102 protein-coding genes, 1 tRNA gene and 1 pseudogene (1 of these 104 running past the window's edge) are annotated in these 103,331 nt (G+C 72.6%); 55 read left to right on the top strand and 49 right to left on the bottom strand.

What is annotated here, in order from left to right; translation table 11 throughout:
- Window positions 1-231 precede the first annotated feature (231 nt).
- A tRNA-Ile gene (locus tag KME79_RS13940) sits at window positions 232-305 on the bottom strand.
- Between the two features lie 143 nt (window positions 306-448).
- Between KME79_RS13940 and KME79_RS13935 the strand changes: the two genes are divergently transcribed.
- Entirely contained in the window at window positions 449-979 is a 531-nt protein-coding gene (locus tag KME79_RS13935) for a histidine phosphatase family protein (RefSeq protein WP_219544778.1), read from the top strand.
- On the opposite strand, the gene KME79_RS13930 is transcribed toward KME79_RS13935, so the two are convergent.
- Together KME79_RS13930 and KME79_RS13925 are read right to left on the bottom strand one after the other, a co-directional pair.
- Window positions 966-2,474: a S1 family peptidase gene (locus KME79_RS13930; protein WP_219544777.1), complete on the bottom strand. Its 1,509-nt coding sequence runs from the start codon at window positions 2,472-2,474 to the stop codon at window positions 966-968. The genes KME79_RS13935 and KME79_RS13930 overlap by 14 nt on opposite strands.
- Window positions 2,475-2,562: 88 nt before the next feature.
- Window positions 2,563-3,495, bottom strand: a complete 933-nt coding sequence (locus KME79_RS13925; protein ID WP_148032944.1) for a LysR family transcriptional regulator — start codon at window positions 3,493-3,495, stop codon at window positions 2,563-2,565.
- Window positions 3,496-3,591: 96 nt separating this feature from the next.
- On the opposite strand from KME79_RS13925, the gene KME79_RS13920 reads away from it, so the two are divergent.
- From KME79_RS13920 to KME79_RS13910, 3 genes are read left to right on the top strand one after another with little or no spacing between them, the layout of a single operon-like run.
- Complete coding sequence (locus KME79_RS13920) at window positions 3,592-3,816, top strand: DUF6158 family protein (protein WP_148032943.1); 225 nt, start codon at window positions 3,592-3,594, stop codon at window positions 3,814-3,816.
- Window positions 3,816-4,052, top strand: a complete 237-nt coding sequence (locus tag KME79_RS13915; protein ID WP_219544776.1) for an RIO2 family protein — start codon at window positions 3,816-3,818, stop codon at window positions 4,050-4,052. Before KME79_RS13920 ends, KME79_RS13915 begins: the two co-directional genes overlap by 1 nt.
- Window positions 4,053-4,080: 28 nt before the next feature.
- Window positions 4,081-4,860, top strand: coding sequence for a putative hydro-lyase (locus KME79_RS13910; RefSeq protein ID WP_219544775.1), 780 nt, complete (start codon window positions 4,081-4,083; stop codon window positions 4,858-4,860).
- Here KME79_RS13910 and KME79_RS13905 read toward each other — a convergent pair.
- Complete coding sequence (locus KME79_RS13905; RefSeq protein ID WP_219544774.1) at window positions 4,823-7,036, bottom strand: ATP-binding cassette domain-containing protein; 2,214 nt, start codon at window positions 7,034-7,036, stop codon at window positions 4,823-4,825. The genes KME79_RS13910 and KME79_RS13905 overlap by 38 nt on opposite strands.
- A 49-nt stretch (window positions 7,037-7,085) precedes the next feature.
- Here KME79_RS13905 and KME79_RS13900 point away from each other — a divergent pair, with 49 nt between their 5' ends.
- Window positions 7,086-7,706 carry a TetR/AcrR family transcriptional regulator gene (locus KME79_RS13900; RefSeq protein WP_219544773.1) on the top strand — a complete coding sequence of 207 codons (621 nt, stop codon included), beginning with the start codon at window positions 7,086-7,088 and terminating at the stop codon, window positions 7,704-7,706.
- Here KME79_RS13900 and KME79_RS13895 read toward each other — a convergent pair.
- From KME79_RS13895 to KME79_RS13885, 3 genes are read right to left on the bottom strand one after another with little or no spacing between them, the layout of a single operon-like run.
- The gene (locus KME79_RS13895; RefSeq protein WP_219544772.1) at window positions 7,648-8,238 is read right to left on the bottom strand and encodes a P-loop nucleotide/nucleoside kinase family protein; all 591 of its coding nucleotides are present in this window, start codon (window positions 8,236-8,238) and stop codon (window positions 7,648-7,650) included. The two genes, KME79_RS13900 and KME79_RS13895, sit on opposite strands and share 59 nt — an antisense overlap.
- 4 nt (window positions 8,239-8,242) lie before the next feature.
- Window positions 8,243-8,611, bottom strand: a complete 369-nt coding sequence (locus tag KME79_RS13890) for a PPOX class F420-dependent oxidoreductase (protein WP_219544771.1) — start codon at window positions 8,609-8,611, stop codon at window positions 8,243-8,245.
- Between the two features lie 22 nt (window positions 8,612-8,633).
- The gene (locus tag KME79_RS13885) at window positions 8,634-9,539 is read right to left on the bottom strand and encodes a phosphotriesterase family protein (protein ID WP_246639784.1); all 906 of its coding nucleotides are present in this window, start codon (window positions 9,537-9,539) and stop codon (window positions 8,634-8,636) included.
- A 172-nt stretch (window positions 9,540-9,711) separates the two neighbouring features.
- On the opposite strand from KME79_RS13885, the gene KME79_RS13880 reads away from it, so the two are divergent.
- Window positions 9,712-10,170, top strand: coding sequence for a TIGR02611 family protein (locus KME79_RS13880; RefSeq protein WP_219544769.1), 459 nt, complete (start codon window positions 9,712-9,714; stop codon window positions 10,168-10,170).
- 10 nt (window positions 10,171-10,180) lie between these two features.
- Here KME79_RS13880 and KME79_RS13875 read toward each other — a convergent pair whose 3' ends face one another.
- Complete coding sequence (locus KME79_RS13875; protein ID WP_148032935.1) at window positions 10,181-10,501, bottom strand: GroES family chaperonin; 321 nt, start codon at window positions 10,499-10,501, stop codon at window positions 10,181-10,183.
- 55 nt (window positions 10,502-10,556) lie between these two features.
- Window positions 10,557-11,495, bottom strand: coding sequence for an endonuclease/exonuclease/phosphatase family protein (locus KME79_RS46935; RefSeq protein ID WP_219544768.1), 939 nt, complete (start codon window positions 11,493-11,495; stop codon window positions 10,557-10,559).
- 84 nt (window positions 11,496-11,579) lie between these two features.
- Between KME79_RS46935 and KME79_RS13865 the strand changes: the two genes are divergently transcribed.
- On the top strand, window positions 11,580-12,830 hold the full coding sequence (locus KME79_RS13865; RefSeq protein WP_219544767.1) for an ArgE/DapE family deacylase: 1,251 nt from the start codon (window positions 11,580-11,582) through the stop codon (window positions 12,828-12,830).
- Between the two features lie 17 nt (window positions 12,831-12,847).
- Here KME79_RS13865 and KME79_RS13860 read toward each other — a convergent pair whose 3' ends face one another.
- From KME79_RS13860 to KME79_RS13850, 3 genes are read right to left on the bottom strand one after another with little or no spacing between them, the layout of a single operon-like run.
- Complete coding sequence (locus KME79_RS13860; protein WP_219544766.1) at window positions 12,848-13,648, bottom strand: ABC transporter ATP-binding protein; 801 nt, start codon at window positions 13,646-13,648, stop codon at window positions 12,848-12,850.
- On the bottom strand, window positions 13,648-14,655 hold the full coding sequence (locus KME79_RS13855; protein WP_148032931.1) for a FecCD family ABC transporter permease: 1,008 nt from the start codon (window positions 14,653-14,655) through the stop codon (window positions 13,648-13,650). Before KME79_RS13855 ends, KME79_RS13860 begins: the two co-directional genes overlap by 1 nt.
- Entirely contained in the window at window positions 14,652-15,713 is a 1,062-nt protein-coding gene (locus KME79_RS13850) for a FecCD family ABC transporter permease (protein ID WP_219544765.1), read from the bottom strand. Before KME79_RS13850 ends, KME79_RS13855 begins: the two co-directional genes overlap by 4 nt.
- An 85-nt stretch (window positions 15,714-15,798) precedes the next feature.
- On the opposite strand from KME79_RS13850, the gene KME79_RS13845 reads away from it, so the two are divergent.
- Window positions 15,799-16,806 (top strand): ABC transporter substrate-binding protein, encoded by a 1,008-nt coding sequence (locus KME79_RS13845; protein WP_219544764.1) that lies wholly within the window; start codon window positions 15,799-15,801, stop codon window positions 16,804-16,806.
- On the opposite strand, the gene KME79_RS13840 is transcribed toward KME79_RS13845, so the two are convergent.
- The gene (locus KME79_RS13840) at window positions 16,790-19,195 is read right to left on the bottom strand and encodes a helicase-associated domain-containing protein (protein ID WP_219544763.1); all 2,406 of its coding nucleotides are present in this window, start codon (window positions 19,193-19,195) and stop codon (window positions 16,790-16,792) included. The two genes, KME79_RS13845 and KME79_RS13840, sit on opposite strands and share 17 nt — an antisense overlap.
- 78 nt (window positions 19,196-19,273) lie before the next feature.
- On the bottom strand, window positions 19,274-19,777 hold the full coding sequence (locus KME79_RS13835) for an ATP-binding protein (RefSeq protein ID WP_148032927.1): 504 nt from the start codon (window positions 19,775-19,777) through the stop codon (window positions 19,274-19,276).
- A 178-nt stretch (window positions 19,778-19,955) separates the two neighbouring features.
- Between KME79_RS13835 and KME79_RS13830 the strand changes: the two genes are divergently transcribed.
- From KME79_RS13830 to KME79_RS13820, 3 genes are all read left to right on the top strand, one after another.
- Complete coding sequence (locus KME79_RS13830; RefSeq protein ID WP_504739474.1) at window positions 19,956-20,822, top strand: Sco1979 family transcriptional regulator; 867 nt, start codon at window positions 19,956-19,958, stop codon at window positions 20,820-20,822.
- A complete protein-coding gene (locus KME79_RS13825; RefSeq protein ID WP_148032926.1) occupies window positions 20,823-21,059 on the top strand; it encodes a DUF397 domain-containing protein in 237 nt (78 codons plus the stop codon).
- 87 nt (window positions 21,060-21,146) lie between these two features.
- The gene (locus KME79_RS13820) at window positions 21,147-21,404 is read left to right on the top strand and encodes a hypothetical protein (protein WP_148032925.1); all 258 of its coding nucleotides are present in this window, start codon (window positions 21,147-21,149) and stop codon (window positions 21,402-21,404) included.
- An 11-nt stretch (window positions 21,405-21,415) separates the two neighbouring features.
- On the opposite strand, the gene KME79_RS13815 is transcribed toward KME79_RS13820, so the two are convergent.
- On the bottom strand, window positions 21,416-22,000 hold the full coding sequence (locus KME79_RS13815) for a histidine phosphatase family protein (protein WP_219544762.1): 585 nt from the start codon (window positions 21,998-22,000) through the stop codon (window positions 21,416-21,418).
- A 25-nt stretch (window positions 22,001-22,025) separates the two neighbouring features.
- Window positions 22,026-23,216, bottom strand: a complete 1,191-nt coding sequence (locus KME79_RS13810) for an MFS transporter (RefSeq protein ID WP_219544761.1) — start codon at window positions 23,214-23,216, stop codon at window positions 22,026-22,028.
- Window positions 23,217-23,265: 49 nt separating this feature from the next.
- Here KME79_RS13810 and KME79_RS13805 point away from each other — a divergent pair, with 49 nt between their 5' ends.
- From KME79_RS13805 to KME79_RS13755, 11 genes are all read left to right on the top strand, one after another.
- Window positions 23,266-24,150, top strand: a complete 885-nt coding sequence (locus KME79_RS13805) for a Gfo/Idh/MocA family protein (RefSeq protein WP_246639783.1) — start codon at window positions 23,266-23,268, stop codon at window positions 24,148-24,150.
- Window positions 24,151-24,348: 198 nt separating this feature from the next.
- Window positions 24,349-25,302 carry an ABC transporter substrate-binding protein gene (locus KME79_RS13800; RefSeq protein WP_219544760.1) on the top strand — a complete coding sequence of 318 codons (954 nt, stop codon included), beginning with the start codon at window positions 24,349-24,351 and terminating at the stop codon, window positions 25,300-25,302.
- A gap of 44 nt (window positions 25,303-25,346) precedes the next feature.
- Window positions 25,347-26,378, top strand: a complete 1,032-nt coding sequence (locus KME79_RS13795; RefSeq protein WP_187281443.1) for a FecCD family ABC transporter permease — start codon at window positions 25,347-25,349, stop codon at window positions 26,376-26,378.
- Window positions 26,375-27,148, top strand: coding sequence for an ABC transporter ATP-binding protein (locus KME79_RS13790; protein WP_148032921.1), 774 nt, complete (start codon window positions 26,375-26,377; stop codon window positions 27,146-27,148). The genes KME79_RS13795 and KME79_RS13790 overlap by 4 nt, the downstream gene beginning before the upstream one ends.
- Window positions 27,145-27,798 carry an adenosylcobinamide amidohydrolase gene (locus KME79_RS13785; protein ID WP_219544759.1) on the top strand — a complete coding sequence of 218 codons (654 nt, stop codon included), beginning with the start codon at window positions 27,145-27,147 and terminating at the stop codon, window positions 27,796-27,798. Before KME79_RS13790 ends, KME79_RS13785 begins: the two co-directional genes overlap by 4 nt.
- A gap of 160 nt (window positions 27,799-27,958) precedes the next feature.
- A complete protein-coding gene (locus KME79_RS13780) occupies window positions 27,959-29,467 on the top strand; it encodes a tetratricopeptide repeat protein (protein ID WP_219544758.1) in 1,509 nt (502 codons plus the stop codon).
- Window positions 29,467-31,266 carry a serine/threonine protein kinase gene (locus tag KME79_RS13775; protein WP_219544757.1) on the top strand — a complete coding sequence of 600 codons (1,800 nt, stop codon included), beginning with the start codon at window positions 29,467-29,469 and terminating at the stop codon, window positions 31,264-31,266. Before KME79_RS13780 ends, KME79_RS13775 begins: the two co-directional genes overlap by 1 nt.
- A gap of 89 nt (window positions 31,267-31,355) precedes the next feature.
- Entirely contained in the window at window positions 31,356-32,015 is a 660-nt protein-coding gene (locus KME79_RS13770) for a response regulator (RefSeq protein ID WP_148032917.1), read from the top strand.
- An 86-nt stretch (window positions 32,016-32,101) separates the two neighbouring features.
- Window positions 32,102-34,177: a DUF6421 family protein gene (locus KME79_RS13765; RefSeq protein ID WP_219544756.1), complete on the top strand. Its 2,076-nt coding sequence runs from the start codon at window positions 32,102-32,104 to the stop codon at window positions 34,175-34,177.
- Entirely contained in the window at window positions 34,174-34,803 is a 630-nt protein-coding gene (locus KME79_RS13760; protein ID WP_219544755.1) for an SDR family NAD(P)-dependent oxidoreductase, read from the top strand. The genes KME79_RS13765 and KME79_RS13760 overlap by 4 nt, the downstream gene beginning before the upstream one ends.
- Window positions 34,800-35,849 (top strand): threonine aldolase family protein, encoded by a 1,050-nt coding sequence (locus KME79_RS13755; RefSeq protein ID WP_219544754.1) that lies wholly within the window; start codon window positions 34,800-34,802, stop codon window positions 35,847-35,849. Before KME79_RS13760 ends, KME79_RS13755 begins: the two co-directional genes overlap by 4 nt.
- Window positions 35,850-35,865: 16 nt before the next feature.
- Here the strand turns inward: KME79_RS13755 and KME79_RS13750 are convergent, their stop codons facing one another.
- Window positions 35,866-37,269 carry a phytoene desaturase family protein gene (locus tag KME79_RS13750; protein ID WP_219544753.1) on the bottom strand — a complete coding sequence of 468 codons (1,404 nt, stop codon included), beginning with the start codon at window positions 37,267-37,269 and terminating at the stop codon, window positions 35,866-35,868.
- 73 nt (window positions 37,270-37,342) lie between these two features.
- The gene (locus KME79_RS13745) at window positions 37,343-37,948 is read right to left on the bottom strand and encodes a DUF305 domain-containing protein (RefSeq protein WP_148032912.1); all 606 of its coding nucleotides are present in this window, start codon (window positions 37,946-37,948) and stop codon (window positions 37,343-37,345) included.
- A gap of 146 nt (window positions 37,949-38,094) precedes the next feature.
- Here KME79_RS13745 and KME79_RS13740 point away from each other — a divergent pair, with 146 nt between their 5' ends.
- Complete coding sequence (locus KME79_RS13740) at window positions 38,095-38,805, top strand: thioredoxin-like domain-containing protein (RefSeq protein WP_148032911.1); 711 nt, start codon at window positions 38,095-38,097, stop codon at window positions 38,803-38,805.
- A 61-nt stretch (window positions 38,806-38,866) separates the two neighbouring features.
- Window positions 38,867-39,322, top strand: coding sequence for an SRPBCC family protein (locus KME79_RS13735; protein ID WP_271276349.1), 456 nt, complete (start codon window positions 38,867-38,869; stop codon window positions 39,320-39,322).
- On the opposite strand, the gene ald is transcribed toward KME79_RS13735, so the two are convergent.
- Window positions 39,315-40,430 carry an alanine dehydrogenase gene (ald, locus tag KME79_RS13730; protein ID WP_148032909.1) on the bottom strand — a complete coding sequence of 372 codons (1,116 nt, stop codon included), beginning with the start codon at window positions 40,428-40,430 and terminating at the stop codon, window positions 39,315-39,317. The two genes, KME79_RS13735 and ald, sit on opposite strands and share 8 nt — an antisense overlap.
- A 159-nt stretch (window positions 40,431-40,589) precedes the next feature.
- Here ald and KME79_RS13725 point away from each other — a divergent pair, with 159 nt between their 5' ends.
- Window positions 40,590-41,456, top strand: a complete 867-nt coding sequence (locus tag KME79_RS13725) for an excalibur calcium-binding domain-containing protein (RefSeq protein ID WP_219544752.1) — start codon at window positions 40,590-40,592, stop codon at window positions 41,454-41,456.
- Here the strand turns inward: KME79_RS13725 and KME79_RS13720 are convergent.
- Genes KME79_RS13720 through KME79_RS13710 form a run of 3 tightly spaced genes read right to left on the bottom strand, consistent with a single transcriptional unit; the run spans window position 41,453 to window position 45,328 of the window.
- Window positions 41,453-42,838, bottom strand: coding sequence for an NCS2 family permease (locus KME79_RS13720; protein ID WP_219544751.1), 1,386 nt, complete (start codon window positions 42,836-42,838; stop codon window positions 41,453-41,455). The genes KME79_RS13725 and KME79_RS13720 overlap by 4 nt on opposite strands.
- A 54-nt stretch (window positions 42,839-42,892) precedes the next feature.
- Window positions 42,893-43,126 carry an EF-hand domain-containing protein gene (locus KME79_RS13715; protein ID WP_148032906.1) on the bottom strand — a complete coding sequence of 78 codons (234 nt, stop codon included), beginning with the start codon at window positions 43,124-43,126 and terminating at the stop codon, window positions 42,893-42,895.
- 21 nt (window positions 43,127-43,147) lie between these two features.
- Window positions 43,148-45,328 carry a xanthine dehydrogenase family protein molybdopterin-binding subunit gene (locus KME79_RS13710; protein ID WP_219544750.1) on the bottom strand — a complete coding sequence of 727 codons (2,181 nt, stop codon included), beginning with the start codon at window positions 45,326-45,328 and terminating at the stop codon, window positions 43,148-43,150.
- A gap of 94 nt (window positions 45,329-45,422) precedes the next feature.
- Here KME79_RS13710 and KME79_RS13705 point away from each other — a divergent pair, with 94 nt between their 5' ends.
- Complete coding sequence (locus KME79_RS13705) at window positions 45,423-46,901, top strand: PucR family transcriptional regulator (protein WP_219544749.1); 1,479 nt, start codon at window positions 45,423-45,425, stop codon at window positions 46,899-46,901.
- A gap of 7 nt (window positions 46,902-46,908) precedes the next feature.
- Here the strand turns inward: KME79_RS13705 and KME79_RS13700 are convergent, their stop codons facing one another.
- Window positions 46,909-49,734: an AfsR/SARP family transcriptional regulator gene (locus KME79_RS13700; protein WP_219544748.1), complete on the bottom strand. Its 2,826-nt coding sequence runs from the start codon at window positions 49,732-49,734 to the stop codon at window positions 46,909-46,911.
- Window positions 49,735-50,217: 483 nt separating this feature from the next.
- On the opposite strand from KME79_RS13700, the gene KME79_RS13695 reads away from it, so the two are divergent.
- From KME79_RS13695 to KME79_RS13680, 4 genes are all read left to right on the top strand, one after another.
- Window positions 50,218-51,501, top strand: coding sequence for a helix-turn-helix domain-containing protein (locus KME79_RS13695; RefSeq protein WP_308248902.1), 1,284 nt, complete (start codon window positions 50,218-50,220; stop codon window positions 51,499-51,501).
- A 45-nt stretch (window positions 51,502-51,546) separates the two neighbouring features.
- The gene (locus tag KME79_RS13690) at window positions 51,547-52,152 is read left to right on the top strand and encodes a copper resistance CopC family protein (protein WP_219544746.1); all 606 of its coding nucleotides are present in this window, start codon (window positions 51,547-51,549) and stop codon (window positions 52,150-52,152) included.
- The gene (locus KME79_RS13685; protein WP_219544745.1) at window positions 52,149-54,119 is read left to right on the top strand and encodes a bifunctional copper resistance protein CopD/cytochrome c oxidase assembly protein; all 1,971 of its coding nucleotides are present in this window, start codon (window positions 52,149-52,151) and stop codon (window positions 54,117-54,119) included. Before KME79_RS13690 ends, KME79_RS13685 begins: the two co-directional genes overlap by 4 nt.
- Window positions 54,120-54,284: 165 nt before the next feature.
- Window positions 54,285-54,689: a sensor histidine kinase gene (locus KME79_RS13680; RefSeq protein WP_148032899.1), complete on the top strand. Its 405-nt coding sequence runs from the start codon at window positions 54,285-54,287 to the stop codon at window positions 54,687-54,689.
- On the opposite strand, the gene map is transcribed toward KME79_RS13680, so the two are convergent.
- Window positions 54,676-55,524 (bottom strand): type I methionyl aminopeptidase, encoded by an 849-nt coding sequence (gene map / locus KME79_RS13675; RefSeq protein WP_148032898.1) that lies wholly within the window; start codon window positions 55,522-55,524, stop codon window positions 54,676-54,678. The two genes, KME79_RS13680 and map, sit on opposite strands and share 14 nt — an antisense overlap.
- A 32-nt stretch (window positions 55,525-55,556) precedes the next feature.
- Between map and KME79_RS13670 the strand changes: the two genes are divergently transcribed.
- Window positions 55,557-55,733, top strand: a complete 177-nt coding sequence (locus KME79_RS13670; RefSeq protein WP_187281273.1) for a hypothetical protein — start codon at window positions 55,557-55,559, stop codon at window positions 55,731-55,733.
- A gap of 61 nt (window positions 55,734-55,794) precedes the next feature.
- Window positions 55,795-56,877, top strand: a complete 1,083-nt coding sequence (locus KME79_RS13665; protein ID WP_148032897.1) for a LacI family DNA-binding transcriptional regulator — start codon at window positions 55,795-55,797, stop codon at window positions 56,875-56,877.
- A 47-nt stretch (window positions 56,878-56,924) separates the two neighbouring features.
- Here the strand turns inward: KME79_RS13665 and KME79_RS13660 are convergent, their stop codons facing one another.
- The 9 genes from KME79_RS13660 to KME79_RS13620 form a co-directional block, all read right to left on the bottom strand.
- Entirely contained in the window at window positions 56,925-57,395 is a 471-nt protein-coding gene (locus tag KME79_RS13660) for a VOC family protein (RefSeq protein WP_219544744.1), read from the bottom strand.
- A gap of 1 nt (window position 57,396) precedes the next feature.
- Window positions 57,397-59,088, bottom strand: a complete 1,692-nt coding sequence (locus KME79_RS13655; protein ID WP_219544743.1) for a hydantoinase B/oxoprolinase family protein — start codon at window positions 59,086-59,088, stop codon at window positions 57,397-57,399.
- A complete protein-coding gene (locus tag KME79_RS13650) occupies window positions 59,085-61,136 on the bottom strand; it encodes a hydantoinase/oxoprolinase family protein (RefSeq protein ID WP_219544742.1) in 2,052 nt (683 codons plus the stop codon). The genes KME79_RS13655 and KME79_RS13650 overlap by 4 nt, the downstream gene beginning before the upstream one ends.
- 3 nt (window positions 61,137-61,139) lie before the next feature.
- Complete coding sequence (locus tag KME79_RS13645; protein ID WP_219544741.1) at window positions 61,140-62,144, bottom strand: substrate-binding domain-containing protein; 1,005 nt, start codon at window positions 62,142-62,144, stop codon at window positions 61,140-61,142.
- A gap of 57 nt (window positions 62,145-62,201) precedes the next feature.
- On the bottom strand, window positions 62,202-63,251 hold the full coding sequence (locus tag KME79_RS13640; RefSeq protein ID WP_219544740.1) for an ABC transporter permease: 1,050 nt from the start codon (window positions 63,249-63,251) through the stop codon (window positions 62,202-62,204).
- The gene (locus KME79_RS13635; RefSeq protein ID WP_148032891.1) at window positions 63,248-64,027 is read right to left on the bottom strand and encodes an ATP-binding cassette domain-containing protein; all 780 of its coding nucleotides are present in this window, start codon (window positions 64,025-64,027) and stop codon (window positions 63,248-63,250) included. Before KME79_RS13635 ends, KME79_RS13640 begins: the two co-directional genes overlap by 4 nt.
- Window positions 64,024-64,854: a PfkB family carbohydrate kinase gene (locus tag KME79_RS13630; protein WP_219544739.1), complete on the bottom strand. Its 831-nt coding sequence runs from the start codon at window positions 64,852-64,854 to the stop codon at window positions 64,024-64,026. The genes KME79_RS13635 and KME79_RS13630 overlap by 4 nt, the downstream gene beginning before the upstream one ends.
- Window positions 64,855-64,859: 5 nt before the next feature.
- The gene (locus tag KME79_RS13625; RefSeq protein WP_219544738.1) at window positions 64,860-65,894 is read right to left on the bottom strand and encodes an SIS domain-containing protein; all 1,035 of its coding nucleotides are present in this window, start codon (window positions 65,892-65,894) and stop codon (window positions 64,860-64,862) included.
- Window positions 65,895-66,035: 141 nt separating this feature from the next.
- Window positions 66,036-66,329 (bottom strand): CBU_0592 family membrane protein, encoded by a 294-nt coding sequence (locus KME79_RS13620; RefSeq protein WP_219544737.1) that lies wholly within the window; start codon window positions 66,327-66,329, stop codon window positions 66,036-66,038.
- Between the two features lie 72 nt (window positions 66,330-66,401).
- On the opposite strand from KME79_RS13620, the gene KME79_RS13615 reads away from it, so the two are divergent.
- Window positions 66,402-67,361 carry a LysR family transcriptional regulator gene (locus tag KME79_RS13615; protein WP_219544736.1) on the top strand — a complete coding sequence of 320 codons (960 nt, stop codon included), beginning with the start codon at window positions 66,402-66,404 and terminating at the stop codon, window positions 67,359-67,361.
- 118 nt (window positions 67,362-67,479) lie between these two features.
- Here KME79_RS13615 and KME79_RS13610 read toward each other — a convergent pair whose 3' ends face one another.
- Window positions 67,480-68,058 carry a hypothetical protein gene (locus KME79_RS13610; protein WP_219544735.1) on the bottom strand — a complete coding sequence of 193 codons (579 nt, stop codon included), beginning with the start codon at window positions 68,056-68,058 and terminating at the stop codon, window positions 67,480-67,482.
- A gap of 150 nt (window positions 68,059-68,208) precedes the next feature.
- Between KME79_RS13610 and npdG the strand changes: the two genes are divergently transcribed.
- From npdG to KME79_RS13590, 4 genes are all read left to right on the top strand, one after another.
- Window positions 68,209-68,862: an NADPH-dependent F420 reductase gene (npdG, locus tag KME79_RS13605; RefSeq protein WP_148032885.1), complete on the top strand. Its 654-nt coding sequence runs from the start codon at window positions 68,209-68,211 to the stop codon at window positions 68,860-68,862.
- Window positions 68,863-69,167: 305 nt separating this feature from the next.
- Complete coding sequence (locus KME79_RS13600) at window positions 69,168-69,875, top strand: MerR family transcriptional regulator (RefSeq protein ID WP_219544734.1); 708 nt, start codon at window positions 69,168-69,170, stop codon at window positions 69,873-69,875.
- Between the two features lie 238 nt (window positions 69,876-70,113).
- A complete protein-coding gene (locus KME79_RS13595; protein WP_219544733.1) occupies window positions 70,114-70,473 on the top strand; it encodes a hypothetical protein in 360 nt (119 codons plus the stop codon).
- A 42-nt stretch (window positions 70,474-70,515) separates the two neighbouring features.
- Window positions 70,516-70,815: a hypothetical protein gene (locus KME79_RS13590; protein WP_219544732.1), complete on the top strand. Its 300-nt coding sequence runs from the start codon at window positions 70,516-70,518 to the stop codon at window positions 70,813-70,815.
- A gap of 10 nt (window positions 70,816-70,825) precedes the next feature.
- On the opposite strand, the gene KME79_RS13585 is transcribed toward KME79_RS13590, so the two are convergent.
- From KME79_RS13585 to KME79_RS13560, 6 genes are all read right to left on the bottom strand, one after another.
- Complete coding sequence (locus tag KME79_RS13585) at window positions 70,826-71,437, bottom strand: response regulator transcription factor (RefSeq protein WP_219544731.1); 612 nt, start codon at window positions 71,435-71,437, stop codon at window positions 70,826-70,828.
- Window positions 71,434-72,519 (bottom strand): sensor histidine kinase, encoded by a 1,086-nt coding sequence (locus KME79_RS46930; protein WP_219544730.1) that lies wholly within the window; start codon window positions 72,517-72,519, stop codon window positions 71,434-71,436. The genes KME79_RS13585 and KME79_RS46930 overlap by 4 nt, the downstream gene beginning before the upstream one ends.
- Window positions 72,520-72,528: 9 nt before the next feature.
- On the bottom strand, window positions 72,529-73,248 hold the full coding sequence (locus tag KME79_RS13575; RefSeq protein ID WP_219544729.1) for an ABC transporter permease: 720 nt from the start codon (window positions 73,246-73,248) through the stop codon (window positions 72,529-72,531).
- Complete coding sequence (locus KME79_RS13570; protein WP_219544728.1) at window positions 73,245-74,132, bottom strand: ABC transporter ATP-binding protein; 888 nt, start codon at window positions 74,130-74,132, stop codon at window positions 73,245-73,247. The genes KME79_RS13575 and KME79_RS13570 overlap by 4 nt, the downstream gene beginning before the upstream one ends.
- A gap of 45 nt (window positions 74,133-74,177) precedes the next feature.
- Window positions 74,178-74,864, bottom strand: coding sequence for an alpha/beta hydrolase (locus tag KME79_RS13565; RefSeq protein ID WP_219544727.1), 687 nt, complete (start codon window positions 74,862-74,864; stop codon window positions 74,178-74,180).
- 74 nt (window positions 74,865-74,938) lie between these two features.
- Window positions 74,939-76,423, bottom strand: coding sequence for an aminotransferase-like domain-containing protein (locus KME79_RS13560; RefSeq protein ID WP_219544726.1), 1,485 nt, complete (start codon window positions 76,421-76,423; stop codon window positions 74,939-74,941).
- A 60-nt stretch (window positions 76,424-76,483) separates the two neighbouring features.
- On the opposite strand from KME79_RS13560, the gene KME79_RS13555 reads away from it, so the two are divergent.
- The 4 genes and pseudogenes from KME79_RS13555 to KME79_RS13540 form a co-directional block, all read left to right on the top strand.
- Window positions 76,484-77,656: a trans-sulfuration enzyme family protein gene (locus KME79_RS13555; protein ID WP_148032876.1), complete on the top strand. Its 1,173-nt coding sequence runs from the start codon at window positions 76,484-76,486 to the stop codon at window positions 77,654-77,656.
- A 27-nt stretch (window positions 77,657-77,683) separates the two neighbouring features.
- Window positions 77,684-77,980 (top strand): ArsR/SmtB family transcription factor, encoded by a 297-nt coding sequence (locus tag KME79_RS13550; protein WP_308248901.1) that lies wholly within the window; start codon window positions 77,684-77,686, stop codon window positions 77,978-77,980.
- Window positions 77,981-77,982: 2 nt separating this feature from the next.
- Window positions 77,983-78,975, top strand: coding sequence for a threonine/serine dehydratase (locus KME79_RS13545; protein ID WP_308248900.1), 993 nt, complete (start codon window positions 77,983-77,985; stop codon window positions 78,973-78,975).
- A gap of 37 nt (window positions 78,976-79,012) precedes the next feature.
- Window positions 79,013-79,426 (top strand): annotated as a pseudogene (locus KME79_RS13540) (DinB family protein); the annotation flags it as partial.
- 10 nt (window positions 79,427-79,436) lie between these two features.
- Here KME79_RS13540 and panB read toward each other — a convergent pair.
- The gene (panB, locus tag KME79_RS13535; protein ID WP_219544724.1) at window positions 79,437-80,264 is read right to left on the bottom strand and encodes a 3-methyl-2-oxobutanoate hydroxymethyltransferase; all 828 of its coding nucleotides are present in this window, start codon (window positions 80,262-80,264) and stop codon (window positions 79,437-79,439) included.
- A gap of 146 nt (window positions 80,265-80,410) precedes the next feature.
- On the opposite strand from panB, the gene KME79_RS13530 reads away from it, so the two are divergent.
- From KME79_RS13530 to KME79_RS13500, 7 genes are all read left to right on the top strand, one after another.
- Window positions 80,411-81,628, top strand: coding sequence for an MFS transporter (locus tag KME79_RS13530; protein ID WP_219544723.1), 1,218 nt, complete (start codon window positions 80,411-80,413; stop codon window positions 81,626-81,628).
- Between the two features lie 90 nt (window positions 81,629-81,718).
- The gene (locus tag KME79_RS13525; protein ID WP_219544722.1) at window positions 81,719-83,269 is read left to right on the top strand and encodes an MFS transporter; all 1,551 of its coding nucleotides are present in this window, start codon (window positions 81,719-81,721) and stop codon (window positions 83,267-83,269) included.
- A gap of 7 nt (window positions 83,270-83,276) precedes the next feature.
- A complete protein-coding gene (locus KME79_RS13520; RefSeq protein ID WP_148032871.1) occupies window positions 83,277-83,876 on the top strand; it encodes a TetR/AcrR family transcriptional regulator in 600 nt (199 codons plus the stop codon).
- Window positions 83,877-83,915: 39 nt separating this feature from the next.
- Entirely contained in the window at window positions 83,916-86,012 is a 2,097-nt protein-coding gene (locus KME79_RS13515) for a right-handed parallel beta-helix repeat-containing protein (protein WP_219544721.1), read from the top strand.
- A complete protein-coding gene (locus KME79_RS13510) occupies window positions 86,009-86,398 on the top strand; it encodes a cupredoxin domain-containing protein (RefSeq protein ID WP_219544720.1) in 390 nt (129 codons plus the stop codon). Before KME79_RS13515 ends, KME79_RS13510 begins: the two co-directional genes overlap by 4 nt.
- Window positions 86,395-87,675 carry a hypothetical protein gene (locus tag KME79_RS13505; protein ID WP_246639782.1) on the top strand — a complete coding sequence of 427 codons (1,281 nt, stop codon included), beginning with the start codon at window positions 86,395-86,397 and terminating at the stop codon, window positions 87,673-87,675. Before KME79_RS13510 ends, KME79_RS13505 begins: the two co-directional genes overlap by 4 nt.
- Window positions 87,676-87,783: 108 nt before the next feature.
- Window positions 87,784-88,203, top strand: coding sequence for a hypothetical protein (locus KME79_RS13500; RefSeq protein ID WP_219544719.1), 420 nt, complete (start codon window positions 87,784-87,786; stop codon window positions 88,201-88,203).
- 53 nt (window positions 88,204-88,256) lie between these two features.
- Here KME79_RS13500 and KME79_RS13495 read toward each other — a convergent pair whose 3' ends face one another.
- The 4 genes from KME79_RS13495 to KME79_RS13480 form a co-directional block, all read right to left on the bottom strand.
- Window positions 88,257-90,026 carry an NAD+ synthase gene (locus tag KME79_RS13495; RefSeq protein ID WP_219544718.1) on the bottom strand — a complete coding sequence of 590 codons (1,770 nt, stop codon included), beginning with the start codon at window positions 90,024-90,026 and terminating at the stop codon, window positions 88,257-88,259.
- Window positions 90,027-90,079: 53 nt separating this feature from the next.
- A complete protein-coding gene (locus KME79_RS46925; protein ID WP_219544717.1) occupies window positions 90,080-91,555 on the bottom strand; it encodes a BTAD domain-containing putative transcriptional regulator in 1,476 nt (491 codons plus the stop codon).
- A 47-nt stretch (window positions 91,556-91,602) separates the two neighbouring features.
- Complete coding sequence (locus tag KME79_RS13485) at window positions 91,603-93,477, bottom strand: sensor histidine kinase (RefSeq protein ID WP_219544716.1); 1,875 nt, start codon at window positions 93,475-93,477, stop codon at window positions 91,603-91,605.
- A gap of 72 nt (window positions 93,478-93,549) precedes the next feature.
- Entirely contained in the window at window positions 93,550-94,746 is a 1,197-nt protein-coding gene (locus tag KME79_RS13480; protein ID WP_261808694.1) for an MDR family MFS transporter, read from the bottom strand.
- Window positions 94,747-94,804: 58 nt separating this feature from the next.
- Here KME79_RS13480 and KME79_RS13475 point away from each other — a divergent pair, with 58 nt between their 5' ends.
- The gene (locus tag KME79_RS13475) at window positions 94,805-95,776 is read left to right on the top strand and encodes a DUF5937 family protein (protein WP_219544715.1); all 972 of its coding nucleotides are present in this window, start codon (window positions 94,805-94,807) and stop codon (window positions 95,774-95,776) included.
- Here KME79_RS13475 and KME79_RS13470 read toward each other — a convergent pair.
- Window positions 95,767-96,747: a terpene synthase family protein gene (locus tag KME79_RS13470; RefSeq protein WP_261808693.1), complete on the bottom strand. Its 981-nt coding sequence runs from the start codon at window positions 96,745-96,747 to the stop codon at window positions 95,767-95,769. The genes KME79_RS13475 and KME79_RS13470 overlap by 10 nt on opposite strands.
- Window positions 96,748-96,755: 8 nt before the next feature.
- Window positions 96,756-97,301, bottom strand: a complete 546-nt coding sequence (locus KME79_RS13465) for an EF-hand domain-containing protein (protein WP_219544714.1) — start codon at window positions 97,299-97,301, stop codon at window positions 96,756-96,758.
- A gap of 153 nt (window positions 97,302-97,454) precedes the next feature.
- Here KME79_RS13465 and glnA point away from each other — a divergent pair, with 153 nt between their 5' ends.
- The 4 genes from glnA to KME79_RS13445 all read left to right on the top strand — a co-directional run bounded on the left by glnA (window position 97,455) and on the right by KME79_RS13445 (window position 100,925).
- On the top strand, window positions 97,455-98,816 hold the full coding sequence (gene glnA / locus KME79_RS13460; protein WP_148032862.1) for a type I glutamate--ammonia ligase: 1,362 nt from the start codon (window positions 97,455-97,457) through the stop codon (window positions 98,814-98,816).
- Between the two features lie 123 nt (window positions 98,817-98,939).
- Entirely contained in the window at window positions 98,940-99,674 is a 735-nt protein-coding gene (locus tag KME79_RS13455) for a hypothetical protein (RefSeq protein WP_219544713.1), read from the top strand.
- A gap of 14 nt (window positions 99,675-99,688) precedes the next feature.
- Entirely contained in the window at window positions 99,689-99,976 is a 288-nt protein-coding gene (locus KME79_RS13450; RefSeq protein WP_246639780.1) for a hypothetical protein, read from the top strand.
- Between the two features lie 232 nt (window positions 99,977-100,208).
- On the top strand, window positions 100,209-100,925 hold the full coding sequence (locus tag KME79_RS13445; protein WP_219544712.1) for a PaaI family thioesterase: 717 nt from the start codon (window positions 100,209-100,211) through the stop codon (window positions 100,923-100,925).
- A 43-nt stretch (window positions 100,926-100,968) separates the two neighbouring features.
- On the opposite strand, the gene KME79_RS13440 is transcribed toward KME79_RS13445, so the two are convergent.
- A complete protein-coding gene (locus tag KME79_RS13440; protein ID WP_219544711.1) occupies window positions 100,969-101,814 on the bottom strand; it encodes an alpha/beta fold hydrolase in 846 nt (281 codons plus the stop codon).
- Window positions 101,815-101,855: 41 nt separating this feature from the next.
- On the opposite strand from KME79_RS13440, the gene KME79_RS13435 reads away from it, so the two are divergent.
- Window positions 101,856-102,545 carry a type 1 glutamine amidotransferase gene (locus tag KME79_RS13435; protein ID WP_219544710.1) on the top strand — a complete coding sequence of 230 codons (690 nt, stop codon included), beginning with the start codon at window positions 101,856-101,858 and terminating at the stop codon, window positions 102,543-102,545.
- Here KME79_RS13435 and KME79_RS13430 read toward each other — a convergent pair.
- Entirely contained in the window at window positions 102,526-103,050 is a 525-nt protein-coding gene (locus KME79_RS13430) for an HXXEE domain-containing protein (protein ID WP_219544709.1), read from the bottom strand. The genes KME79_RS13435 and KME79_RS13430 overlap by 20 nt on opposite strands.
- A gap of 75 nt (window positions 103,051-103,125) precedes the next feature.
- On the opposite strand from KME79_RS13430, the gene KME79_RS13425 reads away from it, so the two are divergent.
- On the top strand, window positions 103,126-103,331 hold the 5' portion of the coding sequence (locus KME79_RS13425; protein ID WP_219544708.1) for a bifunctional [glutamine synthetase] adenylyltransferase/[glutamine synthetase]-adenylyl-L-tyrosine phosphorylase. Its footprint extends 2,734 nt past the window's final position; 206 of the gene's 2,940 nt are visible here — the first part of the coding sequence; the start codon lies at window positions 103,126-103,128; the stop codon falls past the right edge of the window.

The following is a 103,331-nucleotide window of genomic DNA, read 5'->3' as shown; positions in this document are numbered from 1 at the left end:
AGACGACGTCGTCGATGCTGCGCCACTCCAGTCAATTGATCACTTCAGATATCTACACATCAGTGCTCCCAGAGATAGCGCACGCGGCCGCGGAGGCCAGCGCGGCTCTGGTGCCACGCAGAGCGGTGGCAGAGGGAGTGTCCGCGACTGGCGGTCTCCCCTCGGTCTCCCAACCGCCGCTTCCCCCGCCCGCGGAAGCGGGATAGGGTGCTCCGTACCTGGTGAAGTGGGTAGGGCGGGTGGGACTTGAACCCACGACCCACGGATTATGAGTCCGATGCTCTGACCGGCTGAGCTACCGCCCCTGGATTGAGTTGTGCGCATCGACAAGGTTAAAGCATGGTGAGCGCCCCCAGCCCCGCCTGATGCCTCGCACATCATTCCACGCCGAGCCCTCTCGGGGGAGACTAGGACGATCATTCTTCCGAGAGCGGACGGGGTGGCGCGCTTGCCGGTAAAGCTGATCTACGAGACCCACGCCACCACAGTGGACAACGAGGCGGGCGTCGCCACCGGCCATCTCCCCGGCGAGTTGTCCGCCGCAGGGCGGGAACAAGCGCGTGAGCTGGGGGAGCGGCGCAAGGACGTGGACGTGGTCTACGCCTCGGACCTGCGCCGCGCCGTACAGACCGCGCAGATCGCCTTCGGCCGGCGGCGGGAGATCATGCTCGACCGGCGGTTGCGTGAGTGCGACTACGGGATCTACAACGGGCGGCCGGTGGCTGAGCTGGCGCCGCTGCGCGTCCGGTACGTGGACGAGCCGTGGCCGGGCGGGCAGAGCTACCGGCAGGTGGTGGTCGCGATGGGCGCTTTTCTGGAGGATGTCGCCGGACGGTGGCAGGGCCGCACCGTGCTGGTCGTCGCGCATGCGGCCAACCGGTGGGCCCTGCGGGTGCTGTTCGACGGGACGCCGCTGGAGGAGCTGGTTGAAGCTCCGTTCCAGTGGCGTCCCGGGTGGGAGTACGTTACGGGCGGTTGAAGCCCAGGGTGTACGAGCCGGAGCCGCTGTAGGCGTGCACGCGGTAGCGGTAGTAGCCGGCGCTGCCGTTGTAGGTGACGGTCTCGTCGGCGCCGGGCGTGATGCCCTGGGCCACGGTGCTCCAGGAGAAACCGTTCCACCTCTGGAGGTAGAGGTCGAAGTCGGTGCCGTCAGGGGCGTCCAGGCAGGCGGCGTGGGTGCCCGACGTCGTCGTCTGGTAGTAGGAGCCGTTCGGCTGGTAGGCGTTCTGGCCGGACGACAGCGAGCCGGTGTGGGTCGACTGGTAGCCCTGGCAGCCGGTGGGCGGGTCGGGGTCGCCGCCGCCGTCGCTGGTCACCAGGGTCAGGCCGCCGACGGAGATGATCTCACCGATGGGCTGGAAGTACGTGGTGCCGCCGATGCTGCAGTTGCCGGAGCCGCCGGAGGTCATGCCCTGGGCCTGGTCGCCGGAGATGAACGCGCCGCCGGAGTCGCCGGGCTCGGCGCAGACGGAGGTGCGGGTGAGTCCGGAGACGGTGCCCTGCGGGTAGTTCACGGTGCTGTTGAGCGCCTGTACGGTGCCGCAGTGCCACTGGGTGGTGGAGCCGGAGCGGCACACGGAGCCGCCGGGCTGGGTGACGGACGCGCCGCGCACCGGCAGGATGCCGGCCGAGTAGCCGTTGACCACGCCGGGGGCGGTCCAGTTGGCGTTCGTCGCGACCCAGGCGTAGTCGTTGCCGGGGAACGAGGAGATCTGGAAGGTGCCCTGCGCCACGCGGTTGTAGCCGGTCGTGGACTGGCCGTTGGAGCCGCAGTGGCCGGCGGTGGTGAAGCCGACCTGGGTGCCGCGCCGCGCGGCGAACCCGACGGAGCAGCGCGAGGACGAGATGTAGTACGCGTCGCCGCCGCGGATGTCGTACAGGAGCTTCGGCCGGTCCGCCGAGTCGGCGAACTTGACCGCGCCGGTGTCGACGCCGGCGCTCTTCGCCCAGGCCAGGGCCGCGTCCTGGTCGGCGGCCTGCACGACGACCGCGTTGTCGGCGGGTGAGACCGACCAGCTGTGCACGGTGTCGGGCGGCGCGGCCTTGTCCAGGCCGTCCTTGACGGCGGTGAGCTGGGCCAGCGTGCGGGTCACGATGCGGGCGTCGGCGCCGGAGCTCTTGATCGCGGCGGCGTCCGACTGCTTGACGCTGGCCGCGACCAGCTTGCTCTCCGGCCCTTCGAACCAGGCGCCGGCGTAGCGGTCGCCGAGCTGCTTGGCCAGGGCGGGCGCGGCCTGGTTGCCGCGGGCCTCGTTGGCCATCCGGGCGACGGCCTGCCTCTCGCTGATGCCGAGGTCGCGCTCGATGGCGTCGATCACGCCCTTGGGGGGCTCGGCCGTGGCGGTGGTCGTGGCGGTGGTCGTGGTGGTGGTCGTGGTGGTGGTCGTGGTGGTGGTGGGGGTGGCGACGGCGGGGGTGGCCGTCATGACTAAGGCGCCGATCGAGATGGCGATCAGCGCTGGGGTCCGCAGCATGGGTGTCTCCTCGCTGTGGCTGGGGGGTGCCGTCAACGTACGCGGGTGGCCGAGATCCGAGGAGTACCAGTTCGGCCCTATCACGGTGTTATGGCGCGGTGCCGAATCCGGGGTTGCGGCCCAGCCAGTCGTGGTAGGCGCGGCTGCGCCGTACCGCTTCCCGGTGTGTCTGCTTGGCCTGGAGGAGCACCCACGCGGCGTCCGGCGCGGCCGGGTGGCGGCCGAGGAGCTGACGCCAGCGCAGCGGCGCGTTCTTCAGCGGCACCACCACCATGCCGGGGGCGGGCTGGTGGGTGGCCTGGCAGAGCACCACCGCGCGGCCCACCTGCGCCAGGTGCACGCAGGTGGCCACGTCGGTCTCGTAGATGGTGCCCGGCGTGAACCCGGCCCGCGCGCACGCCATCGCGAAGCAGTCGTTGAAGCAGCCGTCCCCCGGCGTGACCGCCCACTGCTCGTCCGCCAGGTCGGCGAGCTCCACCTCCTTCTCCACGGCCAGCGGGTGGTCCACGGAGAGCAGGGTGAAGACCGGGTCGAGGCTGATCGTCTCCCACGCCAGGGTGCCCGCCGGGGTGCCGTTGTCGCCGCACGCCCCGGTCAGCACGTAGTCGAGCCGGCCCAGCTCGACCATGGTGGTCAGCTCGTGCGCCGACCAGCTGGTGTAGGTGGTTACCTGGCGTTCCGCGGCCAGGCGGTGCACCAGGCCGCCGAGTATCGGGCCGTTGGTGGCGCCTATCCGGTAGCCGGAGGTGGGGGCGTGTGCGAACCGTACGGCCTCCTCCTGCAGCTCCTTGGCGGCGGGCAGGAGTACCCGGGCGCGGGCGAGCACCAGCTCGCCCAGCCGGGTGGGGCGGGCGCCGTGACGGTCGCGCTCGAAGAGCGCGCCGCCGAGCATCCGCTCGATGCGCTTGAGCTGGGCGGTGAGGGCGGGCTGGGCCAACCCGAGCATGGAAGCGGCCTTGCTGACACTTCCGGCGTCCGCGACGGCGCGGACGATCTTGAGGTGCCTGAGCTCGAGGTCCATAACGGGAAGGTAAGGCGGTCTAATCTCCCGAACAATGCCTATGTGTCAGGAAATGTGACAGATATTGTCGAGCGCCATCTGGGGTAGAGGGAGCCCATGACGACGATGGGAATCGACCCGGCCCAGCTGAGCGACGAGGACCTGCTGCGCGAGCTGCGGCAACTGCACACCACCCGCACCGACACCTTCCTGCACGGCTCCGACGACGCGCTCGCCCGTCACACCTCACGGACGAACGAGATGGAGTCCGAATATCTGCGCCGCTATCCGGAGCGCGAGATCGACCCGAACCGGCTGCGCGAGGGAGCGAGGGCACGCTGATGGATCCGCGACACGACGTGCAGGCGCTGTCCGACGTCGACATCCACGTCTACGAGGCCGTCGCGGGCCCGGCCGTCGAGCACGGCTGGGTCGGCCTGGACGAGCTGGTGCACATCACCGGCCTGCCCGGCGAGGAGGTACGGGAGAGCCTGGAGCGGCTGATCAGCCAGGGGTACGTGCTGCCGACCCCCGACGGGTACGGGCTCGGGCCGCACACCTTCGGCGTCTGGCGCTGATCCGGCGACTCGGGCGTACGCTCGAGGAGTGGACGTCGCAGACCTGACCCCCGCGCAGGCGCGCGAGCGCTTCCGCGGCGGGGAGCGCACGCCGACGGCCGGCTGGTGCAAGGGCTGGACCCAGGCCAATCTGATCGCCGTGCCCCAGGAGCTGGCCTACGACCTGCTGCTGTTCGCGCACCGCAACGCGCGGGCCTGCCCGCTCCTCGACGTGGGCGAGCCCGGCGCGGTGCGCACCCGCCTGTTCCCCGGCGACCTGCGCACCGACCTGCCCGGCTACCGCGTCTACCAGGACGGACGCGCCGTCGCCGACACCGGTGAGGTGGTGGCGGAGTGGCGGGCGGACCTGGTGCCGTTCCTGTTCGGCTGCAGCTTCACCTTCGAGCGGGCGCTGCTGGCCGCGGGCGTGCCGGTCCGGCACCTGGAGCAGGGCGTGAACGTGCCGATGTACCGGACGAACGTGCCGTGCGAGCCGTCGGGGCCGCTGGCCGGGCCGCTCGTGGTGTCGATGCGGCCGGTGCCGGAGGCGCTGGTGGCCACCGCGATCGAGGTCAGCGGGCGCTACCCGATGGTGCACGGCGCGCCGGTCCACATTGGCGACCCGGCCGTGATCGGCATCGGCGACCTGGGCAGGCCCGACTTCGGCGACCCGGTGGAGGTGCGGGAGGGGGAGACGCCGCTGTTCTGGGCGTGCGGGGTGACGCCGCAGGCGGCGGTGATGGCCAGCGGTGTGGAGTTCGCGATCGGGCACCTGCCGGGGCACATGGCGATCATCGACGCGCGGGACGAGGACTATCGAGAGACTTAGCCAGATATTTCGCGGTATGGGTGGAGGCTTCGGCCAGCGCCGCCGGGGTGCCCTCGAACACCACCCGCCCGCCGTGCCGTCCCGCCTCCGGCCCCAGGTCGATCACCCAGTCGGCGTGCTTGACCACGTCGAGGTCGTGCTCCACCACGATCACCGCGTTGCCGCCGTCGACGAGCCGGTCGAGCAGCGCCAGCAGCCGGTCGACGTCGGCCGGGTGCAGGCCCCTGGTCGGCTCGTCGAACACGTACACCTGACCAGACTCGTGCAGCCGGTGCGCCAGCTTGAGCCGCTGCCGCTCGCCGCCCGACAGCGTGGCCAGCGAACGCCCCAGGGTCAGGTGGCCCAGCCCCAGCTCGCCCAGCCGGTCGAGGCCCGGCAGGTCGTAGTCGCGCACGGCCTCGCCTGCGGTCAGCGCCAGCACGCCGGCGATGTCGCGCCCGGCCAGGCGGTACGACAGGGCCTCGCGGTTGTAGCGGGTGCCGCCGCAGGCGTCGCAGACGCGGGTCACCGGGTCCATGAACGCCAGGTCGGTCCTGATCTCGCCGCGCCCGCCGCACTCCGGGCAGGCGCCCGCCGAGTTGGCGCTGAACAACTTGGCCGGCACCCCGTGCGCGTCCGCGAACAGCTTGCGCAGCCCGTCCATCGCCCCCAGGTAGGTGGCGAGCGTCGAACGGGGCGAGGCGTGCACGGCCGACTGGTCGACCAGCACCGTGCCGGGATGGCGGGCGGGCAGCTCGCGGGTCATCAGCGTGCTCTTGCCCGACCCGGCCACGCCGGTCACCGCCGTCAGCACGCCCAGCGGCACCCGGACCGTCACGTCGGCCAGGTTGTGGGTCCGGGCGCCGCCGATCGTCAGCCACCCGGACGGTTCGCGTACCCGCTCCTTGAGCCCGCGCGCCCGCCGCAGCGCGCGGCCGGTCGGCGTGTCGCCGAGCCCGGCCACCGGACCCTGGTAGACCACCCGCCCGCCGTCGGCGCCCGCGCCCGGGCCCAGGTCGACCACCTGGTCGGCGAGCGCGATCACGTCGCGGTCGTGCTCGACCACGAGCACAGTATTGCCCTTGTCGCGCAGCTGCTGCAGCAGCCCGCCGAGCAGGTGCACGTCGCGCGGATGCAGGCCGGCGCTGGGCTCGTCGAAGACGTACGTGAGACCGGTGAGGCCGCTGCCCAGGTGGCGCACGGTCTTGAGGCGCTGGGCCTCGCCGCCCGACAGGGTCGGCGTCTCCCGGTCGAGGCTGAGGTAGCCGAGCCCGATGGCCTCGACGCGGCGCAACGCCTCCACCGCCGCGCGGGCGACCGGGTCGGCCGTCTCCGCCAGCACGCCGATCAGGTCGGTGATCTCCATCGCGCAGTGGTCGGCCAGGTTGCGGCCGTCGATGCGGGAGGCCAGCGCCGCCGGGTTGAGCCGCCGTCCGCCGCACGCGGGGCAGGCGCGCTCGCGCACCACCTCCCGCGCCGCCTGGTCGAGTGACTCCACGTCGCGGTGGAGGTGGACGCGGTCAAACCGGGTGATCACGCCCTCGTAGTCGTGGGCGCGGCCGTCGCGCTCGACCTTGAACCCGCTCCCGTGCAGCAGCAGGCCGAGCTCCCGCTCGGTGTAGTCGCGCAGCGGCTTGGCCGGGTCGAACAGTCCCGACTTCGCGTAGAGGCTCCACACGTAGCCGCCGACCGCGTACGGCCGCAGCGCTCCCTGGGCCAGTGACAGGTCGAAGTCGACCAGCCGGCCGACGTCGACCTCCGTCTTCCGTCCGAGGCCGGCGCACTCCGGGCACATGCCCGCCGGGTCGTTGAACGAGTAGGCCGTCGACGGGCCCGCCGAGGGCTCGCCGCGCCGCGAGAACAGCACCCGCAGCATGGGGTGGATCTCGGTCATCGTGCCGACCGTGGAGCGGGCGTTGCCGCCCACCGGCCGCTGGTCGACGACCACCGCGGCGGTCAGCCCCTCCAGCCGCCCGGCGCGCGGGCGCTCGTGCTTGGGCAGCCGGTTCCTGACGAACGCGCTGTAGGTCTCGTTGAGCTGGCGCTGCGACTCGGCCGCGATGGTCTCGAACACCACCGACGACTTGCCGGAGCCGGACACGCCGGTGAACACGATGAGCCGCTCCTTGGGCAGCCGCAGGGAGACGTCGCGCAGGTTGTTCTGCCGGAGACCGGTGAGCACGATCTCGCGGGACATGGCTCTCCTCCATAGCTTCAGCTAATACCTATAGCCTAAGCTACATGCCATGGCTGACATTCCCGATCGGAGGGCCCGCCGGCGGGCGGAGACGCTGGAGGAGATCCTGGCCATCGCCCTGGAGGTGATGGCCGAGGACGGCGTGGCCGGGCTGAGCCTGTCGGCCGTGGCCAGGCGGCTCGGCATCCGGCCGCCGTCGCTGTACAAGTACTTCCCGTCCCGGCACGCCGTCTACGACGCGCTCTTCGAACGCGGCCAGCGGGCCTACCTGGAGGCGGTGCTGCGGGGCGCCGCGGGCGCGGAGCCGGGCCTGGCCGCGATGGCCGCCTCGCTGGAGGCCGGCGCGCGGTGGGTGATGGCCAACCAGGCGCTGGCCCAGCTGCTGTTCTGGCGGCCGGTGCCCGGCTTCGAGCCCTCCGAGCGGGCGTACGCGCCGGCCCTGGCCGTCCACGACCACTTCACCGCGCTGACGTCGGCCGCCATCGAGCGCGGCGAACTGCATCCGGACGCCGCCAGCGAGGAGGGGCAGGCCCTGGGCTCCAGCCTGATCGCCGGCCTGCTGTCGCAGCAGCTCGCCAACGAGCCGGGCGCCGCGTTCGAGGAAGGGCGGTTCACCCGGTGGGTGGCCCGCCTGCCCGGGGTGCTCGCGGCGATATACCCGCCGCGGTGAGCTGCGCCCCCAGCGGGGGCGCGCCGCGCCGGTTGTCGATCTCCAGGTGCGGCACCGCGGGCGGCTCGTCCACCCTGATCCTGGCGAGGTACGCGTCGAACGCCGCCAGCTTGCCCGCGTCCCTCGGCAGGCCCCTGGCCTCCAGGCGCTCGCGCAGCGTCGAGGCGTCGGAGCGCACCCACACCAGCCGCACCGGCGGGCCGCCCAGCTCCGCCACCCAGCGCCGCCAGCGCGCCGCGTCGTGCACCTGGCCGGTGAAAGGACCGTCGAGCATGACCGGGCACCCGTGCTCGCGGATCCGCCGGGCGGTCGCGGTCATGCCGGCGTACTCGTGCCTTTTGACGTGCTCGTCGTACCAGGAACCCTCTCGTTCCCCATGAGGCCTGCCGTAGCCGGCCAGCACCTCGGCGACGAGGCCCCCGTACATCGTGTCCTTGTCGAGCAGGGCGGGCACCGGCGACAGGCGGGCGAGCAGCGCGGCGGCCACCGTGGACTTGCCCGCCCCCGGCGGGCCGCTGACGACCCAGATCACGGTCTCAGTCTGGCAGGCCCCAGGAGATGACCTTCGCCGGCTTGACGCGGATGACCGCGTCGGACATGCCGGGCCTGGGCGGGCGCACGCCGGTGAGCGCCTCGGCGGTGCCGCGGATCTCCACCCCGCGCACGATCCACGGGCTGACCGAGGCCAGCTCGTCCACCACCAGCGAGACCGTGCTGCCGGCCCGTACGTTGCGGAACTTCTTGGTGGCGGCCAGGTCGAGGCCGCCGATGTCGATCGTGCCGGCCTCGGCGTCGACGAAGAAGCCGACGGGGTTGTTCTGCACCTGGCCGCCGGGTGCGACCGTGGCCAGGCGGCCCAGCCGCTGGGTGGACAGGAAAGCCAGCTCGGATTCGGTGAGTCTCATGACGTCAGCATGAGACCTCGACTCAGCTTGAGGTCAACCCGTCCGTCAGCCAGCGCAGCGGGTTGTCGTGGGTGATCGCGCTCAGCGTCTCCGCCTCGACGCCGGCCTCGCGCAGCCTGGGCAGCACCGCGGCGGACAGGTGCCCGTAGCCGGGGCCGCCGTACTTGCCGAGCTGCGCGACCCGGCTCACGCCGCTGCTGAGCAGCAGCCGGCCGGCGTGGCCCTCGCGGATGAGGTCCAGGGCGACGGCTGCCGCCCGCTCGGCGCCCACGCCGATCGAGCCCAGGCTCACGTACGCGCCGGACTCGGCGATCTTGCGGGCCGCGGCCGGGTCGGCGCCCGAGCAGCCCACGGACACCCGGGAGGCGGGCAGGCCCTCGATCATCAGCAGTTCCAGCATGGCCAGGCCGTCCTGGCCGTAGGTGGCCACCGACAGCCGGGAGGAGAGCGCGGCGCGGGCGGCGGCCCGCAGGGCGCGCTCCTCGGCCGGGGTGGGGTGCGCGCCCCAGCAACCGACCTCGCCGATCACGCCGGGGAACACGCCGCTGTCGTCCATCCCGTCGAGGATGTCGGCCATCAGCAGGCCGGTGAGCGTGTCGGCGTCGGCGTCGGCGGCGCCGGAGAACGGCCCGGTGGAAAGGCCCGTGGCGGCGACCACCGGCACACGGCTGCCGGCGGCGATCCTGGCCAGGGCGGCCGCGTCGCGGCCCATGCCGATGGAGGTGAGCTCCACGACCAGGCCGAGCGGGTCGTCGCCGGTGCGCAGCGCGCGGAACTCGGCGATGACGGCCTGCTCCTCGTCCAGCCAGCGGTACGGATCGGAGTCGATGCCCACTGCCCAGCGCATGTCGGCGCGGAGGTGTTCGTGGGGGAGTACGGCACCGGTCACCGCGGCCGCGCGGACGGGGCCGGTAACAGTGCGAAGCATAACCTCAGGCATGCTCTACAGTAGCTGAGAAAAGCCCGATATATCCTGGTTTAGCGCCAGATTTTACCGTTCAGCGGGTTTGACGGACGTTCCGGGTGTAGTCCACATTTGGCCACTCGTGCCTGTGGGCCTACCCGTATCCTGGTGACCACACCGACTGTCCGGGGGGACCGTGCCGACGCAGAAATCCGAGACGGGGGACGCCGACCTCATGAAGGACGAGGCCGCGCGTCACTCCAGCATTCCTCGCCGTCGCGGGCTCAAGGGCTGGCTCGACGGCGTCAGGGCCACGCGCACCGGCGCGCTCACCCTCAAGGTCGTGATCGGCGTGATCGGCACCGTCATGGTGGTCGGCGGCCTGATCATGGTGCCGTTCCCCGGCCCCGGCTGGCTGGTCGTGTTCGGCGGCCTGGCGGTGCTGGCGACCGAGTTTCACTGGGCGCACCGGTTGCTGGAGTTCGGCAAGCGGATGCTGCACGCCTGGACCGAGTGGTACAAGCGGCGGGGCTGGACCGTGCGGATCATCGTGGCGTTCGTGACGCTCTGCGCCATGGGCCTGATCATCTACCTCAGCCTGCTCACGTTCGGCGTGGACGTCATCCAGGTGGCCAGGCAGTTCGTCCTCTCCTGAGGCGGGGGCCTCAGAGATAGAGACCCGTGCCGTGGTCGGTCTCCTGCGTGGCCACCGCGTGCAGGTCGCGCTCGCGCATCACGAGATAGGTCTGCGCGTGCAGCTCCACCTCGAACTGGTCTTCAGGATTGAGCAGCACCTTGTCGCCGACCCGGACCGAGCGCACGTTGGCGCCGACCCCGCAGACCTCGCCCCAGGCGAGCCGGTTGGCCATCTTCACCGTCGCCGGGATGACGATGCCCGATCCGCTGCGTCGCTCCTCGGTGTCGCGCTCCAGCCGGATCATCACCCGATCGTGCAGCATCTGAATCTCGAACTTCGGCTCTTCCACGTGCCAAGTTTACGTTCCGCCGGGTAAGGATCACTCCACGCCCGTACGGCGGACTTCAGGGAAGGGTGAGAACGGCGGAGACCGGGTGGTGGTCGGTGCCCTTGAGCGTGTGCACGCCGAAAGAGCGGACGCCGATGCGGGAGTCCGCCAGGACGTGGTCGATGGCGACTCCCGGGAGCGGGCCCCAGCCGCCCTGCGGCCAGGTGGTGCGCAGGCCGTGGCCGGTGACGTCGGCGGCGTCCCGGTAGCCGCTCGCGAGGAGCTCGCGCATGGGCAGGTGGTCGAGCGTGGCGTTGAAGTCGCCGGCCAGGACCCGCAGCGGGCCGCCGGCGCGGGGGAGCGCCTCCAGCCCGGCCCGCCAGCAGGGCTGCCGACCGTACCTCTTGGGCGCGCACGGGTGCACGGAGACCAGCTCCACCCGTGCCCCGCCCGGGTGCGCGAGCACCGCGCGGACCTGGCCGAAGCGGCCGTGCTCGATCGCCTCGCCGGGGGTGAGCGGGTGCCGCGCGTACAGGGCCGAGCCGCCGGCTCCCTGCCTGGGCCGGGTCACGGCGTACGGGAACGTCTCGGGCAACCCGGCTTCCTCCAGCCGCTCCATGGCGTCAGGCGTCAGCTCCTGCAGCGCCAGCACGTCGGGCCGGAGCCGGGCCACCAGCGCCATCAGCTCGCCGGTATCGGCCACGCCGACCATGAGGTTGGCCGCCAGCACCCGCAGCGGCGCCCCGGCCGGCTCCGTGCCGCCGTCGGCCAGGCTCCTCGGCACCACGGCGAAGCCCAGGGCCACCGTGGCTGCCAGGGCCAGCGCGGCCGCCGCCCGTTTCCTGAGCGCCGCCGCCAGCACCAGCCCGGCCCCCGCGGCCGCCGCGACGTGCGGGGTGACCGCCACCGCGGGCACCCACGGCCAGTCCGGCTCGAACCCCGACAGCCGCAGCGCCGCCCACACCGCCGCCGCGCCCGTCACACCCCACGCCACCAGACTCGCCACGATCTTCACGCCTGAGTATCGCCACAACTCCCGGTACGAGTTCACGGGATTTCCTGGCATTCCCGTCATGAGCCGTCATGAGAAGGTGTGCGCATGCGCGACGTGGAACTCAGGGTGCTGGACGCCATCGACGACTCCGAGGCCGTGAACCTGCTGGCCGAGACCGTCGGCGTGCCCAGCGTCACCGGCACCGACGCCGAGTCGGAGCTGCAGCATCACTTCGCCGGCCTGCTGACCGAGGCCGGCATGGACGTGGACGTGTGGAAGCTCGACCTCGACGACCTGCGCGAGCGGGACGGGTTCCCCGGCACCGAGGCGCCGAGGACCGAGGGGTACGGGGTCGTCGGGGTGGTGGGCGGCGACGGCGTCCCCGCGCTGGCGCTGCAGGGGCATGTGGACGTGGTGCCCGTCGGAGACCTGGCCAGATGGGAGGGGAACGACCCGTTCGCCGCCCGGATCAGCGGCGACGTCCTGCACGGCAGGGGTGCCTGCGACATGAAGGCGGGCCTGGTGGCCAACCTGGCCGTGGTGCGGGCCGTCCAGCGGGCCGGGATCAGGCTCACCCGCCCGCTGGCCGTGCACTGCGTCGTCAGCGAGGAGGACGGCGGGCTGGGCGCGTTCGGCACCCTGGCCAGGGGGCACACCGCCGAGGCGGCCGTGATCACCGAGCCGACCAGCGGCCAGGTGATCACCGCCAACGCGGGCGCGCTCACGTTCCGGCTGGAGATCGCCGGCCGGGCCGCGCATGGCGCCGCCCGGCTGGAGGGGGTCAACGCCATCGAGGTGTTCTGGCCGGTGTTCGAGGCGATCAGGCGGCTGGAGGCCGGGCGGAACAGGGACGTCCCCGCCGTGTTCGGCGGCAACCCGCTGCCGTACCCGATCGAGATCGGCACCGTCCACGCCGGCGACTGGGCGAGCACGGTGCCGGACCTGCTGGTCGCCGAGGGCCGGCTGGGCGTGCGGCTGGACGAGGACCCGGCGGCGGCGCGGGCCGCGTTCGAGGAGGCGGTGCGGTCGGCCGCGCACCCGTGGCTGCGGGCGAACCCGCCGGCGGTGACCTGGCCAGGCGGCCAGTTCGCCAGCGGCCGGCTGCCCGCCGGTCACCCGCTGCTCAGCGAGGTCAGGCGGGCCGTCGCCGACACCGGCGGGGCCACGCTCACCGAAGCCGCCGCCCCGTACGGGAGCGACCTGCGGCTGTACGCGGGCAGCGGGATCCCGACGCTGCACTACGGCCCCGGCGATGTGCGCTTCGCGCACGCGCCCCGCGAGCAGGTGGCGGTGCCGGAGTTCCTGGAGGTGATCCGCGCCCTGGCCGTCCTGGCGGTCCGCCGCTGCGCGCCCTGACTGGGCTAGCGCGGGCCTCAGGCCGGGGACGTGACCCGGCGGCGGGACTCGGGGACGATCAGCGGGGTGCCCGACTGGGGGTCCTGGATGATCTCGCAACGCAGCTCGAACACCTGCTCGACCAGCTCCGGGGTGACGATCTCGGCGGGGTCGCCCTCGGCCAGCACGCTGCCCTCCCGCATGACGATGAGGTGGGTGGCGTAGCGGCAGGCCTGGTTCAGGTCGTGCAGCACGGCCACCATCGTCCGGCCTGCCTCGTGCAGGTCGGCGCAGAGGTCGAGCACCTCGATCTGGTGCGAGATGTCGAGGAACGTGGTCGGCTCGTCCAGCAGCAGGATCGGCGTCTCCTGGGCCAGCGCCATGGCCAGCCACACCCGCTGCCGCTGACCGCCCGACAGCTCGTCGACGATCCGGTCGGCCAGCCCGGTCACGTCCGTGGCCCGCATCGCCTCGGTCACGGCCGCCTCGTCGGCCTTCGACCACTGCCGCATCAGCCGCTGGTGCGGGTAGCGGCCGCGCGCCACCAGGTCGGCCACGGTGATCCCGTCAGGGACGATCGAGCTCTGCGGCAGCAGCCCGAGCCGCCGCGCGACCTCCTTCGACGGCAGCGTGGTGATGACGCTGCCGTCGAGGTGCACGGCGCCCTGCTTCGGCTTGAGCATCCTGGCCAGGGCGCGCAGCAGGGTGGACTTGCCGCACGCGTTCGGGCCGATGATCACGGTGAAGGACCGGTCGGGGATGGCCACGGACAGCTGACTGGCCACGACCCGCTGGTCGTAGGCGAGGGTGAGGTCGGTTCCCGAAAGGCGGGTGGTCATCAGTAGCGGTCCTTTCGCAGCAGGAAGGCCAGGTACGCGCCGCCGATGGCGGCCGTCACCACGCCGACGGGCAGCTGGACGGGGGCCAGCAGGCGCTGGGCGATCAGGTCGGAGGCGGTCAGCAGCACGGCGCCCATGAGCGCCGAGGAGGCGAGCGTGACGCCGGGTGAGCGGGTCAGCCGGCGGGCGAGCTGCGGCGAGGCCAGCGCGACGAACATCACCGGCCCGGCGGCGGCCGTCGCCACCCCGCACAGCAGCACGCCCGCCACGATCGCGACCGCGCGCACCGGCTCGACCCTGATGCCCATGGCGCGGGCGGCGTCGTCGCCCATCTCGATCATGCGCAGCGGCCTGGCCACGTACGCGCAGAGCGGCAGCAGCAGCGCCAGCGCGACGGCGACCGGGATCGCGTGGTCCCAGCCGCGCCCGCTCAGGCTGCCGGTCAGCCAGGCGGCGGCGGTGGCGGCGTCGTAGATGTTGGACCGCGTCAGCAGATAGGAGTTGGCCGCCAGGAGCAGCGCGTTCGCCCCGATGCCGACCAGGACGAGCCGGTAGCCCTGCACGCCGCGCCGGTACGACAGCGCGTAGACCAGCACGGCGGTGATCACGCATCCGGCCAGCGCGCCGCCGGCGATGACCGCGGCCGAGCCGCCCGCGACCACGGCCAGGATGCCGCCGGTCGAGGCGCCGGCGGTGAAGCCGATGAAGTCGGGGCTGCCGAGCGCGTTCCTGGTGAGGCTCTGGAAGATGGCGCCGCTGAGCCCGAACGCGGCCCCCACCAGCAGCCCGGTGGCCACCCGGGGAGCGCGCAGCTTGTTCACGATCAGCTCGGCGACCGGCGTGCCCTCACCCGCCAGCGCCGCCAGGATGTCCGGCACCGGCACGGTGAACTCGCCCGTCGAGATCGCCGCCACCGCCACCGCGCACGCGATGAGCAGCAGCAGCGCGGTGACGGCCAGGGAACGCGGGGCCAGCCGCATCGACCAGGGGCCCAGGCGGACGTTCATAGTGCGGCGAGCCTCCTGCGCCGGGCCAACAGGATGAAGATCGGCGCGCCGATCGCCGCGCACATGATGCCGACCTGCACCTCGCCCGGCCGGGCGATGAGCCGCCCCACGATGTCGGCGCCGAGCAGCAGCACCGGCGCCACCACCGCCGAGTACGGCAGCACCCACCGCTGGTCCTGGCCCACGACGGCGCGCACCGCGTGCGGCACCGCCAGCCCGATGAACCACAGCGGCCCGGCCGCCGCCGTCGCCGCCCCGCACAGCAGCGTCACCGCCACCGCCGTCAGCGCGCGGGTGCGGCCGACCGCCACGCCCAGGGCGCGGCCGGCGTCGTCGCCCAGCGACAGCATGTTGAGCGGTCTGCCCAGGCACAGCCCCAGCGCCAGCCCGGCCACCAGGAAAGGCGCCAGCCGCAGCGCCGTGTCGGCCGTCTGCCCCGCCAGCGAGCCGGTCAGCCAGAACCGCATCCGGTCATAGGTCTGGGAGTCGATGCGCAGGATGGCCGACGACATGGCGGTGAAGACCATGCCCACCGCGATGCCCGCCAGCGCGAGCCGTACCGGACCTCCTCCGGTGCGGCCCGCCGCGCCGAGCGAGTAGACCACCAGCGAGGCCCCGGCCGCGCCCGCGAACGCGAACCACACGTAGACGGTCGGGTCCGTGAGCCCGAACAGCCCGAGCGCGAGCGTGACCCCCAGCGCGGCGCCCTCGTTGATGCCGAGGATGCCCGGGTCGGCCAGCGGGTTGCGGGTCAGGCTCTGCATGAGCGCCCCGGCCAGCCCGAGCGCCGCGCCGACGCCGATGCCGAGCAGCGTGCGCGGCACCCGGAGCTCCCTGATGACCGTGTGGTCGCTGGAGCCGTCGGGGGCGAGGAACGCGTCGAAGGCGGCCGTCAGCGGCATCGCCCGCGCGCCCAGCGCCACGCCGGCGAGGCTCACGAGGACTAACAGCCCGAGCGCCACCAGCAGCCCCGCGGCGAGCGTGACCTGCCGGCCGCGCCGCGGCGGCGGGTCCCCGCCCGCCTCGGTGGCAGGTTCGGTGTGCTCGGCCGGGCGCACCCGCCCCCCTCTCCTTACGGTCTGGCTTAGGTGAGGCTAATCTAAAGCCTCAGTACGAAGGCAAGCCTAACCTTAGGGAGTTCTCATGTCGGGACCGGTCATGGCTCGGCGAGGTTTCCTCGCCGCGGCGGCGGGTCTGGCCGCCGCCGTCACGCTCGCCGCGTGCGGCGGCGCGGGCGGTACCGCGGCCGCACCGGAGGCGTCCTCGGCCCCGGCCGCCCAGCCGTGGACGTTCACCGACGACCGCGGCAAGAAGGTCGACCTCGACAAGACCCCCTCCAAGGTGGTGGCCCAGGTCGGCGCCGCCGCCGCGCTGTGGGACTTCGGCGTGCGCCCGGTCGGCGTGTTCGGCCCGCACAAGCTCCAGGACGGCAGCAAGGACCCGCAGGTCGGCAACGTCGACATCACCAAGGTCACCGGCCTGGGCAACGTGTGGGACAAGTTCAACGTCGAGCAGTACATCGCCCTGCAGCCCGACCTGCTGGTCAGCAGCATGTACGAGAACGGCACGCTCTGGTACGTGCCCGAGAAGTCCAAGGACACCATCGAGCAGGTCGCCCCCACGGTCGGCGTCATGCTCACCGGCAAGACCGCCACCGAGGTGATCGGCACGTACGAGAAGCTGGCCGCGTCGCTCGGCGCCGACATGGCGGGCGTGCCCGAGGCCAAGGCCCGCATGGAGGCCGCCACCAAGGAGCTGGCGGCGCTCAAGGACCTCAAGATCCTCATGATGTCGGGCGGCGCCGACCAGATGTGGGTGGTCAACCCGCCCGAGTACGCCGACATCCGCCACCTCATGGACAACGGCCTCGACATCGTGGTGCCCGGCAAGGTGGACGAGGGCGGCTTCTTCCAGACCCTCAGCTGGGAGAACGCCGACACCTACGACGCGGACGTGATCCTCTACGACACCCGCACGCAGGCGCTGAAGCCCGAGGAGATGATGAAGAAGCCGACCTTCGCCGAGCTCCCCGCGGTCAAGGCCGGCCAGCTCTACCCGTGGCGTGCCGAGGCCCCCTTCAGCTACCAGGGCTACGCCGACTTCCTGGAGGAGCTCGTGGCCAACCTGAAGAAGGCTAATAAGCTCCCTTGACCTCGACGATCTCGGCGAGGGGGAACTCCAGGTAGTCGCCCGCCTCCTCGCACCAGGCGTCGAGCGCCCCGTTGCGCAGCTCGCCGTGGCTGATGGTGGCGGTCAGGCCGTCGGTCAGCGTGATGCCCGCCCGCACGCCCCGGTCGACCACGAAGCCGAGCAGCGACTGCTGCGCCGTCGGCAGCCTGGTCGCCATCCGGCCGATCACCGCCCAGGTGCGGCCGTGGCGCTCGCCCGCCTCACGGCTCTCGGCGATGAGGCGGCGGGCGTGCTCGTGCGGGTCGGGCACCGGCTCGGCGATCATCGGCTCGTCGGACGGCTGGGCGTCGGACAGCTCGGCCACCTGACCGCCCGGCAGCAGGATGAGCCTGCCGTTGCGGGGCTCCTCGGCGCGGGTGCGGCGGATGGCGATCTCGCCGGTGTCGGCCACGGGCACCGGCGCGTACCCCGCCTCGCGCAGCACCCCGAGCGTGCGCTCGGCGTCGGCGGAGGCGACCAGCACGGTCGGCGCGAGCAGCCGCAGCCCCAGCCGCGACAGCCGCCGGTGGGCGGCGATCTCGGCCAGCAGCGCGGGATCGGAGGCCTGCACCACGCAGCCGACCGTGGTCACCGTCACCTCGCCGTGGCGGCGGGCCACGTCGTGCACGAGGTACTCCAGCGGCTGCGGGACGGCGCCCACCCCCGACAGCTCGTCCAGCAGCTCGTCGGCGTCGTAGCCGCGGTCGAGGGCGCGGCGCACGCTCTCGGTGGTGAACCGCCACACCGAGGCCGCGCCCCGGGACTCGCGTTCGGCCACCCTGTCGAGCAGCTCGGCCAGCTCCGCCGACGGCGGCCCGGTCACCACCGCGGTCAGGTCGGGCCCGAACAGGGCGCTCCTGCGCACGCTGGCCAGCGCCCGGGTGGACGCCTCCACCAGCGCGGGGTCGTGTTCGACCAGCGGGGCCGCGTCGTCGCTCTCGCCGCCCGCCTTGGCCGCCAGCCCGGCCAGCGCCCGGCCGAGGTCGGTGAGCGCGTGGTTGGCCACCAGGCCGAGCAGCCGCGACTCGTCGATCACCGCGGAGGCGCACCGGTCGAGCAGCTCGCGGTCGACCAGCGGCGCGTGCCAGCGCACGTTGGCCACCAGGCTGTCGCGGTCGGCGAAGGCCGTGGCGGACGGCAGCCGCAGGAGCGCCGACAGCACGGCGTGACGGATGCGGGCCATCGCGGCGCCGCTCTGGTCGTCGCCCAGGACCGTGCCGTACCGTCCGTCGATCTTGCGGAGGGACGAGCGCTCCATGCGCCACCAGGCCGACAGCAGCACCCGCAGCCGGGCGGCGCCCTCGTCGAGCCGCCAGCGGTCGAACCGCTCGGTCGGCACCAGGCCGCCGGACTTCTCGTCCCACGCGAGCAGCCGCGCCACCGCGCAGATCTCCAGCAGCAGCCGGGTCTCGTCCTCGTCGCAGCCGGTCTCCTTGGCGACCCTGCGTACCTCGCGCACGCCCACGCCGCCGGTCTTGAGCAGCGGCAACGGCGCCTTGGACGTGTTGTCGAGCAGGGCCGCGCAGCGCTCCACGACGTGCGGCGCGGCCAGCGTCATCAGGTGGTCGACCTCCTCGGGGTCGACCGGGATCGTGGCCACCTCGGGCGCCCGCGGCGTGAACGGCGGATGGTAGCCGGGGCCGCGCCGGCCGAGCGCCACCTCGCGGGGCATCTCGGCGACGTTCCAGCTCGGCCGGTAGAGCAGGCCGTGGTCGGCCGCCCACTTCTCGGGCGTGCCGGGGGTGACGAACCTGCCGCCGTCGACCTCGCGTACGGGGCCGTGCCAGGCGAACTCGTCGAGCAGCGCGGCGGCGCCGACGGGGGCGTGGCGCAGCAGCGCGGCCATGTGGCCGTCGTCGGCCAGCGCCTCGCCCACCCGCGCGACCGTGCGGCGCTTGCCGCCGTGGGAGGGCAGGCCCAGGTTGCCGGCCAGGGCGCGGAGCGTGTCGCCGCTGATCGTCCACGAGTTCAGGTAGTGGTCGAGCGGCTCGCCGAGGCCGAGCGGCGCGCTCCAGTAGCGGGTCACGGCCTCGGCCAGATGGATCTCGCCGTCGGCCGAGGGACAGGCCAGCGCGTGGTCGTAGAGGTGGTCGAGCCACCGGTCCACCTCGGCGCGCGGCGCCCCGAGGAACCCGGCGAGCCGCTCGGCGGTCGGCCGGGTCAGGACCAGGCAGGCCTCGGCGAGCTGCAGGCAGGGGAGCGGCAGGACGCGCAGCGCCTCCATGACGGCGAAGCCGTTGCTCAGCCGCTGGGCCAGCGTGTCGAGCCGCCGCGGCCACGGCGCGGCGAGGGCGTCAGGCCGGTGCGTCAGGACGCGGGCGAGCCTGTCTTCGTCGAGGGTTCGTAGCCAGCCGAGCAGGTGATCGTCCATCGGTCAGCACTCTCATGGGGTCGCGCGTGGAACTCACCGTGAGCCATGACCATCCACGGTAGTGCAGATCACTCTCGGTCAGGAGAGGACCGCCCACACGATCTTCCCGTGGGGCGAGAGCGCGGACCAGCCCCAGCGAAGGCTCAGTGAGTCGACGATGTGGAGACCCAGGCCGCCGGTATCCAGGAGCCCAGAGTATCTCAGCGCGGGCACCGAGGACCCGGGATCGGCGAAGGCGCTGGCCACCAGGCGGCCGCGGCGCACCAGCGACATGTGCACGGGACCGAGCCCGCAGGGGTCGTCCGCGCGCAGGCCGTGCCGCAGCGCGTTCGTGGCCAGCTCGGAGACCACCAGCTCCATGTTCTCGGCCGGCTCGCTCAGGCCCCACGCGGCCAGCACCCCGGCGGCGTAGCTGCGCGCGCAGTGCACGGACGAGGCGGTGGGAGGGAGCACGAAGGTGGCGCTCGCGGACGGACCAGGCTCGAGGAGGTCGCGCGCCGCCTCCGGCCACCAGCCGACAGGGGGCCACCAGTCGAACGTGGTCCACTGGCCGGCTGCCGTGGTGGATTGCACGTTGATCATTGTGCGGCAAACTCTCGTGCACTTGCAAGAGCGAATGCACGTGCAGACACGGTGTGCAAGCGCTACGGTTTCCCTTCAAAGGGTCAATCAGTGGGAAAGGGGATCTTGTCCGCGGCCCATGATCTTTCGGCCGTGAAGTGACAGACTGTGTGACAAGGAAACGACCAAGGAGCACCACGTGTCCATCGATCCGCCCGGTTCAGTTTCGACCGTTCGGCGCATCATGCTCGGTGCGAGCCTGCGGCGCCTGCGCGAGAAGCGCGGGCTCACGCGCGATCAGGCCGGATTCCACATCCGTGCCTCCGAGTCCAAGATCAGCCGTATGGAGCTCGGGCGCGTCGGTTTCAAGACACGTGATGTGGAGGACCTGCTCACGCTGTACGGCGTCATCGACAACGCCGAACGCCGTGCCCTTCTGGAGATGGTCCGAGAGGCCAACACCCCCGGCTGGTGGCAGAACTATTCGCAGGAGCTGCCGAACTGGTTCACCACCTACGTGGGGCTGGAAGAGGCCGCGAGCATGATCCGTACGTACGAGGTGCAGTTCGTGCCCGGCCTGTTGCAGACGGCCGCGTACGCACGATCAGTGATCCAGCTCGGAAATCCCGACATGTCAGCCGATCGGATAGAACGCCGTGTGCATCTGCGCATGCAACGGCAGGAGCGTTTCACCAAGAACGACGGGCCGCGCCTGTGGGCGGTCATCGACGAGGCGACGCTCAAGCGGATCATCGGCGGCCGGAAGGTCATGGCCGAGCAACTCCGGCATCTGCTGGAGGTGGCGGCCCTGCCCAACATCACCCTTCAGGTGATGCCCTTCCGATACGGCATGCACGCCGCCGAGGGGGGCGCGTTCAGCATCTTGCGGTTTCCCGAGTCCGACCTGTCGGACGTCGTCTACGTCGAACAGCTCTGGGGTGCCCTGTACCTGGACAAGCGCGAGGACATCGATCCGTACCTCACGGCCATGGAGCAGCTGTGCGTGGAGAGCACCACGCCGGGGGGCACCGTCGAGCTCATCGGCGGCCTTCTCAGAAAGATGTAGATGAATCAGACCTATAACGGCATGCCCGCCGGCGATCTGTCCGGCGTGGCGTGGCGCAAGAGCCGCTACAGCAACTCGCAGGGCAACTGCGTGGAGCTCGCGAAGCTCCCCGACGGTGGGATAGCGGTGCGCAACTCCCGCTTCCCCGACGGCCCCGCGCTGATCTACACCCGCGACGAGATCCGGGCTCTGGTGCTCGGAGTGAAGGACGGAGAATTCGACGGCCTGCTGGTGTAACGCGCTGTTAACCTCCGGCGGGCCCGCTTAACCGGGCCGCGCCGGAGGCGTAACGGCCCCACCGACTCCTCCGGGCAGGATCGGGTCATGCTCGACCAGACGACGCTCTACCCGATCGCCGACGACGTGCTGTTCGCGCCCGGCGGCAAGGTCGTGATCCGCACCTACGGCGTGGCGCCCGCGGCCTCCGGCGGCTCGGTCTCGTACCGGACCTGGGTGACCGGCATCAGGGACCATCCGCGCTACTGGCGCTGGGGCCACTTCGAGGACGCCACCCGCGGGCACCGCAGTGTCCTGGAGTGGCTGACCGGGCGCGGCCCGCAGCCTGGCCAGGCGCAAGCCTGAGCCGGTGCTGGTCAGACCCCGCCGACCGGCGCGTTCCAGGTCCTGATCACCGGTTCGCCGTGCTCGAAGGCCAGCCGCGAGTACGTGCCGGTGTCCAGCTTGAACAGCCGGCCGTCCGCCGGGGGCAGGCGCAGCCAGCGCGCGGTGAGCACCCGCAGCAGATGACCGTGCGCGACCACCGCCACCCGCCCGTGGACCCGCCGGCACCGCTCGATCACCCGGTCGGCGCGGGCGCCCACCTCGGCGGCGCTCTCGCCCGGGGTGCCGCCCGGTGGGACGCCGTCGCGCCACAGGTACCAGCTGGGCCGGTCCTTCCTGATGTCGGGGGTGGTGATGCCCTCGTAGCCGCCGTAGTCCCACTCCCACAGATCCGGATCGACCTCGTACGAGCTGAGGCCGGCCAGGTCGGCGGTGCGGGTGGCGCGCCGCGCGGGCGAGACCACGACCAGCTCGGACGGGCTCTCCCCGAGCACCGGGATGAGCGCCTTGGCCTGCTCCTCGCCGCGCGGGGTCAGCGGCACGTCGGTCCGGCCGGTGTGCCTGCCCGTCCTGCTCCACTCCGTCTCGCCGTGGCGGAGCAACACCATCTCGTCCATGGGTCCATCATCCGCCACCCCGGTTTCAGGTGGCCGGGGCGCCCTGATCGGCGTCGGCGGGAGGCTCGGACCGGCTCGCCCTGAGGAGCGGGACCGCCGCCGCCAGCACCCCCGCGGTGGCCGGCACGGCGAGCCACGACCGGCCGGCGCCGGCCAGGGCGAGCAGGGTCTCGAGGACGGACCCGACGGTCGCCGCCAGGGCGACGAGCATGACCAGCGTGCCGCCCGAGCGGCCGAGCAGCCGGGGCGGCGTGATCGCCTGCCGGTGGCTGAGCAGCGCGATCGCCGCCGTCGCCGCGCCGGCCAGCGGCAGCGCGTGGCCGAGCACGTATCCGGCGGCCCCGGACGGGAACGCGAGCAGGAGCGCGAACGGCTGGGTCGCGAGGACGGCGAACCACGCCAGCCGGAGCGCGCCCACGCGGCGGTGCAGCATGACCGCGGCCGGCGCGCCCACCAGGGGCGGCGCGAGCATGGTGACGAGGTCCCACCCGTCCGCCAGCCCGTCCGGCCGCGGGGCGTCGATCAGCTGCCCCAGGGCCGCCAGCGCGACGAGATAGCCGGCGATCGCGGCGAGCACCGGATGCCGGAGCGTGAACCGCACCCCGGCCACCGCCTCCGGCCACACCCCCTCCCTCGGCGGCGCCGGATCCTCGGGCACGTCCACGTACCGGAACAGCAGCGCCGAGACCGCGAACCCCACCGCCGGCACCACGAGCACGACCACGACGGCCGCCGTGGACGGCAGCCCCGTGGTGACGGCGAAGCCGAACGTCCCCACCGACGCGATCCCGTACAGCCACGCGTTGACCGGGACGAACCGGTGCCGCCCGGTCACCGCCGGCAGGTAGGCCTCCAGCGCCAGCGCGCCCGTGACGGCCACCAGGGTGACGGCCCCGATCGCCAGCGTGACGTGAGCCGTCGTGACGGCGCCGGCCAGGGCGGCGACCGCGAGCGAGCCGAGCGCGACCGCCCCCGCCACCCCCGACCAGACCAGCGCCGACCGGCGTGCCGCCCGGTCCACGAGCACCCCCATCGGCACCGGCAGCAGGAACGCCAGCAGCCCGGCCGGCAGGATCACCAGCCCCAGGGATTGGAAGCCTCCCTCGCCCAGGAACATGAGGGTGACACCGACCAGGCTCGCGTCGGCCCACAAGGCCATCTGGAGGACCGTGCCGCCCGCGACATAGCGGGCGAGCGGCCGGCTGGAGGTGATCATCAAGGCATCCTTCCACCGCGGCCCTTCGAGTAGGGTCACGAATCGACTCATGATCGTGCGAAAGGGGATCGCGATGGAGCCGGTGGCGGTCGGTCTGGTCGGGGCGGGCCCGTGGGCGGAGATGGCGCACGCGCCGATGCTGGCCGCGGGCCCGCACACCAGGCTCGCCGGGGTCTGGGCGCGCAGGCCCGAGGCGGCGGCGCGGCTCGGCGCACCCGTGTTCGAGCGGGTGGAAGAGCTGTTCGACGCATGCGAGGCGGTCGCGTTCTGCGTGCCGCCCGCGGTCCAGGCCGAGCTGGCGGTACGTGCCGCGCGGGCGGGCAAGGCGCTGCTGCTGGAGAAGCCGCTCGGCGACTCCCTGGAGAGCGCGCGGCGGGTCGCCGACGCGGTCGCCGAGTCGGGCGTGCCGAGCCAGATGGTGCTCACCCTGCGGTACGCGGCCGGCACCCGGACCTTCCTGGACCGGTGCCGGGAGATCGAGCCGTTCGGCGGGCACGCCGCCAACATCTCCGGCTCCCTCGTCGGCGACCACCCGTTCGCCACCCCGTGGCGGCTGGAACGCGGGGCGCTGCTCGACGCGGGGCCGCACATGGTGGACCTGATGGACGCCGCGCTCGGCCGGATCACCGGGGTGCGCGCGCACGGCGACCCGCTGCGCTGGGCGGGGCTGCTGCTGGAGCACGAGGGCGGCGCGGTCAGCGAGGTGTCGCTGAGCCAGGCCGCCGTCGGCGACCTGCCGCCCGCGAGCGTGGCCGTGTACGGCGGGAAGGGCGTCGCGGTGCTGGGGTCCGGCGGCGGCGACGCGTTGCCCCGGGTGGCCGAGGAGTTCGCCAGGACGGTGCGGCAGGGCGGCGGCCACCCGCTCGACGCCGCCCGCGGCCTCCGCGTCCAGGAGGTGCTCGAAGAAGCGGAATCACAGCTCCGTACCCCTTGACGCGGGCGCCTCCAGGAGGATTGATAGCGTTTGTCCGACGCGCAGTGCTGCAGCGAAGTCCGGTGCGAGTCCGGCGCTGTCCCGCAACTGTCATAGCCAGGTCGCCTGCCTCTGCGTGACGTCATCAACCCTCGTGGAAAAGGGTGATCCGTCGCTCATCGCGGGTCTCTCGGTTCCGACAGTGTGAAAGGACTACTCGTGAGGCCCGTACGCAAGGCGCTCGCGGGCGCGCTGCTGGGAACGCTCGTCCTGACCGCATGCGGCCAGACCGGCACGACAGCCACCTCCGCCCCCGCCACCAGCCAGCCCTCCTCCAGTCAGGCCGGCGCCGGCTTCCCCGTGACGGTGGAGGCCGCCAACGGCGAGATCACCATCGAGAAGAAGCCGGAGCGGATCGTCTCCCTGTCGGCCGCCCACACCGAGACGCTGTTCGCCATCGGCGCCGGCCCCCAGGTGATCGCCGTCGACGACCAGTCGAACTACCCGCCCGAGGCCCCGAGGACCGACCTGTCGGGCTTCAAGCCGAACGTCGAGGCCATCGTCGCCCAGAAGCCCGACCTGGTCGTGGTCTCCGACGACATGGACCAGGTGATCGCCGGGCTGGCCAAGCTGAACGTCCCCGTGCTGTGGGAGCCGTCCGCCAAGACCCTCGACGAGGCGTACGACGAGATCACCGACCTCGGCGCGGCCACCGGCAACCTGGAGAAGGCCGAGGAGGTGGTCACCACCATGCGGACCACCCTGGACCAGCTCGCCGCCGACGCCCCCAAGGGCAAGGGCCTGACCTACTACCACGAGCTCGACCAGACCCCGTACGCGGCCACGTCCACGACCTTCATCGGCCAGATCTACGCCCTCTTCGGCCTCACCAACATCGCCGACAAGGCCCCGGACGCGGCGGGCGGCTACCCCAAGCTGTCCACCGAGTTCATCGCCCAGGCCGACCCCGACCTGATCTTCCTGGCGGACGTGAAGTGCTGCCAGCAGAACAAGGAGGCGCTCGCCAAGCGGCCCGGCTGGAAGAACCTGTCCGCCGTCAAGAACGACCTGGTGATCGAGCTCGACGACGACATCGCCTCCCGCTGGGGGCCGCGCGTCGCCGACCTGGCGCGGACCGTCGGCGACGCGGTCGCGAAGGCGGCCTCCGAATAGTGCTCGCCGAGCAGGCCACCGGGCGGACCGAAGGGCGGGACCCGGTGGCGCACGTCAAGCCCGCCAGAGCCCGGCCGGTGTGGCTGGCCGGGGCGCTGGCGCTGCTGGCCGTCGTCATGATCGCCGGTCTGCTGGGCGGCGCCGCCGACATCGCGCCCTGGCAGGTCGTCCTCCAGGTGGCCGACTGGCTGCCGTTCGTGTCGGCCGACGCCGGGCTGACGCCCGTCGAGCAGGGGCTGCTGTACGAACTGCGGCTGCCCAGGGTGCTGCTGGCGGCCGTGGTCGGCGGGCTGCTGGCCATGGCCGGGGCCGGCTACCAGGGCGTCTTCCGCAACCCGCTGGCCGACCCGTACCTGCTGGGCGCCGCGGCCGGAGCCGGGCTGACCACGACCGTGGCCGTCGTGCTGCTGCCGGGGTCCGCGCTCACCACCCCCGTCGCGGCGTTCGCGGGCGCGGTCGGCGGCGTGTTCCTCGCCTACGGGCTGGGCAGCGCCGCCGGCCGGACCGGTGGCACGGCCACGCTGGTGCTGGCCGGGGTGGCCGTCACCTCGTTCCTCACCGCGATCCAGACGTTCGTGCAGCAGCTCGGGGTGGAGGAGCTGCGGCGGGTCTACTCCTGGATCCTGGGCGACGTCGGCGGCGGCTGGGAGCAGGTGCGGCTCGTGCTGCCGTACGCGGTCGTCGCCGCGGCGGTGCTGCTGGCGCACGGGCGGATGCTCGACGTGCTGGCCGTCGGCGACGAGGAGGCCGGGGCGCTCGGCGTGCGGGCCACCCGGGTCCGGTTCGTGGTGCTGCTGGCCGCCTCCCTGGCCACGGCCGCGGCGGTGGCGGTGAGCGGGCTGATCGGGTTCGTCGGCATCGTCGTGCCGCACGCGGTGCGCCGGCTGGCCGGCGGCTCCTACCGCAGCGTGCTGCCGCTGTCGCTGATCGGCGGCGCCGCGTTCCTGGTCCTCGCCGACCTGCTCGCGCGCACCGTCATCGCCCCCGCCGAGCTGCCGATCGGAGTCGTCACCATGTTCGTGGGCGCGCCGTTCTTCGTGGCCGTGCTGCGCATGACGCGGGGGACCGCCACATGATCCGGGTCAAGGAACTGTCGGTACGGCTCGGCGGGCGCGAGGTGCTCGACGGGGTGGACGTCGACGTGTCGCGGGGCGAGTGGCTCGCGGTCGTCGGGCCCAACGGCGCCGGCAAGTCCACGCTGCTGAAGGCCGTCATGGGCGTGCTCGCCCACCGGGGCGAGGTGGTCCTCGACGACCGGCGGGGGAGCGGGCTCAAGCCGCGCGAGCGGGCCCGGCTGGTCGCCTACGCGCCGCAGACCCCCGCGCTGCCGCCCGACATGACGGTCTTCGACTACGCGCTGCTCGGCCGTACCCCGTACATCCCGTACTTCGGGCGGGAGAGCCGCAGGGACCGGGAGATCATCGCGGGCGTGCTGGCGCGGCTGGGACTGACCGGGTTCGCCGCCCGCAGGGTCGGCGAGCTGTCCGGCGGTGAGCGGCAGCGGGTGGTGCTCGCCCGGGCGCTCGCCCAGCAGGCGCCGGTGCTGCTGCTCGACGAGCCCACCACCGCGCTCGACCTCGGGCACCAGCAGCAGGTGCTGGAGCTGGTGGACCGGCTGAGGACCGCCGACGGCCTCACCGTGATCACGACGCTGCACGACCTGACCCTGGCCGGCCAGTACGCTGACACGCTCCTGCTGCTGGCCGGCGGCCGGTCCGTGGCGCGGGGCAGGCCGGCCGAGGTGCTCACCGGTGCCCTGGTCGGCGAGCACTTCGACGCCCGTGTCATGATCGAGCCGGGCCCCGGCGGGCGGCCCGTCGTGCACCTGGTCAGGGGAGAGACGTGAAGCTCGGCTACCGCGTCGAGGACGGCGACCGGCTCGGTTCGCTGCTGTGGGAGTTCGGGCCGGGCTGGCGGATGATCTCCTCGGCGATGCTCGGCGGCGGCATCGGGCCGCGCACATGGGTGCTGAACGCCCAGGTCGTGGCCGGCTACGCGCGCATGGACCCGGTCGACCACCTGGCCGAGCTGGGGCCGGGCGGCGACGGCGTCGGCATGATGACGGCGGCCTCCGTCGACCGCTGCACCAGCGCCGCCGACGGCGGGGCCGAGGCGGTGGCCACGGTCGGGTTACGCGTCCCGACCTGGGCGGCGGCCCCCGAAGGCGCGGCCGACCCGGAGCTGGCCCCGATGGTCGGCACCGTCAACATCGTCGCCACGTTGCCGGTGGCGATGACGGACGCCGCCCTGGTCAACGCCGTCATGACGATGACCGAGGCCAAGACGCAGGCCCTGCTGGAGGCGGGCTACCCGTGCACCGGCACCGCCTCGGACGCGGTCTGCCTCGCCGTGCCGGACTCCGGCCCGCAGGAGTTGTTCTGCGGGCCCCGCTCCGAGTGGGGCGCCCGGCTGGCCCGCGCCGTCCACGCCGCCGTCAGGCAGGGCGCGGTGTCGTGGCGTCCCGGCTACCGGAAGCCGGGGGCCGAGCTGAGTTGATCTTGAACAAGGTGTAACGCCGCACGGCTGTCGCGCGATAGGGCCACGTGAGGGGTTCATACGTCGGGGGAAGTACTGCAACCGCTTCTTCATACGCGGATCTATTGACTTACGACAGGTGATTGGGACCCTGGTTCTAACCCTTCGTGCGGGAGCGGTGATGGCACGTCTCACAGTGCTGGCGGGCGGTGTCGTGGTGACGGTCGCCCTGCTCGCCATACCCGCGACGGCCCACGAGCATCCCAGCGGCATCACCGATCTGGTGACCCCCGCCGTGGTGCGCGTCGAGGCGGTCTCCCACGTCGAGATCACGCTTCTCGACCACGTCAGCCAGCTGCGTCACGTGGAGCGTTCCTACGATTTCCCCATCGGCCAGGGCACCGGCATCGTCGTCAACCCCGACGGCGCGATCGTCACGCTCACCAGCGTGGTCAAGACCGACGACGAGGACGTCGCCGTAAGGGCGGCCAACAAGGTCTTCGCCGAGCACCACGACGTGAAGGTCCCGCAGGACGACAAGCGCCACTCGGTGGACGACGACCCGATACTCGACCGCCACCTCAAGGACTGCTACCCGCCGAAGAGGTCCACCGCGACCTGCATCATCGACGTCACCACCGACATCACGATCTTCCCGAACGTCTCGCCCGCCGACACCGACGGCTTCAAGGCCGAGCTGGTGCGGGCCGGTTCCGGCCCCGACGCCCCGGCCGTGCTGATGCCCGTCGCCCGCGCCGTCGGCAGCGTCGGCATGCCCACCGCTCCGCTCGCCGAGCAGGTGCCCGACCAGCAGGGCGCGCCCACCAGCGTGGCCGGCTTCCTCGGCCGGCCCGGCCCCGACGTGCAGACCACCGTCGAGATCGCCCACCTGGGCAAGGGCGGCGGCGCCGGCGAGAAGGGCCGGCCGTTCGGCGACCCGGACAAGAAGGTCGACGAGCCCGCCAAGCTGGGCGGCCTGGCCGACCGCGGCCTGGCCGGCGCCCCCGTCATCGGCGACAAGGACGGCCACGTCGTCGGGCTGCTCATCGGCGGCGGCAAAGAAGCCAAGATGATCGGCGTACGGGAGATCACCTCGACCCTGTCGAAGGCCGGCATCGCGGCGCGCAGGGGCGCGATCGACGCCGCCTTCGAGGCGGCGCTGACCCGCTACCACACCAAGTACTACACCGAGGCCGCGCCGGGCTTCCAGCGCGTCCTGGAGCTCTACCCGGGCAACGTGGTGGCCGCCGACCTGCTCAAGGTCGCGCTCGCCAAGCGGGGCGGCCCGGAGGACGAGGGCACCAAGCGGACGGTCGCGCCGGCCTCCTCCGGCCTGCCGCTGTGGCCGTTCATCGTCGCGGCGAGCGTGCTGTTCCTCGCCGCGGCCGTGGGCGCGTTCCTGCTGTGGCGGCGCCACCGGGCCGGAGACCGGGCCGACGACCGGGCCGACGACCGGGCCGACGACCACGGGCAGGCCCCGCCGCTCGTCCCCCCGCAGCAGGCATACGACGAGGGCGCCGACCAGACGGTGATGGTGCGCAGATCGCCGCAGTTCACGGCGGTCCCGCAGCAGCAGCAGGTGCTGACCGCGCAGGAGTCCTCGGTCAAGTTCTGCACGGCCTGCGGCATGCGGCTCGGCCAGGCGCACCGGTTCTGCGGCTACTGTGGCCAGCCCATCGAGACGTCGTGATGCACGTGAACGACAGGGCGCTCATCGGTCAGGAGGTGGCCGGCTACTACGTCGAGGACATCATCGGCAAGGGCGGCATGGCCGTCGTCTACCTGGCGCTGGACCCGAGGTTGAGCCGCCGCGTCGCCCTGAAGATCCTCAACCCGGTGCTGAGCGTCGACGACCGGTTCCGCCAGCGGTTCATCCTGGAGTCCCGCACGGTCGCCAGCATCGAGCACCCCAACATCATCCCCATCTACGAGGCCAACGCCGACGCCGACGGCGTCCTCTACATCGCGATGCGCTACGTCGACGGGCTCGACCTGCGCCGGCTCATCTACGACCGGGGTCCGCTGCCGCTCGACCAGGGCACCAGGATCTTCGCCCAGGTGGCCGCCGCCCTCGACACCGCGCACGCGCACGACCTGATCCACCGCGACGTGAAACCGGCCAACATCCTGCTGGCCGCCGACCACGTCTACCTCACCGACTTCGGCATCACCAAGCACCGCACGTCGATCTCCGGGCTGACGCAGACCGACCAGTTCATCGGCACGCCCCGCTACATGTCGCCCGAGCAGATCAACAAGGAGCACATCGACGGCCGGGCCGACCAGTACGCGCTGGCGTGCGTGGTGTACGAGGGGCTGTCGGGGCGCCTGCCGTTCCAGCGCGACAACGACATCGCGCTGCTGTGGGCGCACCTGGCCGAGCAGCCGGTGCCGCTGACGCAGCTGCGGCCTGAGCTGCCGCTGGAGGTCGACGGGGTGATGATGCGGGCCCTGGCCAAGGCGCCCGAGCAGCGCTTCCCGTCCTGCGCGGCGTTCATCGTGGCGCTGCGCGAGGCGATCACCGGCTCGCCCGCCGACTCGGGCGCCTTCACCGGCCCCCGCACCGGTCCTGGCACCGGCTACGGCTCCGGTCCCCACTCGGGTCCCCACTCCGGCCCGCACTCGGGTCCGCATTCGGGTCCCCACTCCGGCCCGCACTCGGGCGCGCGGCCTGTCGGCGTCGGCCCCGGTCCGGGCGCGCACTACGGTCCCGGTCCTGGTTCCGGCCCGCACTCCGGTCCCGGCACGGGTCCCGGTTCCGGCCCGCACTCCGGTCCCCATCCCGGCTCTCCGTACGGTTACGGGGAAGGGCCGCACACCGGACCCGGCAGCAGCGGGCCGGCGACGGGCCCGGGGACCGGCGTGTCCGCGCGCCCCGCACGCCGCCCCGGCAGGCTGCCCATCGTCGCGGCCACCCTCACCGCGGCGGTCGCCGCGCTGGCGCTGGTCGTGATGATCGTCTTCATGCAGCGCGGCGAGTCGTGGACGCGTTTCCAGGACACCGCCGCCGCCCCGGTCACGTTCGAGTACCCGGCCGGCTGGACCGCCCGCACGCACGCCGACCTGTTCGCGATCGCCTCCCCGCGGGCCGCCGAGTTCGAGTCGATGTTCGTCTCCGGCGCCAGCGCCGACTGGTCGCAGGTGAACAAGGTCATCACCGGCGATCCCGAGAACGCCGTGGGCGTGTACGTCCAGGTGTCCGACACGCTCGACCCGGGCGCCTCCCGTGAAGAGATGAAGGCCATGATGGAGGGCCTGCTGCCGGGCGAGGTCCAGGTGACGGCGCCGGTGCCCGACCGGGCGGGCAACAGCGACGCGACCCGCTACGACGGCACCCTGCGCGACCGCAACAGCGGCAACCAGCTGGGCTTCGTCAGCTACGTCATCGCCCACCGCCCCAAGCCGGTCCTGGTCCTGTACTTCTGCGCGCAGCACCGCTGCGACGACGAGACGCAGGTGCGGGTGCGTCAGAGCGTGCAGGTCTCCTGACCATCCGCTTGCACCTGACTTGCGTACGGCTTGACCTGCCTGTTCGGCGGCTGTTCACGAGCTCCCGCGACCTTTACCCTTCGGAAGCTGTGGGCATCAAAATCGTGATCGTGGACGACCAGGCGATGGTCAGGGCAGGGCTGCGCATGGTCGTGGAGAGCGACCCGGGCATGGAGGTCGTCGGCGAGGCCGCCGACGGCCGCGAGGCCATCGCCGTGGCCCGGCGCGTCAGGCCGGACATCGTGCTGATGGACATCTCCATGCCGCGCCTCGACGGGCTGAGCGCGACCAGGGAACTGCTCGAAACCCCGTCGCCGCCGAAGGTCATCACGCTGACGACGTTCGACACCGACGAGAACCTGTGGGCGGCGCTGCGCGCCGGCACCAGCGGGTTCCTGCTGAAGGTGTCGCCGCCGGAGCAGCTCATCGAGGCCATCCGCATCGTGCACGCCGGTGACGCGCTGCTCGACCCGGCCGTCACCAGCCGGGTGATCGCCTCGTTCGCGGGCCGGTCGGAGCCGACGCCGTCGCCCAGGCTGTCGGAGCTGACGCCGCGCGAGCTGGAGGTGCTGCGCCTGCTCGCCCGCGGGCTCACCAACGCCGAGATCGCCGGGCAGCTGTACGTGGGCGAGGCCACGGTCAAGACGCACGTGGCGCGGGTGCTCATGAAGCTGGCCCTGCGCGACCGGGCCCAGGCGGTCGTGTTCGCGTACGAGTCGGGCGTGGTGCGGCCCGGCACCGCGGCCTGATCTCAGCATGCGAGAGGGTTTGGCGGGGGATTCGGGTCGTATGTGTATATTTTTCGTCATAAGGCGGTAGCGACAGGAGATATTTCATGCACGCGTTCCCCAGGGTGCTGTTCGACGAGGCCCACAGCGAGTCGTGGACCATCCGGCGCGAGGTCGCCGAGGCCGTGAACCCCGCACACCCCGACGACTCCAGCTACGCCCGCGCCGCCGAGCTGCTGCGCCACCTCGGGCACACGGTGACCGCCCACGCCGAGGGCCCGCTCGACCCTGGAACGCTCCGCGACCACGACGTGCTGGTCATCGCCCACCCGGCGGGCGAGCGCTGGGAGCGCACCACCGGCGGGGGCGGCCCGCTGCTCTCCCCGCAGGAGCTGGACGCCGTGCGTGACTTCGTCGCCGAGGGCGGCGGGCTCGTCGTGCTGGCCGAGGAGGAGCAGGACAAGTACGGCAACAACCTGGCCGAGCTGCTCGCCCGCTTCGGCGTGACCGTCCAGCACACCACCGTGCGCGACCCGCGCCACGCCCACCGCGGCGTCGCCTCCTGGGTCGTCGCCCCGCCCGCCACCGGCGACGGGCTGCTCGCCGGGGTCAAGGCCGCCTGCTTCTACCGCTCCGGCGTGCTCACCACCCAAGACGCCACCGCCGAGGACGCCACCGTCCTGTTCGCCACCTCCCCTGACGCGGACCCGGCGGGCGCGCCGCTGGCCGTGGCGCTCCCGTACGGGCAGGGCAGGGTCGTGGTGTTCGCCGACTCCGACCTGTTCGGCGACGACTCCATCGACGACTACGACCACCGCACGCTGTGGGGCAACGTCATCACCTGGGCCGCCCGCGTGCCGGCCGACGCGCCGGCCGCCGCGGCCGGGTCCGGTCCCAAGGCCGCGCTGTTCGGCGAGCTCAAGGCCCTGGTCGAGGAGCTGCGGCCGCTCCAGGTCAAGGACGGGTCGGTGCCGGAGGACAAGGGCCGGGCCAAGGAGCTGGTCGCCGCCGTCGCCGCCAAGGTGGGCGAGCTGGCGCCGCACTTCCCGCACGACGCCGCGTACCTCGAAGCCGTCCAGGACGACCTCGCCCGGTGGGCCGGACAGGACCTCGGCGTGCCCGACTTCCTCGCCTCGCTCGACCGCTTCCACCCCGACACCCAGCGCGTCGACGGCCTCGAACACCTCGTCGTGTTCCCCATGTACACCCAGAACGGCAACCCCGACCGCAACCTGGAAGCCGTCTGGATCCGTACGATCTGGCCGGACTGGCTGGCCGAGCTGGAGGCCGGCGGCTACGACAACCCCATGTTCGTGCCGATCGCGTTCGAGGACTTCACCTCCGGCTACGACACCCACTCGGCCGTGCTCTTCCCCGAGACGGTCGCGGTCCGGCAGGCGCCCGCCCGCTTCACCTGGGGCGGCATCTTCGCCGACCGCGAGTCCGCCCGGTTCCGCCGGGTGTCCAGGGCCGCCGTCGACACGCTCAAGCTCGACCTGCCGCCGGACGCCGCCCGCCTGCTCGCCTCGCAACGGCTCGCCCAGGACACGTTCGTGCTGTGGGACCTCGTGCACGACCGCACCCACAGCCACGGCGACCTGCCGTTCGACCCGTTCATGATCAAGCAGCGGATGCCGTACTGGCTGTACGCGCTGGAGGAGCTGCGCTGCGACCTGACCGCGTTCGGCGAGGCCGTCAAGCTGGAGCGGCGGGGCGTGCCGCACGCCCGGTACGTCCAGCACGCGATCCTGTTCGACCGGCTGTTCCGGTTCCCGATCACCGGCCCCCGGGTGCGCAACTACGACGGGCTCGGCGGCCAGCTGCTCTTCGCCTACCTGCACCGCAACGACATCGTGCGGTGGACCGACAACCGCCTGTCCATCGACTGGGACCGGGTCGCCGGCGGCGTCGCCGACCTGCGCGGCGAGGTGGAGAAGCTCTACCGCGACAGCATCGACCGCTCCAAGGTCGCCCACTGGCTGGCCGCGCACGAGCTGGTGAGCGCCTACGTCGCGCCCGACCCGTCCTCCCTCTGGGCCAGGGGCGTCGACGCGCTGCCCGCCGAGCAGAAGGCGAAGGTGGACGCGGTGCTCCCCGACGAGTTCCCCCTGAGCATGTTCTACGAGGCGCTGCGCCGTAAGCTGGCCGATGTGGTCGAGTCGACGAGGGGGATCAGGGCATGATCATTCTGGTCACGGGGGCCGCCGGCCCCACCGGCGCCGCCGTCCGCGAACACTTCGCCAAGCAGGGCCACACCGTGATCGGCGTCGACAAGCACGACGTCGACCTGCTCGACCGGGCCGCCGTCGAGGCCCTCGCCGCCCGCGTCGAGGCCGAGCACGGCCACGTCGACGGCGTCGTCCACCTCGTCGGCGGCTGGCGCGGCGCGTCCACCTTCGGCGAGATCGACCTCGCCGACTGGGACACGCTGCACGACCTGCTCGTCCGCACCCTCCAGCACGTCTCGCTGGCCTTCGAGCCGCTCCTGCGCAAGAGCGCGAACGGCCGGTTCGTGATCGTCTCCGCGAAGGCCGCCCAGCGTCCCACCGCCGGCGGCGCCCCCTACGCCGCGGCCAAGGCCGCCGCCGAGGCGTGGACCCTCTCGCTCGCCGACGCGCTGCGCGACACCTCGTCCGCGGCCGTCATCCTCGTCGTCAAGGCCCTGGTCAACGACGCCATGCGGGCGGCCAAGCCGAAGGCGGCGTTCGCCGGGTTCACCGACGTGCGCGACCTCGCCGAGGCGATCGGCCGCCTCTACGACCAGCCCGCCACCCAGCTCAACGGCACCAGATTGGACCTCACCACGTGACCGTCCGGCACGACCCCCGGCTCAAGGGCTTCGCCAGCGACAACTACGCCGGAGTGCACCCGGAGATCCTCCAGGCCATCGCCGACGCCAACGGGGGCCACCAGACCTCCTACGGCGACGACGTCTACACCGAGGCGCTGCAGGAGGTCTTCCGGCGACACTTCGGCGACACGGCGCGGGCCTGGCCGGTCTTCAACGGCACCGCCGCCAACGTCGTCTCACTGCGCGCGATGACCGCCCACTGGGAGGCGGTCGTCTGCGCCGAGACCGCCCACATCAACACCGACGAGGGCGGCGCCCCCGAGGTCGCCGGCGGCATCAAGCTGCTGACCGTCCCCACGCCCGACGGCAAGCTCACCCCCGAGCTGATCGACCGGCAGGCGTGGGGGTTCGGCGACGTGCACCGCGCCCAGCCCAAGGTGGTGTCCATCTCCAACACCACGGAGCTCGGCACCGTCTACACCCCCGGCGAGATCGCCGCGATCTGCGCGCACGCGCACGACCTCGGCCTGCTCGTCCACCTCGACGGCTCCCGCCTCACCAACGCCGCCGCCGCGCTCGACGTGCCGCTGCGGGCGCTCACCACCGACGCCGGCGTCGACGTGCTCTCCTTCGGCGGCACGAAGATCGGGCTGCTGTACGGGGAAGCGGTCGTGGTGCTCAACCCCGGGGCGGCCACCGGCGTCGACTACATCCGCAAGACGTTCATGCAGCTGTCGTCCAAGATGCGGTTCGTCTCGGCGCAGTTCGAGGCGCTGCTCACGGACGACCTGTGGCTGCGCAACGCGCGCCGGGCCAACGCCATGGGACGGCGGCTCGCCGAGGCCGTCAGGCACCTGCCCGGCGTCGAGGTGCCGCGCCCGGTCGAGGCCAACGCGGTCTTCGCGATCCTGCCGAAGGACGTCACCGCCCGGCTGCAGAAGCGCTTCCGCTTCTACACCTGGGACGAGTCCACCGGCGAGGTGCGCTGGATGTGCGCCTGGGACACCACCGAGGACGACGTCGACGCCTTCGCCGCCGCACTCGCGGAGGAACTCGGCGCCTGAGCCCGGGGACGGGACGTCAGCGGAGCGCGAGGCGGGCGGCCTGCCAGCCGCCCACCCCGTGCACGCCGGGCCCCGGCGGGGTCGAGGCCGAGCAGAGGAACACCCCCCGCAGCGGGGTGCGCCAGGGCGCGGGCGACCACACCGGCCGCTTCAGGAACTGCCCCAGGCTCGCCAGCCCGCCGCCGATGTCGCCGCCGACCAGGTTGGGGTTGGCCGCCTCCAGCTCGGCCGGCCCCATCGCGTGACGGGCCAGCACCCGCTCGCGGAAGCCCGGCGCGTACCGCTCGATCTGCGCCTCGATCGGGCCTGTCATGTCCACGGTCGAGCCGTTGGGGACATGACAGTAGGCCCACAGCGTGTGCCCGCCCCGCGTCGGATCCGCCGCGTACGGCTGCACCAGCAGCACGTACGGCCTGGGGGAGTGGCGGCCGGCGGCCGTCTCCGCCTCGCTCAGCGCGATCTCCTCCATCGTGCCGCCCAGATGGACGGTGCCCGCCGCCGCCACCGCCGGGTCGCGCCACGGCACCGGCCCGTCCAGCGCCCAGTCCAGCTTGAACACCCCCGGCCCGTGGCGGAACCGGGCCAGCCGGTCACGGTAAGCAGGCGGCAGGTCGGCCATCTTGAGGAACTGGCGCGGCGACACGTCGAGCACCACCGTCTCCGCGTCGAGCTCGGCCAGCCGCCGCACCCGGTGGCCGGTCACCGCCTCGCCGCCCAGCTCGCGCAGCCGCGCCACCAGGGCGTCGGCCAGCCGCTGCGAGCCGCCCCGCACCACCGGCCAGCCGACCAGGTGGGCCGTGGCCGCGAGCATGAGCCCGTAGCCGCTCGTGATCGGCGCCCGCAGGTCGAGCAGGGAGTGCGCGGCCATGCCCGCCAGCACCGCGCGCCCTTCCACGGTGCGGAACGCCAGCCGCCCCAGCGTCGTCGCGGGCAGCGCCGCCGCCGCGCCGAACCGGGCCGCCGCGGCCAGCGCGGACGGCCGCGCCAGCCCCGCCGGCCACGGCCCGAGCGGTCGCAGCAGCAGGTCCACCAGCGGGAACCCGGCTCTCGCCGCCGCTCCCGCCGTCGCCCGCCACGCCGCCGCGTCGCGTCCCAGCCCCGCCGCGGTACGGCCGGCGTCACGGTGCACGAGCACGGCGGGACGGTCGTCCAGCGGGTGGGCGGCGGGCAGCGGCGGGTGGGCGTACTCGACGCCCTTCAGCTTCAGGTCGCGCAGGGCGGGGGAGGCCAGCGCCATCGCCATCACGGTCGCGCCCACGTCGTGGACCAGGCCCGGCAGCGTCAGCTCCGCCGACCGCAGCCCGCCGCCGAACGCGTCGGCCGCCTCCAGCAGCAGCACCCGCCGCCCGGCCTCGGCCAGCTTGACCGCCGCGACCAGCCCGTTCGGCCCCGACCCCACCACGACCGCGTCAACGCTCACCCGCCCGCCTCCCGCTCATCGGACCCGAGTCCCCTGCCGTGTTCAGGTACCCCGAAGCGGGGCCCGCGAGAGGTCAGTCGAGGATCGAGGGGAACGGCTGCGCGTCGCGGTGGCGGAGCATGTCGGTCATCAGCTTGATCTCGCCCTGCTGCCCGGTGACGATCTTGCGGGCCATGCCGGTCACCTCGTCCCGGCCGGACAGCCGGAGCACGCCTTCGGCCATCTCCACCCCGCCCTCGTGATGGCGGATCATCAGCTGCAGGAACAGCACCTCGGCCTCGGTGCCCTCCAGCTCGCGGAGCTTGGCCAGCTCCTCGGCGGACGCCATGCCGGGCATCGGATCTCCGGGCCGCGCCGAGGAGGCGTGGGCGTGGCCGCTCATCCACGCCATCGACCGCATGTCGGTCGCCTGCGTCAGGCCCCACTGCTGCAGCCAGCCCAGGAACATGCCGCGCTGGTTGGCCTGGGTGTTGATGATGTCGAACGCCAGGGACCTGATCTCCCGGGACTGGCTCTTGTCCCTGATGGTGAACGACATGTCGACGGCCTGGGCGTGATGGGTCGCCATGTCGCGGGCGAAACCGGCCTCGGCGGAGTTGTCGCCGGGGGTGCCCCGGCCGCCGAAGAGGAGCAGCGCCGCCGCCGCGACGAGCACCAGCACGGCGACGACGGCGAACATTGAGTTACGAGCGGGCTTTTCCATGGCGTTGTCCAGCGTACCCATCGCCACGCGCGGGTCGTGATCGGACGCTTACAACGCTCTTATTCTCCGCATACGCCCGGAGGGCATAAAGTGACCCCTGTTGGTTCGCCGATGGAGGAACGATGACAAAGGAGAAGGCGCAGGCGCGGCGGGAGCATCTGCAGAGGATGCGCGCCGAGCAGCAGCGCAAAGAACGCCGCACCGCATTCCTGATGTGGGGGACAGGCGGTCTGGTCATCGTCCTGCTCGTCGGCGTGGTGGGCTTCTACCTGGTGAAGCAGGCGCGCGAGACGTCGCTCGACGCCGTGGTGAGCGTCAAGTACGACGGTGGCCAGCATGTCTGGAACAAGGTCGCGTACAAGGAGACCCCGCCCGTGGGCGGTGAGCACAACAACTACTGGCAGCAGTGCGACATCTACGACAAGCCCATCCACAGCGAGCACGCCGTCCACTCGCTGGAGCACGGCGCGGTCTGGATCACCTACCGTCCCGACCTGCCCGCCGACCAGATCGCGAAGCTGAAGGACGTGGCCACCAGCACCGGTCAGCAGGACTACATGCTGATGAGCCCGTTCGAGGGACTCCCGGCGCCGATCGTGGCCAGCACCTGGAACCACCAGCACAAGTTCGACAACCCTGACGACCCGAAGCTGGGCGCGTTCATCAAGCGCTACCAGAACGGCGCGGACACGCCCGAGCCGGGCGCGACCTGCGGCGGCCCCGACGCCATCGTCACCACCGCCGACCAGGCCCCCCTCCCGCCGGAGCCCACGGGCCAGAGCCAGACCCCGATGGACACGGCCTCTCCGCAGCCGTCGCAGTCCCAGCAGTAACCCGATCCTCCCGAAAGGCCCGGCCTCGACCGCCGGGCCTTTCGCGTTGCAGGATGGGCGGGTGATCCGGTTCGACGTGGTGACGCTGATCCGGGCGGCTCCCCGCCGGGTGTTCGAGGAGTCGCTGTCCGTGGAGGCCCACATGGCGTCCATGGCGGGCTCGGGGGAGCGGGCCGTGGGCGGGGTGACGTCGGGGCGGATGGGCCCCGGCGACCAGGTCACGTGGCGGGCCAGGCACTTCGGGGTCGCGTGGCGGATGACCTCGGTGATCAGCGCCTACGACGCTCCCGTGTTCTTCGTGGACGAGCAGGTCGCCGGGCCGTTCCGGAGGTGGCGGCACGAGCACCGCTTCGCGGACGACGGCGGCGGGGGCACGGTCATGCGTGACGCGGTGGAGTTCGCGGCGCCGCTGGGCGTCCTCGGGCGGGTGGCCGAGGCGGTGGTGCTGGGGCGCTACATGGAGGCGCTGATCGTGCGGCGCAACGCGCATCTGAAGGCGCTGCTGGAGGCTAGCTGAGCACCTCCTGCGGGGGCGTCCACTCCAGGCGGTGCGCCTGCGCGACCGGGCGGCTGGTCAGGTGGCCCTCGTGGGTGCTCAGGCCGAGCGCCAGCGCCGGGTCCCCGCGCAGCGCCGCGGCCCAGCCGAGGTCCGCGATCGCGAGCGCGTACGGGAGCGTCACGTTCGTCAGCGCGAACGTCGAGGTGTGCGGCACCGCGCCCGGCATGTTGGCCACGCAGTAGAAGACGGAGTCGTGCACCCGGTAGGTCGGGTCGGCGTGCGTGGTGGGACGCGAGCCCTCGAAGCAGCCGCCCTGGTCGATGGAGATGTCGACCAGCACCGAGCCCGGTTTCATCCGCGCGACCAGCTCGTCCGGCACCAGCTTCGGCGCCCTGGCCCCGGGCACCAGCACGGCGCCGATGACGAGGTCGGCCTCCAGCACCGCCCGCTCGATCTCCAGCGTGTTCGACGCCACCGTCTGGCAGTGGCCCTGGTAGATCAGGTCGGCCTGGCGGAGCTTGTCGACGTTCTTGTCCAGCAGCAGCACCTCGGCCTGCATGCCGAGGGCGATCGCGGCCGCGTTCATGCCCGACACGCCCGCGCCGATGACCACCACGTGCGCGGCCCGCACGCCGGACACGCCGCCCATGAGCACGCCCCTGCCGCCCCGCGAGCGCATCAGATGGTACGCGCCCACCTGCGGGGCGAGCCTGCCCGCCACCTCCGACATCGGGGCGAGCAGCGGCAGCCCGCCGCCGGGCGTCTGCACCGTCTCGTACGCGATGCCGGTGACGCCCGCGTCGAGCATCGCCTTCGTGCACGCCGGCGAGGCCGCGAGGTGCAGGTACGTGAACAGCACCTGGCCCTTGCGCATCCGGTGGTACTCCTCCCGGACCGGCTCCTTGACCTTGAGTATCAGCTCGCACCCGGCCCACAGCTCGTCGGCGTCCGGCAGGATGGCCGCGCCCACCGCCTCGAAGTCCTCGTCGGGGAGCGACGAGCCGGCGCCCGCGCCCCGCTCGACGAACACCTGGTGGCCGTGGCGCACGAGCTCGTGGGCGCCCGCGGGGGTGAGGGCCACGCGGTACTCGCCGTCCTTGACCTCGCGGGGAACACCGACCTTCATGAGGACACTCCCTTTCCCGGGCAGGCGCGCGGTTGCCGTAATTCTTTCTCCATCCCCGGCTTCTGAACACGAACTCGAGAAATGTTCGGCTGATTACCCGGCACCGACCGGTCCTCGATAAGCTCACCGCAGCCCGTAGTCAGGATGGGGACGTCGACGATGGACAAGGCGGAAGAGCCGCCCAAGGCAGCGGATCCGGGGCCGCCGAGGGCCAGCAAGGTCACCACCGTCATATTGATCGTCTCGCTCGTCCTGATCGTGCTCATCGCCGGCGTGCTCGGCACCGTCGCCGTCCTGATGACCCGGACGCCCGACGCCCCGCTCCTCGGCGGCGCCCCGCCGCAGCGGCTGTCCACGCCGATCCACTTCGCCCCCGTGCGCGAGACCAAGGCCGCGCCGTGCCCCGGCGAGGAGGCGGCGCTCGACGACACGCAGACCACCTGTTACCTGCTGGAGGACGGCGTCACGGTCAACGCCGTGCAGGCCGTCGAGGCGGTCCGCGGTCGTGACGGCACCTACTCGGTGCGCATCGCGGTCGCTCCCGCGTACAAGCAGAAGCTCGTCGACCTCATCGACGAGCAGGTGTCCGACCAGCGGCAGATCGCCGTCGTGCTGGTGCCGCGCACGGTCCTGGCCGCGCCCATCGTGACCCAGGGCATGGACGGCGACAGCCTGAGCATCGCGGGGATGACCCAGCAGGAGGCCGAGGCGCTGGCCACCCGCGTGCTCGGCGACGCGGCCCCGCCCTCCTCGCCGCCCGCCTCCACCGATCCGGCCGGTACGGGTGACCCCGCCGGCACGGGTGACCCCGCCGGCACGGGCGATCCGACCGGCACCGGCGACCCGGCCGGGACCGGCCAGACGACGGGCACCGGGACCCGGACCCCCGACCAGCGGTTCGCGAGCTGCCAGGAGGCCACGGCCGCCGGCTTCGGCCCCTACACCAAGGGCACGCACGAGGAGTACGCGTGGTACGCCGACGTCGACGGCAACGGCGTCGCCTGCAACTCCGGCGACCTGCGCTAACTGAAGAACCCGCCCACCCAGTCGATCGCGAAGTAGGCCGCGAACACCAGCGACACCACCCACAGCAGCCACGGGATCTCGCCGAACTTCCCCCGCGCCGCCTTGATCAGCGTGTAGACGATCACCCCGGCGCCCACCCCGTTGGTGATCGAGTACGTGAACGGCATCAGCGCGATCGTCAGGAAGGCCGGCAGCGCCAGATCCGGATCGTCCCACGGCACGTTCTTGCTCTGCATCATCATCAGCGCCCCGACCAGCACCAGCGCGGGCGCGGCCGCCGCCGCGGGCACCACCGCGGCCAGCGGGGTGAACAACAGCGCCAGCGCCATCACCGCCCCGGTGACCAGGCTCGCCAGGCCGGTCCGCGCGCCCTCGCCGACGCCCGCCGCCGACTCCACGAACACCGTGTTCGCCGAGGAGCTCGACACCCCGCCCATCATGGCGGCCACGCCGTCCACGGTGAGGATCCGGCCCAGCCGCGGCACCCGCCCCCGCTCGTCCACGAGCCCGGCCTCGTCGCTGACGCCGATGATCGTGCCCATCGCGTCGAAGAACCCCGACAGCACCAGCGTGAACAGCACCACGGTCGCGGTCAGCGCGCCCGCCGTGACGAACCCGCCGAACACGTCGACCTGCCCGACCAGCCCGAAGTCCGGCGCCGACACCACCGACTCGGGCACCCGCGGCGCCACCACCCCCCAGTCGGCCTGGTCGATCGTGGCCACCGAGTTCACCACGATCGCCACGATCGCCGTCACCACGATGCTGATCAGGATCGCCGCCGGCGTGCGCCGCGCGTACAGGGCGATCATCAGCAGCAGCCCGAAGCAGAACACCGCCACCGGCCATCCGGTCAGGTGGCCGGTCGCGCCGAGCTGCACCGGCGTGCCCGAGCCGCGCGTCACGAAACCGGAGTCCACCAGCCCGATCAGCGCGATGAACAGCCCGATCCCGACGCTGATGGCGTGCTTGAGCGCCAGCGGGATCGAGTTCATGATCAGCGCGCGCAGGCCGCTCACGGCCAGCACGATGATGACCGCGCCTTCCAGCACGACCAGGCCCATCGCCTGGGGCCAGGTCATGTGCGGGGCGGCCTGGTAGGCGACCACCGCGTTCAGCCCCAGGCCCGCGGCCAGCGCCAGCGGCGCGTTGCCGACCAGGCCCATGAGCAGCGTCGAGATCGCCGCGGTCAGCGCGGTCGACGTGGTGAGCTGCGCGATGGTCAGCTTGGCGCCGGTGACGTCATGGGCGCCCGCGAGGATGATCGGGTTGAGCAGGATGATGTACGCCATGGCCATGAACGTGGTGACACCACCGCGCACCTCACGGCCGACGGTGCTCCCCCGCCGGGACAGCTCGAAGAACCTGTCGAGCACCGGCATCCCCCTTCAGCGACGCGGGGGATCGCCCGGTGCCCTACCCGGCGGGGGAACCGATCATGCCTTCTCGTGCCTGCCGCCGCCGACCAGCGCGGCGAACTCGTCCAGCCCGATCCGGCCGTCGCCGTCGCGGTCGGCGGCCTCGATGAACGCCTCGATCTCCGCCTCCGAGGCGCCCAGGCCGCCCATGGCCTCGTTGGCCTTCCTGATCTCGGCGGTCGTCAGCAGACCGTCGCCGTCGGCGTCGAACCGCTCGAACTCCGCCTTGGCCGCCTCGCGTGCGTCAGCCATAAGGGTCCTCCCCGTGGTCGTTCAGCCCCCGATGTGGGCCAAGGCGATATCTTCGGGTCTTATCGGAACGCGCGTCAACCGCAGGCCGGTCGCCGCGCGCACCGCGGCCGCGATCGCGGGGGTGGAGGAGAGTGTCGGGGGCTCGCCGGCGCCACGCAATCCGTACGGGGCAGCCGGGTCTGGATTTTCCAGGATTTTCATCGTCATGGGCGGCATGTCGAGAATGGTGGGGATCAGGTAGTCGGTGAAGGACGGGTTCAGCACCCTGCCGTCCCTGACCTGGATCTCCTCCATCAGGGCCAGCCCGAGGCCCTGCGCCGACCCGCCGTGGATCTGGCCCTCCAGCGCCTGCGGGTTCAGGATCCGGCCGACGTCCTGCACGGCCGCCAGCTCGACCACCTTGACCAGGCCCAGCTCCACGTCCACGTCCACCACCGCCCGGTGCACGCAGAGCGCGAGCTGGGTGTGCGAGTCGCCCTGCCCGGTGAGCGGGTCCAGCGGGAACGTCGGCCGGTGCCGGAACTCCCGCGTCTCCTCGACGGGCCCGAACTTCTCCAGCGCCTCCCGCACGGGCAGCCCGCCGAACCGCTCGCGCACCGCCTCGCAGGCCGCCTTCACCGCGCCGCCCGTCACGTACGACTGGCGCGAGGCCGACGACGAGCCGGCCGACCCGACCGAGGTGTCGGCGGTCGCCACCGTCACGTGCTCCACGCCCAGCTCGGTGCGGGCGATCTGGGCCTGGATCGTCACCAGCCCCTGGCCCACCTCGGCCGCCGCGGTGTGCACGGTGACGTGCGGCTCGCCGTTGACCAGCTCGGCCCGCACCCGGGCCGTGGAGTAGTCGTCGAACCCCTCCGAGAAGCAGATGTTCTTGATCCCGACCCCGTACCCGACGCCGCGCCGCACCGACTCGCCGTGCGTGGTCTGCGACACGCCGCCCGGCAGCCCGCGCAGGTCGTCGCCGGCGGGCGGCGGCAGCGGGAACGACTCCAGCTCGCGCAGCATGTCGGCGAGCGGCGCCGGCGAGTCGATCACCTGCCCGGTGATCAGCGCCGAGCCCTGCGACACCGCGTTGCGCCGCCGGATCTCCACCGGCGACAGACCGCACGCCTCGGCCAGGCGGTCCATCTGCGACTCGTACGCGTAACACGCCTGCACCGCGCCGAACCCGCGCATCGCGCCGCACGGCGGGTTGTTGGTGTAGACGCCGGTGGCCTCCACCAGCACGTTCGGCACCTCGTACGGGCCCACGCCGAGCGAGGCGGCGTTGCCCACCACGGCGGGGGAGGAGGAGCAGTAGGCGCCGCCGTCCAGCAGGATGGCGGCCTTGACGTAGACGAGCCGGCCGTCGCGGGTGGCGCCGTGCTCGTACCGCATCCGCGCAGGATGGCGGTGCACGTGGCCGAAGAACGACTCCTCGCGCCCGTACACGATCTTGACGGGACGGTTCAGCCGGAGCGCCAGCATGCACGCGTGCACCTGCATCGACAGGTCCTCGCGGGCGCCGAACGCGCCCCCGACCCCGGCCAGCGTCAGCCGCACCTTCTCCGGCGGCAGCCCCAGGCAGGGGGCGAGCTGGTCGCGGTCCACGTGCAGCCACTGGGTGGCGATGTAGAGGTCGACGCCCCCGTCCTCGGCAGGCACCGCCAGCCCCGACTCCGGGCCGAGGAACGCCTGGTCCTGCATGCCGACCTCGTACTCGCCGCTGACCACGACCTGTGCCTCGGACGCGGCCTCGAACACCTCGCCCGTACGCACCGGCTGGTGGCGCACCAGCTCCGTCGCCAGGCGCGGGTCCGTCACGGCCTCGCGCACCTCGTAGTCCACCACGATCGCGTCCGCCGCCCGCCGCGCGGTCTCCGGATGGTCGGCGGCCACCAGCGCCACCGGCTCGCCCTGGTAGCGGACCTGGTCGACGGCGAGCACCGGCTGGTCCTTGCACTCCAGCCCGTAGAACTTCTCGCCCGGCACGTCCTCGTGCGTCATGACCGCGCGCACGCCAGGGACGGCCAGCGCCGGCCCCACGTCGATGGACCTGATCCACGCCGACGGGTGCGGGCTGCGCAGCGTCGCCCCCCACACCATGCCTTCGAGCCACAGGTCAGAGGCGTAGGCGAACTCGCCCGTCACCTTGAGCACCGCGTCCGGCCGCCGCGCGCTCTCGCCGACGCCCAGCCGCAGCGAACTCGCCGTCTCCGTCATCCTTCGAGTAGAGCACCGGCCCGGTGCGGGCGGTATGCGCGCCAGGTGAAATCGGGGTAAGCGCCGCCACCGGCGGGCTTGTATATTCCTCCAAATGCGGATACGTGACCTGCTGGCCGTCGGCGAGCCGCGTCTCCGGCTGCTCACCGGCGACCCGGACCGCGCGTTCACCTCGGTCCACATCACCGACCTGCCGGAGCCGGGGCGCTACCTGTCGGGCGGCGAGCTCGTGCTGACCGGCCTGATGTGGCGCCAGGGGCCGGAGGACTCGGCCCGGTTCGTGGCCGCGCTGGTCGAGGCGGGGGTGGCCGGGCTCGGCGCGGGGCAGGCGTGGCTCGGCCACATCCCCGCCGACCTCGTGACGGCATGCGAGCGGGCCGGGCTGCCGCTGCTGGAGGTGCCCACCGAGGTGTCCTTCCGCACCCTGGCCGAGCAGGCCGGGCACCGCCTGACGGGCGACGCGCGCGAGGCGCTCGGCCGCCACCGCAGGCTCGTCGCCGCCGTGGCCGAGGGCGCCGACCTGCCCGAGCTGTTCGCGCTGACCGCCGCCGAGCTGGGCGTCACCGGCGCGGTCGTGTCCGCCGCGGGCGAGGTCATCGTCGGCGCGCCGGACGACCCCGCCGGCCTGGCACGCGCCTACCTGACCGCGACCCGGCTGCCGTGCCTGGCCGGCGGCCACACGCTGTTCGGCGTCGGGCGCGGCCACCGGGCGGGCGGCTGGATGCTCGCCTGCGACGGCGACCTGCTCGACCGGGCCGACCTGGGCTACGAGCTGGCGGCCTGCGTGGCGCTGGAACGCAGCCGCATGGAGGAAGGACGGCGCGTGGAACGCCGGCTCGCCGGCGAACTCCTGGCCGCCGCCCTCGCCGGCGCCGACGCCGCGGAGCTGAACGCCCGCTTCCGCACCTCCGGCCTGGACACCGCCGAGCCGTACGCGATCGTCAACGCCACCGTCACCCACCCCGGCCCAGCCCACCCCGGTCCTGGGGTGCTCGGGGGGCAGGTGCTGGAGGAGTTGCTGGGCCGGGAGATCGTCGCACCGCCCGGCGCCGACGGGGCGGTGGCGGTGGTGCCGCTGCGCGGCGGGGACGTCGCCGATCTGGCCGCCCGCCTGCGCGCCGGGGCCGCGATCCTGTCGGCGCTGCCGGACGCCCGCGTCTGTCTCGGCCTGAGCGGCGCACTCACCGGCGCGGCCGCGCTCCGAGGCGGCGTCGAGGAGGCCGGTCACGCCAGACGACTGGCCGAGGCCCGCGACGGCGGGGTGGTGACGTCCGACGAGATCTACACGCACGCGCTGCTGCTGGCCACCGTCCCCGGCGACGTGCGCAGGTCGTTCGCCGGGCGGCTGCTCGCCCCGCTGCTCGACTACGACGCCGGCCACCAGTCGGAGCTGGTGCGCACGCTCGCCACCTTCCTCGACTGCGCCGGCTCATGGAACGCGTGCGCCGAGCGGATGCACGTGCACGTCAACACCGTGCGCTACCGGATCAAGCGGGTGGAGGAGCTGACCGGCAGGGACCTGTCGACGATGGCCGACCGGGTCGACCTCTTCCTCGCGCTCAGGGCGAGATGACCGGCCGTCACACGCGCACGGTGGGGACGCCGACCAGCTCGTGCACGATCCGCTGCTCGTTCTCCGTCTCGATCCGCCACTTGGCGTTCTCCAGCTCCGCCGCCAGCGGCATCGCCTCGGCGATGTGCGGCAGGGCCGCGTGTGCGTCGCCCAGCTCCCGGCGCGCCCGGGACAGCAGGACGAGGCACTCCAGCTCGCCGAGCCGGTTGCGATGGGCCCGGCTCGCCGCCAGCGCCCGCTCCAGGTGGTCCGCGGCCTCGCCCGGCTTGCCCTCGTCGAGGCAGAGCTCACCGAGTATCCGGCGCATGTTCATCTCGTGACCGGTGTCGCCGATGCTCTCGGCGGCGGCGAGCGCCTCTTCCAAAGGCCCGCGCGCCTCGGCCGGGCGGCCGAGCTTCTGACAGGCCAGCCCTCTCATCATCAGCGCGTAACGCACCCCCACGTCCGCGCCGATCCGCCGCGCCAGCGCGAGCTGCCGGCCGGCGTAGCCGAGCGCCTGCTCGTGCAGCCCCCGCTCGACCGACAGGTTGGCCAGGTTGCCCAGCGTGCGCTGCTCGCTGAACCGGTCGCCCAGCTCCCTGGCCAGGATGAGCTGCGCCTCCAGATGGCCCATGGCCTCCGCCTTGCCCTGCAGGGCCAGGCCGCAGGCGACGTGCCCGTGCGCGTGATAGGCGCCGAGCCGGTCGCCCAGCCGCTCGCAGACGTCCAGCGCCCGCCGGTTCAGCGCGATCAGAGGTACGGGCTCGTGCGCGTACTGCTGATACCAGAACAGCGAGAAGCACAGCGCCACCCCCAGCGCGGCCAGCTCGGAGTCAGGGCCGGCCATGGCCTGCCCGGCCGCCGCCACCAGGTTGGTCTCCTCGCCGGCCAGCCAGGCGATCGCCTCGTCCGGTCCGCCGACGGCGTGCGGCACGGCGTCGACCTCGGGGCCCTCGGCCTGCACCCGGTGCGGGTCCATGGTGGTGACGGCCAGCCGCGCGGAGGCGATGTAGAAGCTCAGCGCCCGGGCGAGCGGCCCGGCGGCGTCGCCCGGCGCCATCTCGGCCGCGAACAGCCGGACCAGGTCGTGGAGCTGGTAGCGGCCCGGGCCCGCGAGGTGTTCCAGCAGGTGGGCGTCCACCAGCCGTTCCAGCGCCCGCTCGGCCTCGTCGGCGCCGGTGCCGAGCAGCGCCGCCGCCACCTCCGCCGTCACGTCGTGCAGGTGCAGCAGGCCGAGCAGGCCCAGAGCGCGGGCGGCGACCCGGTCGATCGGCCTGGCGCTGCCGGCCAGGGCGCTCCAGCTCGACGCCAGGCTCGCCCGTACCGCCAGCTCGCCCGCCTCCAGCTCGTGCAGCCTGCGGCGCTCGTCGCGCAGCCGGCCGGTCAGCGCCGACACGCTCCAGGCGGGGCGGTCGGCCAGGCGCGCGCCCGCGATGCGCAGCGCGAGCGGCAGGCCGTCGCAGAGCCGCACCAGACCGGCCGTCTCCTCGGGGTCCGCCGCCATCCGCTCGGCCCCGGCCAGCTTGGCCAGCACCGTGACAGACTCCGGGAGCGACAGGCGAGGCAGGTGGAGCTGGACGCAGTCGTCGCCGGCGGCGAGCGTCTCGCGGCTGGTCACCACGATGGCGGTGCCGCGCGGAGCCGGTAACAGCGGCAGGATCTGCCCGAGCCCGGCGGCGTCGTCCAGCAGGATCAGCGTCCGCCTGCCGGACAGCGTGCTGCGCCACAGCGCCGCGGCCTCGTCCACGTCGCCGGGGATGGCGTCGCCGTCGATGCCGAACGCGCGCAGGAACCGGCCCAGCACGTCCAGCGGGTCGAGGCCCGGCAGCCCGACCGTGGCCCCGCGCAGGTTCACGTAGAGCTGGCCGTCGGGGTAGCGGTCCTTGACGAGGTTGCCGATCCGCACCGCCAGCGCCGACTTGCCCACGCCCGGCGGCCCGGAGATGACCACGAGAGGGTTCGGCTCGGTGTCGTCCCACGGCGCCAGCAGCCCTTTGAGCCGGATGACCTCCTGGGTCCTGCCCACGAACCCGGCCAGGTCGCGGGGCAACTGGCGGGGCAGCGGGGGCGGTCCGTCACCGGGCCGCTCGCGGGGACCGGCCGCCAGCGCCAGCCGGTGGGAACGGCGCAGCGCCTCTCCCGGGTCCACGCCCAGCTCCTCGCGGAGCAGCCGCCGGCTCTCCTCGTAGACCACCAGGGCCTCGGCGCGCCTGCCGCACCGCACCAGGGCGAGCATCAGCAGCTCGCGCGGCCGTTCGCGGAGGGGATGGCGGTAGGTCATGGCCCGCAGCGGGGCCAGCGCGTCCTGCGGCCTATCGAGCCCGAGCAACGCCTCGGCGCGGTATTCCTGCGCGGCGAGCCGCGCCTCGGTCAGCCGGGCGCGCTCGCTCTCGGCGAAGGGCCCGGGAACCCCCGGCAGCGCTTCGCCGTGCCACAGGGCGAGGGCCTCTTCGAGGTCGGGCAGGGCGCCCGCGTGGTCGCCGCGCAGGACGGCGCGGCGCGCGTGGTCGAGCCGCTCGGTGAAGGCGATGGCGTCCACCCGGGAGCCGTCGAGGCGGAGCCGGTAGCCCCCGGCGGCGCCGACGACCAGCTTCGAGGGCTCGCGCCGCCCCCGGGACGGCTCCAGCGCGTTCCTGAGCCCGGCCACGTAGGTGTAGACGCTCTGCTCGGCCGTCTTGGGCGGCTCGTCGCCCCAGATGCCGTCGATGATGCGCGGAATCGGCACCACGCGCCCCGGCCACGCGGCGAGGATCGCCGTCAGCGCCTGCCGGCGGGGTGGACCGAGATCGATCTCCTTGCCGTCGCGCGCGGCGGTGACCGGCCCCAGGAGCCGGACGATGACGCCCTCGGCCAACGGACTCTCCCACCCGTGGAGCGGACCACGGCGGCGCAGACCGGATCACGGTGAGGGAGCAGGGCCGATCGGGCCGACGTGGCGACGTCTAGAGGAAATGTAGATGCCCCGCCTAGGCTGCTCGCCTACGGGGAATGCGCGGAGACTTCTACGGGTGATGCGCGGAGAAGCGGAGAGAACGAGGGCAGCGGCGACGGGGGTGTGACACGCAGGAGATGGCTCTCACCTGACATGGCGGCCCCGCCGCCGGTCTCACCCGCGTGCTCAGCAACAATAGGCGTCGCCGAGGACGGCGAGAGAGACGGCGGAGACTGCTGCGGGGGCAGACGTTTCCGCATTCGCGACCGTACTATTGCCTGCAACGGCCACCACGGCCCCGAGCAAGGCAACAAGTGCGGACATCGTGAGGCGCGTGCGCATGAGGATCTCCCTCGCGGATCTACGGGACTTGCTTGGAACTTATCATTTCAGGGAGCGACGACCGTGACCACATCTGACCTAGTCGGACTCCGTATCAAGACGGTGCGGCGGCAGCGCGGCCTCTCACAGGCACAGCTCGCGCACCCCGAGTTGTCTGACAGTTACGTCTCCTTGATCGAGAGTGGCAAGCGTACTCCCACGCCGGCGGTCCTGGAGCTGCTGGCCCAGAAACTGGACTGCTCGCTCTCCTATCTGATCAACGGTGTGACGGCCGAGCAGATGGAGGACATCGAACTCTCGCTCGGCTATGCCCGGATCGCGCTGGAGAACGGCGAGGTCGCCGAGGCCCGCAACCGCTTCACCGAGCTGCTCGCGGACAACAACCTGACAGGTCTGACCGAGCTTCGTCAAGACACCGAATTCGGGCTGGCCCTCGCCACGGAGGCGTGCGGCGACAGCGACGAGGCGATCGCCATCCTGCAGCGGCTGCAGGGCGAGGACGTCCCCGCCGAGCGCCGGATCGAGATCGCCATCGCCCTGTGCCGCGTCTACCGGCAGAGCAACCGGCTCGTGGAGGCCGTCGAGATCGGCGAGCGCATCCTGGGCGGCGCCAACCGGCCCGCGTGGTCCGACCTGCTGGTGGAGCTGGGCGCCACCCTGCTGGCGGCCTACTTCGTGCGCGGCGACCACCTGCGCGCCCGGCAGTTCGCCGCCGAGCTGCTCAACGCCGCCGACGCGCTCGGCTCCCCGCGCGCCATGGCCGCGGCCAACTGGAACGCCGCCTTCGCGGCCGACTACACCGGCCACCGGGAGGAGGCGCTCGTCTTTGCCGAGCGGGCCCTGGCGCTGGTGGCCGAGTCCGGTCACCCGCGCCTGCTCGCCATGATGCGGGTCGCGTACGTCCAGCTGCGGCGCCGCGTGCAGCCCGAGGAGGCGGCCTCGCTCCTGGAGCACGTCAACCGCGCCATCAGGGACCAGGAGCAGAGCTCCACCAGCGTGACCGACCGGGCGCGGGCGCTGACCGAGCTGGCCCACGTCGAGTTCATGACCGGCGGCCTCGACCGGGCCCTGGAGCACGCCCACACCGCCGGCGGCCTGCTGTCCGGCGCCGCCGTCGCCCAGGTGCCGCAGACGCACCTGCTGCTGGGGCGGGCGCACAGCGTGCGCGGCGAGGCCGCCGAGGCCGACAGGCACCTGCGGACGATCCGCGACGCCCTCGACTCGGTCCCGCCGTCCTTCCTCTCGGCCGGCGCGTGGTACGCCACGGCGGAGACGCTCTACGAGATCGGCGACGCCGAGGCCAGCGTCGAGGCCTACCAGCGGGCGCTCGCCTGCGCGGGTCTCTGATCGGGGTACGAACCGGGCGGGGTGCTCGGTAGCCTTGAAGGCGCCATGAAGAGTTCCCCGCTCGCGGCCCTCACCGCGATCCTCGCCACGCTGCTCGTCCTCGTCACCGCCGGGCCGGCTCTGGCTCACGACGCGCTCAAGAGCAGCGACCCCGCCAAGGACGCCACGGTCGAGTCCGTGGACGAGATCACGCTGGAGTTCACCGGCAAGATCCGCATGCCCTTCGTGAGCGTACGCGGGCCGGGTGACACCCAGCACCAGGCCGGCGACCCGGAGCTCGACGGGGTGAAGGTGAAGCAGGCGCTGAAGGGCGAGCTGCCCGACGGCGACTACACCATCGCCTACCGGGTCGTCTCGTCCGACGGCCACCCGATCGAGGGCGAGATCCCGTTCACCGTCAAGGGCGCGAGCCCGTCGCCGACGGCGACTCCCACGGAGACGGAGAGCGCGTCCGCGGCGCCGACGGCCGAGGCGACCAGCGCGGAGCCGGCCCCCACCGCCACCGAGCCGGCCGAGGCCCAGCCCGCCGAGGAGGTGTCCGCCGAGAGCGACGCCGCCACCTTCCCGGTCTGGCTCCTGATCGTGGTCGGCGCGCTCGTCGGCATCGGCATCGGGTTCCTCCTGAGCGCCAGGAAGAAGAAGCAGCCGTGACCAGAGCCGCGCGTCTCGCGCTGGCGGCGGCCGGGGCGGCGATCGCCGCCCTCGTGATCGCCATGATCGCCGGAGGCGCGGCGTTCCCCAGGATCATCCTCGGCGTGCCCTCGTCAGGCGTCGTGACCCGCTGGGGGCTGCCGGTCTCCAAGCTGGCCATGGACGTCGCGGGCGTCGCCACGGTCGGCCTGCTGCTGGCCGCCGCCCTGCTGCTGCCCAACGACAAGGGCGTGCTCGGCAAGACCGCGCAGGGCTACCTGCGGGCCGCCTCCTGGGCGGGGCTCGCCTGGGCGGGTGCGGCCTTCCTCACCATGGTCTTCAGCGTCTCCGACGTGTGGGCGCGCTCGGTCCCCGAGATCCTCAACCGCAACTTCCTGGTCGGCTTCGCCACCCAGGAGAGCCCCGGCATCGCGCTCACCCTCGTGGTGCTGTTCGGGCTGTCGATCGCGCTGTTCTCCCGCGGCGTCATCACCGCCGGGGCTGCGGCCGGGCTGCTGGTGCTCGCGCTGGTCACGCTGATGCCGCCGGCGCTCACCGGCCACTCCGCCTCCTCGCCCAACCACGGCCTGGCCATCACCTCGGTCACCCTCCACCTGCTGACGCTGGCTCTGTGGGTGGGCGGGCTGGCCGTGCTGGCCCTGCACGCCGCGCTGAAGCGGCCGCAGCTCGACGTGGCGGCCTCCCGCTTCTCGCGGATGGCGCTGTGGGTCTACATCGGCGTGGGGATGTCGGGCGTGTTCAGTACGCTCGCGCGGCTCACGTCGCTGTCCGACCTGTGGACGTCCAGCTACGGCGTGCTCATCGTGGCCAAGACCGTGGCGTTCGTGCTGCTCGGCTACGTCGGCTGGTGGCACCGCCAGCGCACGCTCGCCGACCTCGGCGCGGGCCGCCCGCGCGCGTTCGCCCGGCTCGCGGCCGGCGAGCTCATGCTCATGCTGGCGACGATCGGGCTGGCGGTGGCGCTGTCGCGCACCCCGCCCCCGCCGGTCAGCCTGCCCGCCGACCGCGCCTTCGACCTCCTCGGCCACCCGGTCCCGCCGCCGATCTCGGCCGCGAACATCCTCTCGCTGTGGTGGTTCGACCTGTTCTTCGCGCTGCTGGCCGCGATCCTGGCCGGGCTGTACGGCGCGGGCGTCGTACGGATGCGGCGGCGCGGCGACGCCTGGCCGTGGGGCCGCACCGCGTCGTGGTTCGCCGGCGTGGCCATCCTGGTGTTCACCACCCAGAGCGGCGTGGCGCGGTACGCCAAGGTCATGTTCGACGTGCACATGATCGAGCACATGACGCTGGCCATGATCGTCCCGATCTTCCTGGTGCTCGGCGCCCCCGTCACGCTCGCGCTGCGCGCGCTCAAGCCCGCCGCCCGGCGCGGCGACCGGGGGCCGCGCGAGTGGCTGATGGCGATCCTGCACAGTGGTTACGCGCGCGTCGTCACCCATCCGGGCATCGCCACCGCGATCTTCATCGCGTCCACCTACGCGCTCTACTTCACGCCGCTGTTCGAGGCCGCCATGGAGGAGCACCTCGGCCACATCCTCATGATCCTCCACTTCCTGGTCAGCGGGTGCCTGTTCTTCTGGGTGGTCATCGGGGTCGACCCCGGCCCTCACCAGCTCCCGTACGTGGGCAGGCTGCTGCTGCTGTTCGTCACCATGCCGTTCCACGCGTTCTTCGGCATCGCGCTGATGATGACCGGCACGCTCATCGCGCCCGGCTGGTACGAACAGCTCGACCGGTCCTGGGGCGGGCCGCTGCTGCAGGAGCAGCAGAACGGCGGCGCGATCGCGTGGGGGTTCGGGGAGATCCCGACCCTCATGGTGCTGCTGGCCATCGCGGTGCAGTGGTACCGCAGCGAGGACCGCAAGGCCCGGCGCGACGACCGGTCCGCGGCGCGTTCCGGCGATCCGGAGCTCACCTCGTACAACGACTATCTGGCCAGGCTCAACGAGCTCGACAAACGCGAGTAGCCGTTCAGGCAGGGCCTGCTATCTTCGCCCGGTGTGACGGCGGCACGGCGGGTAGCCTTTCCCGATAGGGGGTGGCGCGAGCCTGCCGTGGGGGGTGGCGCTCCGCGCTTTCGGCGCCGGCGGTGGAGCCGGCGCGCTCGGGCCTCAGGAAGGCGTGGAGCGGTGATGGAAGTGACGCGCATGCGCGGGGGTGAAAGCCTGGCCGAAGCCCTTGAGGGCAACCTGGCCGAATGGTCACGGCGTACGGGGATCGCGGTGGAGGTGTGGGCGCTGCCCGCGGCCGACGTGCGGCCGCGGGTCGCCAAGGGGGTTCTGGAGGCGCTGGCCGAGGCGCTCGACAACGTGCACAAGCACAGCGAGGCCACGACGGTGTCGATCGCCGTCACGGTGGGCCGCGGCGGTCTGCGGATGACGGTCAGCGACCACGGCAGGGGCTTCGATCTCTCGCGGGCGGGCCGCGGGATCGCCCGCATGCGGGCGGCGCTGGGCGAGGCCGGCGGGTCGCTGTCGGTCAACAGCGTGCCCGGCGAGGGCACCACCGTGACGGGGGTCGTGCCTAAGGCGCGGTGAGGATCTCGCTGCCGGTGGCGGTGACCACGATCGTGTGCTCGAACTGTGCCGTGCGCTTGCGGTCCTTGGTCACCGCGGTCCACTTGTCGGGCCAGATGTCGTAGTCGATCGTGCCCAGCGTCAGCATCGGCTCGATGGTGAACGTCATGCCCTGCACCAGCTCGACCCGGAGCGACGGGTCGTCGTAGTGGGGCACCATCAGGCCGGAGTGGAAGCTGGTGCCGATGCCGTGGCCGGTGAAGTCACGCACCACGCCGTAGCCGAACCGCTTGGCGTACGCCTCGATCACCCGGCCGACCACGTTGAGCTGGCGGCCCGGCGCGACGGCCTTGATGGCGCGCATCATCGCCTCGCGGGTGCGCTCGACCAGCAGCCGCGACTCCTCGTCTACCTCGCCGACCAGGAAGGTGGCGTCGGTGTCGCCGTGGACGCCGCCGATGTAGGCGGTGATGTCGACGTTGACGATGTCGCCGTCGCGCAGCACGGTGTCGTCGGGGATGCCGTGGCAGATCACCTCGTTGATCGAGGTGCACAGCGACTTGGGGTAGCCCTTGTAGCCGAGCGTGCTCGGGTAGGCGCCGTGGTCGACGAGGAACTCGTGGCCGATGCGGTCGAGCTCGTCGGTGGTGACGCCCGGCCGCACGTTCCGGCCGACCTCTTCGAGCGCCTGGGCGGCGATGCGGCCCGCGACCCGCATGCGCTCGATGATCTCGGGGGTCTTCACGTCGGACTCGCCGGTCTTGGGGCGCTTCTTGCCGACGTACTCCGGCCGCTCGATGTGGGCGGGAACCTTTCGCATGGGCGAAATTCGGCCGGGCTGGAGCAGTGTCGTCATGAAACCTGAGTCTACGGGGCAGAATCGACCTCATGACCGATGGCCAGTGGTGGTTCTGCCTCAAGCACATGCGGGTCGAGCCCGACGTGGGCTGCCCCAACAAGGACCGGATGGGCCCGTACGCGACCGAGCAGGAGGCTGCCGGGGCGCTGCAGCGCGCGGCCGAGCGCAACAAGGCGTGGGACGAGGCCGACCAGGACGACGACTGACGGGAGTGCCACGGGTTCCGGCCCGTGGCCTCCGGCTCTCAAGCTGCGATAACGTTCCCTCATGGCCTCATCCGCTCAGCCTCCGACGATCCACGACGTGGCAAGGCTGGCCAAGGTGTCCACCTCCACCGCGAGCCGCGTGCTGGGCAACTACGGCCGGTTCAGCGAGGCGACGCGGAAGCGCGTCCTCGACGCGATCGAGACCCTGGGCTACCGGCCCAACAGCGTGGCCAGGAGCATGGTGACCCGGCGCACCGACACCCTGGGCGTGGTGTGCGCCGACATCAGCAGCCCGTTCTTCTCCGGCGTGGTGCGCGGCATCACCGACGAGGCCAGGAAGTCGGGCTACAGCATCCTGCTGACCAACACCGACGAGGACGTCCGCAGCGAGCGGGAGGCCGTCAACCTGCTGATCGACAAGCAGGTCGACGGCCTGATCGTCGCCACCGCCGACGTCGGCGACGTCGAGCACCTGCGGGCGGTCCGGTCGCACGGCAAGCACGTGGTGCTCTTCGACCGGCCGAGCAGCGCCGTCGGGGCCGACGCGGTCACCGTCGACGACGTCGCGGCCATGCGGGAGGCCGTGACCTACCTCCTGAGCCACGGCCACCGCCGCATCGGCATCCTGACCGAGCTGCGCATCGAGCGCGAGGCCGACTGGGCCACGCTGCTCCGTCCAGGGCTCGACCGCCTGCGCGGGGAGATCAACGCCAGCGCCGCCCGGCTGCTCGGCTACCTGCGCGCCCACCGCGACGCCGGGGTGGAGGTGGACCCGTCGCTGGTCGGCCGGACGGGCGGCTACGACGTCGAGGGCGCGGCCGAGGCCACCCGGCGCCTGCTGGCCTCGCCGGCCCGGCCGACGGCCCTGGTCACCACCGACAACATGATGACGCTCGGCGCCTACCAGGCCGTGCGCGAGCTCGACATCGAGATGCCGCGTGACCTGTCGTTCGTGGGCTTCGACAACCTCGACTGGACCACGCTGGTCCGGCCCGCCCTCACCGTCATCGAGCAGCCGGTGCACGAGATCGGGGCCAGGGCGGCCCGCAAGCTCATCGACCGGCTCAACGGCGACGAGGGCCCGCCCGAGCTCATCGAGCTGCCCACGTCGTTCCTGGTCCGCGAGTCGGTGGCGGCCGTCTGAGAACGTGCGGGGGCCCGGCGGAGATCTCCGCCGGGCCCCGGGCGCGGTCAGGCGTGCTCGCCGCCCGCCGCCCAGCTGTCGAAGCCGGGCTTGTTGGCCAGCAGTCCGAGCTCGATCCGCAGGCCGAGGTCGTTGAGCAGGTAGCGGAACCGGACGCTGTCGTCAGGCTCCAGCCCGTCGGCCTCGACGCGGTACCTGCCGGTCGCCAGGAGCCCGGCCGTGGCCTCCTCGATGTCCGGCACCCAGTAGGTGAGGTGGTGCAGCTGCTGCACCCCGCCGGTGGGGGCCCAGACGCTGCCCTCGGCCGACTCGATCATCTTGACGTGGGCGGGCCCGCTCGCGGCGGTGACGAACCGTACCGGACGCTGCTCGCGCGAGCCGTCGGGGAAGCGGACCACGGTGTCCCACTCCAGGATGTCGCTCCACCCGCCGGCCACGGGCGTGGTGGCCGCGACGGCCTCCTCCAGGTCGTCGACCACGATCCCGACGTGCGCCACGCCCAGGAACCCGGCCGCCATGTCAGCGCGTCCTCTCGTAGGCGGCCGCGCCCGCCGCGGTGATCCGGCCGTCCCTGAGGTCGGCCTCGACCAGCTCGGCCGGGCGCTCGGCCGGGTCGCCGTAACCGCCGCCGCCGCCCGCGCGCAGGCTGACGATCTCACCCGGCAGGGCCGAGCCCTGGCCCTTGGAGGGGAGCGCGGTCTCGGTGCCGTCCTCGTGGATCAGCGCCAGCGACGCGGGCATCCCCGGCCGGCCGCCGGTCAGCCCCTGCGGCGCGAACTCCGGCCGGGTCTGCTCGGCCTCCGACAGGAAGCCCAGCGGCTCGCTGGAGATGTTGCGGTAGTCGGCCCGGATGCCGAGCCCGCCCCGGTGACGGCCGGCGCCCCCCGAGTCGGGGATGAGCGCGTACCGCTCCACCCGCAGCTCGTAGGAGGACTCGATCACCTCGGCCGGGATCAGCTGGCAGTTGGCCATGTGCACGTCGAGGGCGTCGGCGCCGTCGTGGTCCACGCAGGCGCCCGCGCCGCCGGCGACGTTGGCCAGCAGGACCACGCCGTCTCCCGACTTGGGGGAGCGGGACTCGCAGATGAGCACCGGCCAGCCCACGAACCACTCCGCGGACGCGCGGTGCGGCGCCGCCGCGGCCAGCGCCCGGGTGACGATGGACGCCAGGCGCTGCGAGGCCAGGTGCCGGTCCCCGACCGCGGCGGGGAACTCGGGGTTGACCGCAGTGCCGCGGGGCGCGTGGAAGGAGACCGGATCCAGCGAGCCCTCGTTGAACGGCACGTCGGAGGGCATCAGGCACTTCACCGCATAGTGCACCACGGAGCGCAGGGTCGAGTCGGGGATGTTCATCCCGCCGCGCATCTGCGGGTCGGAGCCGGTGAAGTCGAAGTGGATCTCCTCGCCCGAGATCACCGCCTTGACGACCATCCTCACCGGGGCGTCGAGGTCGAGCCCGTCGTTGTCCAGGCAGCCCTCCGCCGTGTAGTCGCCGTCCGGAAGCTTGGCGATCTCCGCGCGGGTCCGCCGCACGGTGTAGGCGAACAGCTCCTCGAACGTGTCGAGCAGCAGGCCGGTGCCGAACTTCCCGGCCAGGCCCGCGAACCGGCCGGCGCCGGAGCGGGCCGCCGCGATCTGCGCCCGCAGGTCGCCGTGGTTCTGGGCCGGGTGACGGGTGTTGGCGGTGATGATGTCCAGCAGGCCCCGCTCGGGAACCCCCTTGACCTCCACCTTCAGCGCCGGGAGGAGCACGCCCTCCTCGTACGCCGACTCCGACCGGGCCGCGGCCGTGCCGGGGGTGCGCCCGCCCCAGTCGGCGTGGTGGGCGATGACGCCGGTGAACCCGACGAGCGTCGCGGCGGCGTCGAAGACCGGGACGAAGATGTTGATGTCGTTGGTCTGGCAGGCGCCCAGGTAGGGATGGTTGTTGATGAAGACGTCCCCGGGATGGATGTCCTCACCCCACTTGTCCAGGCAGGCGCGCAGTGCCGGTGCCATGGACGCGAGCAGGCTCGGGATGTCGAGCGCGGCGGCGAGCATCCGCCCCCGGGCGTCGAACAGCGCGCAGGAGTAGTCGCGCATGTCCTTGACCACCACGCTGAGCGCGGTGCGGCGCAGCGCGGTGCCCATCTCCTCGGCGATGGTCTCCAGCGCATGCCGGACGACCTCGGTGGTGATCGGGTCGGCGCCGTTCTCGCGCGGCGTCATCATGCCTCCTCGCCGGGCTTGTCGTAGGTGATGACCAGGTTGAGGTCGTCGTCGACCCGGAGCGTGGTGCCGGGGACGACCACCGTGGTGGCCTCCCGCTCCTCGACGATCGCCGGGCCGCGCAGCACGGTGCCCGGCGCCAGCGCGCCGCGCTCGTACACCGGGGTCCGCATCCGGCCGGGGCCCTTGAAGTAGACCTCGCGGTGGCGGGCGGGCTCGCCGCCCGCCTCGTCCGTACGGGCCGGGACGCCGGGGCCGTGGTCCAGGATCCCGTACGCCTCCAGGCCGACGGCCACCAGCTCCACCCGCTCCTCGGGGTTGCTGTGACCGAACTCGAACCGGTGCTGCTCGTGGAAGCGCTTGACCGCGTCCGCCAGCGCGCCGGCGTCGAGTTCCGGGGCGTCGATGAGCACCTCGACGTCGTTGTCCTGCCAGGCGTAGCGGAACCGGGCCAGCCGCACGTGGTCCACGCGCTTGACGCCGGTGCCGGCGAACCGCTCGGCGGCCGTCTCGACCATGCCCTGGTACAGGGCCTCGACGTCCTCCGCCGGCACGTCGCCGACGCCGGCGTCGACCACCCGGGCGAACGTGTACTTGATGTCGGAGCCGGCCAGGCCGACCGCCGAGAACGTGCCGGGGCTCGGCGGGATCAGCACGCCGCCGACGTCCACCAGGGCGCCGACGCTGAGCGCGTGCATCGGCCCGGCGCCGCCGAACGGCAGCAGGTAGAAGTCGCGCGGGTCGTGGCCGCGGTTGACGCTGACCACGCGGACGCCCCGGGCCATGATCGCGTCGGCCACGTCGAGGATGCCGATGGCCGCGGTGTCGACGTCCACGCCGAGCGGGTCGGCCACGTGCGTCTTCACCGCCCGCCTGGCCGCCTCCACGTCCAGGGGCATCTCGCCGCCGAGGAACGCCGCCGGGTCGATCCGGCCCAGCACCAGGTGCGCGTCCGTGGTGGTGGGACGCGTCCCGCCCCGGCCGTAGCAGGCGGGGCCGGGCATCGCGCCGGCGCTCTCGGGCCCGACGCGCAGCCCGCCGGCCTCGTCGACGCTCGCCAGGGAGCCGCCGCCCGAGCCGATGGTGTGGATGTCGAACTGGGGCACCAGCATGGGCCGCCCCTCGAACACGCTCTCCCGCTCGACCCTGGCCCGGCCCTCGTGGATCAGGCAGATGTCGGTGGAGGTGCCGCCCATGTCGAACGTGATCTGGTTCGGGTACGCCGACTGCCTGGCCACCTGGGTGGCGGCCAGGACCCCGGCGGCGGGCCCCGAGAGCACCATGCGGTGCGCGTTCGCGGCGGCCTCCTCCGCCTTCATCACGCCGCCGTTCGACTGCATGATGAAGGTCGGACAGGTGACCCCGGCCGGCTCCAGACCGCTCAGGATGCCGGACATGTAACGGGCGACCAGGGGCCGCAGCGCGGCGCTCACCACGGTCGTGCAGGCGCGCGGATACTCCTTGATCTCCGGCGCGACCTCGCAGCCGACCGCCACGGAGAGCTCCGGCATCGCTTCCCTGAGCGCCGCGGCGAGCCGCCGCTCGTGCTCCTCGTTGCGGAACCCGAACAGGAAGGTGATGGCGCACGCCTCGACGTCCGCGGCCCGTACCTCCTCGACCAGGCGCGCGATCTCGGCGCCGGTCAGCGGTGTCACCACCTCGCCCAGCCGGTCCACGCGCTCGGTGGCCTCGAAGACGAGGGACCGGGGCACGTACGGGCGGGGCTTGGCGACCCGCAGGTCGAACAGGTCGCCGCGGAGCTGGGTGCCGATCTCCAGCACGTCGCGGAAGCCGCGGGTGACCACCAGCGCGGTGCGGGGCAGCTTGGACTCCAGCAGGGCGTTGGTCGCCACCGTGGAGCCGTGGCTGAAGGTGTCCAGCGCCGCGACGTCCACGCCGCGGGTGCGGCGGATCTGGGCGATGCCGTCGAGGATGCCGATCGAGGCGTCATGCGGCGTGCTCGGCACCTTCTCGACGACCCGGCGGCCGTCCTCGTGCAGGACGACGACGTCGGTGAAGGTGCCGCCGACGTCGATTCCCAGCCTGGCCATCGCTCACTTCCCTTCCGGCTTGACGTACAGGTACTGGCTGATCTCGGGGGTGTCGAGGTTGTCCTTCGTCGCCACGACGAAGTCGTAGAGCTTCTCGCCCTGCGGGCGGGTGCCGTCCTTGGTGTACGCGGTCAGCGCCTCGACCGCGTCCTTGCCCATGTCGTACGGCTTCTGCACGACCAGCGCGTCGACCAGGCCCTGGCGCAGCAGGTCGACCTGGTCGGGGGAGGCGTCCACGCCGACGACCTTGATGTCGCCGGTCTTGCCCGCCTGCTGCACCGCCTTGGCCGCGCCGATGGCGGCGTTGGTCCAGGAGGCGAAGACGGCCTTCAGGTCGGGCACCCTGGAGATCAGGGCCGAGGTCTTGGCGACGTTCTCGGAGATGTCGGCGCCGGCGTACTCCTCGCCGCTGTTCTCCAGGCCGGCGTGCTTCTTCAGCTGCTCCTGCCAGCCCTTGAGCCGGATGTCCACGCTCTGGATGCCCGGGATGTAGCCGACGTAGCCCACCTTCCCGGTGCCCGCGAGCAGCTCGTTCGCGGTGTCGGCGGCCATCTCGCCGCTGACGACGCCGTCGGACTTGAAGGTCGCCAGCCGGGCGTCCTGGTCCTCCACGTCGGCGTCGACGGTGACGATCGGGATGCCCTGCTCGTTCACCTGCCGCATCGGGGCCGACATCGCCTTGGCGTCGAGGGCCGACATGATGATGCCGTCCGGCTTGGTGGCCGCGATCGACTGCAGCAACTGGGTCTGGGCGGCCACGTCGAGCGTGGTCGGAGCCTGCCAGGAGAATTCGACGCCGAGCTCCGCCGCCTTCTCCTCGGCGCCCTTGGCCAGCGTCAGGTAGTAGGGGTCGAACTGGTCGTTGAGCAGCATGACGACCCGCGGCTTGGCGCCCGCGCCGTCCGTGCCGCCCGCCTTCGCGGCGGTCTCCGGCGCCTCGGTGGCGCACGCGGCCAGGGTCAGGCCGGCCAGTGCCAGTACGGCGACCTTCTTGATATTCCGCAACATGATGGAGTTCCTCTCATTCGCCGGCTCTGGGCCAGGCAGGGGGGTTGAGCCGGGTGTTCAGGTGACGTTCATCGCCCGTCTGCGGTACTGGTCGACGAAGACGGCGAAGATGAGGACGCAGCCGACCGCGACGTTCTGCCAGAACGGCTGCAGGTTCATGATCACGAACCCGCTGGTGAGGGTCGCGGGGATGAAGGCGCCGACGACCGTGCCGGACATCTTGCCGCGGCCGCCCCACAGTGAGGTGCCGCCGATGATGACCGCGGTGATGCTCTGCAGCGCGATGTTCGCGTACCCGGAGACCGAGGCGGTGGAGAAGCGGGAGATGTCGATCATCCCGACCAGCCCGGCCAGCAGGCCGACCATGCAGTAGATCGCCAGCAGGTGCCGGTCGACGTTGATGCCGGCCCTGCGGGCCGCCTCGGGGTTGGCGCCGATCGCGTACGTGCGCAGGCCGAACCGGGTACGGGCGAGCACGACCCACAGCAGGCCGGTGACCGCGGCGGCGGTCACGACCGGCCACGGGACGCCGAGCAGCGTGCCCATGCCGAAGGCGTCGGTGAGCGCCTGCGGCACCCCGCTGACGTTCATGCCGCCGGTCCAGACCTGGGCCAGGCCGAGGATGATCGTGCTGGTCGCCAGCGTCACGATGAAGGACGGGATCTTCGATTTCACCACCAGCATGCCGTTGACCAGGCCCCAGGCCGCGCCGGTGACGACACCCGCCCCGACGCCGGCCAGGATCGGCAGCCACAGCTCCGCGCCGCCCTGGGCGGTGCCGGCCAGGCCCGAGGTCAGGCCCAGCATCAGCTTGGCGGCCAGAACCGAGGAGAAGACCACCACCGCGCCGACCGACAGATCGAGCCCGGCCGCGATGAGCAGGAAGGTGACGCCGGCCGAGAGGATCAGCAACTGGGACCCGGCCAGCGCGATGCTGGTCAGGTTGTAGTTCGAGAAGAACGTCCCGGACGGGGTGACCACCGTGAAGAACACGATGATCGCGACCAGCAGTCCGAAGATCGTCAGGTTGGAGAAGCGCTGGCTGGCCAGCAGCCGCGCGGTGAGCGAAGGCCCCGCTTTGACGCCGGGGCGCGTGATCGTGCTCATGTCGTCGGTCCACCCGCTGGAATTCCCGCGCCGGTCATGGCGGCGATGAGGTCGTTGGTCGACAGGGCCGAGATCTCCTCGGTCAGCACGGTCTGGCCCAGGCGCAGCACCGTGACCCGGTCGGCGACCCTGAAGACGTCCGGCATGCTGTGCGAGATGAGCAGCACCGACAGGCCCCGCTCGTCGCGCAGCTGCTCGACCAGCTTGAGCACGAACTCGGTCTGGGAGACGCCGAGCGCCGCGGTGGGCTCGTCGAGCATGATGAGGGCGCTGCCCCACAGCGAGGCGCGGGCCACCGCGACCGCCTGCTTCTGGCCGCCGGACAGCGAGCCGACCTCCGAGGCCAGCGACTGCAGCTTGGCGCCCAGCGTCGACAGCTGCCGCTCGGCCGACCGGTTCATGGCGGCGCGGTCGACGAAGCCCAGCCGGCCCAGCAGCCCCGGCTTGAGCACCTCGCGGCCCAGGTACAGGTTCTCGCCGGCGGTCAGCGTGGGCGCGAGCGCCAGGTCCTGGTAGACCGTCTCGATCCCGGCCGCCTGCGCGTCGGCGGGCCTGGCGAAGGTCACCGGGCGGCCGTCGACCGCGATGGTGCCGGAGTCGGGCGACACCGCGCCGGCGATGATCTTCATGAGGGTGGACTTGCCGGCGCCGTTGTCGCCCACCAGGGCGTGCACCTCGCGGGGCCGAACCTGGAGATCGACGCCGCGCAGCGCCTGCACGTGGCCGTAGCTCTTGGTGACGCCGGCCACGTCCAGGACAGGTGGGGGTGCGGTCATCTGGCCGCCTCCTTCCGGGAGTCGCTGATGGCGGTGGGATGGCCGAAAGCACCGAAGTGCTCGCAGACCGCGGCGGCGTACGCGGCCGCCCGCGCGGTCGCGTCCGGCAGGGCGAGCCCGTCGGACAGGCCGCACATGAGCGCGGCGAAGTAGGCGTCGCCCGCGCCCAGCGTGTCGACCGCACGGGCCGGCACGGCGGGCTGGACGACCAGCTCGCCCCGCCGCCAGACGATCGACCCGCGGGTGCCGCGGGTCACCACGACCGTGTCCGGCCCCAGGCCGCGGACCTCCTCGACGAGGCCGAGACACTCGGCTTCGGTGTCGTCGGCCCGGGAGAACATCGCCGCCGTCACGAACGGCAGGATCGGGGCCGCGACGTCGAGGCCCTGGTACGAGAAGTCGTAGGCGACGGCGGTGACCGCGTGCATCTTCGGCACCTCGGAGACCGTGAAGCTGCTGTGCCCGGTGTGGACCCAGTCGCAGCCGGACAGGTAGGCGAGATCCCGGTCGTCGAGCTCGATGCGGGTCACCGGCGGTTGGAACGTTCCGAAGAAGCGGTTGCCCTCGTCGTCGAGTGTGACGTCGGCGAAGGAGTTGGGCTCCGCCCGGTGCCGCACCCGCGCGACGTCGACGTCCTCGGCCAGCAGCGCCTTGAGCACGTGCGCCGCCGCCTCGTCGTCACCGAGGACGCCGAGGTAGCCGGCGGTCGCGCCCAGGCGCCGGGAGTGCACCGCCACGTTGGCCGCGCTGCCTCCCGGATACATCAGACCGGCGTGGAGATAACGGTCGACGACGTTGTCCCCCACGCCGCACATGCGTGTCGTCATCGGGCTCAGTACTCGACCTTGTGCATGTATCGGCGGATGTCGAGATCGTGACCGGTCAGCGGCTCGAAGTGGTACGCGATGCGGGAGGCCACCGACGCCATGGCGATGTGGGCCACCTTGCCGCGGACCGCCGGGTCGATCCCGGGGAGGGTCAGCTTCGCCGGGTCCACGACGTAGTGCTCGCGGCCGTACCGGGAGAGGAAGGCGTTGACCCGCTCCGAGATCGGCCGCGTCTCGTCCTCGCTCATGAGGTGGATGACCCGCGTGCTGCGCGGGTCCACGATCTCGAACGGGCCGTGGAAGAAGTCGGCGCTGTTGAGGTGGGTGGACTTCTGCCGCTGCATCTCGACCAGGTAGCAGACCGACAGCATGTACGCCAGGCCCAGCAGCCGGCCGGTGCCCAGCACGAAGATGTTGTCGGCGTCGTAGAGCCGCGCCACGGCTTCGGCGGTGGCCCGCTCGGTCTCGTCCACGGCCGCGGCGGTGGCGTCGGGGATGAGGTCGAGGGCCGCCCGCAGCTCGTCCACCCCGTCCTTGAGGCCGTGGGCCTCCAGCAGGGAGCAGGACATCTCTTCCAGGAGCTCGTACTTGCCGCCGGTGGCGGTGCTCTCGCTGCCGTAGACGAGGCTGAACTCGGCGGCCTGCGCCAGCTCGTTGTCGGCGTCCCTGGCCACGCTCACGACCAGCGCGCCGGCCTTGGCGGCGGCCTGGGCCGCGGCGACGGTCTCGGGTGTGCCGCCCGAGTGCGAGGAGGCGATCACCAGCGTGCGCCGCCCGGTGCGGCCGAGGTGGGTGAGCGGGAACTCGCCGGCGTTGACGTTCTGCACGCCGAACCCGGTGGCCTTGGCGCCGAGCGACATGGTGGCGGCGACCGACGACGCCCATGACCCGCCGACTCCGGCGAAGAGCACGGTGTCGACGTCACGGCGCACCGCCTCGGCGGCGATCTCCTGAGTGAGTGCGCGCTGGCCCACGGTGGTGCGCAGAGTCGACGCGATGTCCGACGCGATGGGGCGCAGGGGCAGGGCAGGGGAAGGCATACCTATCCTTGAGCTGGTTGTTTTGTCCTAGTTCGACCTTGCGAGAACGTTCCCGCGTTGACGTCAACGCTGCCACCCCCAGGTCAGCGTCGGCCAGAGAAATTCAATAACGTTTGGGTAACCGTCTTGACGTGAGCGGTGTCACTCGTTCAAGGCGGGAGCGGAATCGCCCGTACCGTCAGCGCGTGCCGACCGGGCCGGCCTCATCAGCTTGACCAGTGCGACCACGCCGATGGAGGCCCACACCAGGTTCAGCCCCGCCGAGGGCCAGGCGTCGTTGTAGGCGCTGTTGACCATGAGGCCGACCGCGCCGCCCAGGTTGATGAGCTGATAGAGGAGCCCGTCGCCGTGCACCCGGGCGGACGAGACCAGGGCGTAACCGGTCAGGAGCAGGGCGGCGCCGAGCCAGCCGATGGCCTCAAGGAGAAGATCCATCAGGACATTCTGCGGATCCGCCGAGCTGAAGGGCAATCAACGGAAATTGAAGACACGCGTAAGGTCGGCTTCATGGACATCGACCCCCGGCGGTTACGCGTGCTCCGCGAGGTCCACCTGCGCGGCGGCGTCATGCGGGCCGCGGAGGCGCTGCATCTGACCCCCTCGGCGGTCTCCCAGCAGCTCGTGCAGCTGGAGCGGGAGGTCGGGCTGGCGCTCGTCGACCGCTCGCAGCGCCGCGTCTCGCTCACCCCCGCCGGGCGGGTCCTCGCCGGATACGCGGAGCGGGTCGAGGAGGAGCTGGCCGAGGCCAGGCGGGAGCTGACCCGCTTCACCGAGCGGCTGGCCGGGCCGGTGCGCATCGCCGCGTTCCCCACGGTGATCCAGCACATCCTGGTGCCGGCCCTGCGCGACCTCGCCGCCCGCCACCCGAGGATCGAGCCCGCCATCCACGAGGTCTTCGGGCCGCCAGCGCTGCAGGAGCTGCGGCTGGGGGAGGCGGACGTGCTCATCACCGAGCAGGACATGAGCCGGCCCGTGCTCGCCCAGCCCTCACTGGCCACGCGCGCCCTGTTCGTCGACGAGTACCGCGTCGTGGTGCCGCCTGACTGGCCGGAGCCGCCCCGGCACGTCTCCGAGCTGGCGGACGTGCCGTGGGTGGCGAGCGAGCCGCACCTCGCGTGCGGGCAGGCGCTCGACCGGCTGGCCGGGCTGCACGGGTTCGAGCCGCGCAAGCTGCACGTCATCACCGATTTCGCGCCGACCCTGGCGCTGGTGGCCGCCGGGCGCGGGGTGGCGATCGTGCCCACGCTGGCGCTGCTGGACGTACGGGAGGGCGAGGTGCTGGTCAGCGACATCCGCGACGTGGGCGCCCGCCGGATCGACGCCGTCACGCGGGTGAGCCGGACCCGTTCGGGCGAACCCGACCCGGTGCAGGCCGTGGTCATCGCCGCCATCGAGCGCGCCACCGCCGAGCTGGAATCCTCGCTCAGCGCCCACCTCGGCCAGCCCCGCGACGAGGTCCCCGGCTGACCACCGCGGAGCGTGCCCGGCTGGACAGCGGGGCGGCCGGGCAGCAGGCCGGCGTCGTGCGCGCCTTGCCGCGGAACGACTACGGAGTCCGCGCCGAGCGGCGAGATGCCGCCCGCTGTCAGTCGGAGACGCGGGGGCCGCTCATCTTGTCGAGCAGGCGGGCCAGCCGCTCGCGTAGCCCGGGCCGTTGCGGGATCTCGCCCGCGGCGATGCTCACCAGGTGCTGGGCGCCGTCGAAGCTGACCGGCGCGTGCTCGGGGACGGCGATCGCGTCGTGCGCCAGCCCGGCCAGCTCCGCGTCGCCGCTCTCCAGGGCCAGGATGGTGGCGCCGACGCGGCGGGCGTCGTCGACCCGCTCCAGGAGCGGGGCCGGCGCCTGCTGCCCGGCCACCACGAACAGCGTCTCGCCGCGCGCCGTACGCTCGATCCGCTCCAGCCCCACCCGGAGGTGGGCGGGGGCGCCGGCGGGCGGTGACCAGCGGACCAGGGTGGGCGCGAGCTGCGGCAGGCCGGACAGGCGGGCCTCGTCGGTGAGGTGCGCGGTCAGGTGCCAGGGCTCGTCGCCGGGCGTGCCCACCAGCAGCAGCCCACCGGGGGAGCGGGTGGTGCGCAGCGCCCGGCCCAGCTCGCGGGTGCGCTCAACCCAGCCCGTCTCCGCGAGGACTTCCCGCAGGTGTGCGACCGCCCCTGAATCCATGGCTCCATCGTGCCTGACCGGTGCGTCCGGGGTGAGAGGTTTCGCGGTGACCTTCGTGCACCCCCGACGTGTCAGTCCTTGACAGCTGGTGGCGTCCGCCGCGCCGGGGGCGTGTGTGGGCGCTGATGGCGTGCTGGCATGATGCGTCGTATGACTGACGTGAGCGGGCTGAGCATCGGCATTCTGGGCGGCACCGGTGACCAGGGGAAGGGGCTGGCGCGGCGGTTCGCGCTGGCCGGGCTCAAGGTGGTGATCGGGTCGCGGCGCGCCGAGCGGGCGCGGGAGGCGGCCGAGTCCATCGGGGCCGGGGCCACCGGGGCGGAGAACGCCGTGGTGGCCGCCGAGTGCGACCTCGTGATCGTGGCGGTGCCGTACGACGGGCACAAGGCGCTGCTGGAGTCGCTGGCCACGCAGCTCGCCGGGAAGATCGTGGTCGACTGCGTGAACCCGCTGGGCTTCGACAAGCAGGGCGCCTACGCGCTGCCCGTCGAGGAGGGCAGCGCGGCCCAGCAGGCGGCGGCGGTGCTTCCCGAGAGCCGGGTGGTGGCGGCGTTCCACCACGTCTCGGCCGTCGTGCTGATGGACCCGGCGGTGGAGAAGGTGGACCTCGACGTGCTGGTGCTGGGCGACGACCGGGAGGCGACCGACACCGTGCAGGCGCTGGCCGATCTGATCCCCGGCGTGCGCGGCGTCTACGGCGGGCGGCTGCGCAACGCCTTCCAGGTGGAGGCGCTGACCGCGAACATCATCTCGGTCAACCGCCGCTACAAGGCCCACGCCGGCATCCGCGTCACCGACATCTGACGGCCTCCTCCGTACGACCGCGCCTCGGCTCGCGACCGTGAGCCGAGGCAACCGGTATCCGCCCTGAGGGGACGCGCACGTCGTCGCGGACGTGGACAGATCCGGCAGCGCCGGACAGAGCGGCCGTCCAGGAGCTCACGAAGCGGAGGCACAGGTGACGCGCGCCGACCGGTCCTCGCTCAGTGACCTCGCCGGGAGGCACGGGGTGAAGTGCGCCGACCGGCCCTGGCTCTGCGACCTCGCCGGGAGGCGCAGGTGATGCGCGCTGACCGGCTCCGGCCCAGCGACCTCGTCCGGAGGTGCAGGTGACGCGCGCTGACCGGCTTCGGCCCAGTGACCTTGCCCGGGAGCACGGGCTGTCCGCGCAGGCCGTGCGCAACTACGAGGATGACGGGATCCTGCCCCCGGCCCCGCGCGGTGAACAGGGGTACCGCCGCTACACGCCGGTCCACGCCCAGGCTCTGCGCGCCTTTCTGGCGCTCCGGCCGGGGTTCGGGCACCAGGGCGCGGCCGCGATTCTGCGGGCCGCCAACGCGGGCGACGAGGAGGCCGTCTTCCGCCTCCTCGACCAGGGCCACGCCGAGATCCTGCGCGACCGGGCCACGCTGGACGAGGTGACCGCCGCTCTCACCGAGCTCGCTCCGGCGGGCGACGAGCCGGTACGCGGGGCGCCGTCCGTCGGCGCCCTCGCGCGTCGGCTCGGCATCCACCCGGCCACGCTCCGCAAGTGGGAGAAGGTCGGGATCCTCCACGCCGAACGCGACCCGGTGACCGGCTACCGCCGCTACCCGCCCGCCGCGGTACGCGACGCGCACCTGGCCCGCCAGCTCCGGCGCGGCGGCTACCCGCTGCGTCAGATCGCCGGGGCGATCGCGAACGTCCGGGAAGCCGGCGGGATCGGCCCGCTGGAGGAAGCGCTGAGCACCTGGCGCTCCCGCCTCCGGCGGCGCGGCCGGGCGATGCTCGACGGCACGGCCGAACTCGCCGCCTACCTCCGCCTGCGCGGCCTCTGACCCGGCTGGACGGGTCCTTTCGCAGCCGGTTCCGCATGAGACGCGGCCAATTTCCTGAATCCTCGGCCTATTTCATTCGGCCGGCGTTCACGGAAATGCGACACGGCGCCGGCAACGTGGTGCGCGCTTTGCGGCGGACTATATGCTCGGCGATCGTGAAACGACCTGCAACTGGTATTCGGAGGCGGTAGTGGGATCTCTGCAGAGAAATCTGATTCGGCTCGCCATGGTCGTGGCAATGACCGCTTCCGGCATGATGACGGCCGGATCCGGTATGTCGGCGACCGACCCGGAACCCCAGGCGCCTTCTGAGCTGTCGCGCCTGCTGGGCGCCGACCTGGGCACGGTGTTGCACATGGTCCCCGGCGTCTTCTGCGGCAACCGGCTGGTCAACTACAACTCGCCTTCCTCTAATTCTCCCACGAAATGCGTCAACGGCGCAGAAAACAGCGGTAACTCCACCAACAGTGGGAATTATTACAGCGAGGGGGATCCCATCAACAGCGGCAACTTCTCGAACGTGAACGGCTCCACAGCGAGCAACAACGCGACCAACAGCGGGAACACGGCCAACGGATCCCAGTCTCTCGTGCGGTGACCCGGCGACGGTAAGAGCGGGAACATTGGAGTGTGAATGCATATGACTGGTCTTGCCATCGCCGGTATCGGACTGGCGTTGCTCGCGGCGGGGACGCCCGCCTCTCCCGCCGAGCCGGCGCTCCGGCAGAATCCTGCGACGTCCAGCGTGGCAGAGGCGAGCCATCCGTTGGACAGGGGTAATTCCCGGAACCGGGGCAACTACTGGAACAGAGGAAAGTCCGTCAACAGCGGAAACTTCACCAACGTGATCCGTTCCTACAAGTCCAACAACACCCATGCCGGCAGCGGCAACAACGTCAACGGTTCGCAGCACCTCATCGTGAGATCCAGCAAGTGGTAGAGGATCGCGATCAGAGCCAGCCGGCGTCTTCCGCGATGCGAATGGCGTCGATCTTGTTGCGGGCGCCCGTCTTGGTGATCGCGCCCGTGAGGTAGTTGCGCACCGTGCCGGGCGACAGGTGCAGGCGGGAGGCGATCTCCTCCGCCGAGGCGCCCCGGGCGGCCTCCCTGAGCACGGTCGACTCGCGCGGCGTCAGCGGGCTCTCGCCGTACTCCATCGCCGCCGACACCAGCTCGGGATCGAGCACCCGCAGCCCCGCCGCGGTGCGCCGGATGGCGTCGGCGAGCCGGTGGCCGGGCGCGTCCTTGACCAGGAACGCCCCGATCCCGGCCGCCAGCGCGCGGCGCACCTGGCCTGGCTGCCCGAGCGCGGTCAGCACGAGGATCCGGCACTCCGGGAGCCGCTCGCGCAGCTCGGCGGCGGCGGTGATGCCGTCGACGACCGGCAGGTCGATGTCCACGATCGCCACGTCGGGGCGGTGTTCCAGGGCGGCGGGCACGATCTCGTCGCCGCGCGTCACCTCGGCGACCACGTCGATGTCGGACTCCAGGCGCAGCAGCGCGGTGAGCGCGGCCCGGATCATGTGCATGTCCTCGGCCAGCATCACCCTGATGGCCGTCATGCCGGGACCTCCATCGCCAGCAGGAAGCCGCCCGTCTCGCCGCGCGCCGCGGTGAGGGTGCCGCCCGCCTGGGTGGCCCGCTCGGCCAGCCCGGTCAGCCCGCCCCCGAGGACGACAGGAGCGTCCGGGACGCCGTCGTCGGCCACCTCCAGGCGCACCCGCCCGTCACGGGCCGACGTGGTGATCGTGCAGGTGGTGGCGTGGCTGTGGCGCAGGATGTTGGTGACCGCCTCCCGCACGGCCCAGGCCAGCGCCTCGTCCGACCGCTTCGGCGGCGTCACGTCCGCCAGGTGGGCCTGGCAGCGCACCCCCGACGACTCCAGCAGCGCCACCGCCCGGTCCGTCTCGCCCGCCAGCGACAGCTCCCGGTAGCCGCGCGCCACCTGCCGCACGTCCTGCGCCGCCTCCCTGGCCACCTGGACCAGCTCCGTCACCTCGCCCCGCGCCGACGCGGGGTCGCGGTCGAGCAGCCGGGAGGCCAGGTCGCCCTTGAGCGCGATGGCGGTGAGGCTGCGGCCCAGCCCGTCGTGCAGGTCGCGGGAGATGCGCAGCCGCTCCTTCAGGACCGCCGCCTCGGCCAGCTCCGCCCTGGCCTCCTCCAGGTCGGCGGCGAGCCTGGCCAGCCGCACCAGCGTGTAGATCATGGCCCCGGTGATGGGCACGGCGAGGGTGAAGAAGAAGGACACGATGGCGAACGGCAGGCCGCCCCAGGTCGCGTTCGCCCCGTACAGCGTCATCACCGCGACGAGCGGCCCGCCCCAGCGCAGCGGCAGGAGCACCAGCACACTTCCCGCCAGCATCGGCGCCGCCACCGACGAGTAGCCGGACGGCAGCAGGAAGTCGGGCACGTAGGTGACCAGCGCCTGCAGCACCAGCGTGAGCGGGAACAGGGCAGGCCGCCCGCCACGCAGCCCCGCCCGCATGTTCACGTAGTGCAGGGCCACGACCGTCAGCATCATCGCCGTCGCCATAAGGCCGAGCAGCGCGCCGAACTGGTAGTAGAGCAGCCCGAGCAGCGTGTAGGCGATGGCGACGCCGGTCAGCAGGCCGCTCGCCATGCGCCGGGCGGAGGTGGAGGTCACGACGTCAGATTATGAGCGCCTCGGCTCCCACCGGAACCAGAGCCTCAGGCTCACGACCCCGATCACGGTCCACGCGGCCAGGTTCAGCGCGGGCGCCAGCACCTCGCCGTGGCGCACCGCGGCGACCACGGCGGCGGTCGGCAGCAGGTCGAGCGCCGTCTGGACGAGGGACGGCAGCGGGATCGGCCCCATCGCCCCCGCGCCCACCCCGGCCAGCAGGAACACCGGCATGGCGAACGCGGCCGACAGCTCGGCCCGCGGGATCGCGGCCGTGTACGCGGCGGCCAGCAGCGCCATCACCGCCGAACCCGCCACGACGGCCGCCGCGAACAGCAGCGGCTCGCCCGGCAGCGGCACGCCCGCCAGGACCCGCACCGCCACCGCCGACAGCGCGACGATGACCACGGTCTGGGTCACGACGCTGGCGATCTGCCCGCCCAGGATCTGCCCGTCGGTCAGCTCGGTCGTACGCAGCCGCTTGAGCACGAGCTGGTCACGGCGCATGGTGAGGGCGACGACCATGGTCATGAACGTGGTGGTCGCCAGGACGATCGCGATCATGCCGTGGAAGAGATGGGCGACGTCGGCTGCGCCCGCGCTGGTGACGTTCCGCATCAGGACCGGCAGCCCGATGGCCAGGCCCACGGGCGTGACGACCGAGCCGAAGAGCATGCCCCGGTCCTTCCAGAACAGGCGGGTGCCGAGCCGGTAGGTCGCGGCGAGACTCATCGTGCGCTCCTGGGCAGGTCGAGGAAGAGATCTTCGAGGGTGGCGGTGCGGACCTCCAGGCCCGCCAGCCGCAGGCCGCGCCCGGCGGCCCAGGTCAGCAGCGTCTGGGCGGCCAGGTCGGGGTCGTCGGCGCGGCACACGGCCAGCTCGCCGTCGAGCGAGACCGGCAGCGGCAGGTCATCGGGCCGCACACCGGCGGGCAGCCGGAACGCCACCCGGCCGCGCAGCCCGGCCAGCGTCTCGGCCATGCCGCCCGCGGCCACGACCGCGCCCTCGTCCATGATCGCCATGGCGGCGGCCAGCCGCTGCGCCTCCTCCAGGTAGTGGGTGGTCAGCAGGACCGTGGTGCCCTGCCGGGCCAGCTCGCGCACCACCTCCCAGGTGTCCACGCGCGCCCGCGGGTCCATGCCGGCGGTCGGCTCGTCGAGGAACAGCACGTCGGGCCGGCCCAGCAGGGCCAGCGCCAGATCGAGCCGCCGCTTCTCCCCGCCGGACAGCTGGCGCACCCTGGTCGCCGCCTTCTCCTTCAGCCCGGCCAGCTCCAGCGCCTCCTCGCGGGGACGCGGCGCGGAGGTGAAGTCGCGCCAGGTGTCGACGGTCTGCGCCACGGTCAGGTCGGGGAAGAACCCCGCCTCCTGCACCATGACGCCGGTACGCTGCCGTACCGCCGCCCGGTCGGCCACCGGGTCGAGGCCGAGCACCCGCACCGAGCCGCCGTCAGGCCGCTGGAACCCGGCCAGCACCTCCACGGTCGTGGTCTTGCCCGCGCCGTTCCTGCCGAGCAGGGCGAAGATCTGCCCGGCGGGCACCTCGAACGAGACGCCCTTCACCGCCTCGAAGGCGCCGTAGCGCTTGACGAGTTCGTTCACCAGGATCGCTGTCATGCCTGCGACTCTTCCCGGCCGGGGCGCGCGGCGGCAGTGAGGAATTCACGACCTGCGGGAGAGCTTGAGCAGCGCGCCGGTCACCGCCTCCGGGTCGACGACCGGGTGGAGGTGGCGGCCGGGGACGCGCAGCACGGGCCAGCCGCGCCGCCGCGCCTGTTCCGCCACCGTGTCGTACGGCGGCCCGAACCACAGGAAGGAGCAGCGCACGGCGTCCCACCCGGCGGGCACAGGCACCGGGTCGGTGTAGAAGCCGAGCGGCAGCCGCGGCTGCTCGGCGACCACCCGGTCGCGCACGGCCGGGTCCGCAGGGAACATGGGCGCCACGTCCTCCTCGCTCCACCAGTCGGTCCAGCGCGGCAGCACGCCGTCATCCCCGGCCAGCTCGCGCAGGAACGGCAGGAAGTCGTCCTGCCCCGGCCTGACCAGCCCGCGCTCGGGCGGCAGATGGGCGTCGGCGAACACGCACGCCACCACCCGGTCGCCCAGCCCTTCCTTGATCACCGGCACGAACAGCCCGGCGTTGCTGTGGGCCGCCAGCACGATCCGGCCCCCGGCGGGCGTCGCGGCGCGCACCGCCTCCACGATCCGCGGCCAGTGCGGCGGGCCGCCCCCGGTGACTCCGGTCAGATCGGGCACCACCGCCTGATGGCCCCGGCGCTCCAGCGCCTGGGCCACCGGCGCCCACGTGGACGGGCCCACGCTGGGGCTGTGTACGAGCACGAAGGTCATGCTCCACACCTTGCCGTACGCTCGCGCCCGCCCGCCGCGGTGTCAGCTCCTGGCGGATCCGCTCTCGGCCGGTGTCAGACGACGAGGGTCGGCCGTGACGGCAGGCGCTCGGTGGGGTCGTAGGCGTGCCAGGCCGCGGCGAGGGCCCGCACCGCAGCCGACAGCTCCGCCTCGGGGAACAGGAAGTGCAGCCGCATCCGGTCCGCGAGGCCGCCGAGCGGGTCGAAGGAGCGGCCGGGCGGCACCGCCACCCCGTGCCTGAGCGCGACCTGGGCGAAGGAGTCGGCGTCGCCGCGCGGCAGCCGGACCCAGATCGTCTGGCCGCCCCGTGCCGGTTCGAACGACCAGGACGGCAGGTGCGCGCGCAGCTCGGCGCACAGGTGGTCGTGGCGGGCGCGCAGGACCCGTACGCGGTCGCGCCTGATGTCGTCGAGGCGGTGCAGCAGCGCGGCGGCGGCGAGCTGGCCGACCACGTCGCCGCCGAGGTCGTGCACGGCGCGGAGCCGGGCGAGCCGGGCGGCCAGCGGCGCCGGCGCCCTGACCCAGCCGACCCGCAGGCCGCCCCAGACGACCTTGCTCAGCGAAGCGATCGTGACCACCTGCTCGCCGGTGGTGTAGGCGGTGAGCGGGGCCGGCGTGTCGCCGTCGAAGCAGAGCTCCGCGGAGACCTCGTCGTCGATCACCGGCAGGTCGTGCTCGGCGGCCAGCGCGGCCAGCCGGCGGCGCGCCGGCCCGTCCATGACCGACCCCGTGGGATTGCTCGCGGTCGGCACCGTGTAGAGCAGCGCGGGCCGCTCCCGCACGGCCCGGACGAGGTCGACCGGCGCGGGACGGCGGGCGGGCGGTCCTCCGGGGGAGAGGGTTTCCCGGGGGTCGAGGGTGACCGGGCGGATCGCGGCCGCGGCGTGGCGGAAGACCTCCAGGGCCCCGGGGTACGTCGGGGACTCGGTCAGGACCCGGTCGCCGGGCGACACCAGCAGGCCGGTCAGCAGGGTGAGCGCCTGCTGGGCGCCGTTGGTCACGATGATCTCCGCCGCGCTCGTGGGCACGCCGCGCCGCCGGTAGTAGGCGGCCACCGCCTCCCGCAGATCCGGCTGGCCGGCGGGCTGGTAACCCAGGTCGCGCATGCCCGCGAGCCGCCCGGCCGCCTCCTCGTACGCCTCCGCCAGCTCCGGCGGCGGCTCGTCCGGGGCGGCGCAGGTCAGCAGCGTCACCCCGTCGGGCGGGTGCAGGATGTGCAGCAGCAGCGGGTTCGCCGTCACCCCGTCGCCGGTGCGGGTGGCCGGCAGGTCGAGTTCGGCGACGCGGGTGCCGCTGCCCTGCCGCCGCATCACCCGCCCTTCCCGCTGGAGCAGCTCGTACGCGGCCACCACGGTGCCGCGGCCGACCGCCAGCCGTCTGGCCAGCACCCGGTCCGGCGGCAGCAGCTCTCCGGGCGGCAGCACGCCGTCGTCGACGAGCGCCCTCAGCCGGGCCGCGAGCAGCAGGTAGAGCGGCCCGCGCCCGGACGCCCAGCGGCCCAGCAGATCGACGAGATGGTCGACATTGGCCCCATTCATAGACCAATCTTGTGGGATTGGCTCTGATCTCGTGCGACTTTTCCGGACATCCTTACGTACATGACCGAATACCGTCCTGAAACCCGCGCGGTCCACGTGCCCCACCCCGTGGTCGAGGGCAGCCGCCCGATCACCGTGCCCATCTACCAGACCTCCGGGTTCACCTTCGACGACCCGGCGGTCATGGCCGACGGCATGGGCAGGCCCGACGGCCCGTACGTCTACGGCCGCTACAGCAACCCCACCGTCCGCGCCCTGGAGGAGGCCGTCTCCGGTCTGGAGGGCGGCGTCGCCGCCATCGCCACCGGCTCCGGCATGGCCGCCATCAACACCGTGCTGCTCGGCCTGCTCAAGCCGGGCGACCACCTGATCGCCCAGCGGGCCCTGTACGGCGGCACCGCGGGCATGATCAACGAGCTGGTGTCGCGGTTCGGCGTCGAGGTCAGCTACGTGCCCGAGCACGACCCCGCCGCGCTCCGCGCCGCCGTCGGGCCGCGGACGAAGCTGGTCTACCTGGAGACCATCGCCAACCCGATGTGCCAGGTCGCCGACCTGCCCGCGATGTGCGCGGCGGCCCGCGAGCTGGGCCTGGTCAGCGTGGTCGACAACACCTTCGCCACCCCTCTGCTGTGCCGCCCGATCGAGCACGGCGCCGACGTCGTCGTCCACTCCACCACCAAGTACCTGTCCGGGCACACGGACGTGGTCGGCGGCATGGCGGTGTTCGCCGACGACGCGCTCTACCGTGACGTCTGGCACTTCGCGATCGAGCTGGGGCCGTCGCCCGACCCGTTCGCCGCCTGGCTCAGCCTGCGCGGGATGCAGACGCTGGGGCTGCGCATGGAGCGCCACTGCGCCAACACCCGCCTGCTCGCGACCCGCCTGGCCGAGCACCCGTCGGTGGCGGCCGTGCACTGGCCGGGCCTGCCCTCGCACCCGTCGCACGAGGTGGCGGCCAAGCTGCTGCCCGACTTCGGCGGCCTCTTCTCGTTCGACCTGACGGGCGGGCGCGCGGCGGGGGAGAGGTTCATGCGGTCGGTACGGCTGGCGCTGGTCGCGCCGTCGCTGGGCGGCGTCGAGACGCTCATCCTGCACCCGGCCACCACCTCGCACCGCTCGCTCACCGCCGCCGAGCTGGCCAGGCACGGCATCGGTGAGGGCACGGTACGGGTCGCCGTCGGCATCGAGCACCCCGAGGATCTCTGGGCGGACTTCGAGCAGGCGTTGACTTAGTCCTTAGGCATTGAGGAAAATGCCTAAGTGCTGTCCGAGCTCCGCGCCGTGGCCAGCGAGCCGCGCCTGCTGATCCTCCACTGGCTCAAGGACCCGGTCGCGCACTTCCCGCCCCAGGTCGACGGCGACCTGGTGGCCGACGGGGTGTGCGGCCGGTCCATCGCCGGCAAGCTCGGCATGACCCAGCCCAGCGCCACCGGCCACCTCAAGATCCTGGAGCGCGCCGGCCTCATCCGCGGCAAGCGGATCAGGCAGTGGGTGTTCTACCGGCGCGACGAGGAGCGGATAGCACGGCTCAAACGGATGATCGAGGGGGAGCTGTGACGGTGACGTACGAGGACGTGGTGGCGGCGGCCGGGCGGATCGGGGCGCACGTGCTGCGCACGCCGGTCCTGGAGGTCGCGCCGGGGCTCGTGCTCAAGCTGGAGCTGCTGCAGCACTCCGGGTCGTTCAAGGTGCGCGGGGCGTTCAACCGGATGCTGGCGGCGGGCGAGCTGCCGCCGGGCGGGGTGATCGCGGCCAGTGGCGGCAACCACGGGCTGGCGGTCGCGTACGCGGCGCGGGCTCTGGGGGCGCGGGCCGAGATCTTCGTGCCGGAGGTGACCAGCCCGGTCAAGATGGCCGGGCTGCGGGCGCTCGGCGCCCGGATCAACCAGGTCGGGGCGATCTACTCCGAGGCGGCGGAGGCGGCCGCCAAGCGCGCCGCCGAGACGGGCGCGCTGAAGGTGCACGCCTACGACCAGGCCGAGGTGGTGGCCGGGCAGGGCACCACCGGGCTGGAGCTGATGGAGCAGACGGGCGGCGTCGACACCATCCTGGTCGCCGTCGGCGGCGGCGGCTTCGCCGCGGGCATCGCCCTCGGCTCCGCAGTCCCGCCTTCCTCCCAGGAGCCGCCGCTGTCCGGCTCGGAGGCGTCGCCCACGTTCGCTTCGGGTCAGGGCTTCCGCCGGGGACGGCCCAGGATCGTGGCGGTGGAGCCGGAGCGGATCCCCACCTTCCACGAGGCGCTCAAGGCGGGCCGGCCGGTGCCCGTGGAGGTGGGCGGGGTGGCGGCCGACTCGCTGGGCGCCACCGCGCTGGGCGACATCGCGTACGAGATCCTCGCCTCGTCCGGCGCGCGCAGCGTGCTGGTCGCCGAGGACGCCATCGTGGCCGCCCGCCGCACCCTCTGGGAGAGGCACCGCCTGGTCACCGAGCACGGCGGCGCGACCGCGTACGCCGCGCTGCTGTCGGGCGCCTACACCCCCGCGCCCGGCGAGCGGGTGGCGGTGGGGGTCTGCGGCTCCAACACCGACCCCGCCACACTCGCCGCCGAGTGACCGTCCACGGGAACCGGGCGGCGGGTGGAAGTGCGCGGGGCTGTCGGAGGAGGACGCCCACCGGCCGGTGCTGCCCACCTCGCCGCTCATGACCGTGGCGGGCGTGATATCGCATCTTCGCTGGACCGAGCACTGCTGGTTCGAGGTGCTCTTCCTGGGCGGCTCCACCGACGGCAACCCGCAGTTCGACCGGAGCGTGGAGGACGCCGACATGCGGATCGACGGCGTCCCCCTGGCGAAGCTCCTCGACGAGTACGAGCGTCAGTGCCGGATCTCGAACGAGATCGTCGCCGCCCACTCGCTGGACGACGTGGGCAAGCACCCCGACTACCGCTCGGGCGCGGCGAGCCTGCGCTGGATGCTGATCCACATGGTCGAGGAGACCGCCAGGCACGCCGGCCACCTGGACACCATCAGGGAACTGGTCGACGGCGAGAAGGGCTACTACTGACCCCCCGGGCTCAGCTGTACGTGTGTTCGGGGCCGGGGAAGGAGCCGCCGACGACCTCGTCGGCGAACGCCCGCGCGGCCCTGTCGAGCTCGGCGCCCAGGTCGGCGTAGCGCTTGACGAATCGGGCCGGGCTCGGGGTCAGCCCCATCATGTCCTGCCAGACGAGCACCTGGGCGTCGGTGGCGGAGCCCGCGCCGATGCCGATCGTGGGGATCGACAGCGAGGCCGTCACCCGTTCCGCGAGGTCGGCGGGCACGCATTCGAGCACGACCGAGAACGCGCCGGCCCGCTCCAGGTCCTTGGCGTCGGCCATCAGCTCGTCGCCCGCCTCCCCGCGCCCCTGGACGCGGTAGCCGCCGAGCGCGTTGACCGACTGGGGGGTCAGGCCGAGGTGGGCCATGACCGGCACGCCCGCCGAGACGAGCGCCTCCACCTGGGGCACCACCCGCCGGCCGCCCTCCAGCTTGACCGCATGCGCGCCGGCCTCCTTCATGAACCGGGCCGCCGACTCCAGCGCCTGCCCCGGTGACGTCTGGTAGGAGCCGAACGGCAGGTCGGCGACCACGAGCGCGCGAGAGGAGCCGCGCACCACGGCCGCGGTCAGCGACAGCAGGTCGTCGACGGTGACCGGCAGGGTGGAGTCGTAGCCGTACACCACCATGGCGGCCGAGTCACCCACGAGCAGGACGGGAATGCCCGCCGCGTCGAACACCCGGGCCGTCATCGCGTCGTAGGCGGTGATCATCGGCCACCGCTCCCCGCGCTCCTTGGCCGCGGCGAGGTCGCGCACGGTGACCCGGCGGCCGGAAACGCCGCCGTACAGGGTGGTTGAGGACATCAGGTCAACCTCCGAAAGCGTCTCGAGGCGCCCTGGTGGCGTCCCCGGACTCCCTCCGATGATGCCAGGCGCGGCCCCGGCAGGAAAACCCGTGGCGGAAGTGTCGGTGGGGGCTGGAACAATGGGCCTGGAGGTAAGCAATCTAGATGGCAATCGAGCCTTACCGGCGTCTTTTCCGGCTGCCGGGTGTGGGCGTGCTGCTGCTGGTGGGACTGGCCGCCCGGGTCCCCACCACGGCCATGAGCATGGCGCTGACGCTGCATGTCGTGGAGACGCTCAAGCTGGACTACGTCATGGCCGGGACCGTCACGGCGGCGATCACGCTCGGCATGGCCGTGGGCTCCCCGCTGGCCGGGAGGTTGGTCGACCGTTACGGGCTGCGCCCGGTGCTGATCGTCACCACGGCCGCGCAGGCGTTGTTCTGGTCGTCGGCCTGGAAGCTGCCGTTCCCGGTGCTGACGGGCGCCGCGCTGGTGGCCGGGCTGCTCGCGCTGCCGGTGTTCTCGGTGGTCCGCCAGTGCCTGGCCGCCATGGTGCCGCTGGAGCAGCGCCGCACGGCGTTCTCGTTCGACTCGATGTTCGTCGAGGTGTCCTACATGACCGGGCCCGCGCTGGCGGTGGCGGGCATCACCGTGCTCGGCAGCGGGCCGACGATGACCGCCATCGCGGTCGGCACCGCCGGCGCCGGGATCGGGCTCCTGCTGCTCAACCCGCCGACCAGGTCGGCGGCCGAGCTGGCGGAGCCGGAGGTCAGGATTCCCCGGCGGGCGTGGCTCACCCCGCGCATGGTCGCGCTGCTGGGCACCGCCGCCGCCGCGACGTTCGTGCTCACCGCGACCGAGCTGGCCGTGGTCGGCACCATGAAGGACTCCGGCCATACCCAGTGGATCGGCCTGGCCGTCGGCATCTGGTGCTTCTACTCGCTGCTGGGCGGGTTCCTCTACGGGATGCTGTCGCGCGGGTTCTCGCCGCTCGTGCTCATCGGCCTGATAGGGCTGCTCACGATGCCGGTGGCGCTGGTCTCCGGCGGCTGGTGGTGGCTGGTGCTGGCGCTGCTGCCGTCGGGCCTGCTCTGCGCGCCCTCGCTGTCGTCCACCGTCGAGACGCTCAGCCGCTGGGTGCCGGCGGGCGCCAGAGGAGAGGCCATGGGCCTCAACGGCACCGCGCTGCTGATCGGCGGCGCGGCCTCCGCGCCGATCGCGGGCAAGGTCATCGACCTGTACGGCGCTTCGTGGGCGTTCGTGGTCGCCGGTGCGGCAGGCGTGGTCATGGTGCTGGTGGCGCTGCCGTTCTGGCGGCGCGGCAGGGAGATCGCGCCGGTCGCCGCCGATCCCGCGAAGGTGCCGGAGGAGCTTCCCGCCTGACCTGATACGAAACGATACGGTTGCGTATCGGAACGCCCTGCGATACGGTCACGTTGCGAAACTTGACCGTATCGAAATTTGGGTGTGCTCATGGACGAGAACGCGGGACATCCGCGCCGGTGGGCGATCCTCGGCGTGCTGGTGTTCAGCCTGCTGGCGGTCGTGCTCGACAACACGATCCTGAACGTGGCGATGAAGACCATCGCCGACCCGGTGGCCGGGCTGGGCGCGACCCAGAGCGAGCTGGAGTGGGCGATCAACTCCTACACGCTCGTCTTCGCCGGCCTGCTCTTCACCTTCGGCGTGATCGGCGACCGCACCGGACGCAAGCGCATGCTGTTCGTCGGCATGGTGCTGTTCGGCCTGTCGTCGCTGGCCAGCGCCTACGCCCAGGACCCCACCCAGCTGATCCTGGCGCGGGCGGCGATGGGCATCGGCGGCGCGGCGATCATGCCGGCCACGCTGGCCATCATCTCCAACGTCTTCCCGGCACGGGAGCGCGGGAAGGCGATCGGCGTGTGGGCGGCCGGCGTCGGGCTGGCCGTCGCCATCGGCCCGATCACCGGCGGGCTGCTCCTTGAGCGCTTCTGGTGGGGCTCGGTCTTCCTGATCAACGTGCCGATCGTGCTCATCAGCATGGCGCTGATCGGCCCGGTCGTGCCCGAGTCGCGCGACCCCAGGCCGTCGCGGCTCGACCCGGTGGGCGTGCTGCTGTCGATCATCGGCCTGGTCGCCGTGGTCTACGGCATCATCCGCGGCGGCGAGCTGGCCACCGTCACCTCGCCCGAGGTGTTCGTGCCGGTGCTGGCCGGCGTCGCGGTGCTGGCCGCGTTCGTCTGGTGGGAGCGGCGCATCGACAACCCGGCCTTCGACGTGCGCTACTTCGGCGACGTCCGGTTCACCTCGGCCATCGCCACGATCGGCATCGTCTTCTTCGCGATGATGGGCGGGATGTTCTTCCTCACCTTCTACCTGCAGGTGGCGCTGGGGTTCAGCCCCGTGCAGGCGGGGGCGCTCATGCTGCCGTTCGCGGTCGCGCAGCTCATCTTCGCGCCGCTCAGCCAGCGGGTGAACGAGAAGTTCGGGGCCAAGCTGTCGGCCACCGTCAGCCTCCTGGTGCTGACCGCGATCCTGCTCGGCTACACCTTCTTCGACCTGCACACGCCGGTCCCCGTGCTGCTGGCCGTGTTCTTCGTGCAGGGCGTCGCGATGGCCAACATCATGCCGCCCGCCACGACCGCCATCATGGAGGCGCTGCCCCGGGAGAAGGCCGGGGTCGGCTCGGCCATGAGCAACACCGTCCGCCAGGTCGCCGGCGCGCTCGGCGTGGCCGTGCTGGGCTCGGTGCTCTCCTCCTCCTATCGCGGCGAGATCGCGCCCGCCCTGGCGGACCTGCCTGCGGACGTCCAGCACGCGGGCGGCGAGTCCGTCATGGCGACGGCCGCGCTGGCGCACTCGCTCGGCGAGCGCGGCGAGCCGCTGCTGGGTCTGGCCAACGAGGCGTTCGTGCACAGCATGCACGTCACCTCCCTGGCCTCGGCGGGGATCGCCCTGGCCGGCGCCGCGGTGGTGGCCCGGTGGATGCCCGGCAAGCCACGCCCGGTCTCCCAGCCGGAGCAGCAGGAACCAGCGGTAGTCTGAGATCGACATGACCACCCAGCACCAGGCCCGGGCGGGCCGCCCGCGCAGCGAGAAGGCCGAGAAGGCGATCATCGAGGCCACCCTCGACCTGATCGCCGAGGGCATGGGCGTCGCCGAGCTGTCGATCGAGGCGATCGCGTCCCGCGCGGGCGTGGGCAAGACCACGATCTACCGGCGCTGGGCCAACAAGGAGGACCTGGTCGTCGACGCGCTGGCGACGCTCCGCGAGCCGCTCCCGCCGCTGGCGGGCGAGTCGGTGCGCGACGACCTCATCGCCCTGCTCGACGTCGTCCGCCGCGAGGCCGGTCAGCGGCGGGCCCGCTGTGTGATGAACGTCGCGATGGGCGAGACCGACCGGTCCAAGCGCGTCAGCGAGCGGTTCTTCAAGCTGGCGCTGGAGCCGAGGCGGGTGGCCATGAGGCGGGTGCTCGGCCGCGGCGTCGCCAACGGTGAGCTCCGCCCCGACCTGGACGTGGAGCTGGGCATGGCGCTGCTGTCGGGCGCCATGATCTGGTTCAGCAAGTGGGGCCCCGAGGGCGACCTGCCCGAAGACCTGGCCGAGCGCGTCGTCGACCACGCTCTGGAAGGGCTCGTCTCACGCCGCTAGGGGTAGGCACAAGGTGAGCCTTGCTCTACTCTCGCGATCATGCGTCCCTTACGCAGGATCACGGTGCTCGCCGCGCTCGCCCTGGCCCTGCTGGCGCCCGCCGGCGCGGCGCTGGCGCACGAGGAACGGCCGGTCACGTTCCCCGACGGGTCCGGCAGCGTCCCCGTGCTGCGCACCGAGGATCCCGACCTGCTGGTCTGCAAGACCGACCGGGCCGACTTCGAGCGGCGCGTCGCGGGCTTCCCCGCGGACCTGAGGGAACGCAACCTCCGCCTGTTCGCCGACTGCCAGGAGAACGGGGTCAGGCATCTCCAGGAGGCGGTCGACCGGGTCGACGAGCCGGGCATGACGATCGCGATCCTGCCCGGCCTCTACCGCGAGGAGCCGAGCCAGGCCCCGCCCACCGGCGAGTGCGCCCGGCTCCCCGCCCGCTGGTCGGACTGGGGCTACCAGATCCTCTCCTACGAGCAGCAGGTCCTGTGCCCGCACAACCAGAACCTGGTCGCCATCCTCGGCAAGGAGAACCTGCAGATCGAGGGCACCGGCGCCGGCCCCCTCGACGTGATCGTCGACGCCGAGTACCGCAAGCTGAACGCCATCAGGGCCGACCGCACGAACGGGATCTACTTCCGCAACCTCACCGCCCAGCGCACCACCTTCAACTCCCTGTACGTGCTCGAAACCGACGGATTCGTCATCGACCGCGTCCTCACCCGCTGGAACGACGAGTACGGGTTCCTCACCTTCGCCAGCGACCACGGCCTCTACACCGACTGCGAGTCGTACGGCAACGGCGACGGCGGCCTCTACCCCGGCAGCGCCTCGAACATCAACGACGGCCGCGGCCACGACGTCCCCCGCTACGCCATCGAGATCCGCCGCTGCAAGAGCCACGACAACGCCCTCGGCTACTCCGGCACCGCGGGCGACTCCGTATGGGCGCACGACAACGAGTTCTACGACAACATGGTCGGCGCCACGATGGACAGCCTCTGGCCCGACCACCCCGGCCTGCCGCAGAACCACGCGCTGTTCGAGAACAACAAGATCTACGACAACAACCGCGACTACTACCGCTTCACCCGCGACGGCACCTGCTCCCGCCCGCCCGCCGAACGCGGCTACGAGCAGGGCGTCGTCTGCCCCCAGGTGGGCGTACCGCCCGGCACCGGCATCATCGTCGCGGGCGGCAACCACAACGTGTTCAGGAACAACCACCTGTGGAACAACCGCGGCGCCGCCTTCCAGCTCTTCGGCGTCCCCGCGTTCATCCGCGGCGAGGGCGACCTGGCCAAACAGGCCGACACCTCCAACCACAACCGGTTCGAGGCCAACGTGCTCGGCGTCGCGCCCACCGGCGAGCGGCGGCCCAACGGCAGGGACGTGTGGTGGGACGGTCAGGGCACCGGCAACTGCTGGCAGCCCGGCGTCGCGCTGACCACCCCCGCCGCGCTGCCCCGCTGCGGCGCACGGGCGCCCGAGCTGTCGGGCGGCTCCGACCGGCTCCTCGCCGAACCCGTCAAGATCGCCAAACTGTTCCTCTGCTCCGACTTCAACGCCGCCCAGGCCCGCCTGCCGGCCGGCTGCGACTGGTTCGGCGCCTCCGGACTCGGCCGGGTGGAGACCCAGCTCGCCCTGGGCGGCTCGCTCGTCCTCGGGCTGGTCGCGGTCCTGTTCTGGGTACGGGCGCACCGCGCGGCCAGGCGCCGCCGCGGCACCCCCGGAGGGAACGGGGTGCCGCCGGGCGTGGGCGAGGCGGGGGAGCGGCGGCTGCGCCTCGTCTCCGCCGGGTCGGTCGTGGGGCTGACCGGGCTGGCGCTGGACGTGGTCGCGGCCGCCATGGACGACCCGTACCTGACGGGGGTGGCGCTGCTGCTCGTGGCCGGGTGGTCGATCTGCCTGGGCGCGGCGCTGCGGCCGGGGGCGTTCGCCTGGTTCACGATCGTGCTCGGGCTGCTGACCGTGGCGGACGCCTACGACCGGATGGTCGGGCTCATCCCCCTCATCCCGCTCGGACCGGGCTGGATCCGCGGCTTGCTGACGGGCGTCTGGGTCCTCTGGGCCGTGGTCCACCTCGCCCCGCGCCGCACCCGTACGGAGGAGAAGACCCCCGGAGACACGGAGGCCGTCGCGTGAGGGGTCGCGGCGTCTGCGCGGTCCTGATCGCCGTGGTCGCGACGGCGGGATGCGGGCCGCTCTCGGACACCCATCACAGGCCGGGGAACAGTCACGAGGTCGCCACCGCCGCGCCCGTGCCGGGGGAGGCGCACGCCGAGATCACCGTCGAGGCGGGCCGCGTCCGGCCCCCGTCCGGCTGGCTGGAGGCGGCCCGCGGCCAGACCGTCAGCATCACCGTCACCAGCGACGTCCCCGACGAGCTGCACGTGCACGGCTACGACGTCGAAGCGGCCCTGCGACCCGGCGAACCGGCCACCGTGCGGTTCGTGGCGGACATGACCGGGGTGTTCGAGGTGGAGACCCACAACAGCCACCTGGTCCTCGTCCAGGTGGCGGTCCGATGACGGCGCTCCCGCACGGGACAGCGCCTTGGGGGGCGGGGTATCTGGATGTCGCCCGGCGAGGGGAAGTCCTGATCGCGCACGGCGTCGGCGACCGCGCCGACCTGCCGATCCCGCTCTTCTACGCCTACGCCGGGGCGCTCGCCGCCCTCGTCGTGTCCTTCCTGGCGCTCGGCCTGCTCTGGGCCGACTCCCGCTTCCGCGGCGACCGCGCCGGCGTGACTTTGAACCTCCGCCTCCCCGCCCGACCGCTCCGCGTCCTCACCCTGGTCGCCGCCGCCTACACCGTCGGCTGGCTGCTGCTCGGCCCCGAAGCCGGGAACGCCGGCGCGTACCTGGTCTATGTGCTCTTCTGGGTCGGCCTGATCCCCGCGTCGCTGCTGTTCGGCCCGGTGTGGCGGCTGCTCAACCCGTTCCGCCTGCTGCCCGACCGCCCCCGCCGCCCGCTCCCGCCGCGCCTCGGCTACTGGCCCGCCGCCCTCGGCCTGCTCGCCTTCACCTGGATGGAGCTCGTCGCCCCCGAACCCGCCGCCCCGCCCACCCTCCTCGCCTTCCTCACCCTGTACGCGGCCGCGCAGACGACCGGAACCCTCGTGTACGGGCACGGATGGCTGGAACGCGGCGACCCGTTCGAGGTGTACTCCACCCTGGCCGGCCAGCTCGCCCCCATCGGCCGCCGCGCCGACGGCACCCTCGTGCTGCGCGGCCCCTTCGACGGCCTCGACGCCATCCGGCCCGCCCCCGGCCTGGTCGCCACCGTGTGCGTGCTCCTCGGCAGCACCGGCTACGACGGCTTCTCCACCACCCCCGCCTGGGTGGACGCCCTCCAGTCAGGCCCGCTCGGCCGCGCCGGCCTCGGCACCGCCGGACTGCTCGCCGCCATCGCCGCCGTCGCCCTCCTGTACGGAGCCTGCCTGTGGCTGGCCGGCCGGATCGGCGGCGCCCGCGACCTGGCCCCCCGCTTCGCCCACTCCCTGGTCCCGATCGCCATCGGCTACCTGATCGCGCACTACTTCTCGCTCCTGGTCATCGAGGGCCAGCGCGCGGTCATCCTGTCACTGGGGCTGGACGCGGAGGTGAACCCGGACCTGGTGTCGCCCCCGGTGATCGCCACCGTGCAGGTGCTGGCCATCATCGCCGGTCACGTGGCGGGCGTGGTCGCGGCCCACGACCGCTCGGTCCGGCTGCTTCCCCCGGCCAAGGCGGTGGCGGGCCAGATCCCGCTGTTCGTCCTCATGCTCTGCTACACCCTCGGCGGCCTCACCCTCCTCCTGGCCTGACGGCCGGGAGGACATGTGTCAACCGTCACATCGGGGGCGACACGCGGGCGGCAACCGTGAGTCAGTGCCATCCTGACAACTTCCCGACGGAAGATCGAAAGGATATTCGTGCGCACACGTAAGCTGGCGACCCTCCTGGCCGGCACGGCCCTGGCCGCGACGACCACGCTGGTGGCGGGCGCGGCCCCGGCCGGCGCCGCCGGACCCTGCGGCAGCAGCTACTCCCGGGTCGGCGTCTACGCGGTCTCCAAGAACGGCACCCGCACGGGCACGCTGGAGGTGTACTACAGCTCCAGCACCGGAAAGAACTGCGCCCTGACCTACGGCTACGGTCAGTACGACGGCACCACCAGCTGGAAGCACGTCACGATCTCAAGAGGTGACGGCAGCGGGGCGGACACCGACGCGGGTAACTACAAGTACTACGCCGGCCCGGTGTACGTCTCGGCGCCCGGCCAGTGCATCGACGTCAGCGCGACCGTCCCCGCCTGGACGATCCTCGAGCTCAACAACGTGCACTGCGGCTGATCCCCTGATGGAAAGGCCCGCCGCGCGGCGGGCCTTTCCGCAGGGGAAAAGGCCTACGTGGTCTCGCGCCAGCGGTTGGTGATGGGGAGACGCCGGTCGCGGCCGAAGTTCTTCGGGGTGATCTTGGGACCCGGCGGATACTGGCGGCGCTTGTACTCGGCCAGGTCCACCAGCCGGATGACGCGGGCGACCAGCGCCGGATCGTGCCCGGCGGCGATGAGCTCCCGGGAGCCCATGTCCTTCTCGACGTAGTCGTCCAGCAGCTTGTCCAGGACCTCGTACGGGGGAAGGGAGTCGGTGTCGCGCTGGTCGGGGCGGAGCTCGGCGCTGGGCTCCTTGGTGATGGAGTTCGGCGGGATCGGCTCGTCCACCTGGAGCCGGAACGACGGGTCGCCACCGGCGTTGCGCCACCTGGACAGCTCCCACACCATGAGCTTCGGCACGTCCTTGATCGGCGCGAACCCGCCCGCCGAGTCGCCGTAGAGCGTGGAGTAGCCGGTGGCCAGCTCGCTCTTGTTCCCGGTGGTGAGCACCAGGTGGCCGTGCTGGTTCGACAGGCCCATGAGGATCATGCCGCGCACCCGGGCCTGGAGGTTCTCGGAGGCCAGGCCGGACAGCTCGATCTCCTTCTCGAACGAGGTCACGATCTCCGCGATGGGCACCACCTGCGCCCGCAGGCCCTGCCGCCGTACCAGGTCCTGGGCGTCCGACAGCGAGTGCTCGGAGGAGTAGCGGGAGGGCATGAGCACCACGTGCACCCGCGACGGGCCGATGGCGTCGGCGGCGATGGTGGCCGTCAGGGCGGAGTCGATGCCGCCCGACAGCCCGAGGATGACCGACTCGAACCCGTTCTTGGCCACGTAGTCGCGCACCGACAGCACCAGCGCCTCGTAGACCTCGGCGACCGTGTCCAGCGGCTCGGCCACGCTCGGGGGCTCCGGCTCGTACGCGGGAAGCGGGTCGTCCGACAGCACCAGCCGGTCCACGGTGATGGTGGTGCCGTCGCCGGCGTCGTACGGGAAGGAACCGGTCCCGGCGGACGAGACCGGCAGGTCGAGGTCGCAGACCAGCAGTTCCTCACGGAACTGGGCGGCCCGCGCGACCAGCTCGCCGCGGGCGTCCACCACCAGCGAGTCGCCGTCGAAGACCAGCTCGTCCTGCCCGCCGACCTGGTTGACGTAGACCAGCGCGCTGCCGGCCTCGCGCGCCCTGCGCGCGCACAGCTCCAGGCGGATGTCGTCCTTCTCCTTCTCGTACGGGGAGGCGTTCGGCACCACGAGCAGGCCCGCTCCCGCCTGGCCGACCACGGCGACCGGGCCGCCGTCCTGCCAGAGGTCCTCGCAGACCGCCACGGCGACGTCGACCCCGTGCAGCCGGAAGATCGGCAGCCGGTCGCCGCGGACGAAGTAGCGGTACTCGTCGAACACCCCGTAGTTCGGCAGGTGGTGCTTGGCGGTGCGGGCCACCACCCGGCCGCGGTGGAGCAGGGCGGCGGCGTCGAGCGGGGCGCCCTTGGGCTGGCCGACCCGGGGGGCCAGGCCGGCCCGGTCGACGTAGCCGACCACCACCGGCAGGTCGCCGAGGCCCTCGCGGTCGAGCCGGAGCGCCACCTCCTCGATCGCGGCGATGCTGGCGTCCACGAAGGAGGTGCGCAGCACGAGGTCCTCGACGGGGTAGCCGGTGAGGAACATCTCGGTGAACACGGCCAGGTGTGCGCCGCGGTCGGCGGCCCGGCGGGTCCACGCCACGAGCTTGTCGGCGTTGCCGTCCAGGTCGCCTACGGTCGGGTTCGTCTGGGCCAGGGCGATACGCAGTTGTGCCACGGCCCCAGCCTAGTACGGGGTTATTTTTAGCCTCAAAATGACGATAAATCGGCCTACTTCGCTGCGATGCTTCCCGGGGTCACCAGGCCGGACTCGTAGGCCGCGACCACGAGCTGCGCCCGCTCGAACAACCCCAGGTTGTCGAGCAGCGTCCGCACCGTCCCCTGCACCTCCGGCTCCGGCATGGCCAGCGTCTGGCCGATCTGCCGGTTCGTGAGCCCGCGCGCCACCAGCTTCAGCACGTCGAGCTGGGCGTCGGTGAGCCCGGCCAGCGCGGGCGGCGAGGCCGGGTCGGTGTGCCCGGCGAAGGCGGAGATGAGCCGGGTGGTGACCGCCGGGTCGATGAGCGCGTCACCTGCGGCGGCGGCCCGGATGGCGGCGACGAGCTGCTCGGGCGGCGAGGTCTTGAGCATGAACCCGCTGACGCCCGCGCGCAGCGCCGCGTAGAGGTTCTCGTCGCTGCCGAAGGTGGTCATCATGATCACTTTGGGCGGATCGGCGGCGGTGAGGATGCGGCGGGCGGCGGCCAGGCCGTCCAGGTTCGGCATCTGGATGTCGAGCAGCACGACGTCGGGGCGCAGGGCGCGGGCGGCGGCGATGGCCTCCTCGCCGTCCCCGGCCTCCCCGGCCGCCTCCAGCCCCGCCTCCGCGGCCAGCACGACCTTGAGCCCGGCGCGTACCAGCGCCTGGTCGTCGGCGACGAGCACCCGCAGGGGCGGGCCGCCGGGGGAGGCCGCGGGCTCCGCGTCGGCGGCGGGCCGGTCCGCCACGGGGGTCTGGGGGATGTCCGGCAGGGTCTGGGCAAGCATGTCGTGCTCCAGCCGCTGCAACCCCGCCGTGAGGTCCAGGCCCAGCTCGTCCCGCCAGACCGCGCGGGCGCGGCGCAGCGCGGCGAGCGCGTCGCCCTGCCGGCCGGTGCGGTAGAGGGCCAGCGCCAGCAGACGCCAGGCCTCCTCGCGCAGCGGATGCGCGGCGGCGTGCGCCTCCAGGTCCGCGACCAGCGCCGTCGGGCTCCCGAGCGCCAGCCCGGCCGCGCCCCGCCGCTCGATCGCGACGAGCCGCAACTCCTCCAGCCTGGCCGCCTCGGTCGCCGCCCACGTCAGGTCGGCGAACTCGGCCAGCGCGGGCCCGCGCCACAGCGCCAGCGCGCCGTCCATGGCCGCCCACACCTCGCCGGGCGGCCCGTCGGACTTGGCCAGGCGCTCGAACCGCCAGGTGTCCACCTGCTCTGGACGGGCCCGCAGCGCGTAGCCGGGCGGGGCCGACACCAGGACGGACGCCTCCTCGCGGGGCGCCCGGCCCGGTTCGAGCACGCGGCGCAGGCGGGAGACGTACCCCTGGATGGTCGAGAGCGCCTGCGCGGGCGGATCGCCGGGCCAGAGCTCGTCGATGAGCGTGTTCACGGGAACGGCCCGGCCCCCGGCCACGATCAGCCGGGCGAGCACCGCCCGCTGTCGCTGACCGCCGAGGTCGAGGGGGACGCCGTCCGCCCAGGCCTGGAACGGTCCGAGCGCAGTGAAAGTCAACATTGTGGGCATAAGCCTACGGCCATCCAGATGTGCCGGTAAATGGGAACTCATGGCGTGGGCAGATCCGCGCTCACCACGGTTCCGCCGTTCTCGGCGGCCCGGACCACGCAGGCGCCGCCCAGCTCGGCGGCGCGCTCGCGCATGGACCCCAGCCCGACGCCCGCGCGGGCGTCCGGCGGCAGGCCGATCCCGTCGTCGGCCACCGTGACGCGCAGCACCCGGTTGTCGCGCTCCAGCCGGACCGTCACGCGGGAGGCGGCGGCGTGCTTGCGCGCGTTCGTGAGCGCCTCCTGGACGATCCGGTACGCCGCCACCTCCACCGCCGCGGGCAGGCCGTCCAGGTCGCCGTCGGTCTCCACCGAGGTCGCCGGCTCCTCGGGCGTGCGGGCCAGCTCCCCGATCGCGCCGGCCAGGCCGAGCTCGTCGATCGCCGGCGGGCGCAGCCCGTACACGAGCTGCCTGATGTCGCCGCTGATCGCGTCCATGCCCGCGCGCAGGTCGGCCAGCAGCCGTTCGGCCTGCTCGGGGGAGCGGCGCAGGGAGATGCGGGCCGCGTTGATCACCATCGCCATCCCGGTGAGCGACTGGCCCAGCCCGTCGTGCAGGTCGCGGCGCAGGCGCCGCCGCTCCTCCTCGCGCGCGGTCAGGATCCGCTCGCGCGACCGCCGCACGGCCGCGGTCATGCGCACCGCGTGCGCGGCGTCGGCGAGGTACGGGAGGAGCGTGGCGATCACCCGCTCGTCGTGCGCGGCGGGGAAGCGGCGCCGGCCCGCCGGGCCGATGAGCAGCAGCCCGACCGGCTCGCCGTGCCAGACCAGCGGGACGGTACGGGCGATCGGACCGGGCGAGCCGGTCACCGTGGTCGCGCCGTCCACCTCGACCGCCGCCCCGGTCACCGACAGCCCTTCGCGCAGCACCTCCAGCGCGGCCAGCAGCCCGTGGCCCGGGTCGACGCGCTGCAGCCGGTGCTTGAGCCGCTCGGCCAGCTCGGCGGGCACGCCGACGCCGCCGTAGAGCAGGCGGTCCACGCCGCGCTGCAGCGCGTGCCGCATCGGCTGGAAGAACACCCCGGCGAACAGCGCGGCCGCCAGCCCGGCGACCGGGTCCACCTCGGCCAGGAACAGGCTGGAGGCGGCGCCCACCGCCAGGTAGACGGCGGTGATGACCAGGGCGAGCCCGGTGCCGACCATGGCACGGCTGATCAGCGTGTCGATGCCGAACAGCCGGTAGCACAGCACCGCCACCGCGATCGCCGCCGGGATGAGCGGGATGCCGAGCGTGGCCAGCCACCAGAACGGCCCGCCGAGCATCCACGGGATCAGCAGCCCCGGCAGGGTGACGAGCACCCACAGGATCTGCCGCCGCTCGACCGGGTCCCCCCGGGTGAACCGCACGGCCAGCGAGGCGAAGGCCAGCGCCATGCCCGCGGCGACGAGCACGTGGGCGGCGTCCCTCAGCTCCCTTTCCATGATCACGATCGCGGTCCAGTCGAGCAGGTGACCCGCCACCGCCGGCAGGAGCGCCCACCGCCAGCGCGGCGACGGCATCCGGCCCGCCGGGTAGAGCAGGGGCAGCAGCACGCCGAGCGAGAGCTGGCAGGCCTGCCAGGTGGCCTGCACCACGATCCAGCCCCACCCCGGTTCCCCGTACAGGGCGATGAGGTTGGCGGACAGGATGTTGGCGGCGGCGCTCACGCCGCCCGCGCACAGCAGCCACCCGATGGCCAGCCGCGGCCTGCGCACCACCAGGATGGCGCCGAACACCGGGAACGCGGTGCCGGCCACGTCCTCCGGCGCGAACGGGAGCGGCGTGTAGGGGGCGGGCGGCAGCTGGGCGGTCACCCAGGCGTTGGCGAGCTCCAAGGCGATCGCGAGCGTGGCGAGCCCGATCGCCGCGCCACGCGCCGCCCCTGCGTGGCGCATGTAATCCGTCCTCCCAGCCCTCTGGCTGCGAGGAAATTATCGGGCCTGGGCCAACGACGGATCAAAATCCGTTCAACGGCGCCTGATCGCGGGGCCGATCGCGAGCATCCCCGCCGCGGAGACGAGACCGATCCCGCCCGTCGTGAACCAGAGCGCCGGCTGCCCGCCGACCTCCAGCAGGGCGCTGCCCATCAGCGGCGTCAGCATCCCGGCCGCCGACCAGGCGAACCCGAACAGTCCCGCGTACCGGCCGCGCAGGTGGGCCGGGGCGAGCCTGGCCAGGATGGTCCCGGCGATGCCCGCGGTGACGATCTCGCCGGCGGTCCACACGGCGATGGTGACCGCCAGCATGGCCGTGCTGGTGACGAAGGCCGTCAGCGTGAACCCCACCCCCATCACCGCCAGCCCCGCCGCCAGCGTCCTGGGCGCGTCCCTGCGGCCCAGCCAGCCGGACACGAGCGGCTGCACGATCACGATGAGCACCCCGTTCAGCGCCATCGCCGCGCCGAACTGGGCGGTCGTCAGCCCGGCCAGCTTCGTCATCGCCACCGGCAGCATCGTGTACGTCTGCGCGTACATCAGCGCGTTCCCGAGCGTCACCAGCGTGAACGCGACCATCAGCCGGTCGCGCAGCACCATCCCGAACCCGCCGGGCCCGGACTCGCCCGTGGGCCGGGTCTCCGGCACCGCCCGCCACACCAGCGCCGCGAAGACCAGGCAGCTCGCCGCGTTCAGCCAGAACAGCAGGAGGAAGCCCTGCTGCGCCAGCCACCCGCCCGCCGTCATGCCGACCGAGTAGCCCAGGTTGATCGCCCAGAACAGCAGCCCGAACGCCCGCGGCCGGTGCTCCGGCGAGACCAGGTCGGCGACCAGCGCGTTCGAGGCCGGCCGGTAGGCGTCCACGACCAGGCCGAGCGCCAGCATCGAGGCCAGGATCGCGGGCAGCGTCGTGCTGTAGCCGAGCGCCATCAGCGCCGCCGCGGTGGCCACCATGCCGCCGGCCAGCGTGGCCCGGCGCCCGATCCGGTCGGCCAGTGTCCCGGCCAGCAGCTGCGACAGCAGCGACCCCGCCCCGAAGACGGCCATGACCAGACCGGCGGCGGCCACGGACAGGCCGCGCGCCTGGGTGAGGAACACGCCGGTGAACGGCAGCACCATGGCGCCCAGGCGGTTCACCAGGGTGCCGCCCCACAGGGCCCAGAAGGGGCGGGGCAGCCCGCCGAACGCGGCGCGCAGGAAGGGCGGTTTTTCGGGAGCGGTGGTCGTCACCCCGCCAGGTTCCGGCCCTCGGATCGCCGGGTCGAACGATTTAGGGCACACTAAAAGCATGCCGGTGACGTGGGAGCTGAAGCCTGAGGACGTGGCCCGGATCCGGTTCGCCTTCTCCCCGCTGTGGGAGCTGGTCGCGAGCCTGCGCACCCTCCAGGACCCGGCCAGGCAGGCCCTGCATCTGCCGTGGCTCACCTGCGTGCGGTCCCGCCTGGCCGGGCTCGACCTGGCCGAGCTGCTCGCGCTCGTGCCCCCGAGCGGCTATCTCGCCGACTTCCTCACCCCGCCGCCCGACACGCCCATGCCCGACTTCGCCGCCGAGCTGGAGCGCGTCAGGCGCACCTCGCCGGAGCGGGCGCTGCACGAGGCGCGGGAGGTGCGCTCCGCCGATCCGGCCGCGCTCGGCCGGTTCGTCGCCGACCCGGCGGGCGGGATCCAGCGGGTCGCCGACGCCCTTGAGGCGTACTGGCGGACGTGTCTCGCCGAGTTCTGGCCGCGCGTCCACGCGCTGCTCGAACGCGACGTGCTGCGCCGCTCGCGGCAGCTCGCCAGGGGCGGCGCCCGCGAGCTGTTCGACGGGCTCGACCCGGCCGTCACCTGGACCGGTGGCCGGCTCCTCGTCGACCGGCCCTGGTGCAACGACGACCCGGCGCTGCACGGCGACGGCCTGGTGCTGGTGCCGAGCGCGTTCTACTGGCCGTCGGTCGCCGTCATGTCCGCCCCGTACCAGTCCATGCTCGTCTATCCGGTGCTCGGCGTCGGCACGCTGTGGGAGCAGGGCCCGCCGCCCGCGCCCGGCGCGCTCGCCGCGCTCATCGGCCGCAGCCGCGCCCGCATCCTGCTCGCGCTGGCCGAGCCGGCCACCACCACGGCGCTGGCCGGCCGCATGGCGCTGACGCCCGGCGCGGTCAGCCAGCACCTGACCGTGCTCAGCGGCAGCGGCCTGACCGTCGGCATGCGGGTCGGCAAGCAGGTCGTCTACCGCCGCACCGCCACCGGCGACGCGCTCGCCGCCGCCCCTCACGCGTAGCGGGACGACTCCAGCAGCCAGTCGAGGTGGGCCCGCGGCGCCGCGAGGTAGGCGCACGCCACCTTGCTCACGTCCCTGGCGGTGCCCGGCGCGAGATCGTCCAGCGGCAGCCGACGCGCGGCCCCGCTCATGTCGCGGCACCGCTCGGCGATCCGGTCGAGCACCCAGCCGACCGCCTCCCGCTCGCCCAGGCCCAGCTCGCGCATCGCGATCACGACGAGGTTGTGGCCGTCGCCGCGTTCCTTGGGCCGCGAGGCCACGTCGTTGCACCAGGCGGTGATGTCGCTGCAGGAGTTCACCAGCTCCTGCCACGGCTCCGACCGGTGCACCCAGGCCGGCACCTCAACCCGCAGGCACGGCTCCACCAGGTCGTACAGATAGGGGCCGACCGTGCCCCTGCGCAGCATCGGGTAGTCGGCCAGCGTCGGCGCCTGGCCCGCCGCCCTGTTGTCGGCCTCGGTGCGGCAGGCGTAGTGCTGGCGCTGCAGGTTGACCGCGAACCGGCGGCGCCACTGGTCGCTCATCCGCGCGCTCGTCACCCGCCACAGGTCGGCGAAGGCCGCCTCCAGCGGATGGCCGCCGGCGCCCTCCAGCATCCCCTGGAACACCTCCAGCGGGCACGGCCCCTCGTCCAGCTCGTCGTCCAGGTGGAACAGCCACGTCAGCCACTGCGCGAACAGCGCCGCCGCGGCCGCGTCGAACTCGGCGAACGCCCGCCCCGCCATCCGGTGGAAGCCGACCCCCGGGTCGGCGCGCAGGCCCGTACGGCGCGCCCAGTCGATGACGGCCGCCTCGATCGCGTACACGGCGGGATGCATCCGGCACGGCGCCGCCATCCCGGGCACCCGCTCGACCAGCGGCAGCAGCGCGGCGGCGGCCCTGCTGCCCCGGCGGGGCAGCGGCAGCAGGGGCTTCCAGTGCAGGACGGATCGGAGCGCGGACCGTACGGAAGCCATCACGGTCGTGCTCACCGCGGTGTTCACAGGGGCCCGAAGAGCCAGTTGCCGGGCGCCTCGGGGTCCTCGCCCGTGTAGAAGTCGCGGGCGGCGCGCACCAGCTCGTCCACCGTCAGCACGCCCCGGCCCGTGGTGTCGAGCCGGTCGAACGCCGCGTCGGCGTCGTCGTGGCCGGTGCCGAAGGCGGCCAGCAGCGTGCGGAACTCCTCCGGCCCCGCGTAGCCGTCGCCGCCGCGGTCGCACAGCCCGGCCACCGCCGCGGCCGCCGGGCCGAAGACCGGGTCGTACCTGTCGCCCTTGACGAACGCGGCGGTCATGCCGAGCGCGAAGTCCTCGCGGGACATGTCGACGTCCTCGTCGCGGCCGAGCGCGGCCGACAGCTCCGCCCAGACGCGGTCGAAGCCGTCGACGAGGGCGCTGCCGGTCACGGACGTGGGGGACTCCCCGAAACCGACCAGGATCCGGGCGCCCAGGCCCAGCAGGTCCTCGCGGTCCACGACGCCCCTGCCGGCCGCGTCGATGTGGTCGAAGGCCCGATCGAGCTTGAGATTGAGCAGGTCGATAGCCACCAATGCCTCCCCCGAGACTGACTGCGTGATCACATTAAGACCGGGCACGCCCTTTGTCAGTGAGGCTCGCACCGGCACCCCTCGTAACCTGTGCGAAACACGGACACGGCATGCTGATAAGTGACCTGTACTCCATCTGCACGAGGGGATGCCGTGGACCGCCAGCAGGAGTTCGTGCTCCGCACGCTCGAGGAACGCGACATCCGGTTCATCCGGCTCTGGTTCACCGACGTGCTCGGCTTCCTCAAGTCCGTCGCGATAGCGCCGGCCGAGCTGGAAGGCGCGTTCGCCGAGGGCATCGGCTTCGACGGCTCCGCCATCGAGGGGTTCGCCCGGGTCTACGAGTCCGACATGCTCGCCAAGCCCGACCCGTCGACGTTCCAGATCCTGCCCTGGCGCAGCGAGACGCCCGGCGCCGGGCGCATCTTCTGCGACATCCTCATGCCCGACGGCTCCCCGTCCCACGCCGACCCGCGCTGGGTGCTCAAGCGCACGCTCGCCAAATGCGCCGACATGGGGTTCACCTTCTACACCCACCCGGAGATCGAGTTCTTCCTGCTGAAGAACCGGCCGGGCGAGAGCCTGCGGCCCGAGCCGATCGACTCCGGCAGCTACTTCGACCACACGCCCCACAGCTCCGGCCACGACTTCCGCCGCCAGGCGATCATGATGCTGGAGTCGATGGGCATCTCGGTGGAGTACAGCCACCACGAGGGCGCCCCCGGCCAGCAGGAGATCGACCTGCGCTACGCCGACGCGCTCACCACGGCCGACAACATCATGACCTTCCGCCTGGTCATGAAGGAGGTCGCGCTGGAGCAGGGCGTCTGGGCCTCGTTCATGCCCAAGCCGTTCACCGAGCACCCCGGGTCCGGCATGCACACCCACATGTCGCTGTTCGAGGGCGACCGCAACGCCTTCCACGAGCCCGGCGCCGACTACCAGCTGTCCAAGGTGGGCCGCTCGTTCATCGCCGGCCTGCTCAGGCATGCCGCCGAGATCACCGCCATCACCAACCAGTGGGTCAACTCCTACAAGCGGCTGTGGGGCGGCGCCGAGGCCATCGCCGGGCAGGGCGGCGAGGCCCCCTCCTACATCTGCTGGGGCCACAACAACCGCTCGGCCCTGGTGCGGGTGCCCATGTACAAGCCGCACAAGGGCGGCTCGACCCGCATCGAGTTCCGGTCGCTCGACTCGGCCTGCAACCCGTACCTCGCCTTCGCGCTCGTCCTGGCCGCCGGGCTCAAGGGCATCGAGGAGAGCTACGAGCTGCCGCCGGCGGCCGAGGACAACGTGTGGACCCTCACCAGCGCCGAACGGCGTGCCCTGGGCATCCAGCCGCTGCCGCAGTCGCTCGACGAGGCCATAAGCGTCATGGAGCGCAGCGAGCTGGTGGCCGAGACGCTCGGCGAGCACGTGTTCGACTTCTTCCTGCGCAACAAGCGGGCGGAGTGGCGTGACTACCGGCGCACGGTCACCGAGTTCGAGCTCGGGCGTTACCTGCCCGTCCTCTGACGCCTATACGCCGATTTGGGTCCTAGTTTGGGCGCTTTGTCGCGTTCTCGGGTAGGCCGTGCACTGGAAGGGCCACTTCCTCGGCGCATCAGCCGTTCCCGACGGGCGGGGAGGAGCGCGGACATGACCGATGACGTGCCGGAGGCCGCCGGCGAGCATCCGGACCTGCTCTACTCCGAACCGGAGCGGAGGCCGTCCGGCTCCGCCGACCCGGATGTCCTGCTGGACGTCCCGACGGTCAAGGTCGACAAGATCAGCCTCGATGTGGAGGACCTGCGGGCGCGGGTCTCCCTCCAGGCCGACGTGCTCGACCTGCTCAACCTGCACGTCGGCGTGGACGTCGTGCTCGGCAAGGTGAACCTGGAGATCGACGGCGTGGACGCGCAGGCGATGCTCAAGGTACGGCTCGACAACGTCGCGTTGATCGTCGGTGACGTCCTGCGGACGATCGACCGCAACCCCGAGATCGTCACCGGCGCCGTCGACAGCGTGGCGACCGCCGTCCGGGACGTGGGCGACGCGCTGCCGGAGGTCGAGCGGCCGATCGCGGACCTGGGCCGCGACGCCGAACTCCTCGGCGAACACGAGGAGCCGTACGCACCCGGCGACGCGACACTCGAAGAGCCGGAGCCGGAGCCCGAACCCGAACCCGAACCTGGGTCCCAGCCGGAACCTGAACCCGAGGACAAGTCCGAACCCGAACCTGAGCCCGAGCCGACGCCCAAGTCCACTCGGCCCGAGTCCGGGACCGGGGAGGAAGGGCCGCATCTGGGGGACTCGCTGCGGGATCTCGGCAGGGCCGTGGGGCGGGTGGGCGCGCGCCAGCTTCTGGAACTGTCCAAACGGGTCCGCCGCTAGACCCTGGAGCCGTGATGAACGACGACCGTCCCAGCCGCCGGCTCATCGAGGACGCCGACATCGTGTTCACCGCCACGGTGCGCGCGGACCGCCTGCGGTTCGCGGAGGTGCCCGAGACGTCGGTGCGGTTCGCCGGCGAACCGGGGGAGGAGTCCGCCTCCGGCAGCCGCCGGGACCGGTTGCCCGACCGGGTCCGCGAGGGCGAGGAGTACCGGGACGTCCGGATCGAGTACGTGATCGCGTCCAGGATCGCCCTCCCCGGCGCCGAGGACGGCCGGGAGGAGCCGGACCGGCGAACGTGAGCAACATCACTTCCACCCGGAAGTCACCTGCTCGCAACATCGGCACCGTATCTTTTACTGATTCCGGAGGTTCCCTCCTGGAGATCTCGGGCAGCGGCAGGGCTCCGCGATGGGCGGGACATCACCTGGTGTGGGCCCGAGTATGGGCTGATCAGCAGGTCCAGTAGTATCGGCCCATCTCAAACGACGTATCAGGACTTCGCCGATTTATGGCGATATTGGAGGGTGTTGCATGACGACGGCTGCCCTGCAGACCGTACTGACCGTTCCCGACCGCTTCCGGGGGCCCGCGCGATCCGCCAACGGCGGCTGGCTGGCCGGCACCCTCGCGGGCGTGCTGAACGGCGGGCGATCGGCGGTCGAGGTCACGCTGCGCGCCCCGACACCGCTCGGCACCGAGTTGAAGCTGGAGCATCTGGCCAACTCCGTCTCCCTCTACGACGGCGGGAAACCGCTGGTCGAGGCCATCCCGGTGGCCGAGGACGTGCAGGCGCCGCCGTTCGTGTCCTTCACCGAGGCCGCGCGGGCGGAGGCCGGGTTCGCCGGTCGCCGCGCGCACGCCTTCCCCGAGTGTTTCGCGTGCGGGTTCCGCGAGCCGGGTGACGGCCTGCGCATCTTCCCGGGCCCGGTCGAGGGCAGTGACGACCTGGTCGCGGCCGGGTGGCGGGTGCCGTTCACGGTGGCCGACGAGGACGGCGTGCCGCCCGCGGTCGTGGGCGCCGCGCTCGACTGCGTCACCGGCTGGGCCCACTTCAGGCCGGGCCAGTCGGCGCTGCTCGGACGGCTCGCGGTGCAGTTCCACCGCAAGGTGACCGCCGGCGGGGTCTACTCCGTGGTGGCCCGCGAGACCGGCCGCGAGGGCCGCAAGATGTTCGGCCAGAGCGCGATCTACGAGGTGGACGGCACGCTGGTGGCCGCCGCGAACGCCACGTGGATCGCTCCTCGCTGACCCACGGCGCCGGACGGCCCCCTGTGCGGGGCCGTCCGCCGTGTCAGGAGGTGAGTCGCTCGACGATGGTCGCCACGCACCGATCGTCGAACAGGATCGTGTAGTGGTTGCAGTCCGGCACCACCTCGTCCCTCAGCTCCGGCAGCCGGACCAGCCAGGGAGCGGTCAGGTCGTCCGGGAACATGCCGACGTCCTGGTTCAGCAGCCCGCGCGGAGCGCGCAGCAGGTGCAGCGGCGCCTCGATGTTCTGGAGCGCGTCGCCGATCCTCGCCCCTTCGCGCAGCAGCCAGTGCCCGTCCTCGGCCACGGCCTCCGGCACCGCCCGCGAGCGCAGCGCGCCCTCCGGCCCGGTCAGGTCGTAGCGCACGTACTCCTCCACCTCGGCGCTCCAGAACCCGTCGAAGGCGGGATGCGCCCGGAAGAACTCCAGGTACGCCTCCGCCGAGGGGAACGTCTGGCGCAGCCGGGCCAGCGCCGGGCCGAGCGTGGCGACCATGGCCTCGTCCGCGTCCATGCCCGGCGGCAGCGGCAGCGGCAGGCCGCCGTCGATCAGCACCACCCGCGCGAACTCCCGCCGCGCCGCCGCCAGCGCCGCCACGTACCCGCCCATCGAGTGGCCGGTCAGCACCGCGTCCGGCCCGGCGCCCACGCGGTCCGCCACCCGCAGCACGTCCTCGGCGTGCCTGTCCAGCCCGTACGGACCGGGCAGGCCGGCGCTGTGGCCGCGGCCGCGCAGGTCCATGGCGACCATCGACCATCCGTCGGGGAGCCGCCGCCCGACCGCCTCCCAGGCCTTCGACGAGGCGGTGATCCCGTGCACCGCCACGATCACCCGCGGCCCGGCGCCGTACGTGGCGATCCGCAGGCCGTCGACATCCTCGATCCTCATGCTGGGAGTTTAGGGACAAAGCGGGCTTTACATTAGGTGCTATGCGCATCACGGTGATCGAGAACGAGGCCGACGCTCCGCTCGGCTACCTGGCCGGCTGGCTGGGGCTGCCCTGCGACGTCGTCCGGCCGTACCTCGGGGAGGAGATCCCCGAGCGGGCGGCGGACGGGCTGATCGTGCTCGGTGGCGAGGCCGCCGCGTGGGAGGACGAGCGCTGCCCCTGGCAGCCGGCCACCCGCGCGCTGCTGCGCCGGGCCGTCGAGGACGGCACGCCCACGCTGGCCGTCTGCCTCGGCGCCCAGCTGCTGACCATGGCCTGCGGCGGCACCGTGGAGCGGGGCGGCGACGGGCTGGAGGCCGGCGCGTGCGAGGTCGTCGCGCTGCCCGCCGCGGCCGCCGACCCGCTGCTGGCGGGCGTCGGGCGCGCGGTCGCCGTCCAGTATCACCGGGACGCCATGACGCGGCTGCCCGACGGCGCGGTGCCGCTGATGACCGGCGACCGCTACCCGAACCAGGCCTACCGGCTGGGCGAGGCCTGGGCGGTCCAGTTCCACCCCGAGGCCACGCCGGACATCTTCGCCTCGTGGACCGCGGGAACCGGCCTGGAACATCTCGACGACCAGGTGCGGGCCGCGGCGCCCGCCCTGGAGTCCACCTGGCGCCCGATGGCGCGGGCCTTCGCGGCCCGCGTCCGCGCCCACGCGGCCCCCCTCACGCCGCAGGGCGCCTGATCCTGCGGCGGGTGAGGACGTGGGCGAGGCCGTGGACGGCGGAGGCCAGCACAGGGAAGGCGGCGAGTGACGCCGAGGGTCCGGCGTCCACCGGCACGCCCGCCGCCTTGAGCCGCCGCCACGCCCACACCGAGAACGGGATCACCACCAGCGGCGAGGTCACCACCCCCGGCGTGTAACCGCGGGTGAGCGCCGCCTGCGCCAGATGGACGACGCCGTGCGCGCCGAAACCCGCCAGCGCCGCCTGGAACAGCGGGCTGCGCCCGCCGGTGCGGGCGCCCTCGGCCGACGCCGCCGCCATCACCGCGCCCATCAGCCCGATCGCCACGGTGACGTGCGCCTGCGAGACCTCCAGCCGCTCCCACGGCACCGAGGGGAACAGCCGCTCCAGCCGCGGCCGGGCCGAGCGTGACCATCGGGCCATGGTCGCCAGCTCCTCCGCGTCGTGCACCACCCACGCCGCGAACAGCCCCCACGTCACCGTCGCCGGCACCCTCTCCACCACGAAACCTCCCCAAACGCAACGCACCGTTGCGTTTTATCCTAGGCCGCCGCCCGGCGGGCCTGTCAAACTGGAGGGGTGCCCAGGATCGAGTCCACCGCCGCCCGCCTCGCCAGACTCGGATTCGCCGACGCCGCCACCGCCGCCCGCCTGGTGGAGCAGGCCGGGGTGGAGCTGGGCGACCTGCTCGACGCCCTCGCCGGCGTCGCCGACCCCGACCTCGCGCTGGCCTCGCTGACCAGGCTCGCCGAGCGCGAGCCCGCCGTCCTCGACCGGCTGCGCGC

Source organism: Nonomuraea harbinensis (assembly GCF_019396385.1).
GTDB classification, from domain to species: Bacteria; Actinomycetota; Actinomycetes; order Streptosporangiales; family Streptosporangiaceae; genus Nonomuraea; species Nonomuraea ferruginea.
This window is presented reverse-complemented; position numbering and strand designations above follow the sequence as displayed.

Bases quoted from the DNA above. Each gene is read 5' to 3' on its own strand.
- KME79_RS13450 (WP_246639780.1), top strand. From the start codon at position 99,689: ATGAACGACGACCGTCCCAGCCGCCGGCTCATCGAGGACGCCGACATC.
- KME79_RS13525 (WP_219544722.1), top strand. From the start codon at position 81,719: ATGGACGAGAACGCGGGACATCCGCGCCGGTGGGCGATCCTCGGCGTG.
- panB (WP_219544724.1), bottom strand. From the start codon at position 80,264: ATGTCCTCAACCACCCTGTACGGCGGCGTTTCCGGCCGCCGGGTCACC.
- KME79_RS13780 (WP_219544758.1), top strand. From the start codon at position 27,959: ATGGCACGTCTCACAGTGCTGGCGGGCGGTGTCGTGGTGACGGTCGCC.
- KME79_RS13670 (WP_187281273.1), top strand. From the start codon at position 55,557: ATGACCGATGGCCAGTGGTGGTTCTGCCTCAAGCACATGCGGGTCGAG.
- KME79_RS13625 (WP_219544738.1), bottom strand. From the start codon at position 65,894: ATGCCTTCCCCTGCCCTGCCCCTGCGCCCCATCGCGTCGGACATCGCG.
- KME79_RS13840 (WP_219544763.1), bottom strand. From the start codon at position 19,195: ATGGACGATCACCTGCTCGGCTGGCTACGAACCCTCGACGAAGACAGG.
- KME79_RS13890 (WP_219544771.1), bottom strand. From the start codon at position 8,611: ATGAGACTCACCGAATCCGAGCTGGCTTTCCTGTCCACCCAGCGGCTG.
- KME79_RS13855 (WP_148032931.1), bottom strand. From the start codon at position 14,655: ATGAACGTCCGCCTGGGCCCCTGGTCGATGCGGCTGGCCCCGCGTTCC.
- KME79_RS13725 (WP_219544752.1), top strand. From the start codon at position 40,590: ATGGACAAGGCGGAAGAGCCGCCCAAGGCAGCGGATCCGGGGCCGCCG.
- KME79_RS13920 (WP_148032943.1), top strand. From the start codon at position 3,592: ATGACGACGATGGGAATCGACCCGGCCCAGCTGAGCGACGAGGACCTG.
- KME79_RS13680 (WP_148032899.1), top strand. From the start codon at position 54,285: ATGGAAGTGACGCGCATGCGCGGGGGTGAAAGCCTGGCCGAAGCCCTT.
- KME79_RS13925 (WP_148032944.1), bottom strand. From the start codon at position 3,495: ATGGACCTCGAGCTCAGGCACCTCAAGATCGTCCGCGCCGTCGCGGAC.
- KME79_RS13530 (WP_219544723.1), top strand. From the start codon at position 80,411: ATGGCAATCGAGCCTTACCGGCGTCTTTTCCGGCTGCCGGGTGTGGGC.
- KME79_RS13445 (WP_219544712.1), top strand. From the start codon at position 100,209: ATGACGACGGCTGCCCTGCAGACCGTACTGACCGTTCCCGACCGCTTC.
- KME79_RS46925 (WP_219544717.1), bottom strand. From the start codon at position 91,555: ATGTTGACTTTCACTGCGCTCGGACCGTTCCAGGCCTGGGCGGACGGC.
- KME79_RS13810 (WP_219544761.1), bottom strand. From the start codon at position 23,216: ATGATCACCTCCAGCCGGCCGCTCGCCCGCTATGTCGCGGGCGGCACG.
- KME79_RS13740 (WP_148032911.1), top strand. From the start codon at position 38,095: ATGACAAAGGAGAAGGCGCAGGCGCGGCGGGAGCATCTGCAGAGGATG.
- KME79_RS13820 (WP_148032925.1), top strand. From the start codon at position 21,147: ATGCTCGACCAGACGACGCTCTACCCGATCGCCGACGACGTGCTGTTC.
- KME79_RS13665 (WP_148032897.1), top strand. From the start codon at position 55,795: ATGGCCTCATCCGCTCAGCCTCCGACGATCCACGACGTGGCAAGGCTG.
- KME79_RS13475 (WP_219544715.1), top strand. From the start codon at position 94,805: ATGCCGGTGACGTGGGAGCTGAAGCCTGAGGACGTGGCCCGGATCCGG.
- KME79_RS13630 (WP_219544739.1), bottom strand. From the start codon at position 64,854: ATGACGACACGCATGTGCGGCGTGGGGGACAACGTCGTCGACCGTTAT.
- KME79_RS13815 (WP_219544762.1), bottom strand. From the start codon at position 22,000: ATGGACGAGATGGTGTTGCTCCGCCACGGCGAGACGGAGTGGAGCAGG.
- KME79_RS13575 (WP_219544729.1), bottom strand. From the start codon at position 73,248: ATGAGTCTCGCCGCGACCTACCGGCTCGGCACCCGCCTGTTCTGGAAG.
- KME79_RS13760 (WP_219544755.1), top strand. From the start codon at position 34,174: ATGATCATTCTGGTCACGGGGGCCGCCGGCCCCACCGGCGCCGCCGTC.
- KME79_RS13635 (WP_148032891.1), bottom strand. From the start codon at position 64,027: ATGACCGCACCCCCACCTGTCCTGGACGTGGCCGGCGTCACCAAGAGC.
- KME79_RS13645 (WP_219544741.1), bottom strand. From the start codon at position 62,144: ATGTTGCGGAATATCAAGAAGGTCGCCGTACTGGCACTGGCCGGCCTG.
- KME79_RS13930 (WP_219544777.1), bottom strand. From the start codon at position 2,474: ATGCTGCGGACCCCAGCGCTGATCGCCATCTCGATCGGCGCCTTAGTC.
- KME79_RS13915 (WP_219544776.1), top strand. From the start codon at position 3,816: ATGGATCCGCGACACGACGTGCAGGCGCTGTCCGACGTCGACATCCAC.
- KME79_RS13825 (WP_148032926.1), top strand. From the start codon at position 20,823: ATGAATCAGACCTATAACGGCATGCCCGCCGGCGATCTGTCCGGCGTG.
- KME79_RS13485 (WP_219544716.1), bottom strand. From the start codon at position 93,477: ATGCGCCACGCAGGGGCGGCGCGTGGCGCGGCGATCGGGCTCGCCACG.
- KME79_RS13775 (WP_219544757.1), top strand. From the start codon at position 29,467: ATGCACGTGAACGACAGGGCGCTCATCGGTCAGGAGGTGGCCGGCTAC.
- KME79_RS13620 (WP_219544737.1), bottom strand. From the start codon at position 66,329: ATGGATCTTCTCCTTGAGGCCATCGGCTGGCTCGGCGCCGCCCTGCTC.
- KME79_RS13900 (WP_219544773.1), top strand. From the start codon at position 7,086: ATGGCTGACATTCCCGATCGGAGGGCCCGCCGGCGGGCGGAGACGCTG.
- KME79_RS13765 (WP_219544756.1), top strand. From the start codon at position 32,102: ATGCACGCGTTCCCCAGGGTGCTGTTCGACGAGGCCCACAGCGAGTCG.
- KME79_RS13905 (WP_219544774.1), bottom strand. From the start codon at position 7,036: ATGTCCCGCGAGATCGTGCTCACCGGTCTCCGGCAGAACAACCTGCGC.
- KME79_RS13520 (WP_148032871.1), top strand. From the start codon at position 83,277: ATGACCACCCAGCACCAGGCCCGGGCGGGCCGCCCGCGCAGCGAGAAG.
- KME79_RS13555 (WP_148032876.1), top strand. From the start codon at position 76,484: ATGACCGAATACCGTCCTGAAACCCGCGCGGTCCACGTGCCCCACCCC.
- KME79_RS13435 (WP_219544710.1), top strand. From the start codon at position 101,856: ATGCGCATCACGGTGATCGAGAACGAGGCCGACGCTCCGCTCGGCTAC.
- KME79_RS13595 (WP_219544733.1), top strand. From the start codon at position 70,114: ATGACCGCTTCCGGCATGATGACGGCCGGATCCGGTATGTCGGCGACC.
- KME79_RS13745 (WP_148032912.1), bottom strand. From the start codon at position 37,948: ATGTTCGCCGTCGTCGCCGTGCTGGTGCTCGTCGCGGCGGCGGCGCTG.
- KME79_RS13710 (WP_219544750.1), bottom strand. From the start codon at position 45,328: ATGACGGAGACGGCGAGTTCGCTGCGGCTGGGCGTCGGCGAGAGCGCG.
- KME79_RS13885 (WP_246639784.1), bottom strand. From the start codon at position 9,539: ATGCTTCGCACTGTTACCGGCCCCGTCCGCGCGGCCGCGGTGACCGGT.
- npdG (WP_148032885.1), top strand. From the start codon at position 68,209: ATGACTGACGTGAGCGGGCTGAGCATCGGCATTCTGGGCGGCACCGGT.
- KME79_RS13585 (WP_219544731.1), bottom strand. From the start codon at position 71,437: ATGACGGCCATCAGGGTGATGCTGGCCGAGGACATGCACATGATCCGG.
- KME79_RS13690 (WP_219544746.1), top strand. From the start codon at position 51,547: ATGAAGAGTTCCCCGCTCGCGGCCCTCACCGCGATCCTCGCCACGCTG.
- KME79_RS13570 (WP_219544728.1), bottom strand. From the start codon at position 74,132: ATGACAGCGATCCTGGTGAACGAACTCGTCAAGCGCTACGGCGCCTTC.
- KME79_RS13515 (WP_219544721.1), top strand. From the start codon at position 83,916: ATGCGTCCCTTACGCAGGATCACGGTGCTCGCCGCGCTCGCCCTGGCC.
- KME79_RS13610 (WP_219544735.1), bottom strand. From the start codon at position 68,058: ATGGATTCAGGGGCGGTCGCACACCTGCGGGAAGTCCTCGCGGAGACG.
- KME79_RS13615 (WP_219544736.1), top strand. From the start codon at position 66,402: ATGGACATCGACCCCCGGCGGTTACGCGTGCTCCGCGAGGTCCACCTG.
- map (WP_148032898.1), bottom strand. From the start codon at position 55,524: ATGACGACACTGCTCCAGCCCGGCCGAATTTCGCCCATGCGAAAGGTT.
- ald (WP_148032909.1), bottom strand. From the start codon at position 40,430: ATGAAGGTCGGTGTTCCCCGCGAGGTCAAGGACGGCGAGTACCGCGTG.
- KME79_RS13590 (WP_219544732.1), top strand. From the start codon at position 70,516: ATGACTGGTCTTGCCATCGCCGGTATCGGACTGGCGTTGCTCGCGGCG.
- KME79_RS13440 (WP_219544711.1), bottom strand. From the start codon at position 101,814: ATGAGGATCGAGGATGTCGACGGCCTGCGGATCGCCACGTACGGCGCC.
- KME79_RS13565 (WP_219544727.1), bottom strand. From the start codon at position 74,864: ATGACCTTCGTGCTCGTACACAGCCCCAGCGTGGGCCCGTCCACGTGG.
- KME79_RS13715 (WP_148032906.1), bottom strand. From the start codon at position 43,126: ATGGCTGACGCACGCGAGGCGGCCAAGGCGGAGTTCGAGCGGTTCGAC.
- KME79_RS13650 (WP_219544742.1), bottom strand. From the start codon at position 61,136: ATGGCCAGGCTGGGAATCGACGTCGGCGGCACCTTCACCGACGTCGTC.
- KME79_RS13835 (WP_148032927.1), bottom strand. From the start codon at position 19,777: ATGATCAACGTGCAATCCACCACGGCAGCCGGCCAGTGGACCACGTTC.
- KME79_RS13455 (WP_219544713.1), top strand. From the start codon at position 98,940: ATGACCGATGACGTGCCGGAGGCCGCCGGCGAGCATCCGGACCTGCTC.
- KME79_RS13655 (WP_219544743.1), bottom strand. From the start codon at position 59,088: ATGATGACGCCGCGCGAGAACGGCGCCGACCCGATCACCACCGAGGTC.
- KME79_RS13790 (WP_148032921.1), top strand. From the start codon at position 26,375: ATGATCCGGGTCAAGGAACTGTCGGTACGGCTCGGCGGGCGCGAGGTG.
- KME79_RS13845 (WP_219544764.1), top strand. From the start codon at position 15,799: ATGTCGGGACCGGTCATGGCTCGGCGAGGTTTCCTCGCCGCGGCGGCG.
- KME79_RS13640 (WP_219544740.1), bottom strand. From the start codon at position 63,251: ATGAGCACGATCACGCGCCCCGGCGTCAAAGCGGGGCCTTCGCTCACC.
- KME79_RS13660 (WP_219544744.1), bottom strand. From the start codon at position 57,395: ATGGCGGCCGGGTTCCTGGGCGTGGCGCACGTCGGGATCGTGGTCGAC.
- KME79_RS13560 (WP_219544726.1), bottom strand. From the start codon at position 76,423: ATGAATGGGGCCAATGTCGACCATCTCGTCGATCTGCTGGGCCGCTGG.
- KME79_RS13805 (WP_246639783.1), top strand. From the start codon at position 23,266: ATGATCGTGCGAAAGGGGATCGCGATGGAGCCGGTGGCGGTCGGTCTG.
- KME79_RS13720 (WP_219544751.1), bottom strand. From the start codon at position 42,838: ATGCCGGTGCTCGACAGGTTCTTCGAGCTGTCCCGGCGGGGGAGCACC.
- KME79_RS13865 (WP_219544767.1), top strand. From the start codon at position 11,580: ATGCGCGACGTGGAACTCAGGGTGCTGGACGCCATCGACGACTCCGAG.
- KME79_RS13860 (WP_219544766.1), bottom strand. From the start codon at position 13,648: ATGACCACCCGCCTTTCGGGAACCGACCTCACCCTCGCCTACGACCAG.
- KME79_RS13505 (WP_246639782.1), top strand. From the start codon at position 86,395: ATGACGGCGCTCCCGCACGGGACAGCGCCTTGGGGGGCGGGGTATCTG.
- KME79_RS13705 (WP_219544749.1), top strand. From the start codon at position 45,423: ATGCGGATACGTGACCTGCTGGCCGTCGGCGAGCCGCGTCTCCGGCTG.